Raw genomic sequence first — 115,343 nt, 5'->3', positions numbered from 1 at the left:
AACACACGGTGAATGATACTTTAGTTATTAGAGATAGGGATGTAAAATTTGAGCAATTTGAGCTTACATTAACACCATAATGTAATAAACAATAAATTGAAATAATTAAAAATAGCGGGAGATATTCTCGCTATTTTTTTTTGTTGTTTTATTAGATAAGGATTCGATAATGTATTTAGAATTTTTATATGAAAACTCAAAAATCTCTAGTCAATAAGTTGGTTCTTTTTGTAATTGATTTGGTTTTCACCAGTAGTTATTCATAAAAACAACGTTGTAATAGATGTAAAACTAATTAGCCCCCCCCTTTTTTTGTATATTTCTTTTTAAAAGGTTCTAAACCAGCAAAATTAAGTAGCAACTTGTAATTATGTTGGTGTGTTTGTTAGATTCTAAAGACGTTATTTCTTATACATGTTCAGAAACGTTTTTTATAAAAGAAAGAATGAATAATACGATTATATTAAAGCATACGTAATATACTTGAATTCATATAAATCAAAAAAGCCATAGATAATAAATCTATGGCTTGTCTTTATGACCGTTTAAAATGTTTGTGTTTTGTTATTTCATGTTAGATAAAATCAATAGAAATACCATCTCTCCACATAATACGAGCTTCTCCACTTTTACATCTATAAGCCCCGAATCTAGTTTTAAGCTGGGTAGTGTTCGCTCCATTTGGTATGGTAAAATACCTTGTAATGGTATTACTCGTACTAAATGCATTGGTTAATTTGATAACAATTTTATGATCACCACTATGGTTAATTTTATTTTCAAATTCAACTTTCACTGGAGTATTTTCATTTGCGGAAAAATTAAGGTTGATGACCTTTCTTTCCAATTCAGTAGTACTTCTGCTTGTGACAAGCTCCATGAAGTAATTAAATGTTTTTTTTCCATTACTATCTGTTCCTCCCGGTTTTACGAGAACTAAGGCAACTGCTGGATCATCGGATGCAGCAGGATTGTTTAAATTGTCTTTTGCTTTTGCTTGTACTATGTATGTACCAGATGTTTCTGCCAAATCGGTATCTGGTAAATTGTTAGTAGCATCACCAACTGATTTTACTAAAACATAACCAGAAAATAGAAGACCTTCGTTTGTTGAAGGATCGTTAACTTTTCTACTTTCGCGTTCAATTCTGGGTTGTAGATTGCTAGAATCTCTATCATTGGTTCCGGCTTTGATTCGATACTCCCCGTATATGTGTGAACCTAAACTACCGTTGTTTACTGTTTTTTGTGAGTAATTATATTGGCAGGTTCTGTCGTCTATGTCTTTCGTTGTACCAGTACTAGAAGCGTCGTTGACATCTTCTGATTGAAGGAATCCTAAATCTTCATATCTGTAAACTCTTTCATCATCCGGGTTTTGCCCTGAACTTGGACAGCTATTTACATTCTGATCTTGCTTTTGAAAAAGGTTAGGTGTTTTTTTGCTTTTTGATGAATCGTCTTGTTCTATGTCTATTTGAATTTCTTCATTCGAACAAGAAACGGAAATGGTTAAAAGTAAAATTGAAGAAAGTTTACCTAGTTTAAAAATTGGTTTTTTCATTAAAATTGGTTTTAAGTTTTTGTTAGTTAGTAGTTTATGGGTGTAAAACTACGGTAATAGGCAGTCTATACTGTGATGCACTGTATTGAGTAAGGGGTAATATAGAGCATTATTGAGTTAATATACTATATGTTTTTCAGTAGATAGATTGGTTGAAGGTGAATTAATGTTGTCTATGAAAATGGAGAAAAGAAGGTTTTGTTTTTAGTCGAGTCGTTGTAAAATCAGTTGTAATAATGGACTTATTTCATCTAATCCTAAATCGTGTGCTTAAGGAATATTATTTTCTAAATAGATCTTAGTCAATACTGTTCATAACACGTGCTCAATTAAAATTAAATATTTTTGATTGACTTAAACCTATTATAGATTATGTATAAAAATAAATTTTATTTAGTTGCTATTTTGTTTGTTTTTTCTTTTGCTGTCGCATGTTCAGATACTGATGCAGTACCTAAACAAGAAGAACTTATTGTGATACCTGGACCTTCAGAACCGGAAGCTCCTGTTACCGATGTAGATCAGGACAATGTTGTGTCTATTAATACAGGAGTTGTGGTTGGAGAAATGTATAATTTTTGGTCTACGAGACCTATGATCAACCAAACAAGATTTAATGCTGCTGGTTTTAGAAGCTCCATAGAACCACTTAAAGATTATGTGAAAGATTACAATCTGGTTAGGCTGATTGGTGGTAGAAATGACGATCAGAACACTTTTTTTAAGGGAGTAGATGCATCAGGAAAAATTATCACTGATTTTAGTGGGTTGATAAGTTCGATGAGAAACTTTATGTCTACAGGGTTTAAACCTAGAATTGTTTTAGATAATGTTCCTTGGGGTATGAGTGGTGAAAGAATAGAAGATACTTATGGTAATTCTAAACCTCCTTTGGACTATGATTTATGGAGACAATATATCAATGCAGTGTTGCAAGAGCTAGTAGCTGAATTCGGAATGTTTGAGGTTAAAAATTGGCGTTTTAGAGTAGCTACTGAACCTAACTATACTCCAGATCATTGGAGAGGTACTAGAGATGAGTACTTTAAGCATTATGATATTACCGTTGATGAAGTCTTAAAAGTGATTCCGGATGCCATCATCGGTCCTGGGAATTTACTAACTGAAGGAGCTGCTACATGGACAACAGATATAATTGATCACTGTGCAATTGGGACAAATTATGCTACTGGGCAACAAGGAACAAGAATGAGTTTTTTCTGTATTTCTTATTATGAGAAAATAGATAAAAATGAAATGAAATGGAATGAGGTGGTTTCATTGTATAGAAATAAATTGAATAGTTATCCGCAGTTTAGTGATATCCCATTTGACATACAGGAATTTGGAATTTTAAGAGGGGATAATGGAAATAGAGGTGCAACAAGTTTAAATGATGCTTCAGAATTCGGAGCTAGTTGGTATGCCACCATTGCAAGTTTGGCGTATGATAGTAGGGTTACTGAAATATATGATTGGGGACAAGAATCTCATGGCTTAGCTTCAGGTAGAAGGAATGTCACTGAAATGTTGTTGAAAATGGAAGGTGGAAGTAGGTTGCAATCCATTGAACCAATGTCTGTAGATAATATTCACAGCTTTGCTGGTGTTATCCCAGTGAGTAAAAACGGGAAATTGTATTTGCTGGTTTACAATCATCATACAAAAAGAAGCCAAGGAACGAGAACATTGTATCCTGTGTTAGAGGGCGGCGCTATTTCTGGTATTAGTCAGTGGAAAATGAATGAATGGACAATTGATAAATCACATGGTGTTTTTATGAATGAACTGTATGATGATATAATTGAAGCAGGTGTTGCGACCAAGCCTAATGGACGTATTTATGGTACTTCGGTAGGAGATTATTTTGAAGACGGATGGGAGTCTGTTTTTAATTCAAATAAATCTAAATATGAAGAGTTATCGAAGTTACCACAGACAAAAGAAAATTTAATTATAGAAACACTAGATGGCAAAGTTACTCTAAAGGTTGAGATGCCTTCTCAAAGTGTTAAACTTATTGAGTTGATACCTCAATAAATAAATGATGTAGTTTGAGTTTAGGTTTTCTCCTTATTTAATTTTTTTTAAGTAAGGAGATTTTTTGAATTTGAAAGGAGCATTAAGGAATCAACTAAATTAACCCCCCCCCCTTCAATATACCATGAATAGATCAATTTTCAATTTTCAATTTCTGTTTTTGCTAATTTTGAATATCGCTTGCGGAAGTAGAATAGCAACCAAAGATAGTGATGCTTTACGTATTGTTGAAGTATCGTGTAATTCAAAAAACAATCCCTCTACCGTTGAAAGTCTTCAACCTCATTTTTCATGGATAGTTAAAGCTGAAGGATTTGCTAAATCACAATCGGCTTATCAATTACTAGTGGCTACATCCTTACAAAAACTAAATAAAACCGAGGCTGATATTTGGGATTCAAAACAAGTGAAAAGTGAGCAATCATCATTTGTAAAATACCAGGGAAAGCCATTAGAAGCATTTCAAACCTATTTTTGGAAAGTTAGAATATGGGATGAAAAGGGTGAAGTTTCAACTTGGTCTGAAACTCAAAAATTTGAAACAGGATTGATACAAGATTTGAATTGGGGAGCATCTAAATGGATTACTTTAAATAAAGATACTAGAACTTCAAAATATAGTTATAGAGATTATAAAAGAGGTAATATGAAAAAAGCAAAACCTGTTAAAGGTTTTGCTGCTGGTTATTTTAGAAAGGAAATAAATTTGAATAAAGCTATCAAAAATGCTGAGGTATACATTTGTGGATTGGGATATTATGAGTTGTATTTAAATGGAGAGAAAGTGGGAGATCATGTCTTAGATCCGGCACCATCTAACTTTGATAAGCAAGCATATTATGTAAATTATGACATCACAAAACAAGTTCAATCTGGTAAAAATGCATTCGGTATTATAGTAGGAAATGGGTTTTATGGTCAAAATATTTCTTGGAATAGAGATCCAGAATCAAATAAAAAAGGAGTGTCTTACGGTCCTCCAACTGTGCGATGTGTTGTAAAGCTAAAGTATGCTGATGGTACATCAGAGGATTTTTATACAGACCAAAACTGGAAAGAAGGAACAGGACCAATTGTGTTTAATAATATTTATGGAGGAGATACGTATGATGCTAGATTTGAAATTAATGGTTGGAATACTGTAGGTTACGATGATACGTCATGGGGAAATGTAAAAGTAGTTACTCCAAGTGTTAGAAAAATAAGTTCGCAACAAATTCCGGCAATTAAAAAACTAAAAGAGTTTGAACCACAAAAAGTTTTTAAAGGAGCAGATGGGGAATGGATTGTAGATTTTGGACAAAATATTGCAGGTTGGGTAAAAATTAATGTAAAAGAACAACAAGGTCAGCTTATTGAAATTGTTACAACTGAAACTTTAACTACAAATGGAGAAGATATTTACAAAGGTTCTACCGGAGGTGGTGCCAATGGTATGCCTCAGCTATACAAATACATTTGTAAAGGAGAAAATGTAGAAACTTGGGAACCTAAATTTAGTTACCATGGCTTTAGATACGCAAAAATAAAAGGTGTGTCGACAAAACCAGATGTTGAAATGATTAAAGCGGTTTTGGTTGCGACAGATATTAAAGAAAAGGGAAGTTTTTTGTCTTCAGATGAATTACTGAACAAAATGCATCGTATAAGTAAATGGACCATTGTAGATAATGTTCATGGTATTCCTGAAGATTGTCCACATCGAGAAAAATGTGGATGGCTCGGAGATGCACATGCGTTTTGTGAATATGCTTTGTACAATTATGATATGTACGATTTCTATAAAAAATATATGGAAGATATTCGTACTCAAATGCGTCCAACAAAAGGACATAACAATCCTGAACAAAAATTTCAAGTACCTACTATGATTGCTCCAGGAAAAAGAACATCTACCTATGCAAAAATAGATTGGGGAGTTGCCACCATGTATCTACCTTGGTACAATTATAAGTTTTATGGTGATGATGCAATTGTAAAAGAATACTATGATGCCATGAAAGACTTGACCAATTTCTATTTAAATTTTAAAGGAGATAATGGAATTATGCAAGATGGAATGGGAGATTGGTGTCCTCCTTTATGGGATAGACGTAAAAATCCATCAGCAATGGAATGTGATCCTATTATTTCCGCAAACGCTTATTTTTATGATGTTTTAAAAATAATGGAGAAATTTGCGAAAATAAATCAAGATGCCGCTTTTGAAGCAAAAATGAAAGTTGAAAGTCAGGCTTTATTAAAAGCATTCAATAAAGAGTATTTAGTAGCTATTCCAAACACAAATTACAAATGGTATCAAAGTCAGACAGCAACTGTTCAAGCATTGCAATTTGGGATGGTTCCAAAAGCTGAAATTAAAGGAGTTGTAAACGGATTGGTGTACGATATCGTGAATGTAAAAGGTGGTCATCATGCTACAGGAATTCACGGTAATAGATATATTTATACAGTTTTGACAGAAAATGGACATGCAGACTTAGCATACCAAATTTTAACAACTCCAGATTTCCCAAGTCAAACATATGTTATGAATTCAGGATTCACGACTTGGCCTGAACGACAGTTTGAATGGGAGAAATTAGAAGGACCTTCAAACTCTTTAAATCATCCAATGCATAGTGGATTTGCTGCATATTTCTTTGAGACTTTAGGAGGAATTAAATCTTCTATTGAAAATCCAGGTTATAAGGTTTTTACTGTAAACCCTGAGTTCTCTAAAAAAATTACCTCAACTTCAGTTTCTGTTCCGACTCCTTATGGTACAATTCACAATAAATGGAAACTAAATGAGAATACGTTAACAATGGAACTGATAGTTCCTTTTAATACCAAAGCGAAATTAATTTTAAGTGAAATAGAATTTGAGTCTCTTGTAATTAATAACAAGACCTTGAAATCAGGACAGGAACAATACAACCTAGAGGTGTTAGATGGTGCAAATGTGGTTTTAGGTTCAGGAACATACAATATTAAATATAAAAAAAACTAAACCAAACTTTATCAAAGACTAACCATGATTCAAAAAACTAAACTTATATTTTTCTTGACATTTATAATAGTGTCGAGTAAATTTTATGCTCAAACCGCAGATTGTAATGGCGTTTTGCCTTTTGAAGAGCAAGATGGACTTTTAACGATAGAAATGGAATCTGGAATTATTAATGATGACAGATGGCAAATTGCAACAGAAACAACTCCTGAAACGGGGGCTGAACAAATATCTTATTTGCACTGGACAGGTTCCGAGTCTTTTAGTGCACTTTCTGAAGCTCCTATAGTCTATAAAATTAAAATTAACAATCCAGGAACTTATAGGTTTGCATGGAGAATGAGGGTGGGGAAAGGCACGAGTAAAGGTGAGCATAACGATGCTTGGTTGAAAATTGATGGAGAGGATTTTTACGGCATCAAGGATGGAGCAAAAGTGTATCCAAAACCAATGTGTAGTTCAGATCCTAATTTAACTTGTGCAGCTGGTAGTTCAACGGAAAATTTTATCAAAGCATTTGGAAATAGGTTGGATTATGGTTTTGTAACAAATACCAATGATCATGTCTCTCATAGGGTTTTTGTTTCTTTTAACGAAGCAAAAGTATACACGATTACTGTAGATGCTAGATCGTCTTATTTATTTATTGATAAAATGGTTCTGCACCGTAACGATGTGTCAGGAACGGTTGCTTTTGATTTAAGTAATCCTGAATCAGAGTGTTTTGATGAGCAATTGTCTGTTGGGGCACAAGGTCAATTTGAGGGGGTAAAGGTTTTTCCAAACCCAACGAATGAAATAGTAAATGTTACAAACTTAGCCCCAAATGTAGAATTGATATTATCGAATGTGCATGGAGTAGAAGTAAGAAAACTTAAAAGTACCCAGTACGATACAAGAATAGACATAAGCGATCTGGTAAATGGTGTCTATTTTCTTTCAAATAGAGATTTTAGTTTTTCAAAAAAAATTGTAAAAATGTAATCTCTTTATTTGAGAAAAGTGTGTTTAATAGAATTTTATTTTTTTAAATAATGAAAATAAGAATTGCTTTATTCTCTTTGGTTTTTGTAACTCAAATGGTTTGTGCACAAATCAAACATGGGCTAAGAGATGTGCAAGGACGTCATATAATTCCTAGAGGTTTTGTAGTTAATACTAATGATCATAAAGGAGAAGTGTTTTTTAACAGTGATGATTATGCACGTATGGTTCGAATGGGAGCCAATACCCAGGTGATTCGTTTAGAACTGGGTAAACTAAGTACTTTTCCAGGTGGTGAGCTAGATTTAAACTATTTAGAAAAATTAGATGGTTTGGTTGCCTTGGGTAGAAATTCAGGGATCAAAACAGTTTTTAAAATGACCGTATATGGGGTTGATAAATTTGTTTGGGAAACGTTTTGGTTGAATAAAAAACAAGAACATAAAACCTATATAGATGCTTGGAATGTAATTTGGAAAAGATATGCTAACAATTCTTTTGTACTTGGTTATGATGTTGTTAATGAGCCAAGAAAATTATCCATGAATATTTCCTACAATAAATTAACCAAAAAATATTTAATTCCACTATATCAAAAAATTATAGATCAAAGTCAAAAGATCAATTCTGATAAATTGATTCTTATTCAGTCAATTTTCATGAATAAGGGTGAGGCAATTGATAATAACCAATATGCAGAAATAACAACTTCTCTAAATAGAAAAAATATTGTTTTTGCTCCACATATTTATCAGAATAACATTGATTTGATCAAGCCTGTAATGGATCGTTTTGATAAAGAATCAGATATGTTAAATGCTCCTATTTTGATTGGTGAATGGGGATTTCCAACTTTTTCAAAAACAGATACAGTAGTTAGTGGGGAATTAGGTCAATTGAAATATAGAGAACTCTATATAAAAACTGCAGAGGTTTTTGATCAAATGGGAGTTGGGTCTATAAAAGCTTGGTTTTTAGGAAACAGAAGTATGCAGAATTTCCTACCAGGTGGTCCTTCTACTTGGGCAATTTTTAGTGATGAAACGGATGCTGGTACCGTAGAACGAAAATATATAACCGACGTTATTTCGAGACCATTTCCTCAAATGATTGCAGGAAATATTCAATCCTTTTTATTCAATCATGCAACGCGAACTTTGGATGTGAAGATCAAAGCTGATAATAGTAAGGGAGTTTCAAAAATATTTATCGGAGCCAATAGGCATTATCCTGATGGTTTTTCTATCCTAATTGACGAGGATATAGTTCTGTACTATAATCCTTTAAAAAACGTAGGCTTGGAAACTTATAAAGCAACATTAGACATGGATAGTTCAAATTTTATTTGGGATGCTTTTAGTCAAAAGTTAGTCGTTTTAAAATGGCCTACAGCTAATGAATACGTGAACTTAAAAATAGTTCCAGGTTTGCGCAATTTTGAATAATTGTTGTACTATTAATTTAATAATTTTTTTTAAAAAAACAATCTACTTAAAATGAGATTTTTATTTATCATACTAATAGCGAGTTTTACAATGATAAATTGTAAAACCAAAAAGAAAACAGTTGAAGCCGCTGAAGAAAAAACGAAAGGGCAGACCGGAAGTTTTGGTGATCAAGGCGATGGAACTTATGTCAATCCTATTTTAAATGCCGATTATCCAGACTCTGACATAGAACAGGTTGGTGATACTTATTACATGATTACTTCAAAACAACACATGTCTCCAGGTATGCCAATTTTAGAATCTAAAGATATGGTGAATTGGACAAATACGGGACATGTTTTTGATAGTTTGTCGTGGGCTCCTGAATACAATTGGGATCGAATGAATGGTTATTCTTTTGGTACATGGGCTGGTGATTTAGCTTTTCATGAAGGTTTGTGGTATTGTTATCAGATCGATTATCAGCATGGTTTAATGGTGGCTACAGCAAAAGATATCAGCGGGCCATGGAGCAAGCCTATTATCATGCTTCCTAAAGCAAAAGTTTTAGATGATCCTGGAGTTTTTTGGGATGAAGAAACACATAAGGCATATGTAATTATCAATACCGCAGGGAAACAAAAAAGTCCAGAGAATACTATTGAAGGAAATGAAAATAGGATCTATGAGATGAGTTGGGATGGTACAAAAATACTAGACGAAGGAAAATTAGTCTATACAGGTATGGGTGCTGAAGCTGCAAAAATTTATAAAATTGATGGTACTTGGTATATCTTTTTAGCCCAATGGACCATGGGAGATAAATCTACCAAACCTGGAGTAAAAAATCCTAAAAATGATAGAAAGCAAATAGTATTGAGGTCTAAAGAAAGTATTTATGGTCCTTATGAAGTTAAGACAGTTTTAGAAAAAGGAACTGCTTTTAACAATAGAAGCTGTAGTCAAGGTGGATTAATGCAAGCTCCCGATAAATCATGGTGGTATATGCATCAATTGATTCAGAATGATGACATTCCTTTTCAGGGAAGACCACAGTGTTTAGCTCCAGTAACATGGATTGATGGCTGGCCAATTATCGGAATTGATGAAGATAATGACGGTATTGGCGAACCAGTAAAAAAATATAAAAAACCAATAGACGGTTATCCAATTTCAGCACCTAGTTCAGATGACGATTTTTCATCGAATAAATTGGGCTTTCAATGGGAATGGAATCACAATCCAAGAAATACACATTGGTCGCTTACTGAAAGACCTGGATGGTTGCGTTTGAAAGCGAGTAAGGTATTACCAAATAAAAAAGGTTATGGCCCAAATATAAATGAATGGACTAATAATGATGGTTCGGATTCTGATTTTTGGAGAGCCTGTAATACGTTAAGTCAGCGTATTATGGGAATCACTTCAGGTACTGCTGTTGCGAAATTTGATATTTCAGGGATGCAGCCGCATCAATTGGCAGGTTTTGTAAGATATGGTGGAGTGTTTAATTTATTAGGAATTGAAGTTGATGACAAAGGTAAAAAGCACTTGTTTTATATGGACCCAATGAGTGTAAAAACAATGGGACCAGAAATTACAGGAAACGATTTGTTCGTAAGAACGTCAAACAGCAGCAATCAAGCAACCTATGGATATAGTATAGATGGAGAGAACTTCGAATCTTTTGGTCCGGTGTTTACCATTGCTTTTGGAAAATGGACAGGAGATAGGTTGGGATTCTTTTCTTGGAATGAAAAAGACGATACAGGTTATATAGATATAGATTGGTTCTCTTATGATTATGACGGACCGAAAGCGACAAAAAAACAATAGGGATTATGCAAAGACTAGCCTTTAAAATGAAATTATACCCAGGACAGAAAGAAGCTTATAAAAAACGACATAATGAGTTATGGCCTGAGCTTCGAGACTTGTTAAAGAAAAATGGAGTGAGTGAGTATTCTATATTTTTGGATGAAGAAACCGATACACTTTTTGCCTTTCAAAAAGTGTCAGGTGATGGTGGGTCTCAAGATTTGGCAACTAATGAGATTGTGAAAAAATGGTGGGACTTTATGGCAGATATTATGGAAACGAATCCAGACAATTCTCCTGTGTCAACACCGTTGGAAGAGTTGTTTTTCATGGAATAAAATTGACTTGATAAAACAGGAAAACAATTTATTGCGAGCAAAAAATTATTGTTTTCCTGTATTCATCCATAGAGTTATTCGTTCTAAATTTTCGTATGGAGGGTAGATGTATACACCACCTGTAACCAAATCTGTATGTCCATCATTATTAAAATCACCAAGTTCCAAGGTAATTAAATGTGTTGGAGATTTTGCAATAGTATGTTTTCTGAAAGTTTGACTCCCATTGTTTTCAAGTAAAACCAAACTTTCAGCACTTGGTTTCTCCCAATAGTTAAAACCACTAACCACAAAAATATCTTCATCGTTATCTCTGTCAATGTCAGTTGCTCTCGCGCTAAAAGCACCAGGGAAATTAATAATAGGTCGATGCTTAAAATTTAAATCGCCTAAGTTTTCAAACCATTGCACCCCATGCCATGGTCGAGGCAAAGGAGGAAGATAGTCAAAAGCATCACCGTTTGTATAAAGAATATCTGGTTTTCCGTCCTTGTTCAAGTCAGTTATGGAAATACCACTAGAGCCATAATCATCATTACTAGATCCCCATAATTGTTTAGGAGTAAAGTTCCCTTTCCCGTCATTTTCGAAACAATAAATTTTTTCCCATTCTTGAGTGACAAGTGAAACAATGTCTAAATCATTGTCAGAATCAATATCTATTAATTCAACATTTAGTGGGCCAGAAAGATTTTGTAAACTATGGTTTTTAAAAGTCCAATTCCCCGTGTTTTCTATCCAGCAAGTTTCACCGTCGTCGTACCCAAATTGAGCAGCTGCTAGGTCAATATCACCATCACCATCTAAATCACCAGCTCTAACATCCGCTACACGGGCAATGTTTTCCAAAACTATTCGCTTCGAAAAATTATTTTTTCCATCATTTTCAAGTACAACAATAGAACCAATTCTATCATTGCTAGGGAAAAGCATTCCAAGAAGTGCAACTAATAAATCATTATCTCCATCATTATCAAAATCAAATACCTGAACATGGGCTGGAGCTGTCATATTATCTGCAACGATACTTTCAGTAAATGTACCTTTTGGAGATTGATTTATTATTGAAATGACGTTGTTTTTTATATCGCAAACCGCAATATCTAGCAATCCATTTTTGTTGATGTCAGAAACAGCGAGATGAGATATTTGTGGAGGTTCTTCAAACGTGTCCCCTATAGCAGATGGTTTGAATTTTTTTGAGATATTTGTATAAAAGCTATTTTCAGTAAGTGCTTCATTCTTTATTTTTCCATCAGGGGTTGAATTTTTTTCTTTCTTTTTACAATTTACAAGCAAAATTGAAATAAAAACTAGAAAAAACAATGTCTTGTATTTTTGAAAAAGGGACTCTTTTAAGAAATTATTTTTTTGCATAATTATTTATTCTGTTGTTTGGGTTGAATGCTGATGAGGTAGTTGGTGATACAATCAATTTCACCTTCTGTAAGATTGGGTTTAGGCATTGTTGAACTCTTAAATAATTCAGGTTTTTCGTAATCGGGATTAGAAATTGACTTTTTAATATAAGCTTTGTCAATTATTATTGATTGCTCCTTGTTGTTTCGAATAACTTTTATTGTTTTTCCTAAAATATGATTTAATGATGGACCATAAAGTTTTTTGTTGTTTAATGAATGACAAGTAATACAGCCCGTTGTAGCAAATAATTTTTCCCCTTTTTTTATGTTCTCTAATTCAGTTTTTTCTTTAGAATTCTGACAACTAAGAACTAATACAGATCCAATTAATAGTAAAAGGTAGACTGTTTTGTTTCCGTTTATTTTCATTGAGTAGGTGGTGAGTTTTGTAAGAGTCTAATACGCGTCTAAAATACGTAAATCTAACGTTTTAGAAAGGTGTTTTCTCTTTTTTTCATAGTTTCAAAACTATGTTTTTTCTATTTTAGCAAATAATTTTTTTAGAAATGAATAGAAGGAATATTGTTTGGGGATTATCAGTTACAGTCGTTTTGGTTTTGGCATATTTTTTAATAAATATGTATACGAATAGCCAGTATGTTAGTAGACTTCCTAAGATGCCAAATTTAAATGAATCGTCTGGTTCAATTCAAAAATATTTAAATAGTATTAATTCAAAAACATTGGATAATCCTTCTGCAAATAATTTGGGAGAATTAGGGATGGTGTATCATGCAAATAATTATTTTAAAGAAGCAGAAGTTTGCTACTTATTGGCAGATGATCGTGATTCTGAAGAATGGAAATGGACTTATTATTTAGGTTGTATAAAACAAAGATTAGGTGATTCTGAAAGTGCGATTAAGTACTTTAATGATGTGTTAAATATTCAGCCAGATCAATATATGGCTAAGTATTACATAGCTGAAGCATATAGTCAACTAGGAGAGTTGACTATTTTTGAAGAAATACTTACAGAGTTATCTAATATGAAGAAGGAATTATTTGTTTTAAAAGAAACAAAAAGAGCTTCTTATTTTTTAATTCCAGTTTATGCCAGATTTGAATTAGCAAAGATGCATGCCAATACTGGGAAGGTTGACTTAGCTGTAAGTCAGTTAGAATCGTTAATTTCTAGCGAAATTTCTTTTGGCCCAGCTTATAAACAATTAAGTATTATCTATGCTGAGAAAGGAGATGAAGAACTAAAACGTTATTATTCAGAACGATCCAAAGATTTAGTTGAATATGTACCGCCTGTAGATGTTTTATTGGATCGATTGAGTTATTATTCCAGATCTGAAACGTATTTGTTAAAACGAATTGAAGATGCAGTTAGAAGTAACAACATTAACTGGGCGATGGAATTGGTGAGTACTAGTTTGAAAAATGTTCCGGATAGTAAGTATATTGTATCGAAGGCAGTAAGGTTGTTTATGGTTAACAATATGGCTGGACGAGGAATCCCTTATGTAGATAAGCATTTGGTTTGGTTTAAAGACGACTACAAAGAGTTGGTTGATTTTGGAACTGGGTTTTCAAATATTGGTATGAAAAATATTGCGAAAAGGTATTTTTTATTGGCTTCAAAAAGTGAAAAAGAAAAACCAGAAACAAAGTCGAGATTAGCAGGAATGTTTTATGACAGGCTGGTTATGAAAGAAAAGTCACTTGAATTGATGAATGAGCTATTAGAACAATATCCTAATGATCCTGCTGCAATCAATGGGGCTACAATGTTATATATTCAAATGGGTGATTTGGTAAATGCTAAAAAGTATTTGTCTAGATTTAAAAAAATGGACCCCAAAAACCCTCGTATAAATATTTTAAGCGGAATTCTTGCCAAGAACTCTGATGATATAAAAGGATCTGTAAAGTTTTATGAAAAGGCTTTTGAGGAAATTTCTGACCAGGGGTTTATAATAATTTACCTTTCTGAGTATTATAAAAAAAATAAAATGTGGGTTGAGCTAAATAGTTTGTATAAAAAAGCAGTAAAGTCTTCTCCAAATAATCCGAACCTTCAAGCCGCGTACGCCTCTTTTTTAATAAATTGTCCTGATGAGAAAATGCGTGATGCTTCTAAGGCTAGAGAGTTAAGTGAACGGGCGTGGATAAATTTTAGATCTGATCTAGGCACTCAAGTGAGTGCTGGTCATTCTTTAGCATTATCTTATGCGCAACTTAAAAATATAGAAAGAGCAGATTACTATCTTCTCAAAACTATAAATAAGGCAAAAAAAGGCTATTTCCCTAGAGAGTACATTGCTGTATTAAGTGAAATGTCTAAAGATTTTCAAAAAAACATGAATTCCAACTAGTGTTTTCGATAACATGAGGGTGTTTAAAGTTAGTATATTATGTATTTAGTATTAGTTTAACCCTTTGTTTTTTATCAAGAACAAACTACTAGTTTCGAGCTTAAAATATTATTAGATATTGGCGGTGTCAACTATAGAAGTAAGTTTATTGAAGATAAGCCTTATACCTTATGAGGTAATCAAAGAATCATTTCTGATTTTTCTTTTGGGTGAGCATGTGTTTTTTTATCCGATCATAAGTAAGTTGTTTGTATTTTCTATTTACAGGATGATGTTTTTAAGTATCTGGTTTACAGGTTTATGTTTTTTTGTGTTTCAATAAAGGTTCAGTATAGCTCAGTACGGTTTGCTCAGTTTTGAGTAGGATATTTGTGAATACAGTGAATTTTAATTTGAAATTATGAAATATAACACCATTAATAATTTTATAAAAAATGCTTTTTCCCTGCTCTTGTTTTTAGCAGTTAATGTGCATATTATTGCTCAAGTTGTATTAGAGAAAGAGGTTAAAATTACCGATTTTGGTTTGCATTTTGATGGGAGTAAAGTAGATGCTAGTAATTCTAATGATGATGTAAATACTCCTTATGATTACTATTTTGGTAAGAGTATCTCTGCACATGGAGATTGTGTTAAGACTTATGGTAATTATGTCTTTATGACTTGGTATAAGGGTGGTAAAGGTGAAAGAAATGTAATGTTAACACGTTATAATACCAATACAGGAACATCGGCAACGATAGAATTTCCTCACCAACATACAGGGTATCAAAATAAATGGTGGATTGGAGAATCGCATAACACAATTGCTGTGGCAGTTAGCCCAATAGATGGAACCATACATTTGTTGTATGATATGCATGCTTATAGTAGAGCAAGACCTTCTGATGGGAGTTTGAGTGACGACTATTTTAGGTATTCTTATTCAAATAAAAATATTGCATCCGTTTCTGATGCAGACTTTACGTTAGATAAATTTGTAAAAAACAGCAACGGAGGTTATAAGCATCTAAGTTTAAATGGAGGAGAAGATTATGCTAATTTCCAAGCTTTAACATATCCACAGTTTTTCTTGAACGATGGAGGAGATGTTTTTATGTATATGCGTGAAGGTGGTAACAATAATGGAGCTTATAAATTCTCTAAATATGATGCGAATACTTCAACTTGGTCTAGTTTTACACATTTTAATGTGTTAAATGCTAAAAATCAACCAGGAATAGATTATAACTGGGGACTTTATGGTAACATGAAATATGTGAATGGTAAAGTTAGAATTGGTTTTCAACGCAGATCTGCCAATAATACCGATAAATATCAATATCAGAATGGTGTGTATTATGCGTATTCAGATGATCAAAATGGTTTAAATAGTTGGAAAGATCACTCTGGAACATTGTTTTCATTACCTCTTTACGATGCGGACGATATAAAAGTGATGGAGCCAGGAGATTATGTAACAACGACTCAGACGAATATGGTTTATATCGTAGATGGGTTTGATTGGACGGTAACCGCAAAGGGAGATGTGCATATTATTAGCAAAGTAAAGGATAACCAAAACAATGTAACAAAATATCTACATACTTATAAACCGGCAGGTGTTCAAGAATTCATTACTTCTGAAGATTTTGCAGGAGGAAGCTCAATATATACCTCAGGAAATAATGTTTATATTATTGGGTTAACAAGTAGCAATCGTGTTTTTGTAGATAAAGCTGTAGGAGGAACAAATAGTTTTAGTAGGGTTTATGAAGCTACATCGGGTAAAACTTATGATCATGGTAGAGTTCATATAGCGAACGGAAAGTTGTATTACTATTTAATGGAGAAAAAAACAGGTAATGCGCAGCCTTTGTATTTACTAATTGTTGATTTAGATATTGATCCTACCGACCCAACAGATCCAGCAAACTTCAAGATTCAATCAATTGGAGAGTCATGTGTAGATAGTGATAATGGTAAACTTGTTATAACAGGTGCTGTAACGGATAGTTATGTGGCAAGTATCAATGGTTCTGATTATAGTTTTACAAAGAATCAGACTATTGAAGATTTGGCTCCAGGAACTTATGGCTTATGTATAGAAGTGGTAGGAAAGGATTACAGTCATTGTTATGAATTGACTATTGAAGAGGCCGTGGATTTATCAGGAAAAATTGATGTCAGCAAAAAGACAGCTGTAATTTCGGTTGCATCAGGAAAAGCTCCTTATAGGGTGGTAAAAAATGGAGTTGAAATTTTTGAGACAGAAGCTTCTAAATTTTCTGTTGAAGTAAACCATGGAGATGAGATTCAAGTTGTTGCTAAAGAAGCATGTCAAGGTTCGTTGTTAAAAAAGATTAATTTATTAGAGGATATCAAAGCGTATCCAAATCCTTCAACTGGTATATTTGAATTGTACGTACCATCTAGTTTTGAAACATTAGATATTGAAGCGTTCAATGTACAGTCTCAATTGATAGTATCAAAAACATTGACAGTAGATTCAGGAAAAATAAAGCTGAACATAGAAGATAAACCGAATGGCATCTATTTTGTTAAAATAAATTCACACAAACCGGTATTTATTAAATTAATAAAGAAATAAAAAAATGAAGAATTTATATTTTTATATGGCACTTTTATTAGGAGTTTTAATTTCCTGTGGAGGAGATGATGAAGGAACCCCAGAAGAAGAAAACACAGCGCCATCAGTACCTGTTCAAGTATATCCATTAAATAACACGTTATGCATTTATGAGAATGTGCAGTTTGAATGGGAAGCTTCTGTTGACGCGGAAGGAGACCTTATAACGTATAAAATTGAAGTTTCAGAAAATGATTCGTTTTCTCCATTAACGCATAGCACTTTAACTACTTCAACTTCAAAGACTTTGTTTTTAAGTAAAGGGAAGTCTTATTTCTGGAGGTTAAAAGCAGTTGATAGCAAAGGTGCAGAGAGTGAATTTTCTACAGTGAGTCAATTTTTAACAGAAGGTGATGGTGTTTCTAATCATATACCTTTTGCACCAACCTTAATTGCACCTGTTTTAGATTCAGAAATAGAAGGTACAAGTACTATTTTAAGTTGGTCAGCATCAGATGTTGATAATGATCCCTTGCTTTTTGATGTGTATTTAGATATGAATGAGCAGCCAGTTACTAAAGTTTCTGAAAATCAAACAGAAACGACCTTCAATGCAACAGGGTTAACTGCGGCATCAACCTATTATTTTAAAGTGGTCGTAAAAGACGATAACGGTGGGGTTAGTATTGGACAAGTATGGAGATTTACAACTGAATAGTTAACATATATTTTTATTTTAAAGCTGTTATAATGTAATAAGTTATAGCAGCTTTTTTTGTTTCAATTTTTTAGCAGGTGCATGTTTTTTTGACTCGTTTTTTTAAAAGTGTGTTAACGTAGATTTTTGAGTATACAGATATTCAATAAAAAATGATGAATTTGTGTCAGCGCAAAGCAATAGAGTACAGGACAGCCTTTTGTCGTACTTTGTTTACATTTATTGATAAAATTGTGAAATAAATTTTACACATGTATTTATAGATGAAAACTAAAAGTCTTTTATTAATAGCCAGCTATTTATTATTCCTCTTTTTGTTATCATGTACTGGACAAAAAAAAATCCAAGCTGTAACAAACTTAACCATTTCAGAAGGGTTCAAAAACCCAACAGGATTTTATGATGCAAACCCAACGTTTTCATGGAAACTACCAATTTTAGAGAACATCAAATCGCAATCTGCTTTTCAGATAGTTGTAGCTTCTTCAAAAGAATTGTTGCCTGATAATGCTGATTTATGGGATTCTGAAAAACAAAACAATGCACAATCTACATTCGTCAAATATCAAGGAAATGAACTTGAATCACGTCAAAAAGTATTTTGGCAAGTAAGGTGTTGGGATCAAGATGACAATGCGTCTGATTGGAGTGAAATAAATTCCTTTGAATTGGGCTTGCTAAATAATTCTGACTGGCAAGCAAAATGGACAGGATTAGATACAGCAAAAGATAGCATCAAAGGGGTGCGTAAATTTTTAATGCACAGACCTCAATATTTGAGAAAAGGTTTTGAGCTATCTTCAGATGTTGCTTCGGCAAGAATGTATATCACTGCAAAAGGTGTTTTTGATGTGCATGTAAATGGCCAAGATGTTAGCGATGATGTAATGACTCCCGGTTGGACACCATACAATCATCGAATAGAAACACTCACTTACGATGTTACTGATTTTTTACAGTCCGGTAAAAATGCTATTTCAGTAGAATTAGCTTCGGGTTGGCATTCTGGTAGAATTAGTAGAGGTAGGGCATTGTACAAAAATTTTGCTTCACCAAAAATTCTATGTCAGTTAGAAATTATGATGAAAGATGGCTCAAAACAAACCATTGTTTCTGATGAATCTTGGAAAGGAACGACAAACGGACCTATACGTTTGGCAAGTGTTTACGATGGTGAAGTATATGATGCAAATTTTGAAATTTCAAATTGGAGTACTGTTGCTTTTGATGATTCTAACTGGGAATTGGTGGAGGTTGAGGAGATTGCTAAAGATGTTCAACTTGCTCCCAAAAGACATCATACAGTAAAAAATCAAATTATTTTAAATGATGCAGAAATTGTATGGGTAAAAGAAAACACGGCAGTTTTTAATATAAAGCAAAATATTGTTGGAGTGCCTAAGATAAAAGTTCCTATGAAAAAAGGGGATACTTTAAAAATACGTTTTTCTGAAATGTTGTTAAAAGATGACACCTTTTACACCAAAAATTACCGTTCTGCAAAGTCAACTGATTATTATGTGGCATCTAAGGATGGGATTGTAGAATATGTTCCAAAATTTACATTTCACGGATTCCAATTTATAGAACTAAGCGGGTACGACAAAAACGCGAAGCCAAATATTTCTTGGGTGCAGGGTATCGCACAACACTCCAATTTTGAGAAAAATGGATCTTTTACCTCGTCTCATGATAAATTGAACCAATTGCAGAGCAATATTACTTGGGGTTTACGAGATAACTTTTTTGATATTCCAACAGATTGTCCGCAACGTGATGAGCGATTAGGATGGACAGGAGATGCACAAGTTATTGCACCTACCGCTCTTTTTAATTATGATACTCATGCATTCTGGACGGCTTGGTTACAAAGTCTCAGAGAAAATCAATCTGAACATAAAAACGGATTAATACCTTATATTGTACCAGATGTATTGCAGAATAAGAATGGCAGCTCAGGTTGGGGAGATGTTTGTGTTATTATTCCTTGGGATATTTATAATATAACAGGAGATATTACCGTACTTGAAGATAGTTATGAGTCAGCTAAAAAATGGGTAGGTTACTATGAGTCGAAAGTCAAAAAGAAAGCTTTTATTCCAATAATGCATTCATTTGGAGATTGGTTGCAGCCATATCCTTCTAAAAGTTTAAAAAAAGGAAATAGAGGCAATACACCAAAAGAATTGATCAATACCGCTTATTTTGCGCATTCTGCAAATTTAATTTCTAGAATGGCAGGTGTTTTAGGAAAAACGGAAGAAGAAAAAAAATATAAAGAGTTACATAAGGCTGTTGCCAATGCTTTTGAAAAAGAATTTTTTGATGAAAACGGAAAGTTCAAACAAAACAGACAAACGCAAACAAGTTATTTATTAGGTATATATTTTGATTTATTTAAACCTGAAACCAAACTAAAAGCTCAAAGCCACTTGCTTGAAGAAATTAAGAATGCAGATTATCATTTAGGTACTGGGTTTTTAGGAACCCCAATTTTACCCAAAGTTTTAGATGAGATGGGAGAAATAGATTTGATGTATGAAATTTTATTCAAAGAGACATATCCATCTTGGTTTTATTCTATAAACCAAGGGGCAACTACCATGTGGGAACGTTGGAATAGTTTTAGTGCAGAAGGAGGTTACAACTCGCAAAGTATGAATAGTTTAAATCATTATGCATACGGAGCGATTGGGCAATGGATGTACGAGCGTATCGCTGGTTTGGCATTATTAGCGCCAGGATACAAAAAAATTAGAATTGCTCCTAAGCCCAATACCAAGTTTTTAACGTCAGCTTCCGCAAGTGTGAAAACACCTTATGGAGATGTGTTATCATCGTGGGAAATTAAGAATGATTCTTTTGCACTTAGTGTTGTAATTCCACCTAGTACATCAGCAGAAGTGCATATTCCTTATGGGAATAAAGATCAGGTATTGGTAAATGGAAGTACTATTATTGAGAATTCAAATTTAAAATTAATTAGTTCCGATAAAAACACAGTAAAGATTATCGCAGAACCAGGAACTTATAACTTTCAAACTAAATTATAAAACATGTTTAAAAAATCAAATTTGAGAAAATTTTTATTCACATTTAGCTGTTTGGCTTTTTTGAGTTTTGTCGCTTGTCAAGAAAAAGAAATAGTAAAAGAAGCAAAAAGTTTAAAAGTATCTGAAGGTTTTGTGAATCCTCTTGGGTTTTATGATGGTACACCTAGTTTTTCATGGCAATTACCAGTTTCAGATCAAGTTTTAAGCCAGAGTGCTTACCAAATTGTAGCTGCGAGTAGTCCAGATTTATTACCTGGAAATCCGGATGTTTGGAACTCTAAAAAACAAAAAACAGCGCAGTCTACTTGGCTAAAATATGGAGGAGCTGATTTACAATCACGTCAAAAAGTATATTGGCAAGTAAAATATTGGAATCAAGATAATGAAGCTTCTAAATGGAGTGCTATTAATCATTTTGAATTAGGATTGTTAGATAATTCAGACTGGCAAGCAAAATGGATTGGCTTAGATACCAAAAAAGAAAAAGTAATTGGAAGTCAAGAGAATATTTTACATCGACCTCAGTACTTAAGAAAGGGGTTTGAAATTTCTAACGATGTTGCTTCAGCAAGATTATACATCACAGCCAAAGGAGTGTTTGATGTAGCTATAAATGGAGAAGATGTAAGTGATGATGTAATGCCACCTGGGTATACACCTTACAAAGTTCGTATAGAAACTATTACATATGATGTTACCAATTTAGTGAAGTCTGGGCAAAATACTATTGGAATTGAGGTTGCTGCGGGTTGGCATTCAGGGCGACTTGGATGGATGAAAACCTATTGGAGCGATACAGAATCTCCAAAAGCTTTGGCGCAGTTAGAAGTAACAATGAAAGATGGTTCTAAAAAAGTAATTCTTTCTGATGAAACATGGAAAGGAACAACAAATGGTCCTATTAGGATGTCTGAAATCTATGATGGTGAAACTTATGATGCCAATTTAGAAATGCCAAGTTGGACAACCAATAATTTTGATGATACATCATGGGTATCTGTTCATGCGTTTCCCTTATCTGAAGATATTCGTTTAGAACCAAAGAGGCACACAACGGTAAAGACTAAAATGGAAGTAACCACGAAAGAGATTATTAAAAAAGGTAAAACTCTAATTTTTGATTTGCAACAAAATATGGTGGGTGTTCCGTTGCTAAAGGTACCTATGAAAAAAGGAAAAACGTTAAAAATTCGATTTGCTGAAAAGTTAGCACCAGATGGTACATTTTACACAGAAAACTATAGAAGTGCACAGTCTACAAATTACTATACTGCTTCTGAAGATGGTGTGATAGAATGGATGCCAAAATTTACATTTCACGGATTCCAATACGTTGAGTTAAGCGGATTTGATACTTCAAAAACTCCATCAAAAGAATGGGTAACGGGAATGGTACAATACTCAGATTTTGAAGAAAATGGAACGTTTACATCTTCTCATGAAAAATTAAATCAGTTACAAAGTAATATTGTTTGGGGATTAAGAGGAAACTTTTTTGATATCCCAACCGATTGCCCGCAACGTGATGAGCGTATGGGATGGACAGCTGATGCACAAGTATTTGCTCCGGCATCTATGTTTAATGCAGATGTATATAGATTTTGGGCGAGTTGGATGCAAAGTGTTGGCGAATCGCAATATGACAATGGAGGCGTGCCATGGGTAGTGCCTGATGTATTGTATAATAATAAGGTAAGTGCAGGATGGGGAGATGCATGTACAATTATTCCTTGGAAAGTTTACTTAAGAACAGGAGATAAAAAAAATCTTGAAGAAAATTTTGAAACCATGAAAGGTTGGGTGAAATACCACGAAAGTGTTACAAAAAATTACATTTCTAAAATGGGATTTTTTGCAGACTGGTTGCAACCGCTTCCTGAGAATGGTGATAATAGAGGAGATACCTCTAAAAGCCTGATTGGGACAGCTTTTTTTGCACATTCTGCAAATCTAACTGCTAAAACTGCCAAAGCACTAGGTAAAACTGAAGAATTTGAAAAGTATGATGCTTTATATAAAAAGGTTGCAAGAGCTTTTGAAAATAAGTTTTTTGATCATGGAAAAGTAAAAAATGTTAGTGAGACACAAACTTCTTATTTATTGGCTTTATCATTTGGTTTGCTGTCTGAAGAAAATAAAGCAAATGCTAAAACACATCTATTAGAAAAAATAGCAGAAGCTGATAATCATTTGAGAACAGGATTTTTAGGGACACCCTTATTGTCAGAAGTTTTAGATGCAACAGGAGAAATAGATTTGATGTACAAAATCTTATTCAAAGAGACTTATCCTTCTTGGTTCTATTCTATAAATCAAGGAGCAACAACCATTTGGGAACGTTGGAATAGTTATAGCAAAAAGGATGGATTCAATCCGCAAAATATGAATAGTTTAAATCACTATGCTTATGGTGCAATTGGTGAGTGGATGTATGAACGTATTGCCGGAATTGCTCCATTAGAACCGGGCTATAAGAAAATTAGAATTGGTCCTGTGGCAAAAGACCCATTGACATCAGCATCGGCTACATTGAATACGCCATACGGAGAAGTAGCTTCTTCATGGAAAATTGAAAATGGTGTGTTTTTATTGGATACGAGGATACCTCCGAACACAACTGCTATTATTACAATTCCGATGAGTTCAAATTCAAACTTGACGGTAAATAATAAAAAAACAGAGGATATAGCAAATGTGCTTTCTGTTAAAAACACAGAAAGTACTATTGAGTTAGAAGTAGCTTCAGGTGACTATGCGTTTAGAATAGATAGTAATTAAAAACTGACAAAGTATTAGTATTCATGTTTGTTTTGGCAGATGATTTAAGTTGTTTGGTAAGTAATCCTGTCATCTATGAAATAAAAAAAGAATAGTAGTTGAATATTAAAACGTAAAAAATATGGTGAAGGAATTGTTAAATAAAATAAGGAGTAATAAGTTGAGATTATTGGTTGTGTTTTCTCTTTTTTCAATGTTTGTTGTTGGAGCTCAAGTGATTCAACCACCAACAGGACGAATTGCTGTAGTAGCAGATGGAAATTCTCCTGATCCAGATGATTTAGGAGGCACCGCTGTTTCTTTAGCTCTTATGAGTGCTACAGGATTGCAAGATAGATTGGTTCATTATTCTCATAGTTGTGATTTGGTAAGAGTAAAAAGAATTTCTGAAGAAGCAGAGTATGAGAGACATGCTTTAATGCAAAGTGCTTGTGATGTAACCGCTAGAAGATGGGGAGGATATGAATCTTTAGTTTTTTTAGATGCGAAATGGCAATTAGATAAGACCATAAAAGATCTTGCAAGTGCGATCAATGCTTCTTCGAAAAATGACCCACTTTGGATTGTTGAAGCAGGTGAGCCTGACATTATCGGTTTTGCTTTAGATGCTTCAGACAAAGCAAAGCATAAGTATGTGAAGGTGATAACGCATCATCCTGCGAATGACGATGCAGGAGATTTTTATAGTTGGAAACAAATATTAGATTTCGGTGTGGAAGAAGTACGTATACCAGATCAAAATACCAATCTTAAGGTTGATTTAGATAAGTGGGATTGGGCAAAAACGCATAAAGATGCTAGAATTCAACAACTATGGATTCAAGGAAAAATTGCTGAGGTAGATGATGTTGTGAAATTTCAAAAAGGAAAATGGGATTGCTCTGATGCAGGTATGTTATTGTATTGGATAACTGGTGCTAATGTGAATAATGGATTAAAGGAAGGAAAGGTAAAAGATGTGAAAACCTTACTTTTAAATTACATAAATGCTAAGAATTAATAAGAAAGTAATTGCTTCAAAAATTCAAAGCATCAGAAATTTTTTATTCGTGACATTCGAACTTTAGATTCTTAACGTCTAATAGTGGATCTAGCCACCTACCGCAATTAATAAAAAAGAGGAACTCAGTTGTATTTGAAGCTAAGTTCCTCTTTTTTAGGGTTTATAAAATGCTATTATCGAAACACTTTCCCTATTACCGTATACATTCTACAATCTTTCGGAGCATCACCATCGCTATTTCCTGCCATTATAATACTATCGCCAGCTTCTGCAACCCGATGAAAAATAGACATTACAGTATTACCTACTTTAATATTATCGCCAGTATCTTGGTAATCGTCTAGCAAGAATTCAGGTCGTTTAACGGTATCGTCATGTAATACATATATATGCATTTTAACCCCAGCAATAAATTGCAGCTGATCTCTTGCCCAATATCGATTATCGGAGTTTGGTGTTCTTATGTATTCAGAGCCTGTTAGGTATTTTGGAATTACCGTATAGTTTTCTTCCATATCAGTATAAGCCTTTTTACCCCAATGCATATTAGTACGTAACATTGCTTTACCGTCACCAGTATAGCTAAATTTTGTAAATAGCTTGCTTTTATTGGTTTTACCAGGAATGTATTCTGGAATATCAGGCGTGTGGTCAGGTGTAGGCTCCTCAGTGAATATGGGTTTATATACTTGAGGTAATTCTGTTGTTAATCCGTTTTTTATAACTATCGGATTTGAGATTAGTTCTGCACTTACCTTTGGTAATTCTTTGTAAGTAGCCGAAAGGGTCACTTTTCCAGACGTTAATGTTGAACGGATGGCCACCCGATTAATTCCGGATTCTAGATCTAAAAATAAGTTGTTTGTTGAATTGGATTTTCCACTATTATAACCACCACGCCAAATGGCTGGTCCTGTTATGCTAAAGTCAACACGCCCTTTAGCTAATGGGCATCTTTGTCCTTTAGCATCTATTGCTTCTACATCAATGAGTACGATATCAGAGCCATCAGCAAGCCATCCTTTAGGAGCGGTAATTGGAGTTAGCTTTAGAGCTACTGGAGCTCCTGCAGTAGTTTTTGTTTGGGTTACTTGAACACTGTTGTCAATAATTCCCTCTGCTTTAATTTCACCAGCTTCCCAAGAAACGTTTTTAAAGGTGTATAGGTATCCACTTGTTGGAGTTGTGTTTTCTCCAATTAATGTATCGTTAACATAAAGTTTTACACCCGCGGTGTTGGATACCACAAAGATGTCTTTTGTTGTGTCTTTGTCATAATTCCAATGTCCAATAATATGTACTTGCGGCTCTGGACGCCACATGGCTTTTAGCGCATAAAAAGCTTCTTTAGGTAAACGTACAGCATCGACTTCTCCACTGGCTCTAGTAACCTCAGTTTGTCCACGACCACCATGTGTTCCATCACTAAAAATCCAGTTTGCTCCACCTACATGATAGGCTTTTCTACCCATTTTGTCCCACCAATGTTTTACCTGTCTTACAGCAAATTGTTCTGAAGTGATTTTATAGGTGTTTTTATCAATATTTGGGTGGCTGAAGAAATTATCATCAGGTGAATTTTTGTCCCATATTCGTCTCGGGGCTTCTTCACGCATGTATTCACTTTCAATAACCGGTAAATCAGGATATTCACGTTCCCAACCTTCGGTTCCAATCTCAATAGAAATATAACCTTCAGAATCATTTTTAACATCGGCTCTTCTATTCCCCATAAGGCGCTTGCCATTAGGGTCAAACGTATTAATAACCTTCAAGATTTCTTTATAGTGAGCCTCACTTTCTGCCCAATTACCACCTTCCCAGATAAATATAGATGGATGATTTCGGTAATAGACAATCATATCTCTAAATGCTTTTATTCGGATGTCCCAAGTTTCTCCTTCATCTTCCGATTCACCACTTACACCAGGCATTAAGGTAACAAATCCGTATTTATCGGCCATATCGGCCTCTGCAGGAGACCCTGCACAATGTCCCCATCTAATAAAATTACCTCCGGCTTCATCCATTAATTGGAACGTATGGTCGCGTAGCCAATCAGGTAACGCTGCACCCAATCCCGCCCAGGCATTAGTTGGCTTTTGTCCCCAGCCATGTAATTTTGCGTGTTCACCATTATTAAAAAATCCTTTGTCTTTATCGAAAATAAAGCTTCGAATACCTAATGGTGTGTTATAGGAATCTACTGTTTTACCATCTATCAGTAAGGCGCTTTTTACGGAGTACATGTAAGGCTTTCGGGTGTACCAAAGATGAGGGTTTTCAACAGTCACTTTTGTGGAAAAAATGCTTTTTTCTCCTGCTTTTATTTCTTGTTCTGTTAGAGAGCTTGCAACAAGTGTACCTTCGTAATCATACACATTCGCCTTAAATGTAACAGATTGGTTTTTATGATATTCATTTTGTACTTCAGCGTTTACAAAGACATCAGCTTTGTTCTCAGATATGTTGTCTGCGTATACATATGTTCCCAATGTTTCTAAGTTGTCATACAGAGGAAGCGTAATATGAAGTGGATTCATCACATGTAAAAAAACATTGCGATAGATTCCACCATGAGTAGGGTGCCAATGTTCATGATTCCAAACTAGAGGGAAATTTTCTCTAAAATGGTCCCCTCGATCATTATTAACTTTTACGGCTAGAACGTTATTTCCATTAAAGTTTAAATGGGGTGTCAAATCATATCCAAAAGGAATAAAGCCTGTTTGGTTTTGTCCGAGATGTATGCCATTTATGTAAACATCCGCTATTTGTCTCACGGATTCAAATTCAATAAATATTTTTTTACCTTTATCTGATTCAGGTAGTTTGAAATGCTTTCGGTACCAAACAGTTCCTCTCCACTGATTAGATTCACCGTCATGATGACCAAGACTGTAATCATCGAAGGTATCAATATCGTTGAAGGTATGAGGACAACTAATAGTATCCCATGAAGTATCATTGAAGTCAATTTTTTGAGCATTCTCTGGATTTTCTTTGACAAACTTCCAAGCAGGATTAAAATTATATTTAACTCTGTTGGTAGTTGTTTTCTCTTCACCTGCGTTTTTTTTCTGACTAATGCAAGACTTGAAAGTGAAACCAATAAGGGCTATGAAAATACTGACTAATTTTAATTTCGATTGATACATAAAAACTAATGAATTTTAATAACAAATTTACTTAGATGCTGGAATTATCTGTCATGCACTGTGATGTATGAATTTGATAATTTGGTTTTTTTTAAGTCGTTGGTTATATTCTTGTCAAAAAGTTTCTTTGACCGTTAGACTTTGATCTGTGTGTATTATTTTTATCCCTAGTTGAAAATTTAAGTAATTCTAGTTTCAATACAGTACAGGATGCAATTCGATAAGGTTAATAATAATTTTAGATTTAATTTAAATGATATATGATGAAGCGTAATGTTTTCGTGTTCGTAGTTTTAATAATAAGTTATTTTTCTGCAAAAGGGCAATTGAATGATTCTGATACACGGCCAAATGTTTTGGTCTTTTATGTAGATGATCTTAGGGCCGAACTAGGGTGTTATGGTAGTAAAACTGCTTTAACCCCTAATATTGATCAACTTGCAAAAGATGGCGTTTTATTTAATAAGGCCTATGTGCAACAAGCGATTTGCGCACCATCTAGAATGAGTACATTAACAGGTTTACGTCCAGAAACCTTAGGGATTTATAGCATCTTTACACCATTACGAAAAGTACACAAAGACGTGGTTTCTTTGCCACAATTATTTGATAGCAATGGTTACAAAACCATTAGTATTGGTAAAGTGTATCACCATGGTGTTGATGATAAAAATGTCTGGTCTCATTATTTTGAAAAAGAGAAAAACGCTTATTTAAAACCTGAGAACATTGCTTTAATGAAGCGATTAAAAGAAGAAGGAGTGAAACCTTTAAAAGGACCTGCTTTTGAAAGTGCTGATGTAGAGGATGATGGGTATAAAGACGGACGAGTTGCCAATTACGCAATTGAAACTTTGAAAAAAGTCAAAGACGATCCATTTTTAATGTTTGTAGGGTTGAGTAAACCACATTTACCTTACAATTCTCCAAAAAAATATTGGGATTTATATAATAAAAATGATTTTGAAATACCTTCTAGAAAAAAACCAGAAGAGGCTTATAGGCTAGCTTTGAGTCCTTGGGGAGAATTAAAGTCATATTCAAATATTCCAAAAGAAGGGGATCTAAATGATGACTTAACAAGAGATCTCATTCATGGTTATCATGCAAGTATTAGTTACATAGATGCACAAATAGGAAAGGTGATGACAACATTAGAAGAGTTGGATTTGAAAAAGAATACGATGATTGTTTTTATGAGTGATCACGGGTATAAAATTGGAGATTATGCTTCTTGGTGTAAGCAATCTAATATGGAAATTGATGTAAGAGTACCACTAATTATTAGTAGAGAAACAAGCTACAAAAATAGAGTCACAGGTAAATCGTCAAATGCGTTGGTTGAGAATGTAGATATATACGCAACGTTAGTAGATGCATGCAGATTGAAGTCTGCTCCTGTTACAGAAGGGAAAAGTATTGTTCCTGTATTGAATAAGCCAAATAAAAAATGGGATAAAGCTGCCTATAGCGTGTATGCAAGAGGGAAAAAAATAATGGGGGTTACAGCCACTGATGGTGAATGGAGATATACTGAATGGAGAGATTCCAAGACACATGAAATATTAGGTAGTGAATTGTATGAACATAAAAATAGTTTGGTTTCTTACGTAAACCTATCTGGAAATGAAAAGTATAAAAAGGTAGAAAAGAGAATGAAAAAACTCTTGGAAATAAAGTTTCCAAGTAACGGTAAGCCTTTTGTACAAAATGATAAATAAAAATTCCATGAAAAGTTTGATGTTTAAATTTAGTTATGCCTTTATCATTGCATTTTTTGCTTTTGGTGAGTTAAGCGCTCAACGAGCAGAGGTGAATTTTAATAATGACTGGAGTTTTATTCTAAAAGACAATTCATCATTTTCCAAAGAAAATTTTGATGATTCTAGTTGGAAGAAATTAAATGTGCCTCATGATTGGTCTTTTGAAAAAGGGGTGAGAAAAGGTGGTGATCAAGGTCAAGGTGGTGGGTATCATGACGGAGGTATTGGTTGGTACAGAAAGCATTTCGAAATTAAAAAAGAGAGTTTGTCTAACATAACTTATATAAATTTCGATGGTGTTTATATGAATAGTGAGGTTTGGGTAAATGGAAAATATTTAGCCAAAAGACCTTATGGTTATATCAGTTTCAGATATGACATTTCAGAATATTTAAAGGAGGGGAATAATACAATCGCGGTTAGAGTAGATAATTCTTTAGAGCCTTCTGCGCGTTGGTATCATCCTTGTGGAATCTATGCACAAGTAAAATTAATTGAGGTGCGTCCAACACATTTTCAACCAAATAAAATTTTTATTCAAACACCTTTAATTCAAGAGGAAAAGGCAACAGTGTTAATTGATGCTGAAATCAATGGAAAATTAAAAGGTCTAATATATGACGTGAAATTGTTTTCTCCTGATGGAATTGAGTTGGCTTACAAATGTGAAAAATTGAAGTCGTCAAAACCTACTTATGAACTTGAAATAGAGAATCCAAAGTTATGGAGTCCTGATACGCCCCATTTATATACGGCAATTACACAAATTAGAAAAGGGAAAACAGTTGTTGACGAAGTCAAAACAACTTTTGGATTTAAAACAGTAAAATGGGATGCCCAAACAGGATTTTGGTTGAACGGAATAAATATTAAATTAAAAGGAGTTTGTGAACATTGGGAAGGAGGTCCTGTTGGTGGAGCTTGGACAAAGCCTTTGTTGCGTTGGAAATTACAATCATTAAAAGATATGGGAATCAATGCCATTCGTCCATCTCACAATCCAACACCACCTATGTTTTATGATATCTGTGATGAGTTAGGATTGTTAGTTATGGATGAGATTTTTGACGGTTGGCATAAAAAAGCACCACAAGATTATGGTAAACAAGCTTTTGATCAATGGTGGAAACGAGATGTTACAGAGTGGATTACAAGAGATAGAAACCATCCGAGTATTTTTGTTTGGAGTTTAGGGAATGAAACGTATAGTCCGATTGGACCAGATTTAGTCGATTTCGGAAAAAAATTGGATCCAACTCGCTTATTTACCTCAGGGGCAGGAAATCCAGAAGACATGGATATTCAAGGAGTCAATGGAGGTTCTGAAACAAAATCGTTTGTAGAGGGAATGAATGCAAAAAAACTAGACAAGCCATTCATTTCTACAGAAGCTCCGCATACATGGCAAACAAGAGGTTATTATAGAACCCAAACGTGGTGGAGAGATAATGAGTTGCCAGGTACTTATCCTTTACCAAATTTAACCGAGAAAGAGATTTTCTTTTATGAAGGCATAAATCCTAAAAAATGGCGAAACAGAAAACAAAGTTTCAATTCTTCTTATGACAATGCGACTGTAAGAGTTTCTGCAAGAAAATACTGGGAGGTAATGCGAGATAATCCTTGGCATAGTGGTCATTTTAGATGGACTGGTTTTGACTATTACGGAGAAGCAGGTTTGGTGCACGGTGGTTTGCCGTTTAATCTATTTATGGGTGGAGCATTAGATGTTGCTGGTTTCAAAAAAGATTTATTTTATTTCTACCAAAGTCAGTGGACATCAGAACCTATGATTCATATGTTACCTCATTGGTCGCACGCGAGAATGAAAAAGGGAACCGTTATTCCGGTTTGGGTGTATTCGAATGCTGACGAAGTGGAATTGTTTTTAAACGGAAAATCTTTAGGAAAAGACATACCAGGAAATGTTTGGAATGAAATGCAATGTGAATGGATGGTACCTTATGAGAATGGAACAATAGAAGCTGTGGCATATATTGATGGAAAGGAAGTGAAAAGTACTTCATTTTCTACGAGTAAATATCCTTCGAAATTAAAAACAAGTATTAAAAAATTGGCGGCAGAAGGTAGTTTTGAAGCTAGTTACATCATTACTTCAGAAAGTTTAGATGCGAATCATAATTTATATCCTTATGGAGAAAACAAAACCTACTATCATATTGAAGGTGATGTAAATAAAATATCCATGGAAAATGGTAATCCAATAGATCCTACAAGTAGAACAAAATCGGATTTTAGAGCTTTATTTTTTGGTAAAACAAGATTGTTTTTAAGAGAAAAACCAGATGCAAAAAAAGCAATGGTGATTACCGGTGCTATTTTGGGAGATAAGGCACTGTATACCTCAAATAAGGTCACAATTGATACCAAACAAATAGATGTGTTAGGGGAGGGACAAAACATTAGTTTAGAAATCTTATACACGGTGAATGGGGAAAATCCTGAAAAGAATGGAGTTGTTTACAAAGGTAGTTTTGAAGTTCTTAATAATACGACTGTAAAGGCAGTTGTGAAGCAAGATGGAAAAGTTGTACTGGCAATGCAAGAAACTTTTGGAGCAAATGAAGGTTTGTTCTGGGGTGATGAGCATTCTAAAGACATGTGGATTGGTAGGGGTGTAAATATTTCTGCAGAAGATGGTGTTTTACAAGGAAGTGCCATGGCAAGTAATGATGCAAGGCGCTTTAAAGGTTCTGGATTTGTTGATTTTAAAGGGGAAGAAGGGTCTGTAGAGTTTTATCAAGAAAATGACGGTGAAGCTGGAGATTACAGCATTAGGTTTAGATATATGCACAATAATAAAGGAAAATTACACCCTTTAAAATTGTTTGTAAATGATGAATATATAAGAACATTGGAATTTAAAGCTACAGGAGGTTGGGAAAAAGAATGGAAGTTTGTACCCACAATTATTACTTTAAAAGCGGGAGCCAATAGCATTCGTTTAGAAACTACAGGAGAAAGCGGTCCTTATATTGATGAATTGTTTATAGATTAAAATTACTAGTAATTGTATGCGTAAATCAGTTGTTTCGTATCTCTTTTCATTTATTACATGGTTCATATGTTGTAGTAGCTGTCCTATAGCTCAAAAAATCAACTTTATATAAACGAAAAAAATATTACAGAATGCATATTTGATAAGTGACCAAGAAGTATGCTGATAAAATTTTAAACTTATTTATACTTGATGTGTTAGTAAGAAAATGACTCGTGGAAAAGTGTTTAAGTCTTAAAAATAAAACATAAATTTTAAGAAAAATATGATTAATTATTGGAAAGATTTTATTGGTGATAATGCTGTTTAAAAACTAGTTAGAAGAATAAATTGTAGTTAGAAAAAATGGTTAGAGAGAACGATTAATTGATATAAAAACAACTATCAATAATAAAATACAGTTTTTTTTATGTCAAAAACCATGAGGTTAAAGGTGTTTAAAGTGTTGTTTTTTAGTTTTTTAGATTTTTGGTTACCCTAATTAGGATTTTCGGTTCCGTTGAATATCTAAATTTGTATTCAGAAAGTTAAACCAAACTAAAACTACTTTTATTATGTGTGATTTACAAATGTTAAAGTTTATTTCGATAGACGATGATTCAAGTATTCCGAAATATTTACAAATAATTAATTCGATTGTTAAAAATATTTCAGTAGGTAATATTACTACAGGTGATAAAATTCCTTCAATTAATTCTCTCAGCGTAGAGTATTATTTATCACGAGATACTGTAGCTAGAGCATACAATATTTTAAAAGAAAGAAATATTATAGTTTCAATCCAAGGTAAAGGAAATTATATAGCGAAAACTAAATTGATTTCTAAAACCAATATTTTATTTTTAGTAAATAAGTTAAGTGAATATAAATTGAAAATTTATAATTCATTTAGAGAAAGATTAGGTGAAAATACGCATACTGATCTTCATGTTTATCATTGTGATGAATCTATATTTATAGAATTGTTAAAAAAATACAAATCGGCTTATGATTATTATGTTATTATGCCACATTTCAAAACGGAAAATTTAAAACATACAAGTTCTACACAAGCTGTGAATGAATTAATGAATATGATACCTAAGGATAAATTGATCGTAATGGATAGTGATAAGCATGATGTTGAGGGTAGTTTTTCAGAAGTTTTTCAAGATTTTGAAAATGATATCTATGAAGCTTTGTCGTCAGGAATTGATAAAGTTAAAAAGTATGATGAATTGGTCTTAGTTTTTCCTGAAAAATCATTGTATCCCTATCCAAATGGAATCATGCAAGGGGTTAGAAAGTTTTGTGTTCACAACAATTTGAATTTTGATATTCTAGACGAAATTAATGATACCAATAGAGTTAAAAAGAAAACACTTTATATAACGATAAAGGAGAGTGACCTTGTGAATTTGATACATAAAATAAGGAACCGTCAACTTGAAATGGGTAAAGATATTGGTGTTATTTCTTATAATGATACATCATTAAAGGATTTATTGGGTATTACTGTTGTTTCAACAGATTTTATCAAAATGGGAGAAAATGCCGCGGAAATAATTAATGAACATAAAAAAACTAAAATTAAAGCGCCTTTTAGTTTTATAGATAGAAGATCTGCATAATAGACCTTGCTGATTTCAGTTGTAAAGTTATTAGAAGGTTGTTAGGGATAAATAGTAGTAACTAGTGTCCCTTCTATTTGTGGTAAAATAGAAAAAAAAACATTGGTTTTTTGAATATGTTGTTGAGTTGGTTTTGAAAAGCTGTCTAGAAATTTAGACAGCTTTTTTATGCGCTTTTATTTGTCTATGTATAAAGTATGTAACAAATAAGGAAGTGTATTTTGGACTTATCAGGGATATTGTAATAGTTTGTGTAAGGGGAATTGTGAGATGTGTATAGAACATAAAAAATAAATAAGAAGAACTTATTTAAAACATTCTGATTTTGTACCGAATTGGTATGATTGGGTGCAAAAAAAGCTCATTTATATCCCTGAGGAAATAAATGAGTTTTTATAATTTATAAAGCCTTAATTATTACTTTCTTAAATAAGTAGTATTTGCCCATCTAATTTGAGCTCTACCTCCTTTAATTCTATAGGCACCATATCTTATACCAGATTGTAAACCTCTTTCTGGTTCAGGAATTACGAATGGAAAAGATTCACCACCAATGGTTGCGTCCGCATAATGAATCTTTTTTGAGGAATCATTAGGATCTGCTTTAAAACCTACTTCTAGTGTAATGTCAACAATTTCTCCTTTTTGAACTTCAGTTAAGAATACCACTTCACGTCCTGATCCTTCACCACCACGATATTTAATCTGCTCTCTGTAAATTCTAAAAGACTTTTGGTATTCAATTCCATTTTCATCAGTAGCCATAACTGGTTTTGCTAAGTACAAACAAATTGCAGGGTCTGGAGAACCTTGTTGTTCACCATTTGCGTCTACACTATGCTTCCCTTTTGCCTGCATGATATAGGTACCATCCTGACCATAACTAGAAGTTTTTCCAGTTTCAAGAATTCTAACGGTTCCAGTAAATCTTACATAGTTTCCTACTGCATTGTTTGCTCTACTATGATATCTTTCAATTCTTGGTTGTAAAGTACCCCCAAATTGGTTTGAGCCATCTGTTATATTGTAAACTCCCCAAGCAGTACCATCTATAACATTTTCAGAGTAGTTTGAGTAGCAACTTCTATCGTCAATACTTCCAACGTTTGAAGCGTTTTCCAAATCTGGTCCATATCGATCAGGGTTGTTAAACTCATCACTACATTCTATGGAAATAGTTGTAACTTCATCACTTACGATTATAGAGTTTGGATCTACTGGTTCTTCTTCAGGATCAGGAATAATTATTTCTAATTCTTCATCAATATTAATGTTATCTTCAGCTGATGAGCATGAGATTAACGCGGTTGCAGTGAACAATGCCACAGTGTATCCAAGAGATAAAAATGATTTATTTGCTTTCATAATATGTCTTATTTTAAATTATCTCAAATTTAATTTAATTGAAAAGTTTAACTGTGCTGATGTGTCCGATTAAACCGTTTTTTAAGAGGGATTTATGGATGTTTTAACAAAGTTTTAGAGCTATAATAGATTATAACTTGGGGTAAAAGCCAATATGAACCCATACCAAATGTTATTCATGCTTTTTAAGAAGTGCTTAATTTATTAGAAATAAGTTGTTTGATAGCTTTTTTTATAATCATTTGTTTATAGATTGGTTATTTGTGAGCAAATGCAATGGGATAACCTAATAGGTCAGCACAGTGTCTTCATGCTATTTAGTTAACTTTATTTTTATTAATTAAAAATCAATAAATTATGACAAAAAAATTACACAAAAATTTATTTGTATTGGGTGCTTTTATTTTAGCTGCTCAGTTAAGTTATGCGCAATACGTCGGACAACCTTTTTCTGGTACTGCAATTCAAGTAGGTGGGACCCTTAATACAGTTACAAAGGTAGAATTTGAAGATTATGATAGAACTTCTGGCTCTGTAGAAGGGGTAAATTCGAATGATACGAATACGATTCCACCTACAACAGGTACTTATAACGATACTACTTTAGGAAATCAAGGGGGTAATACTACTTACAGAAGTGGTTCAGATGTGGATATGAGTGATGGTGGTACTGGCATTGTAGTTCATAATACTGCAAATACAGATTATATGATATATACTATTGAGGTAGTAGAAGCTGGGCCTTACACAATTAAAGTAAATTACGGACAAGGATCTGGAGGGACTAAAGGTTTCCAATTATTTTTAAGAAATGCAAATACGCTGAGTAATGTAAAAACAATAATGACTGCTGCATTACCAGATACTGGTAGTTCAACAACTTATGCAGATTATACAGTTACAGATGTAGATTTGACTGCAGGAACATATGCGTTACATGCTAGGTTTACGGCTACAGGACCAAATTATGACTACATGTCTTTTGAAAGAACAGGTGTTGCGGCTAATGATGACTATGTTGGATTACCTTTCTCAGGTACTGCAATAAAGCTTGGAGAGACATTGGATGTTGCTAGCAAAATTGAGTTTGAAGATTTTGATAAAAGCGCAGGAAATGATAATGGTGTGAATACTAGTAGTTCAGATACTACACCAGTAACAACAGGTACCTACAATGATTCTACGGCAGGGAATGCTCAAGATTCTAACCATAGAAGTGGTTCAGATGTTGATATTAAGGTTGGTGGAACAGGTCATTATGTTCGAGATGTGGTAGGTGGAGAATACTTATTATACACAGTTGATGTAGATGTTGATGGGCCGTATACAATTGTTGTTAACTATGCTCATGGAGCTGAAGCGGGTAAATCATTTCAATTGTTTTTAAGAAATGCTACTACGTTGAGTAATGTTGAAACTATAATAAATGAAACTTTACCTGAAACAGGAAATTCAACTACTTTCGGGGATTTTTCAAAAAGTAGTGTGAATTTAACTGCAGGTACTTATGTTTTACATGCGAGATTTCCAGCAAGTGGACCAAGTTGGGATTATATGACTTTCACAAGAAACGGTGTTGCAGGAGTAGAAGAGACTAGTACTAATGCAATATCAAAAGTTTATCCTAACCCATCAGCAACAGGGATTTTTACTTTAGAAACTCCTAGTTCTTGGGAAATTATTTCGTTAGTAGGAATTAAGGTTTTAGAAGGAAATGGAACGACAATTGATGCTTCTAATTTGGCTAAAGGAAGTTATATTTTAAATTTAGGAAATACTGCTCAAGTTATTGTAATAAATTAAAAGTATTGAAATATTTTTTTAAGGCTATCTATTCTTAGATAGCCTTTTTTTTTGGGCGATTTTTCCATTAGTAAGCATTAAAGAAAGTTTTTGTCGCTTTTTTATTCAGGGATTAACTCACAAGTTGTCATACTTTTTGTTATATTCAGCCCATTGTTTTTTTATTGTTTTTATGAATCGATATTTATTAATACTTTTTTTGTTCATTGTTCAAATTCATGGATATGCTCAAAAAAATGATTTTCATTTTACAAAATTTTCTGTAGGAAATGGTCTTTCTAATAACGCAGTAATTGCGATTGAACAAGATCAATTGGGGAACATGTGGTTGGGAACAAGAAATGGCCTAAATAAGTACAATGGAGATCGTTTTGAGGTGTTTTTAAATAATCCCAAAGATGCTAATAGTCTGTCGAATAGTGATATATTGTCTTTATTAGAAGATTCTGAAGGAAATATTTGGGTAGGGACATACAATGGTTTGAACCGGTATAATCCCATAAACAATAGTTTTACTCGCTATTATAGTGAAGATTTGGTGAATCCCATCGTGAATAATGTGATCATATGTATGGAAGAGATGCCAAATGATGAAATTTGGTTTGGTACAGCAAGAGGAATTTCTATTTATAGTAAAATCACTAAGAAATTCATAAATATCAGAGTCGATAAAAATAGCAGTACAGGGTTGCCCAATAGAAATATTCAAAGAATTTTTATTGACTCTAGTAATGAAATTTGGGTTGCTACAACTCGAGGTTTGGCTCGATATGTAAGTAGAGAAAATAATGACTTTGTATTTGAAAGGTACAGAAAGCCTAGAGGTTCAGAAATAAAAAATGGATTTTTTATACAAGATATTATTGAGATCAGAAAAAATGTTCTCGGGGTAGCTACTAAATATAATGGGTTTTGGTATTTCAATACTATAAAAAAAAGATTTGTAAAAGAGGTTCATTCCAAATTATCACCAACTGCTGATGTGCGTGTCCTACAAAAAACATCTGATGGTAACATCTGGATGGGTACGACTCATGGTGTAACAATATTAACAAAAGACAGGGAAATTCATAATTTGAAATCTAGTAGAAAAGATGTTGCTAGTTTGAGTAGTAATTTTGTGAAATCTATTTTTAAAGATGACAATGGTTCTGTTTGGTTAGGTATGTATAGTGGTGGAGTAAATGTTTGGAATCCATCTAATGAAAATTTTACAAATTTTAGAAATGATGATTTAGATAATAATTTTGTCACAGATATAGTTTCTGATGTAGCATCCAACTTGTACATCGGAACCGAAGGTGGTGATATTACATTCGTTAGTAAAGATTTAAAAGTTTTGGATGTTTTTGAGGTGTCTGAAGCTAATGAAACTAGAAAATATCCCGTGCAATCCATGCATCTTTCAGAGGATAAACAACTTTGGGTTGGTGTTTTGAATCATGGAGTGTTTTTATATGATGCAGAAACTCATAAAAGATTAGAGGGGGTTATTTCAGATAGACTTATTGCGTATTTGAAAAACACAAGTATATATTCCATCAAAGAAAGTCCCAAAAATATTTTTTGGATTGCTACTTTCGGAAAAGGCTTGATACGCTATAATCATCGGTTGAAAAGTTACAGGATCTATGGGACAAATATTGGACAAGAACCGTATTTGTCAACAGATTTTATAAAAACTATTCATATTGACGGAAAAAGAAATCTATGGTTAGGTGGTTTAGGAAAACTTAACATGCTAAAGTTTAAAAAAGGGTACAAATATGATCTTTTTACTTATGATGTGGATATTGAATTTGGTGGAAATATCAAGTCAATTTTTGAAGATTCTAATAACACAATCTGGGTAGGTACAAATAGTAAAGGGCTTCAGAGATTTAATGGAAAAAAATTCGAAAGAGTTTTTCTAGATTCTATAAACCCAATTACAACTGTAAATACAATTTTACAAAATAGCAATGGTGATTTGTGGTTGAGTTGTGAACGAGGTATTGTTCAGTTTAATACTCAAAAAAATAAAGCTACCTTTTATTCGAATACAGGTTTGAGAAATCTGTATGAATACACACCGAATTCCGGAATTGTTATTAATAATTCTCAATTAATTTTTGGAGGAGAAAATGGAATTACCCTGGTAGATCCCAAAAAAATAAATATAAACAACTATGCTCCTCAAGTTGTTTTGTCTGATTTCAAAATAAAAAATAAATCAGTTAAAATTGGACAAAAAGAAGAGGTGTTAACAAAACATATATCCTTTACTAAAAAGGTTTCTTTGAGCTATGACAAAGCCAATTTTTCTATTAATTATGCCATTCCAAGTTTTATAAACACCCAGAGTAATTCTTATAAATATCGATTGGTAGGTTTAGATGATACTTGGTATACAACGAGTAAGACAGAAGTGTTTTATACACTGCAAACACCTGGTAAGTACATTTTTGAAGTAAAAGGAGCCAATAATTTTGGTGTATGGAACAATAAAGCCACGAGTTTGTTTATTACTGTAAAACCAGCACCTTGGAGAAGTTGGTGGGCATTTTTAATCTATGCTATTCTGATTGCACTCGGTTTAATTGGAATTTTTCTTGTAATGGAGTCTAAAACCAAGTTACAGCACAAACTGGATATGGAGTATTTAGAAGGAGAGAGGGTTAAAGAACTCAATGCCAGTAAACTACAATTTTTTACAAATATTTCACACGAGTTTAGAACTCCATTGACTTTGATTTTAGGACCCTTGCAACAAATTTTGGAAGATTATTCTGGCTCAAATTCGATGTATAAAAAATTAAGAGTTATCGAAAGTAGCTCGAACCATTTGTTGAGGTTAATCAACAGATTAATGGATTTTAGAAAGTTAGAAAACAATCAAGCAAATATTCAAACTGCCGAAGGAAATATTGTGAAATATTTACGTGAAATATTTTTATCTTTTTCTGAATTTGCGAAAACAGGCAATTACAACTATACCTTCGAAACAACAGATGATGAAATACTAGTTTATTACGATCGATATAAGTTAGAACGTGTATTCTATAATCTTATATCAAATGCGTTTCGCTATACTCCAGAAGGAGGTGATATTAGTCTAAAGATTAAGAAAACATCTAAAAATATAATCATCAGAGTTATAGATTCAGGAGTAGGTATTTCAGAAGAACACTTAGACAAAATATTTGATCGATTCTTTGAAGTAGCCATACACAATAACCCTGAGAAGAACTACAACAAAGGAACAGGAATAGGATTATCCATTGCTAGCAATATAGTAAAGCTTCATCATGGTACAATTAATGTATCTAATAATGCTAAAGGGGGAGCAATGTTTACGGTAAAGTTACCGTTAGGGAAAGAACATTTGAGTCCAGATGAAGTATCTGATTCTTTTGTGAAAAGTGATGATGTAAGTCAATACGTCACACAATTAGATGTATTAGAAACGGTTACAGACCAAGAAATAAACGATTTGAAAGAATCTAAAAAAGAGCTTTCTATTTTGTTGGTTGAAGACAATACTTCCTTGAGAACTTTTATGAAGGATTTATTGAAGGATGAGTACACTATTTTCGAAGCGGAAAATGGGCGTGTAGCTTTGGATTTGGCTCAAAAGAAAAAACCAGATCTTATTGTAAGCGATGTTGTGATGCCGGAAATGGTGGGTACAGAATTATGTGCTAAAATAAAATCAGATATCAATACAAGTCATATTCCGGTTATATTGTTGACCTCTAGATCTTCTTTAATTTATAAATTTGAGGGACTAGAAAGTGGTGCAGACGATTATATAAGTAAGCCTTTCAACTTAAAAGAGTTTAAACTACGCATAAAAAACATTCTAGAACTGAAGTCTCGATTAAAAGATAAATTTTCTGGAGATGATCACTTTGTGCCTAGTGAAGTGGCAGTAACTTCTAAGGACGAAGAGTTGTTAGCTAGAGCTTTTAAGGTTGTAGAAGAAAATATTTCTAATGAAGATTTTGATGTTTCTATGTTCGTATCAGAATTGGGAGTGAGTAGATCTTTACTTTTTACAAAAATAAAAGCATGGTCAAACATGACTCCAAATGAATTTATCCGTGAAATACGATTGAAAAGAGCTGCGCAATTGTTAGAACAGAATAAAATAAATGTATCTCAAGTAGGATATAAAGTTGGTTTCAAACGTCCAAAGTATTTTAGTCAATGTTTTAAAAAGAAATACGGACTTACACCAACCGAATACACAGATAAATTCTATAAAGAAAGCTAATAGTAATAATTGTATTTATTACGCTATTTGGACTTTTACTACCTCCCTTTTGGATATATGGTTCGTTTATGAATGGTAATTTTGTAATATGAATTCAAAGAAGACAAAACTCGTCATCCTTCAGGTACTTCTTTTTTTATTGGTTGTTCTAACTAGTGTTCTGATGATTTATTTGATTTGATTAAAATCGAATTAGTTATGACGCTCAATATAGTACATAACAGCTGCATATAAGTATAGAAGTATTTTTAAGTCTGTATTTTCAATTTTGATGAGAATGCATTGATATGGACATTTACTGCCATACATAATCTAACTTAATGCCATGAAAAAGTTTCGAAGTTTTTTTATAATTGTTCTAATAGCTTGTTCAAATTATGTACAAGGTCAGTCACCGAAGTCTGAAATTTCAAAACCTAATGTTTTGTTTATTGCAGTTGATGATTTAAATAATTGGATTAGTTGTATTGATAATTTTTCCAATCCTGTTACACCAAATTTTGACCGTTTGGCAAAAAAAGGAGTAACCTTTACAAATGCCCATGTTCAAGCGCCTTTATGTGGACCTTCTAGAGCATCTATTATGACAGGTTTGCGGCCTTCAACTACGGGTATCTATGGAATGACTCCTGATGAAAAAATAAGAAACGAGCAGAATACTTCTACTAAAGATATTATTTTTTTACCGGAATATTTTAAACAACATGGTTATCACACTATGGGAATCGGAAAACTTTTTCACATTCACGCACCAACGGGAGTTTTTGACGAATCTGGTGGTAGAGTAAATGGGTTTGGTCCTTACCCGAAAAAAAGGTTTGTGTGGGATGGTTATGGAAAGGGTGTGCGAGGAACACATGGAAGAACAAGTACTGATTGGGGAGCATTTCCAGAAAATGATACGTTAATGCCAGATCATCAATCTGTCGATTGGGTGATAGAACGATTACAAAGAACATATGACAAGCCTTTTTTTATGGGGCTTGGTTTTTTACGTGTTCATGTTCCTCTGTATGTGCCTCAAAAATGGTTCGATATGCACCCGATTGAATCGATACAAACACCTCCGTATTTAAAAGAAGATTTAGATGATATTCCACCTGTAGGATTAAAAATAAATGATTTACCTATGATGCCATCTACAGAATGGGCGAAAACTAGGGGAGAGTGGAAAAAAATCATACAAGCTTATATGGCATGTATGAGCTTTGTAGATTATGAACTAGGAAGGGTGTTGGATTCGCTTGAAAAAAGTGAACATGCTGATAATACGATTATTGTTTTATGGTCTGATCATGGCTATAGATTAGGTGAAAAAGGAACATTTGCCAAACATGCATTATGGGAAACAGCTACGAAAGCACCATTAATGTTGGCAGGTCCAAATATTCCAAAAAATATAAAAGTAACCGCTCCTGTTGAGATGTTATCTATTTATCCAACACTATTAGATTTATGTAAATTACCTAGATACAATAGAAATGAAGGGGAGAGTCTCTTGAAAAATATGGGCACTTCGTATTCGGAAAACCAGGGGTATGCATTAACGACATATGGTAGGAAGAATCATGCTATTAAAATAGATGGGTACCGTTATATTCAATACGAAGATGGGAAAGAAGAGTTCTATGATCACTCTATCGACCCCAACGAGTGGTACAATAAAATCCATGATAAAAAATACGATAAGATTATACAACGCATAAAAGAGCATTTACCTTATATAAATGCTTCGTGGTATGAAAATTCTAACTATACGTTTCAACCTTATTTTGTTGAGCAGAAAAAGCGGATGAAAAATGAGGTTGAAAATTAATATCCTTTGTGAAATGAAAAAGTTTAATGTCGTACTCATTTTGTGTTTGTTTTTAGGAAGTAACTCTTTTTCTCAGAAGGATTTAAGGTGCGAATCAAAAACGACTCCAACGGGGATAGCTATCAATAAACCTCATTTTAGTTGGACATTTATAGGTGATACAAAATGTCCAAAACAAGGAGGGTATAGAATTATGATGGCAACTGCTCCCGAAAAATTAAAATATCCAGACCTTTGGGATTCAGGCCCAACAAGTTCATCACAATCTAGTGGCATACAATATTCAGGAGAACCTTTAAAAAACGGACAACGTGTATACTGGAAGGTTATTATTTGGGGAAACAATCGAGGTGCCTCCCATAGTGAGGTAACTTGGTTTGAAACGGGAGAAATAAAAAATCCTGAAAAAGCTTTTCAACCTAACGTTTTTTCTAAAACTAGAGCTGGAATTACTAAAATCGATATTGACGGTAAAAATGAAGGTAGAATATTTGAAGGAATTGGTGCGGTGAGTGCTGGTGCTTCTACAGATTTATTATATGATTATATAGATCCTGTTAGAAGTCAAATTTTAGATCTTTTGTTCAAACCAAAATTTGGAGCTGCTTTTCAACATTTAAAAGTTGAAATGGGTGGAGGAGAAAATTCTACTTGTGGGGCTGAACCCTCACATGCTTTTACAAAGGAAGAATTGAAAAAACCAGTTTCTAGAGGCTATGAATTTTGGTTGATGAAAGAAGCCAAAAACAGAAACTCCAATATGATTCTGGAATACCTTCCTTGGAGTTTTCCAGGTTGGTTAAAACCAAATATTTACTCTCAAGAATCTGCTGATTATTTTGTCGCTTTTTTAGATGTTGCCAAAAAGAATTGGGATTTAGACATAGATTGGGTGGCAGCTGCGGAAAACGAAAATGGTACAGATAGCAATTGGTTGGTAGACCATATGAGACCTACTTTAGACGCTCGAGGTTATCAAAATGTAAAAATTCAAGGACCTGATGATAACAGTGGAGACTGGAAAATATTCGATGATTTTGAAAAAGACAAGGAGTTTGACAAAGTGATAGAAGCTGTAGGTTATCATTACGTAACAGGAAGAGAATTTACGGATGATATGGTTGATGGTCGTGGTCGACCGACAACTGTAAAAGCAAAAGAATCAGGAAAACCACTTTGGGCAAGTGAAGATTGGAGCTGGACAGGTAAAGATTGGGGCGGGGCAGGAGCCTTAAACTTAGCACGATTGTACAATAAATTTTACATTCGAGATCAAATTACAAAAACACTTATTTGGGCACCAATTGGTTCTATATACAAATCTGTAACTTGGGATAAAGCAGGTGCTATGAAAGCGAATGAGCCTTGGAGTGGTTATTATGAAGTTTGGCCAACAATTTGGGCTACAGCACATACAACACAATTTGCAACAGCAGAAAATTGGCAATATTTAGACGAAGCTTGTGGATTGTTTGACGCATCAACCTATAAAGGAAGTGTTGTGACTTTAAAAGATATAAGTACTGCCAATTGGAGTATGATTATTTGTACTGAAAATGAAGAAACATTAGAAGTAAACATTAAAAAAGGGTTGGCGCATGAAAAGGTGTATGTTTGGAAATCTGATCGAGATAATCAATTTGTAGAACTGGCAAATATCACCCCTAGAAAAAGGTCATTTACAATACAACTTGACTCTAAAAGCATTTATTCTTTAACAACAACCATAGGCCAACAAAAAGGAATCTATGAAATTCCTAAATCTAAAGCATTTCCATTTCCGTATAAAGAAGATTATGAAGACAGAAAAGTGGGTGATTTACCAAAATATCATTCAGATCAAAAAGGGAGTTTTGAAATCGCTTTAAAACAAAATGGAACTCATTGTTTGAAACAAATTGCACCTGAAGCTGGATATGATTGGATGCGAATCTATAGAAGGCCTAACATAAAACCACATACGTTAATTGGCGATGTAAATTGGAGAGACTTTACCTGTAGTACAGATGTTTTTATAGCAGGTGGAAATGTAGAATTAGGAGGACGTGTAAAAGGGAGTTTTTTGAACGGTTATAGATTTATGATAGAAAAGAGTGGTAGCTGGAAGTTACTACATAACAAGAAAACTTTATCGAAAGGAACTATAATTGGCTTTGATGGTAACATTTGGCATCAGTTAAAAATAAAGTTTCAAGACAAAGATGTTGAGGTTTTTGTAGATAATGAATCAATTTCAAAGGCAACGCATGTTATTAGTAGTGGTTATGTTTCGTTAGGGAGTTCATATCATCCTAATCTTTTTGATAATTTAAAAGTAACCAATAATAAACCAATGAAAAAAAATGTTTCCAAAAAGTAAAGTTTCGTTTATGAAAAAAAATAAAATTTTAGTTTGTGTTTGCAGTTTTATTTTAATGTTGATTGCTTGTGAAAAAGAAAATTCGAAGCAGGGTTTCAGTGATATTACTAATCTTGAACAAGGATTTAAAAACCCGCCAAACGAAGCCAAAGCGAGAACTTGGTGGCATTGGATTAGCGGTAATGTCTCTAAATCAGGTATCACCAAAGATTTAGAAGCGATGAAAGCAGTAGGTATTCAAGAGGCTCAATTATTCAATGTACATTTAGGTTTTCCCCAAGGGCCAGTAAAATATTTAAGCGAAGAATGGTTAGATTTATTTAAGTTTTCTGCTGAAGAAGCGCAGCGTTTGGGCTTAGAAATGGCATTTCATAACAGCGCAGGTTGGTCGTCTTCTGGAGGGCCATGGGTAACTGAAGAAAATGCAATGCAAACAGTGGTGTTTAGCGAACTTACTGTTGAAGGGGGTAGAACAATCCAACTAAATATACCAAAACCTAAAACCAAATTTGATTATTATAGAGACATCGCTGTTTTGGCCTTTCCAAAACCCAAACAACATATAAAAATAGATGGATTAGATTATAAAACATTGTCCGATAGAATCAGAAATCATTTGCTACCAGACATGAAGCAAATACCTGCTGATGCCATCATAAATAAAGAAAGTATTATTGATGTTACTTCTAAGTACAGTAAAGAAGGAATTTTAAAATGGAATGTTCCAAAAGGTGAATGGATTATTCTACGTCTAGGACATACTCCAATAGGAACAACGAATAGACCTGCACCTCCAGAAGCGAAAGGCTTAGAGGTAGATAAAATGAGCAAAATAGCGGTAGATGCTTATTGGAAATCGGGTGTACAACCAATTATTGACAAATTAGGAGATTTAGTCGGTAACACAGTGAATAATTGTTTAATTGATAGTTACGAGGTAGAAACTACCAATTGGACTAAGGGATTCGACAAGCAGTTTAACAGTTTAAGAGGTTATAGTTTAACGTCGTATTTACCAGCCTTAGCAGGATACTATGTGGATAGTGGAGCGGTATCAGAAAGATTTCTTTGGGATTTTAGAAGAACTATTGGTGACTTAATAGCAGAGAATTATTATGCTCATTTTGGAGAACTATGTCATAAAAACAGGATGCGATTTTCTGTTGAACCTTATTGGGGACCTTTTGATAATATGCAAGTTGGTGCTCAAGGCGATATCGTCATGTGTGAATTTTGGAGTGGAGGTTATCCGTTTTTCGATTCACCAAAATTTGTGTCTTCTATAGCACACTTAAATGGTAGTGCGATTGTAGGTGCAGAGTCTTTTACAGGAATTGGTGGTTGGGACAAACACCCAGCTAACATAAAATCAATTGGAGATAGAGCTTGGGCAGAAGGTATTACACGATTCATTTTTCATACATATGTACACCAACCTTGGGATGTAGCTCCTGGTTTGGCTTTAAGTTATCATGGTTTTGATTTTAACCGTTTAAACACTTGGTGGAAACAGAGCAAAGGATATATGGATTATCTAGCGCGCTCACAATATTTATTACAACAGGGAAAAAATGTTGCCGATGTTTTGGTGTTTACAGGAGAATCATCGCCAAATACAGGCTTTATAAAACCAGAAATTAAATCCATGGGTTTTGATTATGATTTGATTGGAACAAATAAATTAAAAGACTTAACCGTTAAAAACGGGACGATTTATTCGGCTGTTGGAAATACATACAAGCTTTTGGTATTACCAGAATCAGATTTTATCAAACCAGAAACTCTAAAAAAAATAGAAGAGTTAGTCAATGGAGGCGCAAATGTTATTGGAAAAAAAACGTTACAATCGCCAAGTTTAACCAATTATCCAAATTGTGATGTTAGCGTTAAAATGCGTGTTGATTCCTTATGGACAAAAGGGTTGGTAAAAGAACTGTCGATTGAAGAAGCTTTAAAAAATAAAACACCTGATTTTATACTTGAATCTAGTGATAAAACAGATTTGAGTTTTATCCATAGAAAGACAACTGATGCTGATATTTATTTTATTGCGAATGCTAGAAAAGAAGCCAGAAAAATTAACGCACGTTTTCGAGTATCAGGAAAACAGCCTGAACTGTGGAATTCTGAAAATGGCAGTATAAGAGATGCTGTCGTTTTTAAAGAAAATGACGATGAAACAACTTCAGTGACTTTGCAATTAGGCATGGAAGAATCAGTTTTTGTTGTGTTTAAAAAGCCTGTGAATCCAAACCACTTAGTGGAAGTTTTTACAAAACTAGAACCTACTGCAATTGAACCTCTTTCTAACTTAGAAATTGTAAAAGCAGCGTATGGTACCTTTTTACAAGAAGGCTTAATAGACATTACGGATAAAGTGAATGATGCTATCAATAACGGAACTTTAGATTTTAAAATGAGTAGGGCGTTTTGTGATTGCGATCCTGCAATGGGTTATAAAAAAGAGTTCAGGATGGAGTACCAAATTGGTGATGTTAAAAAGCAGATTTATGCCGAAGAACGAGAGCATATTCATATTGATGCAGGAAATAAATCGCTAAAAGTTTTAAAGGCAGTATTTGGTAAGTTTAAAGGAGAAACCACCGGTATTCCTCAGTATTATAAAACTTTTGATGTTACTGATAGAATTCAAAACCTAGTAAGCTCAGGAACATATGATATCTTGGTGTCTAATCGATTGATCGATAATAACATTCCACAAGGCGATAAAACCGTTTTAAAAATTACCTATAAAACTGATGGAGAAGAACGCACTGTATTTATTCCCAAAGGACAACGTTTAAAATTATCAAAAGATGCATTAAAACCTGAATTAGAATTTGAAAATGATGGAATATATTGGACAACACCTTATGTTGGTAAAGTAAATTATACGTTAGCAACGGGAGTAACAAAAACTGAGGAAGTGATATCTGTTCCACAACCAATGGAGCTATCAGGTACTTGGGAAGTTTCTTTTCCAATAACCTCAGAAACTTCAAAAAAAGAAATCTTTCCTAATTTGATATCTTGGACAGATGCCAAAGATGAGGCTGTTCAATATTTTTCTGGAACTGCATCCTATAAAAAAGATTTTGTATTGTCAGAAGAAATGCTTCAATCGAATAAAAAGATAGCCCTAGATCTAGGAAGTGTATCCATCATTGCTGAAGTAATAATCAACGGTAAAAGTGCAGGTGTTTTATGGAAAGCTCCTTTTAGAATTCCTATTGATGAATTTGTGAACAAAGGACAGAATACACTTGAAGTTAAAGTGACCAATTTATGGCCCAATCGATTGATTGGAGACGAACAGCAATCTCTAGATTACTCACGAAAAGGCAATAAAATCAAGGCACTTCCAGAATGGTTATCAAACCCTAAATCACGAGAGTCTAAAAGACAAACGTTTGCTTCTTGGAAACATTGGGATAAGGAGGACCATCTGTTAAGTTCAGGACTGTTAGGTCCGGTAAAAGTGATATTTTTTGAAACTGTAAAGCTAGAGAACTGATGATTAAATATGTTTGTTTATATCTTTTAATGTTTTTTTGTTTGTTGGGTTGTGTAACGAAACCTAACAAACAACAAGTAACATCTGAAAACAATGAAAAAGTGGATTACTTTGCCGATAATGGCTTTGGTAATGCAGTCGCAATTGTACAACATCCTTCAGGGGTTTATCATAAAGGCATTACTTATGTTGCTTACCAAGGAACATTAGAAGACCCTTATGTCGCTTCTTATAACCATAATACCAAAAAATGGAAAGGACCATTTAAGGCAGGTGCTAGTGAAATGGGTAAAGACCCAAATCGAAAGAAAAAGATTGACAATCATGGTAAACCAGCATTGCTCATAGATGATGCAGGATATATTCATATTGCATTTGGAGGACATGGAGGAACACCTAATGATGGTGAAAATCCATTAGGAAATCATCATTATGGAAAAAACTTACATGCAGTTTCTAAAAAACCTTTGGATATTTCAGAATGGGAAACTCTTGATAATATTTCGTTATTCGGTACTTACAGTCAGTTTGTGAAAATGGATAACGGTGATATCTATTTGTTTTATCGTCATGGTGCCCATAGAAGTAATTGGGTGTATCAAAAATCAACTGATAATGGTAAAATATTTGGAGAGCCCGTTTCCTTTTTAAAGCATAAAAGAAGAACAAAAATAGAAGCTGAAGATTCATGGTATCCATGGATTTCTAAAGGTAATGGAGACGAGATTATTGTAGCATTTGATTATCATATTTGTAGAGATAGCAAAAACGGACAAGATTCAAGAGGTCATATCCCAGAAAGGCATAATTTGTATTACATGGTTTTTGACACCAAAATAGGGGAATGGAGAAATGTTAAAAATGAACTTTTAGAAATGCCTTTAATCAAAGAAATAGCAGATCAAAAAACATTGGTAAGCGAGATAGCTGAGGATTGGACTTTTCAAGGTATAACTGATTTGGACCCTGATGGAAATCCACATATTGGTGTATTGGTTGGACCTGATGTTGGTAAAAAAAGAAGTGGTCCTAAACGTTTGCAACTTTTTAGATGGGATGGAAAAGAGTGGTTACAAAGTAAGAATACGGATATTCCAAGAGGTAATGGTGATTTAGAAGTGAAATCTGCAAAAGAAGTTAGCGTATATCTAGAACATGCAGGTGATAATGATGTTGGAGAAATAAGTAGATGGGATAGCTCTGATGGAGGAAAATCGTTTAAAAAGAGCAATGTTCTTTTAAGTAGAAAAAATGCTGGATTTGTGATTTCTGCTTTAATCGATAACCCGCATCCAGATGCAAGAATAATTGTAGGTGAAAAGGAAAAAGGCTCAGATTTTAAGAAAATGTATCTCTTAGGGGATAATGGACCAATTCAGCGTCTTAAAAAAGAAAGTGATATTAAAAAAAATATAATCAATAAATAAAAACTAAAATGAAAATTATTAAAAAACTATCTTTAGGGATATTCACATTGAGCATTTTAATTTCTTGTGGTAAGGGAGTTAAAAAAGTGGCAGATAGTTCGACAACCAAAACACAAAATCCACCAAATATCGTATTCATTTTATCCGATGATCAATCATGGACAGATTATGGTTTTATGGGTGATAAAAACATAGAAACTCCTAGATTAGATCAGTTTGCTTCGGAGAGTTTAACGTTTAAGAAAGCATACGTGCCAACACCTTTATGTTCTCCGTCTTTAGCAACAATAATTACGGGGTTGTATCCTAAAGATCACGGAATCATTGGAAATGATAAGGTTTATGATAGGAGTGGGAATCGTAAAGCAAATAGAGCAAAAGCATACAAACCCGTTATTGAGGCTTTTGAAAAGCAAACAACACTTCCAGATATTTTAAAAGAAAAAGGATACCTATCGTTTCAAACAGGAAAATGGTGGCATGGAAATCATAAGATAGGTGGATTTGATTATGGAATGACTCATGGAGATCCTAAAAGAGGTGGTCGTCATGGAGATTATGGTCTAAAAATAGGAAGAACAGGATTAGACACAATTCACAACTATATAGACTTGGCAGCAAAAGAAAAGAAACCATTTTTTTTATGGTATGCACCTTTCTTACCTCATAGGCCTCACAATCCACCGCAACGTTTATTAGATAAATATTTGAAAAAAACAGATTCTCAATCATTAGCAAAATACTGGGCTATGTGCGAGTGGTTTGATGAAACTTGTGGTCAGTTATTCGATTTGTTTGAAGAAAAAGGCTTAACCGAAAATACATTGTTCGTATATGTGTGTGATAATGGTTGGGCGCAACATCCCGAAGAAGAAGGGTATTTAAAGCATTCTAAGCGTGCTCCATACGACATGGGAATTCGTACCCCAATCATGTACAAGTGGAAAGGGAAAATAACTCCTAAAATGGACAATTCAACTATTTCTAGTAGTATAGATATGGTACCCACAGTATTAGATGTTTTAGGTATTAAAAAACCAGAAAACTTACCTGGAGTAAGTGTTTTGGATGAAAAAGCACTTACTGAGCGTAAAGGAGTTTTTGGCGAAGTATATGCACATGACTTTGATACCATAGAGAATAGCATGTATTACAATATGGCTATTTTTCCTCCCTATAAAATTATCGTTCCGGATCCTGTAAGAAAGAAAGGAGAAGTTGTACAATTGTTTGATATTGATAATGATCCTTTTGAAAAAAATAATATTGCAGAAAGTCATCCAAAAGTTGTAGAGGATTTAATGGCAAAAATCACTGCATTTAGAGTGGAATAATTCAAATTGTTATAAAGAAATATTCAGTCGAAATGTATGGAGTCACAGTTTTCAAAAATCAAAGGAGTTGGACACTTATATATATATTCTAAAAAAAAACTTCTAAAATTCATAAGTATTAAAAAATGAAAAATAGTATATCCATAAGAACTTGTTTAATGTTTGTTTTTTTATTTTCAACAAGCGTAAAAAGTCAAATTCAGAAAAAAAGAAAGCCGAACATCATTTTTATCATGGCAGATGATTTAGGTTGGACTGATATTAGTTCATCTAATACTAGTTTGGGAAATGGGTCTAAATATTACGAAAGTCCTAATATAGATAAACTAGCAGAGCAAGGGATGTCATTTACTTATGCCTATACACAACAAAATTGTCAACCTACTCGAGCCGCATTGCTTACTGGTCAATATGCAACAGGTTCTCAAAACGGCATTTATAATGTGGGAAGTCTTAATCGAACTTCAAAAGGAGCTGTCACATCTATTGTTCCGCATACTCAGAATAATTATTTGAAAGAACAATGTGTTTCCATGTTCGAAACTTTAAAGACAGTTGGTTACCATACTGCATGGTTTGGGAAATTACATGCTATTAAAAAGGAAAAGCATGCCGAAACATATGTAGGTATTGATTATAATTTAGCACTTCGAAAAGAAACAAAAGCAGTTGTAAATGGCGTAAACGTAAAAAATGAGTTTTTTGCTCAGAATGATGATAACAAAGGTTGGATTTTTAGTCATGAAGAATTAAAACCATATACACAACCTTATGATTCTACATACATTAAAAATGTATTAGAGCCTTTGAAAAATGGAAATGATCCTAGTTTGTTAGAAGGTACACCTAAGCACCTTACCGATGCTTTGGGAGATGCAGTTGTAGATTATATAAAAGATAGATCGCAAAAAGATGCGCCATTTTTTGCCTATATTCCTTTTCATGCAGTGCATGTTAGTATACTCCCACGTGTTGATTTAGAGGCTAAATACAATGCGATAACATCTCAGGATTCGCGTCATACTCGTGCTGATTATGCTGCTTTTGTAGAACTTTTAGATCAAACAGTTGGACGTATTTTAAATGCATTAGAAGATCCTAATGGTGATGGTGATACAACAGATGGAATAGACGAAAACACTTTGGTAGTTTTTTATTCTGACAATGGTGGTTTTATGGGGCCTACTGATAATACCCCATTGCGTTTAAGAAAAGGAACCTATTACGAAGGAGGAGTTCGTGTACCCTTAATTTTTAGATATCCAGGAGTAGTGAAGCCAAATACTGTAAATTCCACTCAAGAAGTTCACGCCATTGACTTTTATCCTACACTAGCGGAAATTGCTGGAGCCAAACTACCAGATCCTAAAAATCACGAAATAGATGGCAAATCAGTTGCTTCTGTTTTAAAAGAAGAAACTGACGCACTTGATGGTAAAAACGAATTGTACTGGCATTTTCCTGGATATATGGACGTGCGTAATATGCCTCAATCAGTAATGCATTATAGACATTCTAACAAGCAGCATTATAAATTGTTCTATCGTTATGAAGATGATTCTTACGAATTATATAACCTAAGTAATGATATTGGTGAAACCATCAATCTTTTGAGTGGTAATCCTAACAAAGAGACTATTGAGGTAGCTCTGCTAATGAATAAAAAACTACGTAAGTGGCTAGTAAAAAGAAATGCCCCAACTGGAACTTGGGCTAAAAATGGAGAAAAAGTAGCTTATCCTAAAAAGAATGGAGTTAAGAAATATTAATAATTATAATTTAAGAAATGAAGAGGAATAATTATCAACTCTTGTTTTTGTGTTGCGTGTCGATCTTATTTATGGCCTGTAAAGGAGGTAAGACTTCTAATGTGAAATCAGCAATTAATGTAGAAAATAAAGGTCAAGATATAGCAAAGAATCAACCCAATTTAATTTTTTATTTAGCAGATGATCAAGATGTTTATGATTATGGTTGTTACGGAAATGAAAAAGTGAATACAGAAGCAGTAGACCGTCTAGCAAAAGAAGGAATGTTGTTTGAAAATGCTTTTACTGGGCAAGCAATTTGTGCACCTAGTAGATCACAGCTTTTCACAGGGAAATATCCTTTTAAAAATGGATGTTTTGCAAACCATACGGCTACGAGGCCAGACATAAAAAGTGTCACCACTCAGATGAAAGATTTGGGTTACGAAGTGGTTTTGGCGGGAAAAAGTCACGTGAATCCTTCAGATGTTTATCAATGGGATAAAGAATGGGCATCCGTTCCTAAAAAAGGAGTGCCTAGAGATTATATTCCTTTGGATAGTATCGAGAGTTATTTAAAAACTTCTAAAAAACCATTTTGTATGTTTATTACGTCTAAATATCCACATGGAAAATATTTTGATGTTGAAAATCCAAAAGTAGATGCTATTAAATTCTATCCATTTAACGAACATAAAAAAGGAGATAAAGAATATGTGAAATCTAAAGCTGGTTATTACCGAAGTATTGAGGAAGATAACACGCAAATTGAAAAAGTTTTAGCATTAGTTGATACGTATCTTGATGACAATACTTTATTTATTTATAGTGCAGATCATGGAGTTTCAGGTAAGTTTACAGTTAAAGACATAGGTTTAAAAGTACCTTTTGTAGCACATTGGCCAAGAGTGATTAAACCTGGAACTACTTCAGATCAACTCATTCACTATACTGATGTATTGCCAACTTTTGTTGCAATTGCTGGAGGGAAGGCAGATGAGACTGCAGATGGAACTAGTTTTTTACCAATTCTAGAAGGTGAAGTTAAGGCAGTAAATGAATATGTGTATGGAGTAAGAACCAATCAGAATATATTAAATTCAGAGGTGTTTCCTTCAAGAATGATTCGAGATAAACAATACAAATACATTCGTAATTTTAATTCTATTGAAGTTGTAGAACAAAATTTAACAGGGAAATTGAATGTAGATTATTTTATAAAAAGAGGTGCAAATAAATTCAAAAATGAACCTTTTGAAGAATTGTACGATTTACAGAACGATCCATACGAACAGCATAATTTAATCAAAGATGAAAGTCTGAAAGAAATTAAAGAAAGGTTGAAAAAAGATTTGTTTGAATGGATGAAGTTACAAGATGATTTTTTAAATGAAACTGTGGGGAATATGCCAATCATAACTCCTAAAGGGAAAAAAGGATTTAAGTTAGACCAAGATACGCCTAGACGAAAAATACCTGATTCTATAAAAAATACACTAACGAAAGAAGATTATATAATAATTGAGCACTGGTAAAAAAAACAATTGAAAAATGAATAAATTCTTCACATACGCATTTAGTTTATTTTTTCTTTTAACATCATGTAAAAATGAAAAAGATAAAACGGCAGAGAAACATGACCAAAAGCCAATGAACGTTTTGTTTATTGCTATTGACGATTTAAGAACTGAGTTGGGTTGTTATGATGCACCACAAGTAAAATCGCCAAACATAGATCAATTTGCAAAAGAAGCAGTTGTTTTTAATCGAGCGTATTGTAATGTGCCAGTTTGCGGAGCATCAAGGGCTAGTTTGTTAACCAGTATTTTACCTACAAAAACACGTTTTATAGATTATAGAGCAAAGGCGCAAGGAGATGTTCCAAACGCGAAAACCCTGCCGAGTATTTTTAAAGATGCAGGATACACGAGTATTTCAAACGGAAAGATTTTTCACTACAATAAAGATGTTCAAGAAGCAAGTTGGAGTGAAAATCCTTGGATGCCAGAAGGAGGACACAGAGTGAGTTATGATAAGAGCACCAATGAAGTAATCATGAAATCTGGTAATGGTCGCATTTATGAAGCACCAGAAGTTGATGATAGTGAGTATCCAGATTATAAGATTGCACAAAAAACGATAAGCGATTTACGCCGTTTTAAGAAAACTGGGGAATCTTTTTTTATGGCTTGTGGTTTTTTTCGTCCTCATATGCCTTTTTATGCACCTAAAAAATATTGGGATTTATACCATAGAGATTCAATAAATATTGCAGAGAACCGTTATTTACCAGAGAATGCACCGAAATCGTTGCGTGGTAGTGGAGAGTTTAAAAGCTATAGTTTTGGTGATTATAAACCAAATACAGAAGAGTTTCATAAAATGATGCGTCATGGGTACTATGCTTGTGTAAGTTATGTGGATCAAATGGTTGGAAATGTTCTTGCAGAACTTGAAAATCTAGGCCTAGCAGAAAATACAATTGTTGTATTATGGGGGGATCATGGTTGGCATTTAGGAGAACACGAGTTTTGGGGAAAACACAACACCTTGCATAATGCGTTGCAAGTACCTTTGATTGTGAAAGTACCAGGCAAAATAAAAGGACAACAGACCAATGCTTTGGTAGAGAGTGTTGATATTTATCCAACACTTTGTGATTTGGCAAATTTAGATACACCTGATTATATCATGGGCGAGAGTTTTAAATCAGTGCTCAACAATCCGAAACAATCATTTAGAGAGAATGCATATGCGCGTTTTAAAAAGGCCGATGCCATTGTAACCGAAAACTTTACTTATTCCTTATACGAAAATGGTGAAGAGATGTTGTACAATCGCAAACTAGACCCAGACGAGAACAAAAATGTTTTAGCAAATCCTAGTTATAAAAAAGTACTTGAAGATATGCGAAAAGCTTTAATGAAAAAGCAAGAACAAGCAAAGAGCTATAAATAAAGAAGATGCTTTGCAATTATATTTTGAAGGAACTTTTGCTGTGATTGCATTAAATTCTAATGAAGGATTAAAATCTGTTTATATTGGAGAGGGAAATAAATGGAGTTTCGAAAATGTTGAGATTGTTACACCATCAGAATAAAACTTCTATAAAGATTATGAGTAATTTTAAAGTATACTGTAGAATATTGATTTGCGTTCTTGTTACTTTTCTTTTGAGTTGTAGTGAAAAACAAAAAACAGAAACATTATTGTTCGTTGGTAGTTTTACAGAGAAACAACCTGGAGATGGTATCCAGGTATATCTTTTCGATACAGAAACCGGTAGGGCCGAGTTGAAACATACAGTCAAAGATGTTATCAATACTTCATTTTTGAAATTATCTTTCAATGGGGGATTTTTGTATTCTGTAGTAGAGAGTCAAATGGATTATAATGGTAAGGTCGCTGTTTATAAAATTGATTCAATTAACAAAACTTTGAAGTATATCAATAGTCAAGATTGTGGCGGTAGGAACCCTGTTCATTTAGAAATAGATAAAAATGACAAACATTTGGTTTGTTCCAATTATTCAGATCCAAGTTTGAGTGTATTTGATTTGAATGCAGACGGAAGCATAAAACCTTATCATCAATTATTGGTTTTTAAAGATAGTAGTATCCTAAAGAATCGCCAGAAAACAGCTCATATTCATTCTTCCAATTTTTCACCAGATCAAAAATTTCTACTCGCTCAAGATTTAGGTGCAGACAAAATTAGAATTTTCGAGTTTTCAGAAATCGATAATCGGTATAAATTAGTTTCTAAGGACTATGTTGCTGTAGCTCCAGGAAGCGGTCCTAGGCATTTTGATTTTCACCCAAAAGGGAAGTATGCCTATGGAGTGGCAGAATTGAGTGGAGAAGTCAATGTATATGCGTTTAAAAAAGAAATGTTATCACTTATAGATACAAAAAAGACCTATAAAAAAGAACAGTCAATTTATAGAACTGCCGATATTCATATTTCTTCAGAGGGTAAATTTTTGTATGTTTCGAATAGAGGGCCTGAAGAAGATACAATAGCTGTTTTTGAAATTGACGAGAATACGGGGATGTTATCATTTGTTGAACATGTTCCTACTTTTGGGGAGCATCCTAGAAATTTTGTAATAGATCCCACAGGGAATTTTCTATTGGTCGGAAATCAATTCACGAACAATATTGTGATATTTAGAATAAACAAACAAACGGGTAAATTGAAAAAACTACCCAATGAAATAAAATCTATGGGAGTATCAAGTTTGCAAATGAGAACTTATAAGAAATAAAAAAGGAAAGATGTAAAACCTTTCCTTTTTGTATTTTTATTAGTGAAGCTCAACTTTTTTGTGCAAACGAATAAAGGATTCTACTTTGTCTACCATGTCTACACATCCGCAAAAAAGAGGAACTCTTTCGTGTAGTTCTTTTGGTTCGAGATCCATAATTCTTCGCGAACCATCCGTAGCTTTTCCTCCAGCTTGTTCAGCTAAGAATGCGATCGGATTGCATTCATATAAAAGCCTCAGTTTTCCGTTAGGTGAAGTTTTACTTCTTGGGTAAATATAGACTCCTCCTTTGATCATGTTTCTATGAAAATCAGATACCAAAGAACCAATATATCGGTGTGTGTATGGGCGCTGATCATTTTTATCTTCCTCTTGGCAATATTTTATATAATCTTTGACCCCTTGTGAAAAATGAACGTAATTTCCTTGGTTGATAGATAGAATATTTCCTTTTGTTGGAAATGTCATATTTGGATGTGACAAATAAAAACTTCCAATTGCAGGATTTAAAGTAAAGCCATTCACTCCTTTCCCTGTGGTATAAACTAGCATGGTTGAAGTTCCATACACGACGTACCCGGCAGCAACTTGATCGTTACCTTTTTGTAAAAAATCTTCTTTTTTTACGGGAGTTCCGATAGGTGTCACCCTTCTATAAATAGAAAAGATAGTACCAACTGATACGTTAACATCGATATTTGATGAACCGTCTAATGGGTCGATTAACACAACATATTTGTTTTCGTGTGTACTGTCTTTACCTTCAATAGTTATGTAATCTTCTTCTTCTTCACTAGCTATGCCACATACAATTTCTCTGTTTATCAATGCCGATTTAAACACATCATTGGCATAAATATCTAGTTTCTGCTGATCTTCACCCTGAATATTGGTTTCTCCAGCAGTTCCAATAATATCAACTAGTCCTGCTTTGTTTACCTCATGATTTACAATTTTTGCAGCAAGTCTTATTGAGTTGATTAGATGAGAAAATTCTCCTGAAGAATATTTAAAGTGGTTTTGATTGTTTATTATAAACTCACCTAATGTTATGTAATTCTCTTTCATAAAAAAGTTGTAGAATAAATGATATTCTTTATTTTTAGTTTAAAACGAAAGTAATTTTTTAGCTGCAGTAAGCTGTACTGATGTGTGATGTAGTAATAGAGGTATCTTGGATGAAATTCGATCTGTTTTATTTTGAAATTAAACTGAGATGATTTTTTTTCATTAGAACCATACAGTTCAGAAGACTTAACTAAATGTATAGGACTATTTTTGATTATGTAAAATTTAACAAAATTAAATCATGGAGATCAAAACGAGTTTTAAATATGTAGATTATTTGTGGGACGAAAAAAAAGCTGCGTCGCTTGAGGATAATCAAGTCGAGTTGTTTTTATATCGTTCTAATATATTAGGAGCAGATTTAAGAATCACTAATTACGGTGGTGGAAATACGAGTTGTAAAACTATTGAAACAGACCCCTTAACAAATGAAGAAGTTGAGGTAATGTGGGTAAAAGGTTCAGGTGGAGATATTGGTACTTTAAATAGAGCGGGTATTGCTGGTTTGTATACGAATCGTTTGCGTGATTTGAAAAATGTATATGGAGGGATGCATGATGAAGATCGAATGGTTGGTCTTTTTGATCACTGTATTTACGATCTTGACAGTAAAGCTCCGTCTATTGATACACCTTTGCATGGTTTGTTACCATTTGCACATATAGATCACTTGCATCCTGATGCGTTGATTGCGGTTGCAGCAGCAGAGGACAGTGAGAAGGTTACCAAAGAAATTTGGGGAGATACTATGGGGTGGGTGCCATGGCAACGTCCTGGGTTCGATTTAGGATTACAGTTAGAAAAATGTTTGGCTGATAATCCTGGTATTCGTGGAATCGTATTGGGTTCTCATGGATTATTTACATGGGGGGATACTTCTTACGAATGTTATATGAATAGTTTAGAGGTGATTGAAATGGCTTCTGATTATATAGAAAACAAGATTAAAGAAAACGGAAGTGTATTTGGTGGTCAAAAAATCGAAAGCCTTCCTAAAGAAGTGCGATACGAAAAAGCGGCTCAAATTATGCCATTATTAAGAGGGTTATGTTCTTCTGAAAACAGAATGATTGGACATTTCTCTGATTCTGATGTGGTAATGGAGTTTATCAATAGTAATGATTTAGAAAGATTGGCTCCAATGGGAACATCTTGTCCTGATCATTTCTTGAGAACTAAAATTCAACCTTTGGTATTGTCATTAGATAAAAATGAAGATTTATCTGATAGCGAAGCTATTTTAGCTAAGTTAGAGCCAGCATTTGAAGCTTATAGAGCGGAATACGCTGAATACTACAATACATGTAAAAAAGAGAATAGTCCTGCGGTTCGTGATGCGAATCCAGTAATCATTATTTACCCAGGAGTAGGTATGTTTAGTTTTGCAAAGAACAAACAAACTACACGTGTGGCAAATGAGTTCTATATCAATGCGATCAATGTAATGAGAGGAGCAGAAGCTATTACTTCTTATACATCTTTACCAAGACAAGAAGCATTTGATATCGAGTACTGGTTGTTAGAAGAAGCTAAATTACAACGTATGCCGAAAGAGCAGCCGTTATCACGTAAAGTAGCTTTAGTTACGGGTGCTGGTGGAGGTATTGGAAAAGCAATTGCAGATAAATTAGCAGCTGAAGGTGCAAATGTTGTATTGACTGATATCAACGAAGATAGTTTGATTGAAGCAAATGCTACTTATAAAAGAGACGTTTCAACTTATGCTATTTGTGATGTGACGAATCCTGAATCTATTGCTTCTGCATATAAAAAAGCATGTGTAGAGTTTGGAGGAATTGATATTGTTGTACACAGTGCAGGTTTGGCAATTTCTAAACCTTTGGAAGACACTACTGACAAAGATTGGAATATCTTACAAAATATATTAGTGAAAGGTCAGTTTGATCTAGCAAAACAATTCTCAGCAATTACACGTCAGCAAGGATTAGGTGGAGATTATATTTCTATCGCTAGTAAAAATGGATTGGTTGCAGGTCCAAATAATGTCGCTTATGGTACTGCGAAAGCAGCACAACAGCACATGGTTCGTTTGTTAGCTGCTGAATTAGCAAAAGACAAAGTAAGAGTAAATACAGTAAACCCTGATGGAGTTATTGTAGGAAGTAAAATTTGGGAAGGAGCATGGGCTGAAGGTCGTGCCAAAGCCAATGGAATTACTGTAGAAGAATTACCAGCATTTTACGCAAAAAGAAACTTATTGAATGAGATTATTACTCCTGCAGATATTGCAAACGGTGTATTCTCTTTTGTAGGAATTACAGACAAGTCAACTGGAAACATTTTGAATGTTGATGGTGGAATGGCCAATGCATTTGTAAGATAAATTGATCAGTTAAGATTAGAGTTTAATTTGATACGAGAAGGTTCTTCCCGAAGTTAAGATGATTTCGGGAGAGCTTTTCTTAAAATAATATAGGATTATGAAAATAAATAAAGAGCAAATTTTTGATTTCAATAAATCAGGATTAGAGAATCATAATGATAATTATGATTTTTTAGCTAATAAACTGACTAAAAACGGTCATAATATATCTGACATTTTAGCAAAATTAGCTGAGTTTCAAGTAGCAATACCAAGTTGGGCTTTAGGAGCTGGTGGTACTCGTTTTGGACGTTTTTCTCACTATGGTGAACCTTCTAGCTTAGAGCAAAAAATAGAAGATGTTGGTGTGTTGCATGCTCTTACTAAGACTGCCGGAGCGGTCTCGTTGCATATTCCATGGGATGTGCCATCTGATTACAATGCGGTAGGTGAATTGGCTAATTCTTTAGATATTAAATTTGACTCTGTAAATTCTAATACTTTTCAAGATCAGGCAAACGCCCAAGAATCTTATAAGTTTGGGTCGTTGAGCAATACGAGTCAGGCAGTACGTGAACAAGCGATCCAACATAATTTAGATGTAATTAACATCGGAGATAAATTAGGTTCTAAAAGTTTAACGGTTTGGTTGGCTGATGGATCTTGTTTTCCAGGACAGAATAATTTTCAAACTGCTTTTCAAAATACGCAAAACAGTTTGATTGATATTTACAAAGGATTACCAGATGATTGGAAAATGTTAATAGAATACAAACCATACGAGCCAAACTTTTATAGTACAGTTATCCAAGATTGGGGTGCTTCATTAATGTTGGCAAATGGTTGTGGTGATAAAGCATTTACGTTGGTAGATCTAGGACATCATTTACCAAATAGTAATATTGAACAAATTGTATCTGTATTGCAATTGAAAGGAAAGTTAGGTGGTTTCCACTTTAACGATAGTAAATATGGTGATGATGATTTAACTGTAGGAAGTATCAAACCTTATGCATTATTCTTAATTTTTAATGAATTAGTGTACGGAATGGAGAATAACCCTCAGAATCCTGATTTAGCTTGGATGATTGATGCAAGTCATAATATCAAAGATCCTTTAGAAGATTTAATTCAATCTTTAGAGGCAATTCAAGAGGCATATGCTAAAGCATTATTGATTGATCAAGCAGCTTTGAAAGCAGCGCAAATTGATAATGATGTTGTAAAATGTCAAGAAATATTACAGGGAGCTTTTAGAACAGATGTTCGACCATTAATTGAAAAAGCAAGATTGAATGTTGGCGGTGTAATTAGCCCAATTCAAGCGTATAGAAGTTTAGATGTAAGAAATGAATTAATTAAAGAGAGAGGTAGACATACTGTTGCCACTGGACTTTAAGAATTTACTATGAGACAAAAAGTAACAGCTGTATTCGATATAGGAAAAACTAATAAAAAGTTTTTCCTATTCGATAAAGATTTTAAAGAGGTTCACAAAGAATATATTTCATTTGATGAAATTGTTGATGAAGACGGACATCCAACTGAGAATTTGCATGAGTTGCAAAAATGGTTGAAAGAGGTTTTCGATAGAATTTTAACAGATAAGAAATACAAAGTTAAAGCGATCAATTTTTCTACCTATGGAGCGAGTTTTGTTCATTTAGATAAGGAAGGAAATCCTTTAACTCCACTGTACAATTATACAAAAGAATTGCCATCTCATATAGTGGATAGCTTTTTCGAAAGTTACGGACCAAAAGAAGCCTTTTTAAAAGCTACAGGCTGTACTGATTTAAGTATGTTAAATTCTGGTTTACAATTGTATTGGTTGAAGAAAACCAAACCAGAAATTTTCAAGCAGATTAAATATTCATTGCATTTACCGCAATATTTAAGTTATATTTTCACTGGGATTGCTTTGAGTGAGTATACAAGTATTGGTTGTCATACTGCATTGTGGGATTATACAAAAAAAGATTACCATAATTGGGTGTATGAAGAAGGAATCAATGAAAAATTACCCCAAATAGTTTCTACGGAAACAAGTATCAATATGAATTATAACGGTAACCGTATTAAAATCGGTGTCGGAATTCATGATAGTTCAGCTGCATTGTTACCTTATGTACGCAGTATTAAAAAGAAATTTATTTTAATATCAACAGGTACTTGGAGTATCAGTTTCAATCCTTTTACTGAAAATCCAATTGCTGAAGATGGATCGACAAATGATTCATTAAATTATATGAGAATAAACGGAAAGCCAGTAAAAGCTTCTCGTTTGTTTTTAGGAAATGAATATAAAGTTCAAGTGAAAGCACTTGATAAAAAATACGGAGTGAATGACGACTATCATAGAACAGTTAAGTTTGATTATGATATCTACGCTTCGCTGATAGAAGACTTTACCTACCAATATAAGTGGAAAAGTATTGTTGATGAGAATATGCCATCAAAAACCATTGCAAATTTTGAAACTTATGAATATGCTTATCATCAATTAATTACAGAGTTGGTGTTGTTGCAAATCAAGTGTATCAATGAAGCGAAAGGTGATGATACCATTACTAGACTATATGTTGACGGTGGATTTAGTGACAATGATGTGTATATAAAGTTGTTATCTCATTATTTTAGAGATAAGAAATTGAGAACAACCAATGCGTCTTTGGGCTCAGCTTTAGGAGCAGCGATTTCAATTTCAGATTCAAAATTGAATTCAAAATTTTTAAAAGAAAATTATGCTCTGAAGAAACACGTTCCTTTTATTGTAGGAACAGAGATTACGAGCAAATAATTTAAGAAAACCAACAACAGAAGAGGAATGTTTTAATATTATAAATTCGATGTTATGTTAAAAAAACAACAGCTAATTCATCCAAGAAACCAAATTACTGAAATAATTGACAGGATTTATAAACGAGGAATGACCACAACTTCTGGAGGGAATATTTCTATTATTGATGATAATGGAGATATTTGGGTAACGCCTAGTGCAGTTGATAAAGGTTCCTTGCAGGCATCAGATATTATATGTGTTAAAAAAGATGGAACGATTATCGGAAAGCACAAACCGTCATCTGAGTTTCCTTTTCATAAAGCTATTTATGAATCAAGACGCGATATAAAATCTGTGATTCATGCACATCCACCAGCTCTAGTTTCATTTAGTATTGTTCGTCAAATACCGAACACGAATATTATTTCACAAGCGAAGCATATTTGTGGACCTATCGGTTATGCGAAATATGAGATTCCCGGCAGTGAGGAGTTAGGTGCTGTTATCGGTGAGGAGTTTAAAAAAGGATACAAGGCGATCATCATGGAAAATCACGGAACTGTTTTAGGTGGAAGTGATTTGACGGATGCTTATGAACGTTTTGAAGCTCTAGAGTTTTGTGCTAGAACCATTTTATACGGATCTCAAATTGGAAAGCCGAACTATCTGTCAGACGATCAAATAGATCAGTTCGAAGCTCAGTCTACTGGTGTTTTACCAGAAAGGCATGATACAGAGCACAGTTCTGAAGAACAAGAGAAACGTCTAGAAATTTGTAACATTGTACAGCGATCCTGTCAGCAAGGTTTGATGATTGGTTCTTATGGTACAGTTTCAATGAGATTAGAAGGAAGTGATTTTTTAATTACTCCTACAAATGTTGATCGTTGGGATTTGCAGTTAGAAGATGTAGTTCAGATAAAAGATGGTAAAAGAGAGGAAGGTAAATTACCTAGCAGAGCAGCTTGGATTCATCAAGAGATTTACAATAGAAATCCAAAAGTCAATTCTATAATCATGACACAATCACCCTATTTAATGGCTTTTGGGGTTACTGATGAGAATATCAATGTTAGAACAATTCCAGAAAGTTGGATTTTTTTACAAGATATTACTAAAGTAAAATATGGACATCATTTCAAACAAAACAATAACTCAGAAATCGTAGATAATTGTTCAACAGCTGTTATCATAGAAAATGATTCTGTCATTGTTACAGGTGATAAATTATTGCAAACATTTGATTATTTAGAAGTAGCTGAATTTAGTGCAAAGTCAATTGTTATGGGACATGCTTTAGGTGAAATGGTACCAATCAATGATAAACAAGTGGAAGATTTAAGAGAGAAATTTTTAAAGTAAAAGTAAACCACAAAAATATAACACAAACTAAACTATTTTATTAAGGATGAGTGAATACGTAGAGAATATACAAGTAGCCGATGATGCTGCGGGAGGTGAGTTTGAAAGAACACCAGTTCCCAGTTCAAAATTGAAAGGTTGGAAAAGTTTTATTGGAATGTATGCAGGAGAGCATGCAGCAGGTACAGAATTCATGATTGGACCCTTGTTTTTGACAGCTGGAGTTAGTGCGTTTGATTTGATAATTGGACTTTTGTTGGGTAATATTTTAGCCGTATTAAGTTGGAGGTTTTTGACAGCTGAAATTGCTGTAAAAAATAGATTGACTTTGTATTATCAACTAGAAAAAATTTGTGGTAAAAAATTAGTTACAGGTTATAATTTAGCCAACGGAATTCTGTTTTGTTTTTTGGCAGGTTCCATGATTACGGTATCCGCAACAGCCGTAGGTATACCTTTTGATATGCCTATGCCTAAATTGGATGATACTTTACCTAATGGTATGACATGGATTGTAATTGTTATTACGATTGGAGCGGTTATCTCTATAATTGCGGCGCGTGGTTATGATACTGTTACGAAAGCTGCGAATTGGATGTCTCCATTTATTGTTTTAGCCTTTGTTGCAGCTGGTGTTGTTGCACTAAGTCAACTGGGAGTAGAAAGTTTTTCTGATTTTTGGAATATCTGGGGAGAAGGTGGAGAACCATTTCCTGGGCAAACGAAATTTACGTTTTGGCATGTTGTTATTTGGTCATGGTTTGCAAATGGTGCTATGCATATTGGAATGTCAGATTTATCAGTTTTTAGGTTTGCCAAAGAGGCGAAAGCAGGTTGGGCTACGGCAGCAGGGATGTATGTAGGTCATTATATGGCTTGGATTGCTGCGGCTTTATTATATGCTGTATATTTAAAATCTCCTGAAGCACAAGCGTTTTTAAGTGCGGGTGCAGCACCTCCAGTGGCTCCAGGGCCTATGGCATTCAATGCTATTGGAGTGTTTGGAATTATCGCTGTAGTATTGGCTGGTTGGACAACCGCAAACCCAACTATTTATAGGGCAGGACTTGCATTTCAAGCGATACTTCCAAAATTATCTACAGCAAAAGTTACAATATTAGCGGGTGCAGTTGCAACAGTTGCTGGTTTGTTTCCTGCATTTGCAATGAAACTATTAGGTTTTGTAGCATTATATGGATTTATTTTATCTCCGTTTGGAGCTATTATTGCCTTCGAACATTTTTTTCATAAAGATTGGGGGATTAAAAAGAATTACGCAGAGGTAGCAGGGCTACAAATTAACAAAGCTGTATTGTTAGCTTGGGGAATTAGTTTTGGATTGTTTTATTTTATATCCGTAAAATTTGATGTCTTTTTATCCTTTGTAACTTTGCCTGCTTGGTTATTATGTGGTTTGCTATTTATGATTTTTAGTAAGTATTATCAAAATAAGAAATGAATCTAGTTTAGCTTTATGAGTTTGTGAAATGGTGCAATGTTTTAAAACGAGTGTAAAAAGTTAGATTAGGTTTTATTTATGTTGAAAAAAACATTGTTTTTTCAAGTTTACAATATGGTTTATTTCTGAATTTTAGGTTTAGATGAATCACTAGGTAGTGAGTAGCTATCTTTTAGTTTTAGTGTTTAAGTGAAAAGGTCTTTCTGTTTTATGGAAGACCTTTTTTTATTTAAAAACTTTTGTGTTTAACAAGAGAAAAGCCTCCAAAAAAAACGGAGGCTTTAATTTATTAGATTTAAAGTTTATTTTATGATTTTTTTTACATAGACTGAGTTTTTGTGTTTGATCATTAAGATATAAATACCGTTATAATTAAAAAGGTTAGCAGGTATTTTTAGTTTGTTTAGTTCTGAAATACCAGATATTATTATTCTTCCATGCATATCTGTTATAGAATAATTATAACTTTCCGTTAAGTTCTCTATATTCACTATTAAGTCGTTGTCACTTATCGGGTTAGGATAGGTTTTGATGCTAGAGTTTAGATCGTATTTGTTTACAGCTAAGTTTCCTTCCACCACATTCGTGAATTTAATGTCTTGAAATAGGTTATCCGCAAATTTTCCTCCCGTTGGTCGAATTGCTACCACAAATTTATAGTTGTCAGCTGCGATAAGTTTATTTTCTAAATTAACGATAATAGTTGTTTTTTGATCAACACCTGGATTAACACTTACTTTTTGCGCGTTGCTCGGTAGGTTTTTATTGTCAGGTATTTTTATTGTTACAATAATATCTCTAGTTTCATTCGCTGTATAGTTGATCTCAAAACTATAAGAATTAGAGTCGTTCCCAAAAGCTTCCGGTAGGTTGGAGAAAAACGCTTTCTCTTGTGAAGTTGGAGGTGTTTCATCACCTTCTTCACATGTGAACTCTATTTTTGTCCATCTACCTCTAGAAAATGCAGTGCCCCCGTTTTCAGGAATTTTACCATTTGTGTGGGAGTTGAATTCAACTTGAATTTCATCACCATTTTTAACTTCGATCTCTTCCCAGGTTTTAGTTGTTGGGGTGTAATCAATATTAGTTTCTGGGTTTTGATAGCTGCCAATGGTAACTCCATTAATTTTCAAAATATAACTAGATTCACCATCGAGTTCAGCTAAAGTAGTAATACTAATGTCATAAGTACCGTCGGCTCCGGGAAATCCTTTTTTTACAGCAGCAAATACATCTTTGTGTTGTGCGGCATTTATGGCTAGTGCGTTTTTCTGTTCATGGATATATCCTTGCACAAAAGAACCTACTTGTGTCAAAGGAAAATCTACAGCGTTCATTGTAACATTTGAACAGTCTGACGGGAGAGACTCAGTTTCACATTCTTCACCTACCTTATTAGATTCATCTGTGTTTACGTTTTTTGCTGCAGCTCCTTGGTTTGGGGTAAATAACACGAGTCTATCCACACTATGTCCTTGAGATCTACCGCCATATTCAATGATATATTCTCCTGCTGTAGGGAATGTCGCCCAAATACTCATACCATTTATGTGTTTACCTCCAGAGTTTGTTTCACCATAGCATTGAAAAACAAATTCAGATCTTTGAACCCATAATTTTGTATGTTTTGTCAAAGTATATTCTATACCAGCTTTTTTACCAAAAAATCGAACATTCCCACCAGTTATATTTAGCCATGCATCGTTGTTTGCATCTCCTGTTGCTGCCTTAGGGTCTCTAATGTTTCTCCAAAGGAATTGGTAGGTTCCAGGGTTGTTTATTTTTATTTTATATCCTATGGTGTGGTTTGCTACCTGTGCTCCAAGATGATTTGGTCCGGTATACCTTAAATAAGCCCCTCCCGTAGGAACTGAAATTACAGGATTTCCATCTATATCTTTACCGTTTACATTTTCTGTTTCTAAAGTGAATAATGCTTTGTCGTAATCAACTGCACTTTCAGCTTCAATAACTAGTAGGCCATTTTGTTCTTCAAAAGTGCAATTCCCTATAGTTGCAGTTGGCTCAGGCTCAATAGTTAGTGTTAATGTATCTGAGAAATTTCCATCAATGCTAGTCCCTGTAATAGTGACAGTTCCTTCGTTGATTCCAGTTACCTTTCCAATGTTATTAATGGATGCAATTGTTTCATCACTAGAAGTCCAAATAATTGTTTTATTAGAAGCATTTATTGGTGTAAATGATTTCTGTAAAACAGTTGATTCGCCTTTTATAACACTTGCGGTAGTTTTTGTTATATGAAACCCTGTAACCGGTGTATATATTACAGTAATAGCTGAGGTGTCAGTAAAAGAACCATTATGAGTAGTTGCTGTAATAGTAGCTGTTCCTTCTGTCAAAGCTGTAACTTCCCCTTTATTTGAAACCGTAGCTACTAATTCATTGCTGGAAGTCCAGTTGATTCCTTTATTAGTGGCATTTGTAGGTGCAAAAAATTGACCTAAAGTAGTTGTTGTTCCTTTGTCTATTTGTGCTGTTTCCGGTGTTATGCTAAATTCAGAAATGGGAATTTCAATATGGTTTGGCAATCTTATTAGTGCCACCCAGTCCGATGTTGAATTGTTTGGAGGAGTTCCAATGCTCCGTATACCATTTCCTAGAATTGTTGTTACGGAGCCATTTGTTAAATTACCACCGGATCTCGGATCGAACCATTTTACTTCAAAAGTTCCTGATTGATCTGTTAAATCGATATTTGAAGTTCCTCCTCTTTCTAAGTATACAACATAAGTTTTTCCAACTTCTGCAAGACATCTATTTAAATTTCCACTAGACAAGTTGTCGTTATTTTGCATTTTCCAGTATTCAATTGCATTTCCTTCAAAAAATTCTTGAATAGCTATTTTACTCCAGTCGAACAACGTTGAAAAACGATCAAAATTTTCTGTTTGAAAGTCTCCCTCAGATCCACCATACCACATAACTCCTGCACCACCACCTATAAGGCCTTTCCAAAGAATTTTTTTTCTTGCTGCAGGGGTTACTTCCTTGTTGTTGATGCTACTAGTTGTAAAAACGCCGGTTGCTCCTGAGTTTTGTTCATCACTAGCAACGACCCAAGGTGTGCCAGCTGTACTAGATTTGTCAATCCAAGTTTTAATTCCTGATTTTCCATTATAGGAATCATCATAGCCTTGTGCTCTTGAGCTTTGAATTGATGCTCCAGTGATTTTTGCATTGTTGTTGATTAGATAGTTGTAGTACAACTCGTGCTTTCCCGGATATGTATGAAATACTCGGTGGTTTTGATAAGGATCTATGCTGGCTAACCAATCAATTCTTGGAATTGCTAAGGAAGCATCTGTATTATCTTTACTACCGAATTCTTCAGAAATATTCCATTCTACCGCTAGATGATGACCAAATCTGGCAACCATTTCTCGATAATATATTTTTATTTGATTTAAATCAAGCTTATTCCAGTTCTCTGCTTCCGCTAGTTTAAAGTGTAACATAAGTCCTTTTTTTTCGGCATGGTCAAAAACTATCTCCCATTGTTCTAATTTTGAAACGTCATACTGATATTTGCTAGTTTCATTTACCCAAGGAAAAACGTTTTTATCATCACCTCCGTACAATGATGCCGACATAGAATTCATCGATTGGTTGCTAAGGTAGTTGACGGCACCGATTAAATTTTTTCCTTTTCCGTTATTCCATGTAGGATCTCCTGGATTCCAGTCATTTGCATGCGGGTTAAAAGAATGTTCCGTACATAAAGAACAAGTCTTTTTATTTGCTACATCATGATCAAATTCGTCATAGTTAAGAATGTTTTCAGGTGAATCAGGACCAAATTTCAAGAAGTGTTCTCCTGTTTCTGTCCATTGTAAATATCTTCTAGAATTGTGGTCTCCAGTAGTTCGATACTTTAGCCTTCCTTTGGTTCTTAAATCAGGTAAGGTGGCGGAATTGACTGTTATGTCACCAATAGTTCCACTAAGGTTGTGAATGGGGGCTGGTAATTGAGCTACTTCCTTTAGAGCAACATCTGTACCTGTATAAAATAGTACTTGGTAGTTCCAATTACCCACCTGAGAAGGTCTTAAAAACGCCTTGTACTTGGTACCTGATTTTGAATTAGAGTTGGCGGCGTTTCCATCAGCAGCAAAGAATCCGGGTACTCTCAGGCTTGAGCCATCTGGCGCTGAAAAAATAACATCCATTCTGTTGTCTTTAAAACTTGTATTTGATTCTGATATATTTACGGGTAGGTTAAGGATTATAGCAATTTTATCCCATTTTCCATATGGTTCTGAAGCTTCGATGGAAACAGATTGAGCGTGTGATTGTAAAATAACAGTTAATAGGGGGATTCCCAGGATAAGTAGTTTTTTAAATATTTTTTTTTTAGTCATAGGGTTTGGTTTTTAGTTTTCGGTATTGAATAATTGAAACCGAGTTTTAGGTTAGTAGGTAAAGCTAGAGTTTGATGTGACTGAAACCTAAAACATATGTTTTTGACATTATAATAAAACTTCTTGTATAATGTTAATTTTCATTCTGTTAGGTTTGTGGTGGTTGGAGAGGCTTTTGTATGTTGTTTGTATAATTAGGGGAGAAATTCCTTTTATAGGACTTGGTAAGTTGGTGACAGGAAAGTCATGTTAAGCTTTAAGCACGACTAAATCATTGAGCTTTTTATGAGAGAAGTAGCTACGTTTGTGGGGTATTAAATAAAATAAGTTACGGTTTGAATATAAGTTTTATTTGATAGTATAGGAGATTGTATATATTTTCTTAATTCAGAAAATCATATTTGGTAATTAAAATTTAAATATGTTATTATTTATTGAAATGATTTACTTGAATTTATGGTGTAAAGAGGTAGTAGTTATTTTATTTACAATACTTTATTTGGGTGTTTTTGTAAAAATCCCGTATCTTTGTGTGCGCACACGAAAATAGTATTTAACGTAAACGAAAAGATATGAATTTATTTAATGTAGAGAAGAAAGTAATACTTATCACTGGAGGGGGAGGAGTATTAGGAGGTCAAATGGCTGAATATTTGTTAGGTAACGGAGCAACTGTTGTGATTTTGGACTATAAGCAGGAAATTGTAGATACTGCTTTAGAGAGACTTAAGAAAATAAGTAATGCTGTTGAAGGTTTTGTTTGTAATGTATTGGATGAAAAAAGCACAAAAGCAGTTTCAGATCAAATAATTTCTAAGTTGGGAAAGATCGATGTTTTAATTAATGCAGCAGGTGGTAATATGCCCGGAGCCACAATAGGTGAGGATCAAGATATATTTGATGTGAAAATCGATGATTTTAAAAAAGTAGTTGATCTGAATTTATTCGGAAGTATTATACCCTCTTTAGTTTTCGGAAAGGCAATGACTGAGAATAAAGAAGGTGTCATAATAAATATATCATCTATGACAGCTCAAAGTGCAATTACTCGAGTGGTTGGATATTCGGCGTCTAAGGCAGCAATAGATAATTATACAAAATGGTTGTCTGTGGAGTTAGCTTCTAAGTTTGGTGATGGTATGCGTGTAAATGCAATTGCACCAGGATTCTTTATTGGAAATCAGAATCGTGCTTTGTTAACAAATGAAGATGGATCTTATACAGAAAGAGGGAATACTATTATTCAAAATACTCCTATGAAACGTTTTGGTGAAGCAGATGAGTTAAATGGATCTATTCATTTCCTATGTTCAGAAGCTTCTAAATTTGTGACAGGTGTTGTTGTGCCTATTGATGGTGGATTTAGTGCATTTAGTGGAGTATAATTAAAATTTTAGAAAATGGAACAAACGTGGAGATGGTATGGGCCAATGGATCCTGTACAGTTATCAGATATTAAACAAGCAGGGGCTACAGGTGTGGTTTCAGCATTACATCAAATTCCAAATGGAGAAATTTGGACAAAAGAGGAAATCTTAGAAAGAAAGGAAATTATCGAATCAGCAGGTTTGACTTGGTCTGTGGTTGAAAGCATTCCTGTACACGAAAATATCAAAACAAGATCTGGTGAATTTGAATTGTATATTGAGCGATATAAAAAAAGTATCGAAAATCTTGCAAGTTGTGGTATCCATACTGTTTGCTATAATTTTATGCCTGTTTTGGATTGGACCAGAACCGATTTAGAATTTGAAGTAGAGGATGGATCAAAAGCATTGCGTTTTGATGTAGCAGCCTTTGCAGCTTTTGAATTATTTCTATTAAAAAGACCAGGAGCTGAAAATGAATATTCCGAGAAACAGATAGCCGAAGCAAAAAAAGTCTTCCAGGCAATGTCTGAAGCAGAAAAGGAAAAGTTGATTAAAAATATTATAGCTGGGCTCCCAGGAGCTGAAGAAGGTTATACTATAGAGCAGTTTCAAAATATTTTGGATACATATAAAGATATTGATGCTCAAAAATTAAAAGAAAATTTAGTCGCTTTTTTAAAGGAAATCATTCCGGTTGCCTCTCAGAACGAAGTGATGATGTGTATTCATCCTGACGACCCTCCATATCAAATTTTAGGTTTGCCAAGGGTGGTTAGTACGGAGGAAGATTATGCTTATATTTTTGACCAGGTACCTGATATATCTAACGGAATTACTTATTGTACGGGATCCTTAGGTGTAAGAGAGGATAATAATTTAGTTAAGATTTTTAAGAGATTTGCAGATAGAGTACACTTTTTGCACTTAAGAAGTACACAGCGTGATGCTGTTGGAAATTTCTACGAAGCAAATCACTTAGAAGGTGATGTTGATATGTATGCGGTCATTAAGGAAGCGTTACTAGAAGAAAAAAGAAGAATTTCAGAAGGAAGGAAAGATGCGTTGATACCAATGAGGCCTGATCACGGTCATCAAATGTTAGATGATTTATCGAAGAAAACGAATCCAGGTTATTCAGGAATTGGAAGATTGAGGGGGCTTTCCGAATTACGAGGTCTTGAATATGGAATAAAAAGAAGCTTGTAATATGGAGTTTTCCAAAGGAATACATTCTGAGATAGAAAATTTATTTCTAAATTCGGAAACAGCGAAAACACTCTATTTTGAGTACGCTTGTAAAATGCCAATTATTGATTATCACAATCATCTCTCTGCAAAAAAGATAGCTGAAAATGTACCAGTATCAAATATTACAGAGGCTTGGTTGGCAGAGGATCACTATAAATGGAGGTCAATGCGTATGAATGGTATTGATGAGAGTTATGTGACAGGTGATACTTCTAATTTAGAAAAGTTTCAAAAATGGGCGGAAACAGTACCTTATACAGTTGGAAATCCATTATTCCATTGGAATCAATTGGAGCTAAAGAGATACTTTAATATAAATGAAATTTTACAACCTTCTAATGCCACTGAAGTATATGATAGATGTAATGAGATTTTAGAGAAAAAAACGCCTCAAGATTTGTTAAAAGATAGGAACGTTGAAGTTATTTGTACTACTGACGATCCTGTAGATTCTTTGGAATATCATATTGAGATTGCAAATGGTGATTTTTTTACCAAAGTATTACCAACATTTAGGTCTGATAATATATTTTTTATTGATACTGATAATTTCAAGAACTACTTATCACAATTAGGAGAGGCCTCTGGAGTTCAAATTACAAGTTTGAAAAGTTTATTGAAAGCTATATCTAATCGGATAGAGTTTTTCGATTCGGTAGGTTGTAAATTATCTGATTATGGGGTTTCTGGAGAATTGGTGATTGAAGATGCTACAGAAGAGGAGGTAACTGCAATTTTTTCTCGTTTTTTGCTAGGTATTAAATTATCTAAAATTGAAATAGCAAAGTATAGAACATTTATGCTTTTGACTCTGGCAAAAAAATATCACGATAAAGATTGGGTACAACAATATCATTTAGGAGCAATTAGAAATAATAATGATAGACTTACCAAAGTTTTTGGTGCGGATGCAGGATGTGATTCTATAGGAGATTATTCTATATCAGAATACTTGTCAAAGTTTTTAAATCATCTAGATTCTCGAGAAAAGTTGGCGAAAACAATTATATATAATTTGAATCCAGCATATGATGAGGTGTTTGCGACCATGATGGGGAATTTTGCATCGAGCGGAGTTCCAGGAAAAATGCAATGGGGAGCAGCTTGGTGGTTTTTGGATCAAAAGCAGGGAATTGAAAAAAATCTTAAAACCTTATCTAGTTTAGGTCTATTAAGTCGCTCGTTAGGAATGTTAACCGATAGTAGAAGTTTTTTGAGTTTTCCTAGGCATGAATATTTTAGACGAGTTCTTTGTAATTTAATTGGTGAGCAAATAGAGAATGGAGAATTACCGAGTGATATACCGTTTTTCGGAAAGTTTGTTGAAAATATATCGTATTACAACACGAAGAGTTATTTTAATTTTTAATAAAATAAAGAGGAATCAATACCCTTTTTTTGCAATTATAAGCGTTCAAAGAAGTTGTTTTTTTTATTGATAGATTTTTTTTAAATTTATGTCCCTTTCTAAATACCATGTTTTAAGGGATGTAGGTTTTGGGAATAAAATAATTTCAAAAAAAGCGATTTTTTTCATTGTTGTAAGGATAAAAAGATCTAGTTTTGCATCCGCTAAGGAAAACAGCTATTGTTGTTTTGGGATGCGAAGAGTTCTTTAAAATGCTGGTGAAATTTAAGATTAAGAGTTTTAAAAAATAAATTAAATTTTATTTTTTTATAACGAAAAAAGGTTTTAGATTTGCAGCCGCTAACACGCTAAGCGTTGTTAGAGAAAAAGAAACAAACCAGATCTGTGATCTGACGTTCATTGAAAATATTGAAATTGACAGCGTAAAATTAAAGATTAAATTACGTGTTTTTAGTAACACGAATTCTGATTAGAGTAAGCTAGTATCGTATAAAAATAAGTCACTTTGGTGACTAAAAAAAATAACGATGAAGAGTTTGATCCTGGCTCAGGATGAACGCTAGCGGCAGGCTTAACACATGCAAGTCGAGGGGTAACAGGGAGAAGCTTGCTTTTCTGCTGACGACCGGCGCACGGGTGCGTAACGCGTATAGAATCTACCTTGTACAGAGGGATAGCCCAGAGAAATTTGGATTAATACCTCATAGTATAACTGAATGGCATCATTTAGTTATTAAACATTTATGGGTACAAGATGACTATGCGTCCTATTAGTTAGTTGGTAAGGTAACGGCTTACCAAGACATCGATAGGTAGGGGTCCTGAGAGGGAGATCCCCCACACTGGTACTGAGACACGGACCAGACTCCTACGGGAGGCAGCAGTGAGGAATATTGGACAATGGAGGCAACTCTGATCCAGCCATGCCGCGTGAAGGAAGACTGCCCTATGGGTTGTAAACTTCTTTTATATAGGAAGAAACACTCTTACGTGTAAGAGCTTGACGGTACTATATGAATAAGGACCGGCTAACTCCGTGCCAGCAGCCGCGGTAATACGGAGGGTCCGAGCGTTATCCGGAATCATTGGGTTTAAAGGGTCCGTAGGTGGACTAATAAGTCAGAGGTGAAATCCCATAGCTCAACTATGGAACTGCCTTTGATACTGTTAGTCTTGAGTTACTTGGAAGTAGATAGAATGTGTAGTGTAGCGGTGAAATGCATAGATATTACACAGAATACCGATTGCGAAGGCAGTCTACTACGAGTATACTGACACTGATGGACGAAAGCGTGGGGAGCGAACGGGATTAGATACCCCGGTAGTCCACGCCGTAAACGATGGACACTAGTTGTTGGGATTTATCTCAGTGACTAAGCGAAAGTGATAAGTGTCCCACCTGGGGAGTACGGTCGCAAGATTGAAACTCAAAGGAATTGACGGGGGCCCGCACAAGCGGTGGAGCATGTGGTTTAATTCGATGATACGCGAGGAACCTTACCAGGGCTTAAATGTAGGATGCATTAGCTAGAGATAGCTATTTCTTCGGACTTCTTACAAGGTGCTGCATGGTTGTCGTCAGCTCGTGCCGTGAGGTGTCAGGTTAAGTCCTATAACGAGCGCAACCCCTATTTTTAGTTGCTAACAGGTTAAGCTGAGGACTCTAAAGAGACTGCCGGTGCAAACCGTGAGGAAGGTGGGGATGACGTCAAATCATCACGGCCCTTACGTCCTGGGCTACACACGTGCTACAATGGTATGGACAGAGAGCAGCCACCTGGCGACAGGGAGCGAATCTACAAACCATATCACAGTTCGGATCGGAGTCTGCAACTCGACTCCGTGAAGCTGGAATCGCTAGTAATCGCATATCAGCCATGATGCGGTGAATACGTTCCCGGGCCTTGTACACACCGCCCGTCAAGCCATGGAAGCTGGGAGTGCCTGAAGTCGGTCACCGCAAGGAGCCGCCTAGGGTAAAACTGGTAACTAGGGCTAAGTCGTAACAAGGTAGCCGTACCGGAAGGTGCGGCTGGAACACCTCCTTTCTAGAGAAAGAGATGTTAGGTTATGAAAATTAAGAATTGTTTAATTCTTTAATTGCTGTTCAATTTTATATTATATACAAGACTAAAAGAAACAGAGTCTCGTAGCTCAGCTGGTTAGAGCGCTACACTGATAATGTAGAGGTCGGCAGTTCGAGTCTGCCCGAGACTACTTTTTTTAAAAAGAGTTAGGTATATAACATATAGGAAATTTTAGAAGTTGAGTATTCGTTAGAAGTCTAACGACTAACTACCCAATACTAGCTACTAGTAATTTTGGGGGATTAGCTCAGCTGGCTAGAGCGCCTGCCTTGCACGCAGGAGGTCATCGGTTCGACTCCGATATTCTCCACAAAAGTCAATTGACAATTACCAGTTGACAATTAGCAATTTTATAATTGTTATTTGTTATTTGAGAATTGTTTATTGCAAAGAGTTCATTGACATATTGAAATACTGATATCGTATGATATTAGAAGTTATATTTTAGAAAAACTAAAATTAATAACGAGCTATAATACAAATAGAGGCATGCATAGCATGCAAACCGTAGAAGGTATTTAGTTTAGGACAGGTAGTAATACTTTGTTTCTGATACTATTTACATTATACAAATAATAGAATAAAAGAGCAAAAAGTACAAAAAGCTAAGTAAGGGCGTATGGCGGATGCCTAGGCTCTCAGAGGCGATGAAGGACGCGATAAGCTGCGATAAGCTTCGGGGATTTGCACATAAGAATTGATCCGAAGATTTCCGAATGGGACAACCCAGCATGTTGAAGACATGTTACTCCGCAAGGAGGGCGAACCCGGTGAACTGAAACATCTAAGTAACCGGAGGAAGAGAAAACAATAGTGATTCCGTTAGTAGTGGCGAGCGAACGCGGATTAGCCCAAACCAAGCTTGTTTCGGCAAGTTTGGGGTTGTAGGACCACGATATTTGATGTTAATTGAATCAGAACAAACTGGAAAGTTTGGCCATAGAGGGTGATAGCCCCGTACGGGTAAGATTAATTATTGATAGTGGTATCCTGAGTAGTGCGGGACACGAGTAATCCTGTATGAATCCACCGGGACCATCCGGTAAGGCTAAATACTCCTGAGAGACCGATAGTGAACTAGTACCGTGAGGGAAAGGTGAAAAGAACCCTAAGTAAGGGAGTGAAAGAGATCCTGAAACCGTACGCCTACAAGCGGTCGAAGCACATTTACTGTGTGACGGCGTGCCTTTTGCATAATGAGCCTACGAGTTACTGTTTCTAGCAAGGTTAAGTGATTCAGTCACGCAGCCGTAGCGAAAGCGAGTCTGAATAGGGCGTATAGTTAGTAGTAGTAGACGCGAAACCTGGTGATCTACCCATGGGCAGGTTGAAGCTGTAGTAACATACAGTGGAGGACCGAACCCGTTGACGTTGAAAAGTCTTGGGATGACCTGTGGGTAGGGGTGAAAGGCCAATCAAACCAGGAAATAGCTCGTACTCCCCGAAATGCATTTAGGTGCAGCGTTGTGGTTTAGTTTATTAGAGGTAGAGCTACTGATTGGATGCGGGGGCTTCACCGCCTACCAATTCCTGACAAACTCCGAATGCTAATAAATATACACAGCAGTGAGGGCATGGGTGCTAAGGTCCATGTCCGAGAGGGAAAGAACCCAGACCATCAGCTAAGGTCCCCAAATATATACTAAGTTGAACTAACGAGGTTCGATTGCATAGACAGCTAGGATGTTGGCTTGGAAGCAGCCATTCATTTAAAGAGTGCGTAACAGCTCACTAGTCGAGCGATCGAGCATGGATAATAATCGGGCATAAGTATATTACCGAAGCTATGGATTTATGATTTATCATAAGTGGTAGGGGAGCATTCTAGTTGCGTTGAAGGTGTTCTGTAAGGAATGCTGGAGCGTCTAGAAAAGAAAATGTAGGCATAAGTAACGATAAGGCGGGTGAGAAACCCGCCCACCGAAAGACCAAGGTTTCCTCAGCGATGCTAATCAGCTGAGGGTTAGTCGGGACCTAAGGCGAACCCGAAAGGGGTAGTCGATGGACAACTGGTTAATATTCCAGTACCTGCTCACGTTAAAAGTGACGGATTCGTATAGTTGTTGCGTACTGACAGAATAGTACGTTGAAGGGAGTGGTAACACCCCGATAGTACACTGAGACTTCGGTCAAGGTGATAATACAGCGAAGCGAGTTCCAAGAAAAGCGAGTGAAGCAGCCCGTACCCTAAACCGACACAGGTGGTTGGGAAGAGAATTCTAAGGTGCTCGAGTGATTCATGGCTAAGGAACTAGGCAAAATCGCCCCGTAACTTGGGGAGAAGGGGCGCCCATCTATGATGGGCCGCAGTGAATAGGTCCAGGCGACTGTTTATCAAAAACACAGGGCTCTGCTAAAACGAAAGTTGATGTATAGGGCCTGACACCTGCCCGGTGCTGGAAGGTTAAGTGGAGGAGTTAGCTTCGGCGACGCTCTCAAATGAAGCCCCAGTAAACGGCGGCCGTAACTATAACGGTCCTAAGGTAGCGAAATTCCTTGTCGGGTAAGTTCCGACCTGCACGAATGGTGCAACGATCTGGACACTGTCTCAGCCATGAGCTCGGTGAAATTGTAGTATCGGTGAAGATGCCGATTACCCGCTACGGGACGAAAAGACCCCGTGAACCTTTACTATAGCTTAGTATTGACTTTGGATAAGTAATGTGTAGGATAGGTGGGAGACATCGATCATGCGTCGCCAGGCGTATGTTAGTCGTCCTTGAAATACCACCCTTTGCTTGTCTAGAGCCTAACCCTGCGAAGGGGACAGTGCTTGGTGGGTAGTTTGACTGGGGTGGTCGCCTCCAAAAGAGTAACGGAGGCTTCTAAAGGTACCCTCAGCACGCTTGGTAACCGTGCGTAGAGTGCAATGGCATAAGGGTGCTTGACTGCGAGACTAACAAGTCGATCAGGTTGGAAACAAGAGCATAGTGATCCGGTGGTTCCGCATGGAAGGGCCATCGCTCAAAGGATAAAAGGTACTCCGGGGATAACAGGCTGATCTCCCCCAAGAGCTCACATCGACGGGGGGGTTTGGCACCTCGATGTCGGCTCGTCACATCCTGGGGCTGGAGAAGGTCCCAAGGGTTGGGCTGTTCGCCCATTAAAGTGGCACGCGAGCTGGGTTCAGAACGTCGTGAGACAGTTCGGTCTCTATCTGTAGCGGGCGTTAGAAATTTGCGTGGATCTGACTCTAGTACGAGAGGACCGAGTTGGACTAACCTCTGGTGTATCTGTTGTTCTGCTAAGGGCATTGCAGAGTAGCTACGTTGGGAAGGGATAAGCGCTGAAAGCATATAAGCGCGAAACCCACCACAAGATGAGATTTCTTTAAAGGGTCGTGGAAGATTACCACGTTGATAGGCTATAGGTGTAAAGGCAGTAATGTCATAGCCAAGTAGTACTAATAACCCATAGGCTTTTGTACAAAGAACTTCCGCTAGGCAACTAGCGGGAGGGAAACTCTTTATACATTCTATTACTCAATTATTATAGCACTTCTAATTTGAATATTATATTTATGGCATCTCTGATGCATTTCAATATGTTAATTATTAAATACTGGTTTAAGAAATTAGACTAACAAAGACCTTAAGGTGGTTATTGCGATAGGGCTCACCTCTTCCCATTCCGAACAGAGAAGTTAAACCTATCAGCGCAGATGGTACTGCCTAACCGGTGGGAGAGTATGTCACCGCCTTTTTTTGAAACCTCAATCAGTAAAATGATTGAGGTTTTTTTTTGTGATAAACTTAAAATACTTTTTACTGCATTGATACTATTGAACAATCTATTCAGGAAAGCTGACATTGTAACAATACAATCTTATAAAAAGATCCCTCTTATTATCTAATAAGAGGGATTTAAAGAATTATATAATAATTAGGGCTTATTGTTTACTTAGGATAGTATCTGTAATTAAATTCATTAAAGATATTCCAGCAATTTCCGCTTGCTGCGGAAGCAGGCTTGCTTCTGTCATCCCAGGAACTGTATTCATTTCTAAAAAATGAGGTTCATCATTAATAAAGATAAATTCAGATCTCGAAAAACCACTCATGTTTAAAGATTTGTATAGATGTTTTGCTGCTCTGGAAACATTCTCTTTTTGAATACTATTGATCCTGGCTGGGGTGATTTCTTGAGATTTACCGAGATATTTTGCTTCATAATCAAAGAAATCGTTTTCAGATACAATTTCCGTTATGGGTAGTACTATGATTTCTCTATTATATTGAATTACGCCAACAGAAACTTCTATTCCATCAAGAAAAGATTCAATAAGGATTTCGTGGTCTTCTTGGAATGCTATTTCTAAAGCTTTATCTAAATCTTCTATCTTATGTACTTTGCTAATCCCAAAACTAGAACCAGCATTGTTAGGTTTTACAAAAAAAGGAAGTCCAACCTTTTTGATAATAAATTCATTAGAATAGTCATCGCCTTTGTTTAAATAGATGGATGTTGCGGTTTTAATGCCATAACTTTTGGCAACACTTAAACAATCTCTTTTGTTAAAGGTTAAAGCCATCTGGTAAAAGGGTGCAGAACTATAAGGAATATTTAGTAAATCAAAATATGCCAATATTTTACCATCTTCACCAGGAGTTCCATGGATAACATTAAAAACAAAGTCGAATAGAATCTTTTTATTATCTATAGTAGCTGAAAAATCATTTTTATCAATAGGATGCAGCTTATTATCAGAATCGATTAAAGACCAGCTTTTTTTCGAGATTATAATTTTATATGAATTGAATTGAGCTGTGTCAATATTATTGTATACGACAGTTCCACTTTTTATTGAGATTTCGTGCTCAGAGGAGAATCCTCCCATAATAACTGCTATGTTCTTTTTTGTCATAGAATTGGACTAAGAATTAGGCTTCAAAAATATCAAATATAATTTAATAAGGTACCTATTCGTTTTATATCTTTGTTCAAAATAGTGAAAAATGAGTTTAGGTAGATACATCGTAAGCAAACAGTTTTTAATTCAGTTGAGCATTGCTATTGTAATGGTAGTTTTAATTTTTTTCGGATTGGTAAATTGGCTTACAACCACAACAAATCATAATGAAGAAATAAAAGTACCAGATTTATCTAGGTTGAGTGTAGAAGTAGCTCAGAAGAAATTAGCGGAGTTGAATTTAAGATTTGAAGTGATTGATTCTGCTAGTTATAATCCTGATTATCCTAAGAAATCTGTGATTAATCAATTTCCAGAAAAGGAATCTTATGTCAAAGAAAATAGAAAGATATATTTGACGTTGAACCCTTCTAAATATGGTAAAGTTGAAATTCAGGAATTTTATGGTAAAACTAAATATGAGGTCATTGCACAGTTAAAATCATCTGGCTTTGTAATTGGAAAAATATTGTTTATCCCAGATATCGGTAGAAATGTTGTTAGAAAGCTTAGAAGTGATGGTAATTACTTAAAACAAGGTGATAAATTAGAAAAACACTCTGAAATCGATTTAGTTTTGGGTAATGGTAAAGGAAAATAATATGATAGAACAGGGAGTAGAAAATAATGAATTGGACCAAGAGGATCAATTTGAGCATTATAGATTTGTAGCCGCTGACGGACAGGTTCCATTAAGAGTTGATAAGTTTTTAATGAATTTTATTGAAAGAGCAACTAGAAATAAAATTCAAGAGGCTGCGAAAGCTGGAAAAATATTTGCAAATGATGTTGCAGTGAAGTCGAGCTATAAAGTGAAGGCAAAAGATGTTATTACGGTGGTATTAGAATTTCCACCAGTAGAACATGAATTAGTTGCAGAAGATTTGCCATTGGATATAGTTTATGAGGATGATGCTTTGATCGTTGTAAATAAAAAGGCTGGTATGGTTGTGCATCCTGGTCATGGAAATTATACGGGTACCCTTGTAAATGGATTGATGCATCATATAGAAAATTTACCAAAAAATAGTAATGAGCGTCCTGGTTTGGTGCATCGAATAGACAAAGATACAAGTGGTCTATTAGTGATTGCAAAAACGGAAGCAGCCATGACTTTCTTAGCCAAACAATTTTTTGACAAAACTACGGAAAGGGTTTATCATGCCTTGGTATGGGGAAACATTGAAGAGGATGAAGGTACGATTGAAGGTAATATTGGTAGAAGCTTAAAAAATAGGCTTCAGATGTCGGTTTTTCCAGATGGAGATTTTGGAAAACATGCAGTGAGTCATTTTAAAGTTTTAGAGAGATTTAATTATGTAACTTTGGTGGAATGTCGTTTAGAAACGGGTAGAACACATCAGATACGTGCTCATTTTAAATATATTGGACATACTTTATTTAATGATGCTAGATATGGTGGTGATGCAGTACTAAAAGGAACAACATTTACTAAATACAAGCAGTTTGTTGAGAATACTTTTAAAGAGTTACCAAGACAGGCTTTACATGCAAAAACGCTTGGTTTTATGCATCCAACGACAAAGGAGATGATGAGATTTACATCAGATACTCCAGAAGATATGTTGAGTGCCTTGGAAAGATGGCGTGCTTATACAATCAACACAAAAGAAGATCTTAAATAAAATAATGATTTATTTCTTATGAAAATAGTTATTTCCCCTGCCAAATCTTTAGATTTGGATTCAGCAATACCAACAAATAGTTTTAGTCAACCTGAATTCTTAGAGGATTCAGAAAAGATTTCAACGGTTTTGAAAAAGAAATCACCCAAAAAAATAGGTGAATTAATGTCTATTTCAGCCAAATTGTCTGATTTAAATTGGCAAAGGAATCAGGATTGGAAATTACCATTTGATCTTGAGAATGCTAGGCAAGCTGTATATGCTTTTAAAGGTGATGTTTATATCGGTTTGGATGCCTATACTATTGAAGAGAATAAATTAAGACAATTGAACGATAAGTTGCGAATTTTGTCTGGTTTATATGGTATTCTAAAACCTTTGGATTTAATTCAAGCTTATAGATTGGAAATGGGAACTAAATTAAAGGTAGGAACCAAAGAAAATTTATATCAATTTTGGGGAAATAAAATAACAGATTTGCTTAATGCTGAAATGAAAGAAGGGGAGCTTTTGGTAAATTTGGCAAGTAATGAATATTACAAAGTAGTAAAACCTAAATTAATCAATAACACCATTGTAACTCCTCAATTTAAAGATTATAAAGATGGAAAGCTTAAGATGATTTCATTTTTCGCAAAAAAAGCAAGGGGTATGATGGTTAGATATATTATTGATAATGATATAAATGATATTGAAGGTTTAAAAGGGTTTAATGTAGATGGCTATGGTTTTAGTGAAGAATTGTCGACAGAGCAAGAGCTTGTCTTTGTGAGATAGAAGAAAATCGGAAGTGTTTTTTTTACAATACTTTTTAATACATAGGCAACCACAATTGTGATTAGAAAATAGAGTGCAAAATATAGATATTGGTTATGTTTTTTCGCTGGATTATTCGTTGTTTCCAACCATGGTTGTCTTAAAAAACCGCTAACAGCGAATAAGTACATTGAAAGTTCGCCAATCTTGATAATCGTTTTTCCGATGTATGTGTTTCTTGTTTGTTTATAGAAACCTGTTAAGACAGGTATTGAAATAAGAATCATGCTAATTTGCGTAAAAGACCATAGATACGCGTTGTATTGCCCGAATATGAAAATTAGGATAGACAGTAACCAAATTAATAAAAAAGGTTTAGTTTGCTTTGAGGTAGCCCATATGATTCCAATAATAAATACAGGTAGGTTTCCAATGAAATTATAATGTAAGCTGAAATTAATTTTAGTAAAAATGCTAGCAGTGGATAAAATTATTAGGTAGGTAATGATTATAATAAAGTATAATCCATGTTTATGTTTTTTATGAATCTTCATCAAAAAAGGGAAACAAAAGTATAATTGAACGATCATTGAATAAAACCAATAAGGGCCGCTAAGAGTGAAAACCTTTCCTGGAATTAAATTAGCAACTAAAGTGTATCTAATTGCTATAGATCCTATAACTCGGTATGAAAAATCCATATTCAGAATGATATACTGGTAAAATAACAATAGAATTATTGCAATCGTAAAAGTAGGGTAGAGTTTTATGAATCGATTCGTTATAAATCTTTTAAATTTTAATTCTTTACCGTAGTATATAATTGCGAGACCGTATCCACTGCAGAAAATAAATATTTGTACTCCAAAATGACCAAAATAAGTAACAAAATTTTGAAAAAAACTTGAAGGAGAATTAAGGGTTTGACTAATGAAATTATTTATTTGGTTTGGCTGGAAGTAAAATTCATTATGACCTACTGAAGGAACTATATGATTAAAATAGTTATGAAAAATAATCATGAGAATACCAATTCCTTTTAAATAAGAAGTAGCTTTGAGACTGATTTTATCTATATTCATGAAAATTGTAATGCTTTAATCAAATATATATAATTTTAGTCATTGTATGTATTGCATGTTGTCAACTTATATTTAAAATAATTTTATGAAAGAATTACCTAAAGCTCACATTGCGATTTTAATTAAGGAAGATTTTATTTTTGGTTATGAAGTATTAGGAATCAAAAGAAATCCCAAAGACATATTGTTTTTTACGGAGAAAACTATTACTAATTTAGTGTTGGAGGAGTCTAAAAGGGATTCTTCTGTGATTCTAGAGCGAGAAGGTCAAACCTTACGAACCATGTCTAGTGGAGAACGTAAACTTGCAGTACTTAAATATCTTTTACATTTAAAGCCAACATTTTTATTTGTAGATACTATTCATGAGAATTTGGATTCCAAAAATCTTTTGCTGATTGATGAATTATTACGAGACTATTCTGAAGTGGGGTATTTGATTCAAGTTATGAGAAAGGCTTCCATTCCATTGATACGGTCTGTTGCATTTTTTAATTTTCATGATAATTCTTTGATTCCCTACAAAGGAACTATTGAGGAATATTTTGATAATGAAAATACTAATTTGACTCTTTTAAAAATCCCTGATACTACAACTAATTTCATTTACAATTATAAAAACTTTGTAAACCTAAGAGGTGTCACTATTAAGTTTTTTGACAAAGTTGTTTTAAAGAATATTGACTGGCAGATTAATTTAGGTGAATTTTGGCAATTGATTGGAGAAAACGGTAGTGGTAAAACAACATTACTGTCCTTAATCACCGGTGATAGTCATAAAGCCTATGGACAGAACATTATTTTATTTGATAAATTAAAAGGAACGGAAGAGAATGTTTGGGAAATCAAACAAAAAATAGGATACTTTACACCAAACATAACAGAATTATTTAACAGGAGGCATTCAGTTTTACATATGGTGTTATCTGGTTTTTATGATTCTGTTGGGTTATATGTTAAGCCTTTAGATAGTCATATTGCTTTAGCGAAAGAATGGATTGAATTAATTGGATTGTCAGAATTCTTAAACAGTACTTTTATGACTTTACCACTTTCGAAACAACGAATGGTATTGATTGCTCGAGCGATGGTAAAGCATCCACCTTTATTGATTTTAGATGAGCCAACTTCAGGATTGGATGCTGAAAGTACCCAGTTAATAGTAAAGCTGATCAACAGAATAGGAAAACAAACAAAAACTACCATTATTTACGTGTCCCATAGAATGGAAGATGGTTTGACTCCAGATAAAACATATAAATTATCAAAATCATCAAGTGGCTCAACAGGTGAAATCCTGTAATCTTTTTTATTCATGTGACAATTTAGTCATATTCTGATTCTTTTTTTACATAAAAAATGACATCCTGTCATTATAAAAAATGATAATCTGACATTTTACGAGTCATTTATTGTTGGCACAAAGATTGACTATAGCTAATCGTAAATTTGATATAAACAGATTAAATATAAATATTATGAGTAAGATTATTGGAATCGATTTAGGAACAACAAATTCATGTGTTTCTGTAATGGAGGGTAATGAACCAGTTGTTATCCCTAATGCAGAAGGAAAAAGAACTACACCATCTATAGTTGCATTTGTAGAAGGAGGAGAGCGTAAAGTTGGAGACCCTGCAAAAAGACAAGCGGTAACAAACCCAACAAAAACGATTGCATCTGTGAAGCGTTTCATGGGAAATAAATTTTCTGAATGTGCTAGTGAAGTTTCAAGAGTACCTTATAAAGTTGTAAAAGGAGACAACGATACACCTAGAGTTGATATTGATGGTCGTTTGTATACTCCACAAGAAGTTTCAGCAATGACACTTCAAAAAATGAAAAAAACAGCAGAAGATTACTTAGGAGCTGATGTTTCAGAAGCGGTAATTACTGTACCAGCATACTTTAACGATGCACAGCGTCAAGCTACAAAAGAAGCGGGTGAAATTGCAGGTTTAAAAGTACAAAGAATTATTAATGAGCCTACTGCAGCTGCATTGGCTTATGGAATTGATAAAAAAGGGACTGACCAAAAGATTGCTGTATACGATTTAGGTGGGGGTACATTTGATATTTCTATCTTAGAAATTGGAGAAGGAGTATTTGAAGTATTGTCTACAAATGGAGATACTCACTTAGGAGGGGATGACTTTGATGAAGTTATTATCGACTGGTTAGCGGATGAGTTTAAATCAGAGGAAGATGTAGATTTACGTTTGGATCCTATGGCTTTACAACGTTTGAAAGAAGCTGCTGAAAAAGCAAAAGTTGAATTGTCTTCTTCTGCTCAAACAGAAATTAATTTACCATATGTTACGGCTACTGCTGCAGGACCTAAGCATTTAGTAAAAACATTAACACGTGCTAAATTTGAGCAATTAGCTGCTGAATTGGTAACTCGTTCTATGGAGCCAGTTAAGAAAGCATTGCAAGATGCAGATTTATCAACTTCTGAAATTGATGAAGTAATTTTAGTAGGAGGGTCTACAAGAATTCCTGTAATTCAAGAAAAAGTAAAAGAATTCTTTGGTAAAGAACCTAATAAAGGAGTAAACCCTGATGAAGTTGTTGCCATTGGAGCAGCGATTCAAGGAGGAGTTTTAGCAGGTGATGTAAAAGATGTATTGTTATTAGACGTTACACCTTTATCATTAGGAATTGAGACTATGGGGAATGTTTTCACTAAATTAATTGAAGCGAATACTACAATTCCAACTAAAAAATCTCAAGTGTTCTCTACAGCTGTAGACAACCAACCATCTGTTGATATCCATGTGTTACAAGGAGAAAGAGCAATGGCTGCGGATAACAAAACAATTGGTCGTTTCCAATTAACAGATATTCCACCAGCACAAAGAGGAGCACCTCAAATTGAAGTAACATTTGATATTGATGCAAATGGAATTATTAAAGTATCTGCAGTAGATAAGGCTACAAACAAATCTCAAGAAATTAAGATTGAAGCTTCATCTGGATTGTCAGAAGAGGAAATTGCAAAAATGAAAGCTGATGCTGAAGCAAATGCTGACGCTGATGCCAAAGCAAAAGAAACTGCGGAGAAGTTAAATACAGCGGATCAAATGATTTTCCAAACGGAAACTCAATTGAAAGAAGTTGAAGGAAAACTTCCTGAAGATAAAAAAGCACCTATTGATGCTGCTTTAGCTGAATTGAAAACAGCACATGCTGCTAAAGATATTACAGCTATTGACACTGCAACAGAGGCTTTAAATACTGCTTTACAAGGAGCTGCAGCTGAATTTCAAGCTGCTGCACAGCAAGCACAAGGTGGTGCTGATGCTGGAGCTCAGCAAGCAGAACCAAACGGAAGTACTGAAGATTCAGTAGAAGATGTTGATTTTGAAGAGGTAAAATAATTTATCTTTAAAATACTATTGATAAATAGCCATTTGGAAACTTCCAAATGGCTATTTTTTATTTAATATAAATGAACTGTTATGAAAATAATCCAAAAAGAAGTTACATTGAAACCGAAATCGAGAGGTTATCATTTAATAACCAGTGAAGTCATGCGTGAAATCTCAGAAATTAACCAAATAAATCAAGGACAACTCCAGGTTTTTATAAAACATACTTCCGCAAGTCTTACGATCAATGAAAATGCCGACCCAACGGTAAGAGAGGATTTTGAAACGCACATAAATAAAATGATTCCAGAAAACATGCCTTATTATAAGCATGATTATGAAGGAGCAGATGATATGCCTGCTCATATTAAAGCTTCAATGTTAGGATCTTCTGTTACGATTCCCATAACTAACGGAAAACTAAATATGGGGATTTGGCAAGGAATATATTTGGGGGAACATAGAAATTATGGTGGAGCGCGTACTATTGTACTTACGGCAATTGGAAATTAATTTGAAACAGGATAATGCATTTGAACCAATTTATTTGAAAAATAAAGTATGGCTTTTGTTCTGTGCCTGCTGTGTCATATCAATAAAATAGCATATTTTTCTAACACTATATTGATAATCAATGAATAACTGTTTTAATAGCTTTTTCGAAGGCTGTTACTAAAGATATAATCAGTACTTATACGACATAATTTAACAAAAGCATAATTAAAATAGTTGTGAAAGCATTTCGTAATACCTAATAAAGTACCTATTTTTGCAAGGTTTCACATTATAAACAAACAGATTTAAGATTTGACGACTTCTACATCTAAAAAAAATACAGGGAAAGAGTTATACGATTATCAAAAAGAAGCTTTAAGGCAAATTTTTGGAAAAATTGAAAGTAACCCAGAGAGTTATAATTTAGTTTATCAATTACCAACAGGTGGTGGTAAAACGGTAATTTTTTCTGAAATAGCGCGACGTTATATTGAGGAAACAGGAAAGAAAGTTTTGATTTTAACTCATAGAATTGAGTTATGTAATCAGACTTCAAGAATGTTGACTGAATTTGATGTTAAAAATAAAATAATTAACAGTAACGTAAAAGAACTGCATGATCAAGACGAATACATGTGTTTTGTTGCGATGGTAGAAACTTTAAAGAATCGTTTGAATGACGACAAATTAGAGTTGGATCAGATTGGATTGGTTATTATTGATGAGGCTCATTATAATTCCTTTAGAAAGTTATTTAAATATTTTGAAAACTGTTTTATTTTAGGAGTTACGGCAACACCGTTAAGTTCTAATATGAAATTGCCGATGAATGAAATTTACAATGAATTGTTAGTTGGAGAACCGGTTCAATCATTGGTAGATAGAGGTTTCTTAGCTAAAGCTACAACGTACACGTATGACGTTGCTTTGGGAACCTTAAAAGTTGGTATTAATGGAGATTATACCGTTAAGTCGTCAGAAGAGCTGTATTCAAATAACTTGATGCAGGAAAAGTTACTTTATGCTTATGAAGAGAAGTCCTTGGGTAAAAAAACATTGATTTTTAACAATGGTATAAACACATCTTTACATGTTTATGAAACTTTTAAGGCAGAGGGGTATGATGTAATGCACTTGGATAACACGAATTCTAAGCAAGAGAGAGAATATATTTTGAAATGGTTTAAGGAAACTCCAAATGCCATTTTAACATCAGTTGGGATTTTAACAACTGGATTTGATGAACCGTCGGTTGAAACTATTATCTTAAATAGAGCAACAAAATCAATTACTTTATACTATCAGATGATTGGTAGGGGATCTCGTGTAATTGGGGATAAAAAAGATTTTACGGTATTAGACTTAGGTAATAATGCTGCTAGATTTGGTTTATGGGGAACTCCTTTAGATTGGAGAAAAATATTTAGCTCACCGTTATACTATTTAGATAACTTAATTGGAGATGAGGATATAGAACGTAATTTTACCTATACGATGCCTCCAGAGATTAGAGCGGAGTTTCCGAATTCAACGGATTTTTACTTTAATGTAAAAGAGGAATACGATAAAGCTATTAAGATGAATATTAAATCTAAGGTAGTGTTGGATAAATCTATAGAACAGCATTGTAAGTTATGTGTAGAGAATAGTGAAGATGTTTTTGATGCACGTATTCTTTCTAGATTGTTACAAGATGATATTTCAGATAGAATTAAAAAATATTCTTATTGTATTATAAAAAGTACCAAAAACTATATTCAATGGTTAGAGGATGATTATAAGAGAAGATTAAGCACTATGATTAACCAAAGTTTTTCATAGTAAGTAATAAAAAAAGGCTAACAGAAATGTTAGCCTTTTTTTATTTGTTTAATTTTTTATTAATCTTGTTTTAAAGAACCTTCTTGAAGTGCTTTGTAGTTTTCATGACAGTCCAAAATGGCCTCTACAACTTGCAAGTCACTAGCAGTTCTAATAAAATATTCTGAGTAGTTACAATCGTCCAATAGTTCTTGAAGTTGTTTCTCATTCATATCTAAATATTCCATCATAACCTCTCTATCAAACTTCTGACCTAAAATCTCTCTCAACTCATCTTCATCCTTCAGTTTTTTTAGCTTTTTAAGGGATTTTGGTTTTTTTCCAAACATATTATACATAAAATCTACTGGATGGAAAACAGCTGCATTTAAAGAAGTGAAACTTTTGGGAGTTGGTTTTCCAGTCTCATAAGTTTGCGCTAATCCATTGATATGAATTCTTGTGTATTTGTCTTTAGGAACTTGTTTGATATCCACTTCTAAGACACCAATCAAATTGTGTGTTTTTACAGTCACCTCTCCAATTTCATCAGCCTTTTCGTATAGGGTAATCGATAGCTCATTTCCCTTAAGTAAATCATTTGTGATTTTAAGTTTTATAGATTGATATCCAATATAGGAAATCATGATTGTGTCATTAACGGTAGCAGGAATACTAAACTGACCATCAAAATTGGTAGTTGTACCACGGACAGAGTTTAAGTTTAATATATGAGAACCACCTAAAGGCTCTTTGGATTTTCCATCTAAAATAACACCATTCAAATCGACAGATTTCTGAGTTTCTTGAGAATACCCGAAAAAGCTAATTAAAGTAGCCAAAAGGAATGTTATAACAATTTTTTGCATCTTACAAGTATACTAATTATCAAAAGAAATGTTGTTAAAAAATTTAGAAATTACGCATCGTTAAAAAACCATGTTGAGATTTATTTAGTCTGATGAAGAGTAATTGAGTTGTTGTGCACACAAGAAGACTCGAACTTCCACGTCCTTACGGACACGAGCCCCTCAAGCCCGCGCGTCTACCAATTCCGCCATGTGTGCATTTAATTGTGTATTGCAATCGGATGCAAATATAGGAATGTAACTAAGACTAAAAAAGGTTCTTATAAAAATAAATTTAGGATTATTAAAAAAAATAGACCCTTAGAAATAGAAGTACGATATTTATTTTTTTTGTTTAAAATAAAATTAGGTCTTTTTGATATTAAAATTTTTTAGTGAGTTCAAATAGGAAAAATCAAGAAATTATTTTTCAGTTAAATTAATGAAAAAATAATCTTTGATTTCTAGCGTGAATTTATGGAGTAAGAGTTTTTTAGGAGAATTTTAAACAAAAAAAAGACTAAGTGAAAACTTAGTCTTTTTGTTTTATGTGACCGGGCTGGGGCTCGAACCCAGGACCCTCTCCTTAAAAGGGAGATGCTCTACCAACTGAGCTACCAGGTCATGCAATGCGATATTGCGAGTGCAAATATACCTCCATATTTTAATTCTGCAAGAAAATTAGAGTACTTTTTTAAGCTTTTTTTTTCAAGAAATGTAAGCCTAATAGAATCAGTAAAATAGAATGGAATAAAATATTTTTTTTAAAATATTTATGCATTCAAGACTTAAATTAAGTAAGCAATTGCCGAATCTTCTTTAAATTCTACCTTGATATGCTCTTTAAGAGAAGTAGATAAAGAGATTCCTTTAAAATCTGCTTTTACTGGATATTTTTTGTGATTTCTATTAACTAACACCGCCGTTTTGAATCTTACCAATGATACCTCTAAAAAGTGCTTAACTCCGTAGATTAATGTGGAGCCAGAATTTAGAACATCGTCAACTAAAACTAAAGACTTGTTTTCATAACCTTCTTTAGGAATTGAAGTAGTAACTTCTTCTCTCGGATTTTTTTTGTTGATGTTCACTTCACATAGACTTATTTTAAGTTCAGATATTTCTTCTAGTATTTGTTGAATTCGAGTAGCAAAGATGTAGCCGTTACCACAAATACCTGCAAGAATAACTTCTTTCTCATTTACATTATTTTCTAAAATTTGATACGCAATTCTTCGCGTTTTATGAACGATTTGGTCGTTGGTGAGGATACTATTGTCTGTCATTATTGTTGTTGTTGTTTCTTTATGGTATAATTTTTTATTTGAAAAAGAGTGGCTACTCATCATCGTCGTTGTCTTCAATATCCATTAAAAACGGATCTTCATAATATTCATCGATATCTCTTCTATCTTTTTTAGTTGGCCTTCCTACACCTTTTTTACGATAATAATCTTTAGAGTATTTAAGTAATTCTTGTGCATCAAATTCTTCTTTAGGTGTCGTGTCTTTTCTGTATAAGTCAACCAATTTTGCACCCATTCTGTTTTTGGGGATATCTAAAACTTCTATCTGATAATTTATTTGGTTTTTACGAATGCTAATTTTTTCTCCAATATAAACATCCTTCGCTGGTTTAACATTGGCGCCATTTATTTTTATATGTCCCTTTTTACAGGCCTCCGTAGCAAGAGATCTTGTTTTATAGTATCGTACTGTCCACAGGTATTTATCAATTCTCATTCAAAAAGTTAAAATGTTACTATATACTTTTAACAAAGATAGGAAAATTGTACATTGCGACTTTTAAAAATAAGTACTTCAATTCACTAAAAATGAATAAAAATATTCTTTTAAGCTTTATTATTATAGCTTCGATTATCATTGTTTCTTGTAAAAAAGATGATAATCAAATTGAGATTCCTCCGTTTGATCATGAGGCTCAGATATCTATAGATCAAGATTCAATAGATCTATACTTAGCGAATCATTATTACAATACCAAAGACAGCGTTTTTTGGACTATTGGTACAGGAAGTGAAGCCACTGGAGCATTGCCTATAGTGGATCAGTTACCTTTAAATTTAGATACTAATTTAGACTCTATTGAGGGCATTGATGCAAATGGAACTGTTGCGGATTATAAAATGTATTATTACGAGATTGCTGCAGGAATTGATACAGGTAATGAAGGTTATTCTAGCCCATCTCCTGTAGATTCTGTTTTTGTGAAATATGCAGGTACGTTATTGGATAGCACCGTGTTTGATTCTAGAGAAGATTACCCTATTTGGTTTATGTTACCGAATACAATTCAAGGATGGGCAAGAGGATTACCTAAATTTAAAAGAGGAACTTTTGAAACGGATACAGATGATGATTTTATTTTTCATAATTCAGGAAAAGGGTATTTAATTATGCCTTCAGGTTTAGGATACCAAAATGGAGGTACTGCATTGATTCCGGCAAATTCGCCATTGATTTTTAGAATTGAATTGAATGATGTAAAATTAATCGATACAGATCTAGATATGGTTCCAACGAAATTTGAAATTAATTATGATCTCGCCGGTAATATAACCACGTATAATACAGATGGTGATACAAAAGATGATTTTGAGGATGTAGATGATAATAATGATTTTAATCTTACTAAAGATCAGGTGCTCTTGGAATTCCCGGATGTTGATGCTCGAGGGAATGTAGAATTTTCTTATGAAACAGATGAAAACGGACAGCAGCAAATAGTGAGTCCAACGGGTGGAACACCTCAATATAAAGTATTATAGAATTAGTTTCAGGACATAGAAAAAGCCAGACAATTTGTCTGGCTTTTTTTATTTATTAGGTATTCTTTTTAAAATTTCTAAAAAGAATTTCCAAAACTTTTGTGTGGATTTGATATTCACTTTTTCATCTGGGGAGTGTGCACCTCTGATGGTTGGACCAAATGAAATCATTTCCATATTGGGATAATGCGTACCAAGTATTCCGCATTCTAAACCTGCATGACAAGCCATTACATGAGGTTCTTCATTAAAAAGATGTTTGTATGTGTCTTGTAAAACAGCACATATTTCTGTGTTAGGGTTAGGCTCCCAACCCGGATAATTCCCAGAAACAGTCGTTTTATAGTTGGCGAGTTCAAAAACGCTTTCAATACTGTTTACTAAGTTTTGTTTTCCTGATTCAGAGAAAGATCTTGTTAGACAGGCTATCTCAATATTTCCATTTGCTACAGAGATACGAGCTACATTATTAGAAGTCTCAACCAATTCCGGGATTTTTGAATTCATGGAAAACACCCCGTTATGAATTGCCGAAATAACTTGTAATAACTGTTTTTGAAGGTCTTGTGGTATTCCTTTTTTAGTGCTCTCGGTTTTGACAAAATCTATTTTTAAGTTTTTTTCTTGAAGTTGGAATTCTAATACAATTGTTGCTTGTATGAGAGTAAAAGCTTTTTCAAGATTAGAAAAATCAGAATTATTTACACGGATTAATGCTTTTGCCTCTCTAGGTATCGCGTTTCTAAGGTTTCCGCCATGTAACTGAATAAGATTAAAATCAATACACTTATCAAGATAAAGCAATACTCTGTTAAGTAATTTATTAGCATTTCCCAATCCCTTGTGGATATCCATTCCTGAATGACCACCATTCAATCCAGAGATCGAAATTTCAACAGAAATATCCTTATCACTTACTATTTCGGTATAATCTGACGTTCCAGTGATATCAATTCCACCAGCGCAACCAATTGATATTTCATCATCGTCCTCCGTATCAAGATTCAATAAAATATCTCCAGATAGAAATCCCGGTTGTAGTTCCATAGCTCCGGTCATTCCTGTTTCTTCATCAATTGTGAATAAAGCCTCAATCGCAGGATGTTCAATGGTAGTAGAAGAAAGTACGCTCATAATAGCAGCGACACCGATACCATTATCAGCCCCTAAGGTTGTTCCTAGGGCGTGAATCCATCCATTAGTAATTTCCATTTTGATTCCCTCTTTATCAAAATCAAAACTAGTAGCATCGTTTTTTTGATGTACCATGTCTAAATGAGATTGTAATACTATTGTTTTTTTGTTTTCAAAACCTTTTGTCGCAGGTTTTTTGATCAAAACGTTTTGGATAGCATCTACTTTTGTTTCTAAACCTAATTTTTCTCCAAAGGCTACCATAAAAGCAACAATGCGTTCTTCTTTTTTAGAGGGTCTTGGAATGGCATTAAGGTCGGAAAAATGATTCCATAAAACTTTAGGCTCTGTATTTCTGATTTCTGTGTGCATGGAGATTGGTTTTATTACATTTCTAAGATTATTGAATCAAGCGGCTTTCTAACTTTTTTCAAATCTGCCATGTAATCATCCTTGGCACGTTTTCCAACCGGTAATAGCAGAACTGATTTTAAATTGTGTTTTTCTAAATTTAAAACTTCATCAAATTTTTCTGGGTTGAACCCTTCCATAGGACAACTGTCAATTTTTTGTGTCGCACATACCGTTAATAGGTTTCCAAGTGCAATATAAGCTTGAGATTTAGCTGCCTTTAACAGTTCTTCTTGTTCGGTCTTTTCATATGTTCCTGTTAAATAATCCTTAAACGGGGCAAGGATTTCATCAGGTGTATTTCTGACTTTTTTTACCAATTTGAAATAATTCTCTACATCTTCTACAGTAGATTCTTTTTGAATACAGATCACAAATAAATGTGAAGCATCAGCCACTTGTCTTTGACCATAGGCATGAGACACAAGTGTTTCTCTAAGTTCTTTATTTTGAATCACAATTAATTTTATTGGTTGTAAACCAAAAGAAGTTGCCGTTAAATTGAAAGATTCTTTTAATATATCTAACTGATCAGGGCTAAGTTGAAAATCCGAATCAAATTTTTTAGTAGCATATCGCCATTGTAGGCTTTCTAGAATATCCATTCTTTATATTTTTTTAGACTACAAAAATAAGTCAATCTAATTTTAGATTATAAAATTATTTACCAATATAGATTTTATTAATTTATGCTTCTATCAATCTAAGTTATAATAATGTGGATGTTTTTTTCTAACTTAAATAAAAAAAACTATGAAAAGAATGGAAGCTACACTATCTAATGTTCCCATAAATGAAGATTTTTTATATTATTTATGGAAGTTTAAGTTATTTGAATTTAATGAATTAGAGACGATCAATAAACAAAAAATTGCCATTATTTCAATAGGGACATTCAATCAAAATAGTGGTCCAGATTTTTTGAATGGATTAATGGAAATTGATGGACAAAAATGGGCTGGGAATGTTGAGTTTCATGTGAAGTCTTCTGACTGGTATGTTCACGGTCATGAAAGCGATAAAAATTATGATACTGTTATTTTGCATGTAGTTTGGGAATATAATGTTCCGGTGTTTTATTCTAATCAAACAGAGATACCTACAGTACAACTGAAAGATTATGTAAATGCTACAATATTAAATAGGTATTATGAACTGTTCTCTCAGCAGAAGAAATGGATTTTATGTGAGAACAAAATAGGCAATACAGATTCCTTTATTATGTCGAGTTGGTTAAATCGACTATATTTTGAACGTCTTGAACAAAAATATGACGTAATATTAGAACTGTTAAAAACGAATAAAAACGATTGGGAAGCAGTTTTGTTTTTGTTGCTTTCTAGGTGTTTTGGTATGAAGATAAATGCAGATTCATTTTTTAGTTTAGCAAAATCAATAAATTTTAAATTGATACGAAAATATAGAAATGAAGAGGGAATTTTGGAAGCACTTCTTTTTGGCCAAGCAGGATTTTTAGAGGAAGAGATAGAAGACGGCTACTTTCTAAAGATGAAAAGCGAATATCAATTTTTAAAAAGAAAACATAATTTGTACCCAATGAATAAGGAGCAGTTTTTGTTTTTCAGATTGAGACCTAATAATTTTCCAAGTATAAGAATTTCTCAATTGGTAAAATTATATGAAGCTCAGACTCATTTATTTTCTGAATTGATTGCGTGTGATACGTTAGAAGATTATTATCAGCTTTTGACAACAGAAACATCAAGTTATTGGAAAAATCATTATGTGTTTGGCAAGATGTCTGCTGAGAAAAAGAAAAATATATCCAAAAAATTCATCGATTTGTTACTTATAAACGTGATCATTCCGATCCAATATGCCTACAGGAAATATAATTTTGAACATGAATTTAATGATTTGGAAAATTTAATTTCTTCTATAAAGCAAGAAAATAATTCGGTCATCAATCTATTTATAGAAAAAGGAGTTTCTGTTACATCTGCAATGGATAGTCAAGCATTACTAGAGTTAAAAAATAATTATTGTGATTTAAAAAAGTGTTTGAATTGCACAATAGGTCTTCAAATATTAAAGAATAATTGTTAATGAAGATACACTAAAAATACATTTGGTTTTCTTTAACATATTGAAAATGTCATTTCACTTTTGAAATACTCCATTTCACATTATTCATCTTATTTAGGTTTTCAAATGAATCTACATTTGTCCTATACTAATCATATAAAAATTAATAAGATGAAAAATTTAATAAAAAGTACCAAAACGATTTTGTTAGCTATGTTAACAGTAGGATTTTTAGCTTCGTGTAATGATGATACGAGTGAAACAGGACCTGTAGAACCTCAGGATCCGATTGAGGTAACTTTAGGTTTTGAGGGATATACATTAACTCCAGAACCGCAAGGACAACGTAAGGTAGCGAAAACAGATGATTCGAATATCCCGCATATTTATCAAACGCAAGGATATACTGTTGAAATTACAGGTGGTGTTTCCAACGGAAAAGTCGTATTTTCAGGAGTAGATTTAGCAGCTCCAGAAGGACTATCATTCACTGCGGTAGGAGATGTTGATGTGAAGGTGTTTCATCCTAATTTTAATGAATCCGACGTTACAGAAGAAGCTTATTATGGTACGGAAAATCAAACCATAACATATGGTACAGCTGAAGCATTAATTAAAACGAACTTAGTGCAAGGTTTTGTTATCGTAACTGAAGGGGATGGCGCAGAGAATGTAATTACAGGTGTAGATGTTAATACAATTCAAGGAAAGGTAAAGGATATCCCTTATTATTCTGCATCTGCTAATTTTGTGGTAAATGTTTATACTACAGGACAAGATTTGACAGGTACTGCAGCGAATACTATAGGAGCAGGGGTAAGGTTTACTGTAGATTCCAATGGACAATTAATTAAGTTTGAGTTGCCAGAATTTGGAAACCCAGATGATGGAGATTTGACTCCGATTGTTCCAACAAAATAATCGATAAGTGATATTGAAAAAAGGCAACAATTTATTGTTGCCTTTTTTTTGTTCAATATTTTGCAGTTATAGAAACACTTTGATTTAATCAAAGTTTAGTGAATACTGTTGTGTTTATAGCGTAAGGAGGTGATGTTTTTATTCGGAAAATTATTAGGAATCTATACGTGGCATAAAATGGTTTTTCCTTAAATCACAAAAAAGACATTTTAGTATTAAAATATTCCATCTCACTTAAAACTTTTTAAATAGGGGATCAAATGAGTATACATTTGTCCTATACTAATCATATAAAAATTAATAAGATGAAAAATTTAATAAAGAAAACTAAAACCGTTTTATTAGCAATGTTAACAGTAGGATTCTTAGCATCATGTAATGATGATACAAGTGAAACAGGTCCTGTAGAACCTCAAGATCCTATTGAGGTAAATTTAGGGTTTGAGGGGTATACATTAACTCCAGAACCAGAAGGACAACGTAAGGTTGCAAAAACAGATGATTCCAATATCCCGCATATTTATCAAACGCAAGGATATACAGTTGAAATCTCGGGAGGAGTTTCTAACGGTACAGTAATTTTTACGGATATCGATTTAGCTTCAGAGGAAGGGATTTCATTTACTGCCGTAGGAGATGTTAATGTAAAAGTGTACCATCCAGATTTCAATGAGATAGCAGTTACAGAACAAGCTTATTATGGAACTGAGAATCAAGAGATACTATATGGTACTTCTGAAACTTTGATTAAAACAAAGCTGGTTCAAGGTTTTGTTATTGTAACAGAGGGAGATGGTGCTGAAAATGTAATTACAGGTTTGGATGTTAATACCATTCAAGGGAAATCTAAAGACATACCATATTATTCTGCGGACGCAAGTTTTGTAGTAAATGTATACACTACAGGTCAAGATTTAACAGGTACTGCAACCAACACAATAGGAGCAGGAGTTAGATTTACCGTAGATTCAAATGGACAGTTGATAGAGTTTGAATTGCCAGAGTTTGGTGATCCAGAAGATGGAGATTTGACGCCTCAATAATTAAATAATAATTTTAAAAAAAGGCAGCAAAGTAACGCTGCCTTTTTTATTAACGAGGGAAGTGGAGTTACTTTAAAAAATTAAAAGTTATTTCAGACATTAATAAAGATACTTCATGTAGAAATTTCCCTAACCAGGAAAAATCAAAACTACATTTGATATTAATCAAAACAGATAATTATGAAAGCAATAAAATATCTAGTACTGACTGCAATGTCAGTAATCGTTTTAGGAATGTTGTCTTCATGTAGTGATAGTACTTTAGAAGAAGAAACACCCGTAGAACCGCAAGAACCACGTATGATTCATTTAGGTTTTGATGGATTGGTTTTAACTCCAAATGCAAAAGGTGTTGCTGCAAAAACAGAGGATTTGCATACCTATGTAACGGATGGTTATAATATTCAAATAACAGGAGGGATAGCTCCAGAAGATTCCTATTTGACAGAGGTGGATTTGACTCAAGGACTCACCTTAGAGGTCACAGGTGATATCGTAATGACCGTATCTCATCCAAGATTTTACAGTAACAATGTACTTCAGGAGGCTTTTTACGGTATTCAATCGTATACGGTTCCTACAGGAAGTTCTGACCATAATATTGTCCCTTTGGAGCTAGTTCAAGGTTTTGTGATGGTAACATCTGATGAATTAGCGGAGCCTTTAATTACATCTATAAAAATTTTGGGGCAACCTGCGGAGTTAGATGTTGTTTATTATTTGGATACACCAGTGGTTGATGTTCTTGTTGAAACAGATGGTTATGGAACATTAAGAGGAGAACATAATACAGAATTGGGTGAAGGGGTCCAGTATAATGTAACTATCTCAGGGGATGGTATAGAGTTTACTTTTCCTGAGTTTGGAGATCCTGGTGATGGAGTATGGGGACCCGGTTTATAAGAATATGAAAAGGAGAAATTATGAAAGCTATTATAAAATTACTTTTTGTTGCATTTATTTTGGTTTTAATAGGTTGTCAGGATAATGACGCTGAAATGGAGCCAGAAAATCCAGAAACAGCACGTTATGTATATGTGTCTTTTAATGTGCCATATATGTCATCTAATAATGATGTTACAGCCAAAAATATGCATAACTATATAACTCATGGTTATACAGTAAATTTTACAGGAGAGATTTCAGAAGAGTTTGAAATAGTTACGAATGTAAATATGAACGAGCCTTTAAAAATAGGAGTTTCAGGAGATGTTGTGATTTCTGTAGTTCATCCTGATTATGATAAATCAGGAATTTCTAAAAAAGCATTTTTTTCAGTTGAAGAAGTACCGTTGGCAACAGAAATACAAGACGAATTAACAGTGGATTTGAACTTTACACAGGGTTATGTACTGGTTAATACAGAGGAAGACTTTGATTTTAATAAGTATAGTTTGACCATAAATGACATAGCAGCAGAGTTTAATACTACTTACTATTTGACTGATCAGATATTGATTAGTAAAATTTCATATCTAGGTATGTCAGTAGAAATTGGTAATACTAATATCATAGGTGATGGTTATGTGCATTATGCGTTTGAGGATGAAGAGGGGAATTTGAATTTTATGTAAAGTAATGAGCTTGTTGGGGCAAATAATAGTTTAACTATAAGAGAGCTAACTAAAGAAGTTGATATCGTTATAAATTGTTTTGATGAATCTAAGAAACTAATAAAACCTCAAGATTACTTCTCGAGGTTTTTTAAAAATGAAGCCATGAAAAATTTAATAAAATTTAAATTCATTTCAAGAATATTAGTTGTATTGGTGTTTGTTTTACAGTCTTGTAATCAAGTAGATGATTTTGAAGACGGGAATATGGAGCCAAGTCTACCTGTTAAAAATATTGAAATAGGTTTTGGGTTAGAGCTGGAGTCCTTGAAGGATAACCTTAGGGCAGGATTGAAAAATGCTATTGTTCATAATTACGAAAAACAAGGCTATAAAGTGATTGTTGAAGGTGGAATTGTTGGAGGGAATCAGGTTTTTAAGCATGTTGATTTGAATCAGAAATTAGAAATAGAAATAAGAGGCCCCATTCAAGTTACAGTATTGCATCTTGGGTATAAAGAAGATCAGCTTCAAAAATCTGCTTATTTTGGAACTGTTTCTCAGGAAATAAATCCTATCGAAGGACAAAACAATATTGTGACATTAGATCTAGTACAGGGGTATGTTTCGGTAACAACAGCAAGTTTTATTGAAGGATTTATTGATTATGTGAAAATAAATAATCAAGATGTTGATTTTAATTCCGTCTATTATCTAGGAGCATCTGAAGAAAAAGTGCAGGTGGATTTAAAAGTTTTTGGGAGAGTTTTAAAAGGACAACATACTAACATTCTAGGTGATGGAATGGTTTATGATCTTACTGTTTCAGATATCATTGGAAATAATCATCAAAAGAAACAATATTATTCCTTTGATGATTTAAAATTAGAGCAGCTTCACGTTAAATCATTTTAAGAATTTCTATAGTTTGGAAGAAAAGGAAAAACTTTTAGGACTGTTAAATGTCAGTTTAGTGAGTTATTTGGTTGTTTTACCATAATTCTAATTTAGCTCAAGCTTATTGCTGTTACCTTTAAAGTATAATTCGTGAGAAATGAAAAATTTAGTTCTAACAATTTTTGTCTGCTCTTTGACTCTGGTTTCATGTAATAAAGAAAATTCAGAAGTAAATATTGTAGAGAAAGGAGAATTTAAGGAAACAGAGTTGCAATTTGTTTTACCAAAAAAGAATCATTCGATTGATGAAGATGATGAGTTGAATTTTCAAGACTATGTGACGGATGGCTATAAAATTCATATCAGTGGAGCTATTCATCCAAGTCATAAAAATTTTACTGAAATAGATTTAATGCAAACGTTAAGGGTAAAATCTAATGGAGCTATAGTTGTAACTGTTGTACATCCAGATTTTGAACCCAATGAGTTAACAACAAAATCGTATTATGGAATTGATGAAGTAGATTTACTTATTAATCAAGAAGTATTGCATGAAGTTGAAATGGACTTTGTTCAAGGAAGAGTTGTTGTGTTGGCAGATGAAAATTTGGACGATTCGATTGAGGAAGTAAACATATTAGGTAAGTCGGCAATTTTTGATGTAACCTATTACACGGCTTCAGAAATGATAGAAGTTGAAATTATTACTAAAGAAGGAAGTTTTAAAAACGAGCATGCAAATATGTTGGGAGAAGAAACACATTATGTTTTGAACTCCTTAGAAGAAGGTCTTTTAATTGAAGATTATTAAGAGAATAATATTTTAATTAAACTGATTCTAACCAAATAATAACCATAAAATAGATTTGAAGTTTTGAATTTATTTTGAAAAATTAAATATTATGAAAACAATAATTGACAAAGGACTAAGATTTTTAGTATATACCTTGCTATCAGTTGCTATTGTTTCCTGTAATGATACAAGTGACTTGGAAGAAGGAGTTCCACCAACGAGCAACGAACCTTATGAAATAACGCTTGGTTTTGGTTTGACGCTTCAGCCGGGTAAGGATATGGATATTATCCATAATTATGAGAAAACAGGATATAAAGTAGATATAAAAAATAATCTCGTAAATGGTGATTTACGATTAGAAGATGTTGATTTGACTCAGCCCATTATTCTTGAAGTAACAGGACCTGTTGAGGTAACGGTTAAGCATCCAGATTTTAAAAAGAAAAAATTAGGAGAAGTCGCTTATTATGGGTTGGATAAAGTGGATGTAGAGACTGCTCCTGGTACTGGTGTAGTTCAAGTTCCTCTTGAATTGATTCAGGGGTATGTTGCGGTGGAAGCGAACGGAATTATGGAAAGTTTTATCGAAAAAGTAAAGATAGGGAACGATGAAGTGGAGTTAAATACCATTTATTATACGGATGAAACAAAAAAAGATATTAAAGTAGAAGTTGAGGTTTTTGAAAATGAAATTAGAGGAGAACATCAAAACGTAATTGGAGAAGGGGTTGTCTATGAAGTAACATTTTTTGATGCTATTGGAGGCTCTCAATCACAAAAAAATATAAATTTTGAAGATGTTGTTTTCAATATGGAAAGAATAATAGAGTAAAAAATGTCAGTTCGACTTTAGAACAAAAAAAGGTCACCTATTTAGATAGGTGACCTTTTTTTATTTTAAGAGAATAGTTCTTAGAACAATTCTGGGAATTCTGTCGGATTTACCTCATGCATAATGGCATAAGCTGCCTCAAAAATATCTTCTTTAGATGGTTTTGAGAAATAATCACCATCACTTCCGTATGCTGGTCTATGTGCTTTAGCGCTAAGTGTGGCTGGTTTACTATCTAAATAATTGTAAGCATTTTGTTCGTCTAAGACCTTTTGAAGGATATATGCAGAGGCACCTCCCGGTACATCCTCATCAACAATTAGCAAGCGGTTTGTTTTTTTAACACTTTTAGAAATATCATGATTGATGTCAAAAGGCATTAATGATTGTGCATCAATAATTTCAATGTCAATTCCGGCCTGTAATAAATCTAATGCAGTCTCTTCTACTATTCTTAAGGTAGAGCCATAGGATACAATCGTAATGTCAGCTCCTTGCTTAATAGTTTCAACATAGCCAATAGGAGTTGTAAATTCACCTAGATTATTAGGTAAGTTTTCTTTTAGTCTGTAACCATTTAAATTTTCTATAACAATGGCAGGTTCATCACATTTAAGCAGTGTATTGTAAAAACCAGCGGCTTTAGTCATATTTCTAGGTACGAGTAAATGGACACCTCTTAACGTTCCTAAAATCATAGACATTGGAGAACCTGAATGCCAGATTCCTTCTAACCTGTGTCCTCTAGTTCGGATGATTAAAGGTGCTTTTTGTTTACCAAAAGTTCTGTATCGTAAACAGGCTAAATCATCACTTAAAGTTTGAATGGTATAGATTAAATAATCTAAATACTGAATTTCTGCAATAGGTCTTAAACCTCTTAAGGCCATTCCTATACCTTGTCCAATAATGGTAGATTCTCTAATTCCAGTATCTGTTACTCTATCTTCGCCAAATTTATCTTGTAGGCTTTCTAACCCTTGGTTTACATCACCAATTTTACCAGAATCTTCTCCAAAAATAAATACATCTGGATGTTTCTGTAAGATGGCATCAAAATTATCTCTAATAATAATTCTTGCATCTACTTCAGGAATTTCTTCAGCGTATTTTGCAGGAATTTCATTAATAGTACTAACCCCGTTTCCGGTATCATTATAAAGTTTTGTGCTATATCTATCTTGAGTGATTTGTTTGTTTTTTACCAACCAAGCTTGTAGTGCTTCTTTTTCTTCTGAATTTTCTAGTCGAAGAAATTGAGCTGCTTTTCTGGCGGTGGAGTAGATGTCTTTTCTTGAAGGTTCTTTGGTTGCAGCGAGTTCATTCCTCATTTTGATGATGAAATTTTTGTTCGCACTCACTAACGAAACAGCGTCAAGAAGTTGTACTAGTTCTTTTTGTTCCTTGTTTAAAGGTTCAAGAAAAGCCTTCCAAGCATCTTTTTTACCTTGAAGAACTTCCTTTTTTGCTCGTTTTTCAATTGCTTCTAATTCCGAGTTGTTTTGAATGATTCGTAAAACTCCATTTGGTGTTTCTAATTCAAATTCTTGAATCCATTCTTTAAATTTTTTATTACAGTCAAAATCAGCTTCCCACTTCAGACGTTCTTTACTTTTGTATCTTTCGTGTGATCCAGAAGAAGAATGTCCCTGAGGTTGTGTTAATTCTTGAACATGAATTAAAACAGGTACATGCTCTTTTCTTGAAATCTCTGCCGCCTTGCTATAAGTGTCTATCAGCTGCACATAGTCCCAGCCATCAACACGCATAATTTCAAGACCCTTATTTTTCTTGTCTCTTTGAAAGCCCTGTAAGACTTCAGAAATGTTTTCCTTTGTTGTTTGATATTTGGCATGCACAGAAATTCCATATTCGTCATCCCAAACACTTGTAACCATTGGAATCTGTAATACCCCTGAAGCGTTTATAGCTTCAAAAAAGTGACCTTCACTAGTACTTGCATTTCCGATGGTTCCCCAACCAATTTCATTTCCGTTATTAGAGAATTTTTCATAACCTGATTTCAAACTATCCACATTTCTGTATAACTTCGAAGCATATGCTAGCCCAACAAGTCTAGGCATTTGTGCAGCAGTACAAGATACATCAGAACTTGTGTTATATTGTTTTGTTTGATCTTTCCAATCTCCATTTTCATCAACAATATGGGTAGCAAAATGACCTCCCATTTGCCTACCAGCAGAAAACGGCTCATGATCAATATCGGTATGAGCATACAAACCCGCAAAAAATTGGCGAGGACTAAACTCACCCAATGCCATCATAAAGGTTTGATCTCTATAATAACCAGATCTCCAATCTCCTTTTTTAAAGGCTTTGGCCATTGCTATTTGAGGCAATTCTTTACCGTCGCCAAAAATTCCAAATTTGGCTTTACCTGTAAGTACTTCTTTTCTACCTAATAAACTGCATTCTCTACTAAGAACTGCGATATAGTAGTCCTGTAGAATCTCAGCTTTAAATTGTTCAAAAGATAAATTTTGTGAGGTAGTTTCAGATGTGGTAGAGGTCATACAAATAGCTTTGTTTGGTATTGCAAAGATACTGTTTTTCTATGGAATTTAAAAAGTGGTTTAGCTTCTGTAAATGAGGTGTTAAGGAGTTTTAGTAGTTGTCATTCTATTGATAAATGGAAATCCACTTTACAAAAATCCTCTACGTACAGAGTTGAATATTTTTAAAGGTTCAAGTACAAAGGTAAAACGGATTTTACTAAAGTAATCATTGTTCATTTCCCAACCATTATTCGAGTATACCGGTAGGTATAATTCAAATATTTCGTGCATAAAATTAAATCGTATACCAGATTCATAGCCCAAAAACAGCGGGGTGTTTCTGCTTTTTAGTAATCCGACATCATTGTATATTTCAAGCCATTCCCATACGTTAAAACTCGTATTAAAAGTGGAAATCCATTGGTTTGCAAATTTTTGGTGATCTTCTTTAAAAAAGGATTTAAATCCTCCTTCTGCAATGATGTATTGTTGGTATAAAAATCCAGCATCTTCTTCACGTCCAAACATATTGTACTCGAACAAGTAATCTTGAGGTTTACTGAGACCATAGCTAAAATAGTTTGAGTCAGGGTCTGTACTATTGCCTATAAAAACACCCGTATACCATCTAAAGTCTAATTGTCTATTGCTATCTGTTAATTTTCGATAACGAATGTCAGCAGAAACTTTATTAAAAAAAGTTGCAAATTCCATACTGGTAGTAAAACGAAAGTCATTTATTATCTCAGGTCGTGAATAGCTGTACGTAAGTTTTACTAAATTATATTTGTCTTCGTTTGATTTTTCAATTCCTGGTGCAATTTCTTTATCGATTATATGGTATTTTATTCTTAAAAAATTATTTCCTGGAACACGAAGCGATTTTCTATTGAAAAAAATAGTTGCACTTGGGTTAAAAGTGCTGTATCGATAATCTCTATCATAATGAAAACTGCTACCATTTATGGCAAATGTGTATTTATAAATTGTTTTGTTTTCTGGATAATGATTATACGAAAAACCAAAACCACCGGAGGTGTTGTTACTTTTAAAACTATAGGTGGGTACAAGGCTATATTCAAAAGTTTTAGGAAGTATTGCTTTGTTATGAAACTGGACTCCTAAAATTAATCCATCATAGTAATTATAGCCTACTCGCGGCTTGTAAAAAATTTGAGTATAATATGGATCATCAATGTCCTTAATTAATTTAAACTGTAAGGGTCTTTCAAAAAGTTTAGGGTTTACATTTTTCCAATTATCTCGTTGATTGAATTCTGGGTATAAATATTCGTAATTTAAAGATACTTTGTCAAAATCTCCTTTTTTGATACTTACGATTTTAGTTGAGTCCACATCAGGAATCCATTTTTTCCATTTGATTTGTTTGTTCTTTACACCATATAAAGCAACTGGAGCTGTTATGTTTCTTTTGTTTTTTATGGTTATATAAACGGAGTCATTGTCTTGTTTGACTTTTTTTATAGTGTAATTTATTTTTTTCTTAGAGTTTAGAAAATCACCAAAAAACCAGTCCAAATCTTTATCAGTGTTCTTTGTTAATATTTGTCTGAATAAATCCGTAGAGTTGGTTTTGAATTTATCTTTTTCAATGAATTCTTTTAAGCTAGTTTTGAAAACGTTTTTTTCTAGATAATTATCAAGGTAGCGTAACCCTAAACCCGCTTTATAGCTATTGATTGTCTTTCTGTTAAAATTGGAAAGCGAGTCAATACGGGTAGTTAATGATTGGTCTAAATTTCTTCGCGCACTAAATTGATACATAAATGGATATTTTGCGTTAAAATCCATTTTTGTTAAGTTTAATGTTCTGATACCCCATATCTCAGAAAGGTTCCCTAAAATCTTTGCTTCGGGATAGAATTCTTGACAATATTCCATTAACAAATAAATTTCAATTCCTTCGGGTAACCAATAATCTTCATTTTTATTGACGATAACCATTTCCTCGACCATTTTTCTGCTCAAAGCCTTGAAAAATTCGATATCCCATTTAAAAACATCAGAAAAGTCACTTAAAAATTTAGGAACATCCAAACCATAGGCTCTATTTTTAAATGCAGATTCTCGATCAACCATTATTTTTTTGTGGGGAAATTTGCCAAGAAATTTTTCAATAAATTCAATTTCTCGGTTTATTACACTTTTTTTAATCGCAGTAGGTAATTTTTTATCTTCAATATTAGAAATAACCTTTATATGATCGGTTTGGTAAACAGGATAGCTTTTTTCTTTTGTAATGTTTAGCTGGATATCCACTCTGTTTTTACCTTTAAGATTGTATATAGCAAGGTTTTTAGAATAGGTTTTAGTACTGTATAAATCTGTATTAACATGATAGGGGATTGGTACATGAATTTTTAAATCATAATCCATGGCTTCCATATACATATGGTCTACATCTTTATTGTTGTAAGCTTTCCAATTGCCGTTTTCATTTACTGCAGGTACCAAATACCAATACCTTAAAATATAATCGTTTAGATAGTCTTTTCCGTAACCCGTAAACTTATTGCTCGGTATTTTAACCTTGTAATTAGCTGTTAGTATTAAAGAGTCGTTCGGTTGTAATGTTTTGTTTAGAAGAACCTCAACAAGTTCCCTAGTGCCCTTATAGTCTTGAAAATTGGTGGGTTTGAAATTAATAGAAAGTCTTCTTATTTCTGAGTTACCTCGTTCAATGGAGTCTGCAAAATATAACGACTTTTTAAAGCTTTCTAACATTCGTTTTGTTAGAACTGTGTTTCTGTCAATAAAACTATTTGGCCAGTTATGTAAAACTAAATTATGTAAAGGCTTGCCACTTTTATTGACATAGGTTATTTTCTGTTGGATAGCCAATTGATCTACATCAGGAAGCAGTAAAGCTTTGATTTCGATTTTGGAATTTTGGGCATATCCAACAGAAATTACAACTGATAAAAAAATAAAGAATGATACTATTTTCCGCACAGTTTTTTTAAAAATTAAAAGTTTGGTTTCAAACTATATTTAGAATAGAATTTATTAAGGTGATCTATAGCCTCATCTGCAGTATCAACAATCCTAAATAAATTTAAGTCTTCCTTGCTTATTGTTGCGTTTTCTTCAAGAAGTACCTTTTTTATCCAATCTATAATACCGCTCCAAAAACTAGAATCGACAAGTATAATAGGAAAGCGACCTATTTTTTTAGTTTGAATCAGTGTAATGGCTTCAAATAATTCATCTAAAGTCCCCATTCCACCAGGCATTACAATAAAACCTTGAGAATATTTTACGAACATTACCTTTCTAACAAAGAAATAATCAAAATCTAAGCTCATTCCTTTGCTTATAAATGGATTGTCATTTTGTTCAAATGGAAGCTCAATGTTCAGACCTACAGAAGTTCCGTTACCTCTATGAGCTCCTTTGTTTCCAGCCTCCATAATTCCGGGTCCGCCTCCAGTAATAACTCCATAGCCGTTTTGTGTTAATTTATATCCAATTTCCTCTGCAAGGATGTAATGCTTGTGATCTGGCTTAGTCCTTGCTGATCCAAAGATACTTACAGATGGTCCTATACGGCTCAAACGCTCATATCCATCAACAAATTCAGCCATTACTTTAAAAATTGCCCAGGAATCATTTGTTTTAATTTCATTCCATGTTTTGGGCGTGAATCGATCTCTTATCTTTCTATCTTCGTTTGGGCTCATATTTGTTTATTTTTGATACTGAATCATCAGATAAAAATATTGAAATACTTTGATGATTAGTGATTTGTAAGGCTAATGATACAGCTTTTAAACTAAGATTGCAAGAGTTCTTTCTTTAAAAATTTTGCTGTATAGCTTTTTTTATTTTTTATAATTTCTTCAGGTGTTCCTTTGCATAAAATAGTTCCTCCATTTCGTCCTCCTTCTAAACCAACGTCAATAATATGATCAGCTAATTTGATAACGTCCATATTGTGTTCTATAATAAGAACAGTATTTCCTTTATCAGTTAATTTATTGAGTACATTCATAAGAACATTGATGTCTTCAAAATGCAATCCAGTAGTAGGTTCGTCTAAGATATAAAAGGTATTACCAGTATCCTTTTTTGATAGCTCTGATGCTAATTTTATACGTTGCGCTTCTCCACCAGACAAGGTGGTAGATTGTTGACCTAGAGTTATGTATCCGAGTCCAACATCTTGTATGGTTTTGATCTTTTTGTGGATCTTTGGGATAGAGTCGAAAAACGGAACAGCTTCGTTTATAGTCATATTCAATACATCAGAAATAGATTTACCTTTGTACCTGATTTCTAATGTCTCTCTGTTGAATCTTTTCCCTTGACATGTCTCACATTCTACAAATACATCCGGTAAAAAGTTCATTTCAATAACTTTTAACCCACCTCCTTGACAGGTTTCACATCTTCCGCCTTTCACGTTAAATGAAAATCTTCCTGCTTTATAACCACGAATCATAGATTCGGGAGTTTTAGCAAACAGACTTCGTATTTCACTAAATACCCCAGTATAAGTCGCTGGATTTGATCTAGGGGTTCTACCTATTGGGGATTGATCTATATCAATTATTTTATCAACATGTTCTAAGCCCTTGATAGATTTATAAGGCATTGGTTCTTTAACTCCTCTATAAATATGTTTATTTAAAATAGGGTATAAAGTACCATTTATAAGCGTTGATTTTCCGCTTCCCGATACACCGGTTACACAAATCATTTTACCCAACGGAAAAGTGACTGAAACGTTTTTTAAGTTGTTTCCTGAGGCTCCTTTTAGAACAAGTTCATTACCATTTCCTTTTCTTCTTTCAGTCGGAACTTTAATTTGTTTTCTTTTTGTAAGGTAATCTGCGGTTAAGGTGCTTTCTTGAATCATTTCATTATAAGTTCCTTTACTCACAATTTCACCGCCATGTCTACCTGCACCGGGACCAATGTCCAATACATAATCGGCACATTCCATCATGTCTTGATCGTGTTCTACCACAAGGACCGAATTACCGATATCTCTCAGTTTTATGAGAGAGTCGATTAGTCTTTCGTTGTCTCTTTGATGAAGCCCGATGCTAGGCTCATCTAAAATATAAAGTACTCCAACTAATTGAGAACCAATCTGTGTTGCAAGTCTGATTCTTTGGGCTTCTCCACCAGATAATGATTTAGAGGTTCTGTCAATGGTTAAATATTCTAATCCTACATCGAGTAGAAATTGAATACGTGTACGTATTTCTTTAATTATCTCAACTCCAATAATTTTTTGATCTGAACTAAGTTTAGCTTCTAGATTCGCAAACCATTCTGCTAATTCACCAACATCCATTTGTGCAAGTTCTGAAATGTTTTTTCCTGCAACTTTAAAGTGCAAAGACTCCTTTTTCAATCTATTACCGTTACAAGTAGAACATTTGCTTTCGTCCATAAAACCTTTGGCCCATCTTTTAATGGTGCTCGAGTCACTATTGTGATATTGGTCCGTGATAAACGCATTGATTCCTTCAAAATCAATCTCATATTTCCTGGTAACTCCAAGGGATTTAGAGTTGATTTCGAACTTTTCCTTTCCACCATTAAGTATAATCTCTAAAGCTTCTTTTGAGATTTTATTGATGGGATCGGTTAATTTGAATTTAAAACGATCCGCTATTAATTGCAATTGTTTAAAAATCCAACTATTTTTTTGTTCTCCCAAGGGAGCAAACCCTCCAGCAGCTATGGAAATACTAGTATCTGGAACTAATTTTTCAAAGGTAGTATGCTTTACCATTCCTAAACCATTACAAGAATCACAAGCTCCTTTAGGGGAGTTGAATGAAAATGAGTTTGGTTCGGGATTCGGATAAGCGATTCCCGTAGATGGACACATCAAGTTTTTACTAAAATATCGTGGTGTTTCGCCTTGGTGTTCTATTACCATTAAAATATTCTCACCAGAATATAAGGCAGTTTTAATGCTTTCTTCTAAGCGTTTTGTGTTCGCTTCATTTACAACCAAACGGTCAATTACAATTTCAATATCATGCGTTTTATAACGATCCAAACGCATTCCTTTTTCAATATCACGAATCTCACCATCTACTCTGACTTTTACAAAGCCTTGTTTAGAGATTTGTTCAAATAAGTCTCTATAATGTCCTTTTCTAGATTTAACAACAGGAGCGAGAATAATTGTTTTTTGGGAATCGTATTCTTTTAAAATTAGATCAATAATTTGTTCATTGGTGTAACTAACCATTTTTTCTTGCGTTTCATAGGAGTATGCATCTGCCGCTCGTGCAAATAGTAAACGTAAAAAGTCATAAATTTCAGTAATGGTACCTACAGTTGATCTTGGATTTTTATTTGTTGTTTTTTGTTCAATGGAAATAACAGGCGATAGACCATCTATTTTATCAACATCAGGCCGTTCTAAACCGCCAAGAAATTGTCTAGCATAAGCAGAAAAAGTTTCTACATATCTTCTTTGTCCTTCTGCATATATGGTATCAAAGGCAAGGGAAGACTTTCCACTTCCACTCAAACCTGTAATCACCACCAATTTTTCTCGCGGTATTTTTACATCAATATTTTTAAGATTATGGGTTCTTGCTCCTAAAACTTCTATGTGTTCTTGTATATCTTCCATGTAGAATTAAAAGAAACAAAGATACTTAAAAAGAGTATATATTATTTGAACTTCTTTGAATCTTCCTAGACTAAAAATCCCACTTTTGTTAAACGGAAAAAGCTGATTAATTTTAGTACATTTGTCACTATTATTTACCCATAATGGTTCAGAATATTTTACAGAAATTAAGCTACGGAGTTTTTACCTTGTTTGGGGTAGCAACAGTGGTTTTCTTACTATTTAATGTATTGCCCGGTGATCCTGCCAGAATGATGTTAGATCAAAGACAAGATAGCGATCAATTAGAGGCAGTAAAAAAGAAATATGGCTTTGATAAACCTTTAGTTACCCAATATTTTTATTACCTAAATGATATTTCTTTTTTGTCTTTGCATAGTGAAAATCCAGATGATTTTTCTTACATGAAAAAGGGTAAATATGATGTTTTATTAAAAATGCCCGTTGCAAAATTTCAGATAGCAGTAAAGGTTCCCTATCTTAGAAAGTCCTTTCAGAAAAACGGGAAACCAGTTAGTGAGATAATTTCAGAAACACTTCCTAATACGGCCGTTTTGGCAATAGCATCTATTGGATTAGCTCTTTTTATTGGAGTCTTTTTTGGTGTGTTTTCTGCCATATGGAAAGATACCTTTTTTGATAAATTTATTGCGGTTATTAGTACTTTTGGAATGAGTTTGCCTTCGTTTTTATCAGCAATTATTTTTGCCTGGTTGTTTGGTTTTGTGTTAAAAAAATATACACATTTAAACATGACGGGGAGTTTGTTTGAGGTTGATGATTTTGGTGAAGGAAGTGTACTTCAGTTGAAAAATTTAATATTACCAGCAATAGTGCTTGGGATTCGTCCGTTAGCGGTTGTAATCCAATTGATGCGAAATTCCTTGTTAGAGGTTTTAAATCAGGATTATATTAGAACAGCAAAGGCGAAAGGCTTATCTCAGTATCAGATCGTTAA

The 115,343-nt window shown here is 34.0% G+C and carries 71 protein-coding genes, 4 tRNA genes and 3 rRNA genes (2 of these 78 only partly in view); 58 read left to right on the top strand and 20 right to left on the bottom strand.

All coding sequences use genetic code 11. The features are described 5' to 3' along the window. On the top strand, nucleotides 1–80 hold the 3' end of the coding sequence (locus AC2DZ0_RS06115) for a DUF5627 domain-containing protein (RefSeq protein WP_484644370.1). 1,090 nt of this gene lie to the left of the window's left edge; 80 of the gene's 1,170 nt are visible here — the last part of the coding sequence; its start codon lies off the left edge, out of view; its stop codon occupies nucleotides 78–80. A gap of 494 nt (nucleotides 81–574) precedes the next feature. Here the strand turns inward: AC2DZ0_RS06115 and AC2DZ0_RS06110 are convergent, their stop codons facing one another. After that, entirely contained in the window at nucleotides 575–1,564 is a 990-nt protein-coding gene (locus tag AC2DZ0_RS06110; RefSeq protein WP_484644369.1) for a hypothetical protein, read from the bottom strand. A gap of 372 nt (nucleotides 1,565–1,936) precedes the next feature. Here AC2DZ0_RS06110 and AC2DZ0_RS06105 point away from each other — a divergent pair, with 372 nt between their 5' ends. The 6 genes from AC2DZ0_RS06105 to rhaM all read left to right on the top strand — a co-directional run bounded on the left by AC2DZ0_RS06105 (nucleotide 1,937) and on the right by rhaM (nucleotide 11,163). Beyond that, nucleotides 1,937–3,604, top strand: coding sequence for a GH39 family glycosyl hydrolase (locus AC2DZ0_RS06105; protein ID WP_484492127.1), 1,668 nt, complete (start codon nucleotides 1,937–1,939; stop codon nucleotides 3,602–3,604). A 124-nt stretch (nucleotides 3,605–3,728) separates the two neighbouring features. Beyond that, the gene (locus AC2DZ0_RS06100; protein ID WP_484644367.1) at nucleotides 3,729–6,596 is read left to right on the top strand and encodes an alpha-L-rhamnosidase; all 2,868 of its coding nucleotides are present in this window, start codon (nucleotides 3,729–3,731) and stop codon (nucleotides 6,594–6,596) included. Between the two features lie 54 nt (nucleotides 6,597–6,650). Next, the gene (locus tag AC2DZ0_RS06095; protein ID WP_484644365.1) at nucleotides 6,651–7,580 is read left to right on the top strand and encodes a T9SS type A sorting domain-containing protein; all 930 of its coding nucleotides are present in this window, start codon (nucleotides 6,651–6,653) and stop codon (nucleotides 7,578–7,580) included. 50 nt (nucleotides 7,581–7,630) lie between these two features. After that, entirely contained in the window at nucleotides 7,631–9,025 is a 1,395-nt protein-coding gene (locus AC2DZ0_RS06090; RefSeq protein WP_484644363.1) for a cellulase family glycosylhydrolase, read from the top strand. Between the two features lie 90 nt (nucleotides 9,026–9,115). Further along, entirely contained in the window at nucleotides 9,116–10,843 is a 1,728-nt protein-coding gene (locus tag AC2DZ0_RS06085) for a glycoside hydrolase family 43 protein (RefSeq protein WP_484644361.1), read from the top strand. A 5-nt stretch (nucleotides 10,844–10,848) separates the two neighbouring features. Beyond that, entirely contained in the window at nucleotides 10,849–11,163 is a 315-nt protein-coding gene (gene rhaM, locus AC2DZ0_RS06080; protein ID WP_484644360.1) for an L-rhamnose mutarotase, read from the top strand. Between the two features lie 45 nt (nucleotides 11,164–11,208). Here the strand turns inward: rhaM and AC2DZ0_RS06075 are convergent, their stop codons facing one another. Both AC2DZ0_RS06075 and AC2DZ0_RS06070 read right to left on the bottom strand, forming a co-directional pair. Further along, the gene (locus AC2DZ0_RS06075) at nucleotides 11,209–12,540 is read right to left on the bottom strand and encodes an FG-GAP repeat domain-containing protein (protein ID WP_484644358.1); all 1,332 of its coding nucleotides are present in this window, start codon (nucleotides 12,538–12,540) and stop codon (nucleotides 11,209–11,211) included. A 2-nt stretch (nucleotides 12,541–12,542) separates the two neighbouring features. Continuing rightward, on the bottom strand, nucleotides 12,543–12,953 hold the full coding sequence (locus AC2DZ0_RS06070) for a c-type cytochrome (RefSeq protein ID WP_484644356.1): 411 nt from the start codon (nucleotides 12,951–12,953) through the stop codon (nucleotides 12,543–12,545). Nucleotides 12,954–13,090: 137 nt separating this feature from the next. Between AC2DZ0_RS06070 and AC2DZ0_RS06065 the strand changes: the two genes are divergently transcribed. The 6 genes from AC2DZ0_RS06065 (at nucleotide 13,091) to AC2DZ0_RS06040 (ending at nucleotide 25,026) form a co-directional block, all read left to right on the top strand. Then, on the top strand, nucleotides 13,091–14,908 hold the full coding sequence (locus AC2DZ0_RS06065; protein ID WP_484644355.1) for a tetratricopeptide repeat protein: 1,818 nt from the start codon (nucleotides 13,091–13,093) through the stop codon (nucleotides 14,906–14,908). A gap of 400 nt (nucleotides 14,909–15,308) precedes the next feature. Beyond that, nucleotides 15,309–17,498, top strand: a complete 2,190-nt coding sequence (locus tag AC2DZ0_RS06060) for a T9SS type A sorting domain-containing protein (protein ID WP_484644353.1) — start codon at nucleotides 15,309–15,311, stop codon at nucleotides 17,496–17,498. Nucleotides 17,499–17,502: 4 nt separating this feature from the next. After that, on the top strand, nucleotides 17,503–18,195 hold the full coding sequence (locus tag AC2DZ0_RS06055; RefSeq protein WP_484492117.1) for a fibronectin type III domain-containing protein: 693 nt from the start codon (nucleotides 17,503–17,505) through the stop codon (nucleotides 18,193–18,195). A gap of 263 nt (nucleotides 18,196–18,458) precedes the next feature. Next, nucleotides 18,459–21,248, top strand: coding sequence for a family 78 glycoside hydrolase catalytic domain (locus AC2DZ0_RS06050; RefSeq protein WP_484644351.1), 2,790 nt, complete (start codon nucleotides 18,459–18,461; stop codon nucleotides 21,246–21,248). A 21-nt stretch (nucleotides 21,249–21,269) separates the two neighbouring features. Continuing rightward, on the top strand, nucleotides 21,270–24,026 hold the full coding sequence (locus AC2DZ0_RS06045; protein ID WP_484644349.1) for a family 78 glycoside hydrolase catalytic domain: 2,757 nt from the start codon (nucleotides 21,270–21,272) through the stop codon (nucleotides 24,024–24,026). Nucleotides 24,027–24,147: 121 nt separating this feature from the next. Continuing rightward, nucleotides 24,148–25,026, top strand: a complete 879-nt coding sequence (locus tag AC2DZ0_RS06040; protein WP_484644348.1) for a hypothetical protein — start codon at nucleotides 24,148–24,150, stop codon at nucleotides 25,024–25,026. Between the two features lie 176 nt (nucleotides 25,027–25,202). On the opposite strand, the gene AC2DZ0_RS06035 is transcribed toward AC2DZ0_RS06040, so the two are convergent. After that, on the bottom strand, nucleotides 25,203–28,187 hold the full coding sequence (locus AC2DZ0_RS06035; protein WP_484644346.1) for a glycoside hydrolase family 2 protein: 2,985 nt from the start codon (nucleotides 28,185–28,187) through the stop codon (nucleotides 25,203–25,205). A gap of 263 nt (nucleotides 28,188–28,450) precedes the next feature. On the opposite strand from AC2DZ0_RS06035, the gene AC2DZ0_RS06030 reads away from it, so the two are divergent. The 3 genes from AC2DZ0_RS06030 (at nucleotide 28,451) to AC2DZ0_RS06020 (ending at nucleotide 34,579) form a co-directional block, all read left to right on the top strand. Further along, on the top strand, nucleotides 28,451–29,908 hold the full coding sequence (locus AC2DZ0_RS06030; RefSeq protein WP_484644344.1) for a sulfatase: 1,458 nt from the start codon (nucleotides 28,451–28,453) through the stop codon (nucleotides 29,906–29,908). Nucleotides 29,909–29,915: 7 nt separating this feature from the next. Beyond that, complete coding sequence (locus tag AC2DZ0_RS06025; RefSeq protein WP_484644343.1) at nucleotides 29,916–32,969, top strand: glycoside hydrolase family 2 TIM barrel-domain containing protein; 3,054 nt, start codon at nucleotides 29,916–29,918, stop codon at nucleotides 32,967–32,969. Nucleotides 32,970–33,523: 554 nt separating this feature from the next. Then, nucleotides 33,524–34,579 (top strand): GntR family transcriptional regulator, encoded by a 1,056-nt coding sequence (locus AC2DZ0_RS06020; protein WP_484644341.1) that lies wholly within the window; start codon nucleotides 33,524–33,526, stop codon nucleotides 34,577–34,579. 417 nt (nucleotides 34,580–34,996) lie between these two features. Here AC2DZ0_RS06020 and AC2DZ0_RS06015 read toward each other — a convergent pair whose 3' ends face one another. After that, nucleotides 34,997–35,944 (bottom strand): hypothetical protein, encoded by a 948-nt coding sequence (locus AC2DZ0_RS06015; RefSeq protein WP_484644339.1) that lies wholly within the window; start codon nucleotides 35,942–35,944, stop codon nucleotides 34,997–34,999. Between the two features lie 357 nt (nucleotides 35,945–36,301). Between AC2DZ0_RS06015 and AC2DZ0_RS06010 the strand changes: the two genes are divergently transcribed. The 12 genes from AC2DZ0_RS06010 to AC2DZ0_RS05955 all read left to right on the top strand — a co-directional run bounded on the left by AC2DZ0_RS06010 (nucleotide 36,302) and on the right by AC2DZ0_RS05955 (nucleotide 58,468). Beyond that, on the top strand, nucleotides 36,302–37,747 hold the full coding sequence (locus AC2DZ0_RS06010; RefSeq protein WP_484644337.1) for a T9SS type A sorting domain-containing protein: 1,446 nt from the start codon (nucleotides 36,302–36,304) through the stop codon (nucleotides 37,745–37,747). A 199-nt stretch (nucleotides 37,748–37,946) separates the two neighbouring features. After that, on the top strand, nucleotides 37,947–42,002 hold the full coding sequence (locus AC2DZ0_RS06005) for a hybrid sensor histidine kinase/response regulator (RefSeq protein ID WP_484644336.1): 4,056 nt from the start codon (nucleotides 37,947–37,949) through the stop codon (nucleotides 42,000–42,002). A gap of 325 nt (nucleotides 42,003–42,327) precedes the next feature. Next, nucleotides 42,328–43,818 carry a sulfatase gene (locus AC2DZ0_RS06000; RefSeq protein WP_484644335.1) on the top strand — a complete coding sequence of 497 codons (1,491 nt, stop codon included), beginning with the start codon at nucleotides 42,328–42,330 and terminating at the stop codon, nucleotides 43,816–43,818. Nucleotides 43,819–43,831: 13 nt separating this feature from the next. Then, the gene (locus AC2DZ0_RS05995; RefSeq protein WP_484644333.1) at nucleotides 43,832–46,177 is read left to right on the top strand and encodes a glycoside hydrolase family 78 protein; all 2,346 of its coding nucleotides are present in this window, start codon (nucleotides 43,832–43,834) and stop codon (nucleotides 46,175–46,177) included. A 10-nt stretch (nucleotides 46,178–46,187) separates the two neighbouring features. After that, complete coding sequence (locus AC2DZ0_RS05990; RefSeq protein ID WP_484644331.1) at nucleotides 46,188–49,691, top strand: glycosyl hydrolase; 3,504 nt, start codon at nucleotides 46,188–46,190, stop codon at nucleotides 49,689–49,691. Nucleotides 49,692–49,792: 101 nt separating this feature from the next. After that, a complete protein-coding gene (locus AC2DZ0_RS05985; RefSeq protein WP_484644330.1) occupies nucleotides 49,793–51,118 on the top strand; it encodes a BNR-4 repeat-containing protein in 1,326 nt (441 codons plus the stop codon). A gap of 8 nt (nucleotides 51,119–51,126) precedes the next feature. Next, nucleotides 51,127–52,452 carry a sulfatase family protein gene (locus AC2DZ0_RS05980; RefSeq protein ID WP_484644328.1) on the top strand — a complete coding sequence of 442 codons (1,326 nt, stop codon included), beginning with the start codon at nucleotides 51,127–51,129 and terminating at the stop codon, nucleotides 52,450–52,452. A gap of 125 nt (nucleotides 52,453–52,577) precedes the next feature. After that, a complete protein-coding gene (locus AC2DZ0_RS05975) occupies nucleotides 52,578–54,221 on the top strand; it encodes a sulfatase (RefSeq protein WP_484644327.1) in 1,644 nt (547 codons plus the stop codon). Between the two features lie 71 nt (nucleotides 54,222–54,292). After that, a complete protein-coding gene (locus AC2DZ0_RS05970) occupies nucleotides 54,293–55,735 on the top strand; it encodes a sulfatase family protein (RefSeq protein WP_484644325.1) in 1,443 nt (480 codons plus the stop codon). A gap of 16 nt (nucleotides 55,736–55,751) precedes the next feature. Continuing rightward, nucleotides 55,752–57,158, top strand: a complete 1,407-nt coding sequence (locus tag AC2DZ0_RS05965) for a sulfatase (RefSeq protein ID WP_484644323.1) — start codon at nucleotides 55,752–55,754, stop codon at nucleotides 57,156–57,158. Between the two features lie 10 nt (nucleotides 57,159–57,168). Continuing rightward, nucleotides 57,169–57,300 (top strand): endo-acting ulvan lysase-like protein, encoded by a 132-nt coding sequence (locus tag AC2DZ0_RS05960; RefSeq protein ID WP_484644322.1) that lies wholly within the window; start codon nucleotides 57,169–57,171, stop codon nucleotides 57,298–57,300. Nucleotides 57,301–57,316: 16 nt separating this feature from the next. Beyond that, nucleotides 57,317–58,468, top strand: coding sequence for a lactonase family protein (locus AC2DZ0_RS05955; protein ID WP_484644320.1), 1,152 nt, complete (start codon nucleotides 57,317–57,319; stop codon nucleotides 58,466–58,468). Between the two features lie 39 nt (nucleotides 58,469–58,507). Here the strand turns inward: AC2DZ0_RS05955 and fbp are convergent, their stop codons facing one another. After that, nucleotides 58,508–59,536 (bottom strand): class 1 fructose-bisphosphatase, encoded by a 1,029-nt coding sequence (gene fbp, locus AC2DZ0_RS05950; protein ID WP_484644318.1) that lies wholly within the window; start codon nucleotides 59,534–59,536, stop codon nucleotides 58,508–58,510. Between the two features lie 241 nt (nucleotides 59,537–59,777). Here fbp and AC2DZ0_RS05945 point away from each other — a divergent pair, with 241 nt between their 5' ends. The 5 genes from AC2DZ0_RS05945 to AC2DZ0_RS05925 all read left to right on the top strand — a co-directional run bounded on the left by AC2DZ0_RS05945 (nucleotide 59,778) and on the right by AC2DZ0_RS05925 (nucleotide 67,462). After that, nucleotides 59,778–61,880 (top strand): bifunctional aldolase/short-chain dehydrogenase, encoded by a 2,103-nt coding sequence (locus AC2DZ0_RS05945; protein WP_484644317.1) that lies wholly within the window; start codon nucleotides 59,778–59,780, stop codon nucleotides 61,878–61,880. Between the two features lie 97 nt (nucleotides 61,881–61,977). Further along, entirely contained in the window at nucleotides 61,978–63,258 is a 1,281-nt protein-coding gene (locus AC2DZ0_RS05940; protein WP_484644315.1) for a sugar isomerase, read from the top strand. A 9-nt stretch (nucleotides 63,259–63,267) separates the two neighbouring features. Then, nucleotides 63,268–64,659 (top strand): FGGY-family carbohydrate kinase, encoded by a 1,392-nt coding sequence (locus AC2DZ0_RS05935; RefSeq protein ID WP_484644314.1) that lies wholly within the window; start codon nucleotides 63,268–63,270, stop codon nucleotides 64,657–64,659. A 54-nt stretch (nucleotides 64,660–64,713) separates the two neighbouring features. Continuing rightward, nucleotides 64,714–66,003 (top strand): class II aldolase/adducin family protein, encoded by a 1,290-nt coding sequence (locus tag AC2DZ0_RS05930; RefSeq protein WP_484644312.1) that lies wholly within the window; start codon nucleotides 64,714–64,716, stop codon nucleotides 66,001–66,003. Between the two features lie 46 nt (nucleotides 66,004–66,049). After that, nucleotides 66,050–67,462 carry a purine-cytosine permease family protein gene (locus tag AC2DZ0_RS05925; RefSeq protein ID WP_484644310.1) on the top strand — a complete coding sequence of 471 codons (1,413 nt, stop codon included), beginning with the start codon at nucleotides 66,050–66,052 and terminating at the stop codon, nucleotides 67,460–67,462. A 302-nt stretch (nucleotides 67,463–67,764) separates the two neighbouring features. Here AC2DZ0_RS05925 and AC2DZ0_RS05920 read toward each other — a convergent pair whose 3' ends face one another. Further along, nucleotides 67,765–71,841, bottom strand: coding sequence for an Ig-like domain-containing protein (locus AC2DZ0_RS05920; protein WP_484644308.1), 4,077 nt, complete (start codon nucleotides 71,839–71,841; stop codon nucleotides 67,765–67,767). A 572-nt stretch (nucleotides 71,842–72,413) separates the two neighbouring features. Here AC2DZ0_RS05920 and AC2DZ0_RS05915 point away from each other — a divergent pair. The 8 genes from AC2DZ0_RS05915 (at nucleotide 72,414) to rrf (ending at nucleotide 81,618) form a co-directional block, all read left to right on the top strand. Next, nucleotides 72,414–73,226, top strand: a complete 813-nt coding sequence (locus AC2DZ0_RS05915) for an SDR family oxidoreductase (RefSeq protein ID WP_484492091.1) — start codon at nucleotides 72,414–72,416, stop codon at nucleotides 73,224–73,226. 15 nt (nucleotides 73,227–73,241) lie between these two features. Next, the gene (uxuA, locus tag AC2DZ0_RS05910) at nucleotides 73,242–74,417 is read left to right on the top strand and encodes a mannonate dehydratase (RefSeq protein ID WP_484644307.1); all 1,176 of its coding nucleotides are present in this window, start codon (nucleotides 73,242–73,244) and stop codon (nucleotides 74,415–74,417) included. Between the two features lies 1 nt (nucleotide 74,418). After that, nucleotides 74,419–75,828 carry a glucuronate isomerase gene (uxaC, locus tag AC2DZ0_RS05905; protein ID WP_484644305.1) on the top strand — a complete coding sequence of 470 codons (1,410 nt, stop codon included), beginning with the start codon at nucleotides 74,419–74,421 and terminating at the stop codon, nucleotides 75,826–75,828. Between the two features lie 524 nt (nucleotides 75,829–76,352). Then, nucleotides 76,353–77,876 (top strand): 16S ribosomal RNA (locus tag AC2DZ0_RS05900). A gap of 95 nt (nucleotides 77,877–77,971) precedes the next feature. Then, a tRNA-Ile gene (locus AC2DZ0_RS05895) sits at nucleotides 77,972–78,045 on the top strand. A 106-nt stretch (nucleotides 78,046–78,151) separates the two neighbouring features. Further along, nucleotides 78,152–78,225 (top strand) — tRNA-Ala (locus tag AC2DZ0_RS05890). Between the two features lie 287 nt (nucleotides 78,226–78,512). Then, nucleotides 78,513–81,342 (top strand): 23S ribosomal RNA (locus AC2DZ0_RS05885). Nucleotides 81,343–81,507: 165 nt separating this feature from the next. Beyond that, a 5S ribosomal RNA gene (gene rrf / locus AC2DZ0_RS05880) occupies nucleotides 81,508–81,618 on the top strand. Together the 16S, 23S and 5S rRNA genes with 2 tRNA genes alongside form the textbook arrangement of a ribosomal RNA operon. 186 nt (nucleotides 81,619–81,804) lie before the next feature. On the opposite strand, the gene AC2DZ0_RS05875 is transcribed toward rrf, so the two are convergent. After that, a complete protein-coding gene (locus AC2DZ0_RS05875) occupies nucleotides 81,805–82,779 on the bottom strand; it encodes a D-alanine--D-alanine ligase (protein ID WP_484644303.1) in 975 nt (324 codons plus the stop codon). Nucleotides 82,780–82,870: 91 nt separating this feature from the next. Here AC2DZ0_RS05875 and AC2DZ0_RS05870 point away from each other — a divergent pair, with 91 nt between their 5' ends. From AC2DZ0_RS05870 to yaaA, 3 genes are read left to right on the top strand one after another with little or no spacing between them, the layout of a single operon-like run. Then, nucleotides 82,871–83,425, top strand: a complete 555-nt coding sequence (locus tag AC2DZ0_RS05870) for a PASTA domain-containing protein (RefSeq protein WP_484644301.1) — start codon at nucleotides 82,871–82,873, stop codon at nucleotides 83,423–83,425. Between the two features lies 1 nt (nucleotide 83,426). Then, nucleotides 83,427–84,470: an RluA family pseudouridine synthase gene (locus tag AC2DZ0_RS05865; protein WP_484492086.1), complete on the top strand. Its 1,044-nt coding sequence runs from the start codon at nucleotides 83,427–83,429 to the stop codon at nucleotides 84,468–84,470. A gap of 18 nt (nucleotides 84,471–84,488) precedes the next feature. Beyond that, nucleotides 84,489–85,247, top strand: a complete 759-nt coding sequence (yaaA, locus tag AC2DZ0_RS05860; protein ID WP_484644298.1) for a peroxide stress protein YaaA — start codon at nucleotides 84,489–84,491, stop codon at nucleotides 85,245–85,247. Here the strand turns inward: yaaA and AC2DZ0_RS05855 are convergent. Continuing rightward, complete coding sequence (locus AC2DZ0_RS05855; RefSeq protein ID WP_484644296.1) at nucleotides 85,193–86,308, bottom strand: acyltransferase family protein; 1,116 nt, start codon at nucleotides 86,306–86,308, stop codon at nucleotides 85,193–85,195. The two genes, yaaA and AC2DZ0_RS05855, sit on opposite strands and share 55 nt — an antisense overlap. Nucleotides 86,309–86,393: 85 nt before the next feature. Between AC2DZ0_RS05855 and AC2DZ0_RS05850 the strand changes: the two genes are divergently transcribed. The 4 genes from AC2DZ0_RS05850 (at nucleotide 86,394) to AC2DZ0_RS05835 (ending at nucleotide 91,995) form a co-directional block, all read left to right on the top strand. Continuing rightward, entirely contained in the window at nucleotides 86,394–87,611 is a 1,218-nt protein-coding gene (locus AC2DZ0_RS05850; RefSeq protein ID WP_484644294.1) for an ABC transporter ATP-binding protein, read from the top strand. Between the two features lie 175 nt (nucleotides 87,612–87,786). Further along, nucleotides 87,787–89,688 (top strand): molecular chaperone DnaK, encoded by a 1,902-nt coding sequence (gene dnaK, locus AC2DZ0_RS05845; RefSeq protein ID WP_484492082.1) that lies wholly within the window; start codon nucleotides 87,787–87,789, stop codon nucleotides 89,686–89,688. An 81-nt stretch (nucleotides 89,689–89,769) separates the two neighbouring features. Beyond that, entirely contained in the window at nucleotides 89,770–90,192 is a 423-nt protein-coding gene (locus AC2DZ0_RS05840) for a secondary thiamine-phosphate synthase enzyme YjbQ (protein WP_484644286.1), read from the top strand. Between the two features lie 294 nt (nucleotides 90,193–90,486). Next, nucleotides 90,487–91,995: a DEAD/DEAH box helicase gene (locus AC2DZ0_RS05835; protein WP_484492080.1), complete on the top strand. Its 1,509-nt coding sequence runs from the start codon at nucleotides 90,487–90,489 to the stop codon at nucleotides 91,993–91,995. 59 nt (nucleotides 91,996–92,054) lie between these two features. On the opposite strand, the gene AC2DZ0_RS05830 is transcribed toward AC2DZ0_RS05835, so the two are convergent. From AC2DZ0_RS05830 to AC2DZ0_RS05810, 5 genes are all read right to left on the bottom strand, one after another. Next, nucleotides 92,055–92,843, bottom strand: a complete 789-nt coding sequence (locus AC2DZ0_RS05830) for a carboxypeptidase-like regulatory domain-containing protein (RefSeq protein ID WP_484644284.1) — start codon at nucleotides 92,841–92,843, stop codon at nucleotides 92,055–92,057. Between the two features lie 114 nt (nucleotides 92,844–92,957). Continuing rightward, a tRNA-Leu gene (locus AC2DZ0_RS05825) sits at nucleotides 92,958–93,041 on the bottom strand. Nucleotides 93,042–93,373: 332 nt separating this feature from the next. Further along, nucleotides 93,374–93,446, bottom strand: a tRNA-Lys gene (locus tag AC2DZ0_RS05820). A gap of 164 nt (nucleotides 93,447–93,610) precedes the next feature. Further along, entirely contained in the window at nucleotides 93,611–94,108 is a 498-nt protein-coding gene (locus AC2DZ0_RS05815) for a phosphoribosyltransferase family protein (protein WP_484644282.1), read from the bottom strand. A 52-nt stretch (nucleotides 94,109–94,160) separates the two neighbouring features. Further along, complete coding sequence (locus AC2DZ0_RS05810) at nucleotides 94,161–94,565, bottom strand: RNA-binding S4 domain-containing protein (RefSeq protein ID WP_484644280.1); 405 nt, start codon at nucleotides 94,563–94,565, stop codon at nucleotides 94,161–94,163. Between the two features lie 92 nt (nucleotides 94,566–94,657). Here AC2DZ0_RS05810 and AC2DZ0_RS05805 point away from each other — a divergent pair, with 92 nt between their 5' ends. Further along, nucleotides 94,658–95,611: an FKBP-type peptidyl-prolyl cis-trans isomerase gene (locus AC2DZ0_RS05805; RefSeq protein WP_484644278.1), complete on the top strand. Its 954-nt coding sequence runs from the start codon at nucleotides 94,658–94,660 to the stop codon at nucleotides 95,609–95,611. Nucleotides 95,612–95,659: 48 nt separating this feature from the next. Here the strand turns inward: AC2DZ0_RS05805 and AC2DZ0_RS05800 are convergent, their stop codons facing one another. Further along, entirely contained in the window at nucleotides 95,660–97,117 is a 1,458-nt protein-coding gene (locus AC2DZ0_RS05800; protein ID WP_484644277.1) for an aminoacyl-histidine dipeptidase, read from the bottom strand. A 14-nt stretch (nucleotides 97,118–97,131) separates the two neighbouring features. After that, nucleotides 97,132–97,761: an NAD(P)H-dependent oxidoreductase gene (locus AC2DZ0_RS05795; protein ID WP_484644275.1), complete on the bottom strand. Its 630-nt coding sequence runs from the start codon at nucleotides 97,759–97,761 to the stop codon at nucleotides 97,132–97,134. 148 nt (nucleotides 97,762–97,909) lie between these two features. Between AC2DZ0_RS05795 and AC2DZ0_RS05790 the strand changes: the two genes are divergently transcribed. From AC2DZ0_RS05790 to AC2DZ0_RS05755, 8 genes are all read left to right on the top strand, one after another. Further along, entirely contained in the window at nucleotides 97,910–99,223 is a 1,314-nt protein-coding gene (locus tag AC2DZ0_RS05790) for a DUF2851 family protein (RefSeq protein ID WP_484644273.1), read from the top strand. Nucleotides 99,224–99,373: 150 nt separating this feature from the next. Further along, nucleotides 99,374–100,123 (top strand): hypothetical protein, encoded by a 750-nt coding sequence (locus AC2DZ0_RS05785; protein WP_484644271.1) that lies wholly within the window; start codon nucleotides 99,374–99,376, stop codon nucleotides 100,121–100,123. Nucleotides 100,124–100,428: 305 nt separating this feature from the next. Further along, nucleotides 100,429–101,166 (top strand): hypothetical protein, encoded by a 738-nt coding sequence (locus tag AC2DZ0_RS05780; protein WP_484492071.1) that lies wholly within the window; start codon nucleotides 100,429–100,431, stop codon nucleotides 101,164–101,166. Nucleotides 101,167–101,346: 180 nt separating this feature from the next. Further along, the gene (locus AC2DZ0_RS05775) at nucleotides 101,347–102,069 is read left to right on the top strand and encodes a hypothetical protein (RefSeq protein WP_484644269.1); all 723 of its coding nucleotides are present in this window, start codon (nucleotides 101,347–101,349) and stop codon (nucleotides 102,067–102,069) included. 20 nt (nucleotides 102,070–102,089) lie between these two features. Beyond that, on the top strand, nucleotides 102,090–102,740 hold the full coding sequence (locus AC2DZ0_RS05770; RefSeq protein ID WP_484644267.1) for a hypothetical protein: 651 nt from the start codon (nucleotides 102,090–102,092) through the stop codon (nucleotides 102,738–102,740). 144 nt (nucleotides 102,741–102,884) lie between these two features. After that, nucleotides 102,885–103,634 carry a hypothetical protein gene (locus AC2DZ0_RS05765; RefSeq protein WP_484644266.1) on the top strand — a complete coding sequence of 250 codons (750 nt, stop codon included), beginning with the start codon at nucleotides 102,885–102,887 and terminating at the stop codon, nucleotides 103,632–103,634. A 139-nt stretch (nucleotides 103,635–103,773) separates the two neighbouring features. Next, entirely contained in the window at nucleotides 103,774–104,427 is a 654-nt protein-coding gene (locus AC2DZ0_RS05760) for a hypothetical protein (protein ID WP_484644264.1), read from the top strand. 91 nt (nucleotides 104,428–104,518) lie between these two features. Further along, on the top strand, nucleotides 104,519–105,244 hold the full coding sequence (locus tag AC2DZ0_RS05755; RefSeq protein ID WP_484644263.1) for a hypothetical protein: 726 nt from the start codon (nucleotides 104,519–104,521) through the stop codon (nucleotides 105,242–105,244). 80 nt (nucleotides 105,245–105,324) lie between these two features. Here AC2DZ0_RS05755 and AC2DZ0_RS05750 read toward each other — a convergent pair whose 3' ends face one another. The 4 genes from AC2DZ0_RS05750 to uvrA all read right to left on the bottom strand — a co-directional run bounded on the left by AC2DZ0_RS05750 (nucleotide 105,325) and on the right by uvrA (nucleotide 114,385). Further along, nucleotides 105,325–107,778 (bottom strand): alpha-ketoacid dehydrogenase subunit alpha/beta, encoded by a 2,454-nt coding sequence (locus tag AC2DZ0_RS05750; protein ID WP_484644261.1) that lies wholly within the window; start codon nucleotides 107,776–107,778, stop codon nucleotides 105,325–105,327. A gap of 129 nt (nucleotides 107,779–107,907) precedes the next feature. Then, entirely contained in the window at nucleotides 107,908–110,733 is a 2,826-nt protein-coding gene (locus tag AC2DZ0_RS05745) for a gluzincin family metallopeptidase (protein ID WP_484644259.1), read from the bottom strand. A gap of 14 nt (nucleotides 110,734–110,747) precedes the next feature. Beyond that, nucleotides 110,748–111,461 (bottom strand): LOG family protein, encoded by a 714-nt coding sequence (locus tag AC2DZ0_RS05740; RefSeq protein ID WP_484644257.1) that lies wholly within the window; start codon nucleotides 111,459–111,461, stop codon nucleotides 110,748–110,750. Nucleotides 111,462–111,553: 92 nt separating this feature from the next. After that, a complete protein-coding gene (gene uvrA / locus AC2DZ0_RS05735) occupies nucleotides 111,554–114,385 on the bottom strand; it encodes an excinuclease ABC subunit UvrA (RefSeq protein WP_484644255.1) in 2,832 nt (943 codons plus the stop codon). A gap of 143 nt (nucleotides 114,386–114,528) precedes the next feature. On the opposite strand from uvrA, the gene AC2DZ0_RS05730 reads away from it, so the two are divergent. Continuing rightward, a protein-coding gene (locus AC2DZ0_RS05730; RefSeq protein WP_484644253.1) for an ABC transporter permease crosses the window boundary here: on the top strand, nucleotides 114,529–115,343 show its 5' portion. Its footprint extends 262 nt past the window's final position; only the first 815 of its 1,077 coding nucleotides appear in the window; the start codon lies at nucleotides 114,529–114,531; its stop codon lies off the right edge, out of view.

It is taken from the genome of Flavicella sp. IMCC45668, assembly GCF_057219105.1.
Note: the sequence above shows the minus strand (reverse complement) of the source record. Positions and strands in the feature narration are given on the sequence as shown.

Bases quoted from the DNA above. Each gene is read 5' to 3' on its own strand.
- AC2DZ0_RS06075 (WP_484644358.1), bottom strand. From the start codon at position 12,540: ATGCAAAAAAATAATTTCTTAAAAGAGTCCCTTTTTCAAAAATACAAG.
- AC2DZ0_RS05995 (WP_484644333.1), top strand. From the start codon at position 43,832: ATGAAAAAGTTTAATGTCGTACTCATTTTGTGTTTGTTTTTAGGAAGT.
- AC2DZ0_RS06050 (WP_484644351.1), top strand. From the start codon at position 18,459: ATGAAAACTAAAAGTCTTTTATTAATAGCCAGCTATTTATTATTCCTC.
- AC2DZ0_RS06090 (WP_484644363.1), top strand. From the start codon at position 7,631: ATGAAAATAAGAATTGCTTTATTCTCTTTGGTTTTTGTAACTCAAATG.
- AC2DZ0_RS05775 (WP_484644269.1), top strand. From the start codon at position 101,347: ATGAAAGCAATAAAATATCTAGTACTGACTGCAATGTCAGTAATCGTT.
- AC2DZ0_RS05935 (WP_484644314.1), top strand. From the start codon at position 63,268: ATGAGACAAAAAGTAACAGCTGTATTCGATATAGGAAAAACTAATAAA.
- AC2DZ0_RS05940 (WP_484644315.1), top strand. From the start codon at position 61,978: ATGAAAATAAATAAAGAGCAAATTTTTGATTTCAATAAATCAGGATTA.
- AC2DZ0_RS06030 (WP_484644344.1), top strand. From the start codon at position 28,451: ATGAAGCGTAATGTTTTCGTGTTCGTAGTTTTAATAATAAGTTATTTT.
- AC2DZ0_RS05990 (WP_484644331.1), top strand. From the start codon at position 46,188: ATGAAAAAAAATAAAATTTTAGTTTGTGTTTGCAGTTTTATTTTAATG.
- AC2DZ0_RS05750 (WP_484644261.1), bottom strand. From the start codon at position 107,778: ATGACCTCTACCACATCTGAAACTACCTCACAAAATTTATCTTTTGAA.
- AC2DZ0_RS05805 (WP_484644278.1), top strand. From the start codon at position 94,658: ATGAATAAAAATATTCTTTTAAGCTTTATTATTATAGCTTCGATTATC.
- AC2DZ0_RS05865 (WP_484492086.1), top strand. From the start codon at position 83,427: ATGATAGAACAGGGAGTAGAAAATAATGAATTGGACCAAGAGGATCAA.
- AC2DZ0_RS05785 (WP_484644271.1), top strand. From the start codon at position 99,374: ATGAAAAATTTAATAAAAAGTACCAAAACGATTTTGTTAGCTATGTTA.
- AC2DZ0_RS05850 (WP_484644294.1), top strand. From the start codon at position 86,394: ATGAAAGAATTACCTAAAGCTCACATTGCGATTTTAATTAAGGAAGAT.
- AC2DZ0_RS05855 (WP_484644296.1), bottom strand. From the start codon at position 86,308: ATGAATATAGATAAAATCAGTCTCAAAGCTACTTCTTATTTAAAAGGA.
- AC2DZ0_RS06040 (WP_484644348.1), top strand. From the start codon at position 24,148: ATGGTGAAGGAATTGTTAAATAAAATAAGGAGTAATAAGTTGAGATTA.
- AC2DZ0_RS05975 (WP_484644327.1), top strand. From the start codon at position 52,578: ATGAAAAATAGTATATCCATAAGAACTTGTTTAATGTTTGTTTTTTTA.
- AC2DZ0_RS05800 (WP_484644277.1), bottom strand. From the start codon at position 97,117: ATGCACACAGAAATCAGAAATACAGAGCCTAAAGTTTTATGGAATCAT.
- AC2DZ0_RS05760 (WP_484644264.1), top strand. From the start codon at position 103,774: ATGAAAAATTTAGTTCTAACAATTTTTGTCTGCTCTTTGACTCTGGTT.
- AC2DZ0_RS05955 (WP_484644320.1), top strand. From the start codon at position 57,317: ATGAGTAATTTTAAAGTATACTGTAGAATATTGATTTGCGTTCTTGTT.
- AC2DZ0_RS06105 (WP_484492127.1), top strand. From the start codon at position 1,937: ATGTATAAAAATAAATTTTATTTAGTTGCTATTTTGTTTGTTTTTTCT.
- AC2DZ0_RS05740 (WP_484644257.1), bottom strand. From the start codon at position 111,461: ATGAGCCCAAACGAAGATAGAAAGATAAGAGATCGATTCACGCCCAAA.
- AC2DZ0_RS05810 (WP_484644280.1), bottom strand. From the start codon at position 94,565: ATGAGAATTGATAAATACCTGTGGACAGTACGATACTATAAAACAAGA.
- uvrA (WP_484644255.1), bottom strand. From the start codon at position 114,385: ATGGAAGATATACAAGAACACATAGAAGTTTTAGGAGCAAGAACCCAT.
- AC2DZ0_RS05875 (WP_484644303.1), bottom strand. From the start codon at position 82,779: ATGACAAAAAAGAACATAGCAGTTATTATGGGAGGATTCTCCTCTGAG.
- AC2DZ0_RS05795 (WP_484644275.1), bottom strand. From the start codon at position 97,761: ATGGATATTCTAGAAAGCCTACAATGGCGATATGCTACTAAAAAATTT.
- yaaA (WP_484644298.1), top strand. From the start codon at position 84,489: ATGAAAATAGTTATTTCCCCTGCCAAATCTTTAGATTTGGATTCAGCA.
- AC2DZ0_RS05815 (WP_484644282.1), bottom strand. From the start codon at position 94,108: ATGACAGACAATAGTATCCTCACCAACGACCAAATCGTTCATAAAACG.
- AC2DZ0_RS06000 (WP_484644335.1), top strand. From the start codon at position 42,328: ATGAAAAAGTTTCGAAGTTTTTTTATAATTGTTCTAATAGCTTGTTCA.
- AC2DZ0_RS05830 (WP_484644284.1), bottom strand. From the start codon at position 92,843: ATGCAAAAAATTGTTATAACATTCCTTTTGGCTACTTTAATTAGCTTT.
- AC2DZ0_RS05765 (WP_484644266.1), top strand. From the start codon at position 102,885: ATGAAAAATTTAATAAAATTTAAATTCATTTCAAGAATATTAGTTGTA.
- dnaK (WP_484492082.1), top strand. From the start codon at position 87,787: ATGAGTAAGATTATTGGAATCGATTTAGGAACAACAAATTCATGTGTT.
- AC2DZ0_RS06065 (WP_484644355.1), top strand. From the start codon at position 13,091: ATGAATAGAAGGAATATTGTTTGGGGATTATCAGTTACAGTCGTTTTG.
- AC2DZ0_RS05755 (WP_484644263.1), top strand. From the start codon at position 104,519: ATGAAAACAATAATTGACAAAGGACTAAGATTTTTAGTATATACCTTG.
- AC2DZ0_RS06025 (WP_484644343.1), top strand. From the start codon at position 29,916: ATGAAAAGTTTGATGTTTAAATTTAGTTATGCCTTTATCATTGCATTT.
- AC2DZ0_RS06085 (WP_484644361.1), top strand. From the start codon at position 9,116: ATGATAAATTGTAAAACCAAAAAGAAAACAGTTGAAGCCGCTGAAGAA.
- uxuA (WP_484644307.1), top strand. From the start codon at position 73,242: ATGGAACAAACGTGGAGATGGTATGGGCCAATGGATCCTGTACAGTTA.
- AC2DZ0_RS05980 (WP_484644328.1), top strand. From the start codon at position 51,127: ATGAAAATTATTAAAAAACTATCTTTAGGGATATTCACATTGAGCATT.
- AC2DZ0_RS06070 (WP_484644356.1), bottom strand. From the start codon at position 12,953: ATGAAAATAAACGGAAACAAAACAGTCTACCTTTTACTATTAATTGGA.
- AC2DZ0_RS05920 (WP_484644308.1), bottom strand. From the start codon at position 71,841: ATGACTAAAAAAAAAATATTTAAAAAACTACTTATCCTGGGAATCCCC.
- AC2DZ0_RS05790 (WP_484644273.1), top strand. From the start codon at position 97,910: ATGAAAAGAATGGAAGCTACACTATCTAATGTTCCCATAAATGAAGAT.
- AC2DZ0_RS06055 (WP_484492117.1), top strand. From the start codon at position 17,503: ATGAAGAATTTATATTTTTATATGGCACTTTTATTAGGAGTTTTAATT.
- AC2DZ0_RS06060 (WP_484644353.1), top strand. From the start codon at position 15,309: ATGAAATATAACACCATTAATAATTTTATAAAAAATGCTTTTTCCCTG.
- AC2DZ0_RS06035 (WP_484644346.1), bottom strand. From the start codon at position 28,187: ATGTATCAATCGAAATTAAAATTAGTCAGTATTTTCATAGCCCTTATT.
- AC2DZ0_RS06100 (WP_484644367.1), top strand. From the start codon at position 3,729: ATGAATAGATCAATTTTCAATTTTCAATTTCTGTTTTTGCTAATTTTG.
- AC2DZ0_RS06015 (WP_484644339.1), bottom strand. From the start codon at position 35,944: ATGAAAGCAAATAAATCATTTTTATCTCTTGGATACACTGTGGCATTG.
- AC2DZ0_RS05780 (WP_484492071.1), top strand. From the start codon at position 100,429: ATGAAAAATTTAATAAAGAAAACTAAAACCGTTTTATTAGCAATGTTA.
- AC2DZ0_RS05770 (WP_484644267.1), top strand. From the start codon at position 102,090: ATGAAAGCTATTATAAAATTACTTTTTGTTGCATTTATTTTGGTTTTA.
- AC2DZ0_RS05925 (WP_484644310.1), top strand. From the start codon at position 66,050: ATGAGTGAATACGTAGAGAATATACAAGTAGCCGATGATGCTGCGGGA.
- AC2DZ0_RS05915 (WP_484492091.1), top strand. From the start codon at position 72,414: ATGAATTTATTTAATGTAGAGAAGAAAGTAATACTTATCACTGGAGGG.
- AC2DZ0_RS06020 (WP_484644341.1), top strand. From the start codon at position 33,524: ATGTGTGATTTACAAATGTTAAAGTTTATTTCGATAGACGATGATTCA.
- fbp (WP_484644318.1), bottom strand. From the start codon at position 59,536: ATGAAAGAGAATTACATAACATTAGGTGAGTTTATAATAAACAATCAA.
- AC2DZ0_RS05870 (WP_484644301.1), top strand. From the start codon at position 82,871: ATGAGTTTAGGTAGATACATCGTAAGCAAACAGTTTTTAATTCAGTTG.
- AC2DZ0_RS05930 (WP_484644312.1), top strand. From the start codon at position 64,714: ATGTTAAAAAAACAACAGCTAATTCATCCAAGAAACCAAATTACTGAA.
- rhaM (WP_484644360.1), top strand. From the start codon at position 10,849: ATGCAAAGACTAGCCTTTAAAATGAAATTATACCCAGGACAGAAAGAA.
- uxaC (WP_484644305.1), top strand. From the start codon at position 74,419: ATGGAGTTTTCCAAAGGAATACATTCTGAGATAGAAAATTTATTTCTA.
- AC2DZ0_RS06010 (WP_484644337.1), top strand. From the start codon at position 36,302: ATGACAAAAAAATTACACAAAAATTTATTTGTATTGGGTGCTTTTATT.
- AC2DZ0_RS05965 (WP_484644323.1), top strand. From the start codon at position 55,752: ATGAATAAATTCTTCACATACGCATTTAGTTTATTTTTTCTTTTAACA.
- AC2DZ0_RS06110 (WP_484644369.1), bottom strand. From the start codon at position 1,564: ATGAAAAAACCAATTTTTAAACTAGGTAAACTTTCTTCAATTTTACTT.
- AC2DZ0_RS05945 (WP_484644317.1), top strand. From the start codon at position 59,778: ATGGAGATCAAAACGAGTTTTAAATATGTAGATTATTTGTGGGACGAA.
- AC2DZ0_RS05840 (WP_484644286.1), top strand. From the start codon at position 89,770: ATGAAAATAATCCAAAAAGAAGTTACATTGAAACCGAAATCGAGAGGT.
- AC2DZ0_RS05970 (WP_484644325.1), top strand. From the start codon at position 54,293: ATGGCCTGTAAAGGAGGTAAGACTTCTAATGTGAAATCAGCAATTAAT.